This window comes from Muricauda brasiliensis, assembly GCF_003057865.1.
Classification (GTDB): Bacteria; Bacteroidota; Bacteroidia; order Flavobacteriales; family Flavobacteriaceae; genus Flagellimonas; species Flagellimonas chongwuensis.
This window is the reverse complement of the sequence record NZ_QBTW01000022.1, coordinates 1-98,748: the sequence shown is the minus strand read 5'-3', so window position 1 is coordinate 98,748 and position 98,748 is coordinate 1. Positions and strand designations below refer to the sequence as shown.

The following is a 98,748-nucleotide window of genomic DNA, read 5'->3' as shown; positions in this document are numbered from 1 at the left end:
TGTGTTGTCGAGATAACCTGCGAGGTTTACGGGCGAAGCGGTTGGATCATTGCTGATGCTTAATTGATTTGTAGTCAAATTAAGACTTTGCAGTTCGTTCTCGTCATCCTTGTCATCATCTAGTAACTCTGAAGCAGTAATTGCCGCATTGAGCGACTGTAAGTTTACAACATCCAATGGGTCAACTGGATCTAAAACATCAGAAATCACGCTGTTCCCTGCACTTGGGTCGTTTGCCACGACATCGGCAAGGTCTTGGTTTTCAGAAATCTGTAAGTCGGATTCAAATATACGTTGCCATTCTCCATCGGGTGCAACATTTCCGTTCCATAAAAGCACTTGTCTGGTAAGGTCGTCACCATCGTTAAAAATCCGTAGTGGATTCACTGATCGGCTTGCAATTTTGTCACCTGCAATGGTACGGTTAACAATGTCACGGCCTTCAATCGAAAAATCCTGTATGTTACTTCCTGTTATTTCTCCAACCTCAAAGTTGTAGTTGGTACTGCCATCCCCATTGTCCGTAGCAGTGACCACAACGGTGCTGTCCAATGTATTGGTGTACAGTTGGCTCATATAATCGTCGCGGGTGCTTACGGTAAAGGAATCGTCCAGCGCCTCACAGATATTGATCCATGCCGTGCCATCGTAGTAGTGCAGGCAGTTTTGGTCCGTATTGTATACCAAGGCACCGTGCAACGGGCTTATGGCGCTCATTTGGGCATCGGTTACTCGGGAGATTACCAAGGCACGCGAGGTACTCTCCAATTCCAGTAGCGAGGCGGGGTTCAAATTCTGGGGGTTATCACCGATTTTTACCTGTGCGGTCAGCGAGTTGATCGCCAATAGGCCTATGATGGTGTAGATTAGTGCAGTTTTCACAGTGTTTGTTTATTTGAGGATTTTCCAAACGTAAAAACAAAACTATACTTATGTTTTAATATCTTTAATAAATACCGTCCAAACACGAAATTCACGGGTGAATGGAACCACCTTTGGTATATTTGTAGGGCACAGAATTAACAAAAGTTTAGAACGGCTTAATTTTTTTTATGCCGTTCATGGACTTTCTTTAACTGATACTAAATACATTCCAATGAAAAATATATACTTGATCGTGTTCTCTTTACTGTTGTCCGGCTATTGCATGGCGCAGGACTCCCGTCAAATGTTGCGGGGAAAGGTGCTTTACAGGAGCTCCAACGTCCCCAACGAGAACGTTATCAATTCCACCAGTGGCCATGCTACCATAACCAACGACAATGGTGAGTTTATGATCGAGGTGATGGAAGGCGACCAATTGGTCTTTACCGCGATCAATTACCAGTTGGAGGTAGTGAAAATCACACCGGAAATCTTGGCCAACAACCGTTTGGTGGTTGAGGTGGATGAAAAAGTACAGGAGCTGGACGAAGTAGTGGTGAGCCCGGAGAACCAAGAACGCTTTCTTGAGGTGAAAAACGAGGATTTTAAACAGTTCGATTACGAAATAGATCGTAGCACCGAGGTGGAGAATATCGCCAATTCCCAGATTACACGTGGTATGAAGGATGGACTCAACTTTGTGAACATTTTTAAGGCTCTATTTAAGTCTCAAGATGCCAATGGACAGGAGCGAATCCCGCTAAAAGTGAGCGAAGTACTCCGACATGTGTACGATGACGAGTTTTTTGTGGTGGACCTAAGACTGCCACAGGACAAGATAGATGCATTTCTGTTGTATTGTGATGATAAAATACCTTCCCAGACCCTGCTCAAAAAAGAAAACGAGTTTCAGTTGATCGATTTTTTGGTGACCCAGAGCAAGGAATTTAGGGCAACGTTAAACGAGGAATGAAAAAGTGCTTGCTTGCCTTGTTGATTTTTGCCGCCCAATGGGCTTTTGCCCAAGAAGGTGATGCTAAAATATTGCAGGGCAAAGTTATCAGTGCCGACAAGGATGTTGTGGGGGTTGTGGTTCAAAATGTGACCACTGCCGATGCGGTGATCACCAATCTGGAAGGCAATTTTTCCATTCGTGTGCGGGTGAACGATACCTTGCTGTTCTCCGCTGTACATTTTTTAAGAAAATCCCTTCCCGTTACCGAAGCATTGTACCGCTCCAACTTTGTTGAAGTGCCCATGCAAGAGTTTGTGAACGAGCTCAAGGAGGTGGTGGTAACACCCTATAACTTGACAGGAGACCTTACCAAAGATATTGACCGTGTAATCTTGGAAAAGGATGTAAGCGCAGAGGCGTTGAACCTGCCCAATGCCCACAGGCGTATTCCTACCCAGAGCGAGCGTAAATTACAGGAAGCGTCCTCCATGAGCATGACCGCTGGCGGTGGTTTGGGAGGTGCAGGTGGTGGTATGAGTCTCAATCCTATCATCAATGCGATAACAGGGCGCACCAAAATGCTCAAGAATAGGGTGAAGATTGATAAAACCTATGCCCAAACACAGCAAGTGCAAGGGTTTTATGCCGACTCGCTTTTTGTGGCGACCCTAAAGATTCCCATGGAGAAAATAGATGACTTTATGTATTTCTGCGAGGTGGACGAAGCTTTTCAAACAGCCGTGGAACTGGGGGACAAACTTCAAATCTTGGATATCATGATTCAAAAGAGCAGGGCATACCGGGAGAGCAATAATTTGGATTGATTTTTTTAGATGTCCGATGTCCGATGTCTGATGTCCGATGTCCGATGTCTGATGTCTGATGTCCGTTAAAAGTTTGGCAGGTAAATTGCAGAAAGATTTCTAAAACTGTAACATTGCTGTGCAATTAAAGCCCAATACCACATGATGATATCAAAAAAAGCACGAATGGCAGTCTTACCTTTGGTAATGCTATTGTTGCTATCTTTTTCATCTGCCCACAAATATTATGTGAGCGTAACCAATATCGCTTATTCCAAAGAAGATAGTGCCTTCCAGATTACCAGCAGGGTCTTTATAGACGATCTCGATAAATTGCTGAAAGAACGGTATGACATTGAGGCCAAATTGGCCACGCCAAAGGAATCCAAGTTGGCGGACGAGTACATCGAAAAATATTTTAGGACAAAGTTTGCGATAGAACTGGATGGTGAGCCAGTTCAATATAATTTTTTGGGAAAACGCTACGATAACGATATGGTAATCTGTTATCTGGAAATTCCCAAGGTAAAGTTATCAGAAACAAAAAGCATGACCATACAGAACGAAGTGCTTATGGATCTCTTTGATGATCAGCAGAATATAGTGCATGTAAAATGGAACGGAAACAAAAAAAGTTTTATGCTGATCCGTCAGAACAATAAAGGAATGTTAAACTTATGACGTATTCTTAACAATTGGTTAAAATATGTTATTTTTCACCGCTATTAAATCAGATAAAAAAATGAACAGATTCAAGTATTGCTTAGCTTCTGTCTTGTTCCTTTTTGGAGCCGTGGTTATGGCTCAAGAAGAAGGGGACGTAAAAGAAAAGCGGGAGCCCGGTCATTACAACCAAAGTAGATTCAAACAATTGTACGAGGAGTTTTCCACTCCCAACACTTACCGTTCGGCCTCAGGTGCCCCAGGCCCTGATTATTATCAACAGCAGGCGGATTACGTAATGGACATCCAGTTGGATGACAAGAACGCGAAGATCAGTGGGGAAGAAACGATTACGTACCATAACAATTCGCCGGACGATTTGGAATTTCTTTGGGTGCAATTAGATCAAAACGTGCGGGCCAAAGATTCAAAGTCTCCTTTGCGGGACGGCAATGGTGTAAATATCGCCTATACAGCGGACAACTTTGCCCAGACCTATATAAGTGAGCCGTTCGATGGTGGTTTCAATATACAATCGGTTACCGATGCCAGTGGAAAGCCATTGTCGTACACCATCAACCAGACCATGATGCGAATCAATATCCCAGAACCGTTAAAAAGCGGGGAGAAAGTTTCATTCTCCATCAAATGGTGGTACAATATTCCGGACCATACCGTGGATAGAGCACGTTCTGGTTACGAGTATTTCCCTAAAGATGGAAACAGAGCATACGTAATCGCACAGTTTTTCCCAAGAATGGCCGTTTACAGCGATGTAGAGGGATGGCAGAACCATCAGTTCTGGGGAAGTGGAGAGTTCGCGTTGCCATTTGGTAACTACGAAGTAAGCATCACCGTACCTGCAGACCACGTATTGGATGCAACGGGAGAGCTTCAAAACCGTGAAGATGTATTCTCCAAAGAAATGCTAAAGCGCTACAAGCAAGCCAAAAAATCGTACGATAAGCCTGTGATCATTGTAACCCAAGAAGAGGCCGAAGCAGCAGAAAAAGGGTTTTCTACCGACACCAAGACATGGAAGTTCAAAGCAACCAATGTTAGGGATTACGCATTTGCATCGTCCAGAAAATTTGTTTGGGACATGCAGGCCGTTAAGATCGGTAACAAAGATGTAATGGCAGTTTCCCTTTACCCAAAAGAAGGAAACCCACTTTGGGAGGAATTGTCCACCAAAGCCGTGGTGCAGACCTTGCAGACCTATTCAAAGCATACTTTTGATTACCCTTACCATAAGGCCATTTCCGTTCACGCAAAGAACCAGGGAATGGAATATCCGATGATTTGCTGGAACTACGGACGTCCGAATGAGGATGGTACGTATTCCGACAGGGTAAAATACGGAATGATCAGTGTGATCATCCACGAGGTCGGCCATAATTACTTTCCTATGATCGTTAATTCCGATGAGCGTCAATGGGGATGGATGGATGAAGGAATCAACACCTTTGCCCAATATTTGGCAGAGCAGGAATTCGGTAAAAACTATCCTGAAGTAATCGCTCCCAACAGCGAATATCCATCACGTAGAGGAAAAGCAGCGGATATTGTGCCTTACATGGCAGGAGACCAAAGTTATATTTCCCCTATCATGTCCAACCCGGAGAACGTGTATCAATTGGGTCCTAACGCCTACGGTAAACCGGCAACGGCGCTTAATATTTTAAGGGAGACAGTAATGGGAGAGGAATTGTTCGATCATGCTTTCCAAACCTATGCCCAACGCTGGATGTTCAAGCATCCGACCCCAGAGGATTTCTTCCGTACCATGGAAGATGCTTCCGCAGTGGATTTGGATTGGTTCTGGAGAAGCTGGTTCTACACTACCGATTACGTAGATATCGGTGTATCCGGTGTTAAAAAATACTATGTGTCCAACAAGCCTACCAAGGAAATGGAAAAATATATGGCCGATAGAAACCTTACCGAAGCCGACCTACCACCATTGGTATATTTGGCCGAGGAAGATAGCGAGGACTTTGCTCCGGAGCTAAAAGGGAAATCCCCGACCGAGACTTCCAAGAACCTTAAGGAATTTATGATGGACAACATGACCGAAGCCGAAAGGGCCCAGGTAAAGGAGCCAAAGTATTTTTATGAAATCACTTTTGATAAGCCAGGAGGAATACCAATGCCATTGATCGTAGAATACACCTACGCAGATGGAACTACCGAGAACATCACGTATCCGCCAGAAATCTGGAGAAAGAACGATGCCGAGGTAAAACGGGTAATGGCCACCCAAAAAGAATTGGTGGGGATTGTAGTAGATCCAAAATTGGAAACTGCGGATATCGACACCACCAACAACGCTTGGCCCAAGAAAGACGAGAAGTCTGACTTTGATAAATTCAAGGAAAATATCAAAGGAGACAGGTAACATAAAAAACTATGTTAAGAGCCCCGTGATTTCACGGGGCTTTTTTTATTTTGGAATGAAGTTCTGATTATATTTGTGCCATGCAATTTCTATTTATCAGTGGAGCCGAGATTTTTTTCATCCTATTTATAGTGGTGATGGTGTTTGGTGCGGACAAGATTCCCGGTATCGCCAAGGGCCTCGGGAAAGGAATGCGTCAACTTAAGGACGCAACGGACGATATTAAACGCGAAATACAGAAAAGTGCGGATGATGTGGATACCGATTTCACAAAGAACATCCGTAAGGAAATCGACGATGTAAAGAAGAATGTGAACGAAGTTTCCGGTTCCATCAAAAGAGACCTCAACAAGTAGATTCCTATGTTGGAAAAATTGCTCAAATGGGATAGGGACACTTTTGTTTATCTCAACGCACTGGGCATAGAGGATTACGACGTTTTTTGGTCTACCGTTACCAATATTTCCACTTGGATACCCTTGTTTATCCTTTTTCTGCTGCTTTTTTATCTGAAGTTTTCCAAAACCGAAGCTTTGTACAAGTTTCTCACCGTGCTGGGCTTGGTGGTTTTTATCACGGCTATTACCCATATCACCAAGGTGTCGGTGGCTAGGCTAAGGCCCAATAATACGGAAGAGATCAACACCCTGATTCGTATTTTGAAAAGTCCAACGGATTATAGCTTTTTCTCTGGCCATGCGTCCAGTTCATTTTCCATAACCACTTTAGTGTTTCTTTTTTTACGCCATAAGGTAAAGTGGGCGATACTCTTTTTTATCTGGCCCATATTGTTTGCCATGAGCCGTATTTATGTAGGTGTACATTTCCCCATTGATATCATCGTAGGAACGGTAATCGGGATATTGTCTGGATTGCTTTTCTTCTGGATTTACCAACGATTTATAGCACCCTACTCAACGTCAGTCCATCCCTAATGGGCAACAATACAGTTTCCACTCTAGGATCTTCTTTTAATTTTTGATTGTATTCGAGCAACACAGCAGTGGCCCTGTCCGATTTTTGTAACGGTTCCACCACTTTTCCGGACCACAGCACATTGTCAGAAAGAATAATACTGCCAGGTCTCGTTTTTTGGATGACAGCTTCAAAGTAGGCATCGTAGTTTACCTTTTGCGCATCAATAAAAACAAGGTCAAAAGTTAGGTCGAGCTCGGGAATAATATCAAGTGCATCCCCGATATGTTGTTTGATTTGAGGGCCAAACCCGCTTCTATCAAAATACCTGCGCTGCATTTCATGGAGTTCCTCGTTCACCTCAATGGTATGAAGTTCCCCATCCTTTTGGAGTCCTTCCGCCAAACACAAGGCCGAATAGCCCGTGTAGGTGCCAATTTCCAAAATGTATTTGGGATTGATGATCTTGGACAACATACTCAATACCCTGCCTTGAAAATGTCCGGTAATCATTCGGGGCTGCACCACCTTTAAGTGCGTCTCACGGGTGAGTTCCTGCAATAATTTGGGTTCGTCTTCCGAACTGTTGGCAATATAACTCTCCAAAATGGGCGATAGGAAATGCATGATATATTTTTCGCAAAAATATAGAAAAGAACTACATTGACTGCTTGATAAAATAAAAGAACCTCATGACGTTACCAAAGGTAAGCATACGAAAAGCAACATTGGAAGACTTGCCCAAGCTCCTCAACTTTGAACAGGAAATCATAAAGGCAGAGCGCCCTTTTGATGTTACCATAAAAGAAAGACCTATCAGTTATTACGATATTGGAGAAATAATTCAGGATACAAAAGCATGTGTTTTGGTCGCAGAAATAGATGATAGGGTCGTAGCTTCGGGCTACGCTATTCCCAAAAGAGCAAGGCATTATCTGGACCATGAGTTTTACGCATACTTAGGTTTTATGTATACCGATGAAAATTTTCGGGGGATGGGAATCAATGCCAAGATTGTAGGCGAGCTTAAACAATGGTCTCAGAACCAAGGTTACAAGGAAATCCGATTGACGGTCTACAACGAAAACTTACCGGCAATCAAGGCTTATGAAAAAGTAGGTTTTAAAAAGCACATCATTGAAATGCGTTTGGAGTAATTTTCTTTTGATTACATTACTGCTACAAATTGTATTTTTGATGAAAACCAGAATAGAATGACATTCGAGAATACGCTTGAATTTGCCAAAAAGTTGGATGCTTCCGATGCTTTGGCTTCCTATAGAAATGAATTCCACTATCCACAAGTCAACGGAAAGGATGTAATCTATTTTACGGGCAACTCACTTGGGCTTCAACCCAAACGTACCCAAAAATTTGTTGATGAGGTTATGAAGGACTGGCGAGAGCTGGCGGTCGAGGGGCACTTTTATGCTGATAAGCCTTGGTGGGACTATCATGAAAGACTAGCAGAAGGTTTGGGTAAGGTCGTAGGGGCAAAACCCAAGGAAGTTTCGGTGATGAACACACTTACCGTAAACCTTCATTTGTTGATGGTGTCCTTTTATCGGCCCACCGAAAAACGATTCAAGATAATCTGCGAAGAGAAGGCGTTTCCGTCCGACCAATATATGTTGCAAAGTCAGGTACGGTATCACGGACTGAATCCTGAGGATGCCATAGTGGAAGTGAAAAAAAGAGAAGGAGAGCATGCATGGCGCACTGAGGATATCATCCAAAAAATAAATGAGGTGGGCGATGAGCTGGCTTTGGTGTTGATGGGTGGGGTCAATTATTATAATGGTCAGGTATTGGACATGGAAGCGATTACCAAAGCAGGAAAGAGCGTAGGTGCCTATGTTGGTTGGGATTTGGCCCATGGTGTTGGAAACATCAAATTGAACCTACACGATTGGGATGCTGATTTTGCCGCTTGGTGCAGCTATAAATACATGAACAGTGGCCCGGGGAACGCATCGGGAGTCTTTGTGCACGAAAAACACTTGGGCAAGGAGGACATCCCTCGTTTTGAAGGCTGGTGGGGAACCAAAAAAGAGACCCGCTTTTTAATGAAGCCGGAGTTCGACCCTATCGAAACCGCCGATGCATGGCAACTGAGCAATCCCCCTATTTTATCCATAGCACCCTATTTGGCCTCTCTGGAACTATTTAATGAAGTAGGCATGGATGCACTGATCGAAAAACAAAAGACCATTGTGGCCTATCTGGAGTACGTGCTCCACGAGATAGATAAGGAAGTAGAGAGCACATTTGAAATTATTACCCCTGCGGACAGAGGGTGTCAACTCTCCGTGTTTTTGCACGGCGAAGGGAAATCCATTTTTGACTATTTAATGAAAAAAGGTGTGATTACCGATTGGAGGGAGCCGAATGTTATCCGACTGGCACCTGCTCCATTGTACTGTTCGTATGAGGATATGTATCGTTTTGGACAAATCTTAAAAGAGGGTATACAGAGCAAATAAGAACCAATGCACTAAATGAACCGACTAAACACCACCATTAGATGAAATCCCTATGGCTTATTCTGTCCAATCCAAGATATTTTGGAGTGGCATGGGTATTTACCAGTATCAATATTTGGTTTGGAACATGGGCCATTTATATTCCCACCGTAAAGGAAAAACTGGATATAAATAAAGCAGATTTGGGCATAGCCCTGTTCTGCTTGTCGCTGGGGGTTTTTACCATTTTCCCCGTAGCTTCCAAGGTGATCAATAAACTTGGGGTAGGAAGGTCGTCATGGTACGGGGTAATATTTGCCTCCATAACGGCAATGTTGCCGCTAATGGCTCCCAATTATTATATGCTGATGGCAGCTTTGTACCTTTTTGGGGCGAGCAATGGATTTATAGATATCGCCATAAACACTTTGGTAACGGAGATTGAAAAAGAGGATAAACAGAACTTTATGTCCGCGGCCCATGGCTTTTTTAGTCTGGGCGGTATTTTGGTAGGCTTGGGCAGCTTCCTGATTCCTGTGATTGAAAACCCTGTGCTGCACATGGGCATTACCGTTGTGTTGGTTTTTGTCATCAATTTTTTTCTAAAGAAACATTATATCCATGTTGTGGCTGCCCCTGTGGAGAAGGAGCCCTTCAGCATAAAATTGTTCAAGCCATTGCTTTTGCTGGGCATTATTGGGTTTGTGTCCTTTGGCAGTGAAGGCGCCATTATAGATTGGAGTTCCCTTTACCTAAAGGAAATGACCAAGGCCCCGGAATTGCTTATCGGAGCTGGATTTTTGGCATTTTCTACCACGATGACCCTAGGTCGATTTTTGGGTGATGGAATCAGTGCAAAAATTGGGCCCATACGAATAGTAGGACTGGGTGCGCTTATTGCCGCAGTAGGTTTTGTGTTGGTCTTAACGCAAAATACCACATGGTCTATCATCGGCTTTGCTCTTAACGGTCTTGGTTTCTCGGTCATTGTTCCCGAATTGTTTCGTATCGGTGGGAATGTCAAGGGAGTGGATTCTTCCCAAGGTGTTGCTTTTATAGCCGGGTTCGGGTATATCGGATTTTTGTTGGGGCCTGTTATTCTAGGATTTATTGCCGAAAGTGCCTCCCTTAATTATAGTTTTATCTTACTACTGTGTATGGCCCTTTTGGTTTTTGGGATTACGTTTTTTCTGCGAAGGAGAGGGAAATAATATCAATTGTATATGCTCATATTGGAATTGATCAATGTTCCATAACTGTAACGAATTATTTGGCCGATTGCAGGTTGTATGATTTTCTAAGTTATCAGTTTCCGGCTATACCAACTTCTCACATATAGGTGACAGTTATTTTTCCTTTATCAGGGCCTTTAACTTTTCAAGTTGTGTGTCCGATTGCCAAAGTACTTGGCTCATGTCCCTTTCTATTTTTATATCAGGTGTTGTTCCGTAGCCGTCCAAAACCTTTCCATTTTTCTGAAAGGAGACCATAGTACTGATTTTCCCGAACAATTTTGAATTTGGGAGGTCGACCCAATCACTATTGCCACTAGAACCATCCGTTGTTGTCCCAACAATTTTTATATTCTGAATTCCTTTAAGTGCAGAGACGAAAACAGATGCCGCACTAAAAGTTTTTTCGTTGGCCAAAATATAGACAGGCTTGTTGTAGTAAAGTCCTTGAGCGGATAGTTTATTTCCATTCAACAATCCAAAATAATATTCGCTGTATTTTGTGTTATCCAGTTCATACATTGGGTTGAAGTTTTTCAAAAACCCAGTTACCTTTTTCTGTTCCGTTTCATCCAATTCCGAAAAAGAATATAGAAATCGGCTGTGTAGACTTTCTTTATAATCTTTTGGCAGGGGGAGTGGGCCTCTTTGCTTGACTACATTTACAACATGAATGGAGTCAGGGTGAATCAAATATTTTGCAAACTCATATAACAAGTCCCGTGTTCCGCCACCATTGGCCCTGACATCGATAATTAGGGCTTCGCTGTCATTTCTAATCGATTTCATAAATGAATTGACTTTCTCAAAAAGTAGGGGAGCTTCATCCTTACTTACCATTTCCGGTAATTTGATGTATGCGATGTTGTCGTCCAAACTAAATAGCCCAGCAATATTTTTGGGTTGATTAAAGTCCTCGTCCTTTATAAAAAGATAGTCCCTTTCAAATTTTTCATCCCATGGTCTTTGCCTTTCTGATTTATCTTTTACGGGAACGACTAAAACAGTGTCATTTTGGAATACAGCGTCCGAAAGCGTTAATTCGATTTCTTTCTTTAGAGGTTGGCCCAGTAATAAGTAATTCTTTTGGATATCCCTAATGTCGCGAACTGCCAGTGTAAAATAGGTCTCTTCGGGCGCTTTGATGTCTTCTGGCCGCGTTTTTTGCAAGAATTCATCTATGTCCAGACCATCAATCTTTTTGAGGTACGGAAAATGAGGATTTAGGATTTTCAAGGTTTTATCCTGATCATAATTCAAAACAACAACTTTATCGTTTACAGGTGCGTAAACAAACGGTAAGAACAATGATTCGTTTAAATTGTAGCCTCTAATGCCATTTAAAGCGGAATGTCTATCCCCGATTTTGGCCAAAGTGTTGGTGATAAACAAACCGAAATTTTCAAGTTGGGTGGAATCTTTTACAGATTTAAGATAATTTTCAAAATCCTTGTTGAAATCAAAACCGTTCAGGTAAGCATAGGAAGACTTTTTATTTAATGTTTTAATCAAAAATTCAACATCTTCCATTATTTGTTTTTTGGTAAGCCAATTATCCTGTGCTTCTACATGTACAATAACTAGACAAAATAATGGGATGATCAGGTGTTTAAGCTTCATTTATAGTTTTTTGTTTCAAAAATTTCTTTACCCGAAATAGGAAATTAAACGATGGAAAACATCATTTTTAAGCGCTAGGGAGAATTTTGAAAATGCTTTTTGTGAGCAAATTATGCCACAAAATCAAAGAAAGCTATTATTCCTTGCTTACCGAAAGCCCAGTGAAATATAAGTTGGTACCACCTTCGGGACGATTGTGCTGCTTCGCTAACTGCAACCCCTGCATCTCTACATAATCTTCCCAAGTAGAGACCAAGTTGGGCTCTTCTTGGTTGGATTTGCGATAGGCCCACTCGCGAATAATATAATCGTCCTTAAAATAGAAATCATATGCATCACCGGGAGTGTAACCACCTTCGTTGGCATACACTATAGTGAGTTTTTGCATAGGTTCTTCGCTAATTGGAGCGGTGGCTTTAGCTGTATGTTCATAGGTATAATTGCCGGAGTCCCACATTAAATTAAAAGGGGCCATCAACCAATATCTGTCATTGATAAAACCACTATTTGTTTTTAGGGCAATGCTGTCCATGGAATTTCGGTTGTATGTAAGGGTGTCGGGTCCCGAAATGGCCGTTACTGTGTTTTTCTTGGGTTTCCAGTCCCAACTGCGCTCAAAATGCATGGAATCCCTATCTACATTAAAGGTAAATGTGATTTCCTTTACAGCTCCCCAGTTTTCAAAACCATGGGCTTCGGCAATAAGTTCCGGAACCGATTTGTCGGTTTCGGCCGTTTCTTGGGTCTCCTCTTTTTGTTTTGGCTCCGTTTTACAGGATGCGAAAAATAAAATGGCGAACAATCCAACGATGTAATAGGTCTTCATATCTGATTTTTAACCAAATATAGTGTGAAAATCCGTTATTTTGCGCCCCATTTTAAAAAGCCTGACCAATAAACCTGTTTTTGAAGTGACTTTTTTAAAAAACTTGTTTCTCATACTTATAAGTAACCCCGACAAAGCGTTTTTGGAAAAGGAAGACTTATACGTACATCTTTCTGATGAGGAATTAGTAAAACAGATTGTAGCGGACAATGACCCTATGCTCTTTGGGAAGTTGTATGACCGCTATGTGAAAATGGTCTATAACAAATGTTACGGATTTGCGAAATCAGCGGACGAGGCGGAAGACTTGACCCAGGATGTCTTCCTTCAATTATTTATCAAACTTCGAACCTTTAAGGGAAAATCGAAGTTTTCTACATGGCTATATTCTTTTACCTATAATTTTTGTGTGAACTATGTAAACCGGAACAAACAGCTTAAAATACAGGACAAATCCGTACAGGTAGAAAGTTCGGAATACAAACTTACCGAAGAGGTGCCCGATGAGAGCTTGTTTGAGATGAAAGCGGATAAACTCAAAAAATGCTTGGAAATCATCTCCGCTGAAGAGCGGTCCATTTTATTGTTAAAGTATCAGGACGGAGCCAGTATAAAGGAACTGGTAAACTTATTGGATATAGGGGAGAGCGCAGTGAAAATGCGGCTTAAAAGAGCCAAAGAAAGACTATTGGAAATCTATAATACCCTCGAATAGATGGCAAAGAAACACAAAAACCCATTCAAAGAGCTGGAAGCTTCCTTGCACGAGGCCCCACCGGAAATGAAGCAAAAAGTAATGAACGACATTGCTGCGGCAAAGTTGATCATGGACATGGCTTCATTGTTCTCGATTAATTTGGGCAGTGCTTTGCGTAAGCTTTTCCGAACCATGGGCGACAACTAATCAACTAACAGAACACTATAAATAAACAACAACTATGGAGACTATTAATGAATGGAAAAATGTGACCTTGGAGTCCCTGTCTGGTATGGGCAAAGAGATGGCGCAGGCCTTCCCAAAAATATTGGGCGCTATCATTATTTTAATTTTAGGTTGGATCGTTATCAAAATTGTGCTCTTCCTTCTGAAGAAAATCCTTAAACTGGCCAAAGTGGATATGCTAAATGACAAGATCAATGGCATGGACGTCACTGGCAAAGGAGACATCAATGTAGATATCATAAAAATTATTTTGGGGTTTGTTCGGTGGTTCCTGATTTTGGTGTTTTTGATTGTAGCTGCCGATATTTTGGATTGGAAAATCATTTCACAGGAAATAGGTAACCTTTTACATTATCTGCCTAAATTCTTTAGTGCATTGGCACTATTGATGCTCGGTTTCTACATCGGGAACTTTGTGAAGAAGACGGTCAAGCGGTTGTTTGATTCGCTGGAATTTGGAGGTTCCAATATCGTAAGCAACCTGTTTTTCTATGTAATCGTCATCTTTATGTCCATCACCGCATTGAACCAAGCAGGTGTCGATACCACTATCATCACCAATAATATCACGTTGATTCTGGGTTCTTTCCTATTGGCATTTGCTTTGGGCGTAGGATTGGGGTCCCGAGAAATTGTTGCCGATATCCTTAGGGCATTTTATACCCGAAAAACATATGTGGTGGGTGATAGAATAGTAATAGGAGATGATGAGGGAGTAATTAAATCCATAGAAAACAATAGTTTGACTCTGGAGACAAGGAGTGGGAAGTACGTTATCCCGATCAAGGATGTGGTATCGCAAAAGGTACAGATAAAATCATAATACGGCCATTGTGAAAAACAAGTGCGGTAACTTCCTTGGAATTTGATTATTTTTGAAGTCTTACAACACGTAAAAAATGAGTTCAAAAAAAGGAAAAGTTCAGGAATTGATTCAAGAAAAACTGTTAGACGACCGCAAAGTGTTTTTGTGGGGCCAAGTAGATGATGATTCTGCGAAGCATGTAATCGACCGGTTGCTCTATTTGGATATGTTGAACAATAAAGAGATTCAATTGATCATCAATAGCCCGGGAGGATATGTAACCTCTGGTTTTGCTATTTACGATACTATTAAACAGATTAAAAGTCCCGTATCTACCGTTTGTTCTGGTTTGGCAGCTTCTATGGGCTCCATACTTTTGTCAGTAGGCGAAAAGGGTAGAAGGTTTATCCAACCGCACGCCCGTGTCATGATTCACCAACCAAGTGGTGGTGCAAGGGGTCAGGCTTCTAATATCGAGATTCAGGCAAGGGAAATCATCAAGACCAAGGAACTGGGCGCTAAAATTCTATCGGAGAATTGTGGACAGCCCTATGACAAGGTGATGAAGGACTTTGATCGAGATTATTGGATGAGCGCCGAAGAATCGGTGGAATATGGTATTGTGGATGGCATTTTGTAGATAAGGCCATAACTCTTAAAAGTGAAAAGTCCTTCGCAACTTATTGTGAAGGACTTTTTATATATAGGCGCCGTAGCGGAATATTTTATTTGTTAGATATACGATGAGGTAGCTGTCGAAAGATTTTAAAGAATTGTTAAAATCAAAAATCGTTGGGATTTTGTATGATTTTTTCCGCTCGTTTCTTTAATTCAGAAAGTTCCTGCTGACTTTTCTTTTCCAACAAGCTCAACATCATCGACATGCGTTGATTACCTTTAAAATGTGATTTCTTCTCTTCCAAAAAGTTCCAGTACAGTGAATTGAACGGACAGGATTTTTCTCCCGACTTAACTGTATGACTATAGGAACATTCTTTACAATAATTTCCCATCTTATTGATGTAGTTGGCGCTGCTCACATATGGTTTGGTGGCTACAAGGCCCCCATCCGCAAATTGACTCATCCCTCTGGTATTGGTAATTTCTACCCATTCTATGGCGTCGATGTAAACCCCTAAATACCATGCATCAACTTCGTCTGGGTTTACCTGTGTCAGCAAAGCATAGTTTCCAATGATCATCAAACGTTGAATATGGTGGGCGTAGGCATTGTCCAAACTCTGGGCAATGGCATTGTGCAGACAGTTCATTTTTGTTTTTCCCGTCCAGAAGAAGTCGGGTAGGGGATTGTGGTTCTCCAGTTTGTTCAACTTAGCATAGCCGGGCATTTCTTTCCAATATATGCCACGCATATATTCGCGCCAGCCCAATATCTGACGAACAAACCCCTCCACTTGGGAAATATGAATGTCATCTCTATGTTCGTAATAATAATCTACAACTGTGTCAATTACCTCTTTTGGAGAAATCATTTTAGTGTTCATGGCAAAGGACAATCGGGAATGGAACAAATACTTTTCCTGGGTATGCAAAGCATCCTGATAGTCCCCAAAATAGGTCAGCAGTTTCGAGCAGAAAAAATCCAAAAGCGCTGAACATTCCTTGTAAGAAGTAGGCCAAGGAAAGTTTTGGGCATCAATGTTGCCAAAGGTATTTACTTCCGCATTTTTGATTTCTTCCAGCAGCTCGGTTACATCAGTATCAAATGAAAGTTCCTTGGGAATGCTGGGTGATCCATCCCATTTTTTGCGATTGCTCTGGTCAAAATTCCATTTTCCGCCTTCAGGTTGGTCGTTTACCATCAAAATATTATGTTTCTTTCGCATCATCCGATAGAAACTTTCCATTAACAATTGTTTTTTGCCCTTAAAATGATTTTTTAGCTCATCCCGACTGGTATAAAAGTGTTCCGTATCAAAAGCTTCTGATGGAACGGAAATGGCTTCGCAAATTTCTTTTAACTGTTTGTCCAATCGGTATTCGTCTGGCAGTTGATATTCGAATTTTTCGATGTTATGTTTCGAAATGATTTCCTTGATAAGTTTGGACAGTTCTTGGGGATTGTTGTGGTCACCAATTTTAAAGTATTTTACATGGTGTCCTTTATCTTGTAGGGCATTTGAGAAATTCCGCATGGAACGAAAAAACCCAACTACTTTTTGAATGTGATGTTTTACATAATCAGTTTCTTGTCGCATTTCGGCCATAATATATATGTGATCATCATCAACTTGATCTAACCAACTATGGGATAGATTAAGCTGGTCACCGAGTATAAGTCTGAGTGTTTTCATGAATCAAAATAAGGTGGGTTGGAGCCAAAGACTCTGGAATTTTTTGTTTGGGTCGTAGTGTTCTGCTTGTCTTTTGGTATTGAAAGTTCTGTTCCGTGGGTCGTTGCCAACACCACTGTTGTACATCCAATTGCCCCAATTGCTGTGTACATCGTAGTCAATAAGCATAGCTTCAAAATAAGAAGCACCGATGCGCCAATCCTGTAGCAGGTGTTTGGACCAATAACTTGCCACGTTCTGTCGCCCACGGTTGCTCATCCAACCTGTGTTCTTTAGCTCTATCATATTGGCATTTACAAAATCATCGTCCGTTTCTCCATTGATCCAGTCACTTTTAGCAGCTTCATTGGAGTGCCAGTCATACTCCTTTTGAAGGATACCATCAATTTTAAAAATCTGATTGCCATGTTTTAGGGAAACATATTTGAAGTAATCACGCCATATTAGTTCAAAAATCAACCAGTAGGTATCCTGATTTTTCTGAACCTCAGTTTCAAAGCGCTTTACTTCCCAATAAATCGTACGGGCGGAAATACTGCCATTTGCCAACCATGGTGAAAATTTGGAACTGTAATCCGTGCCTACGAGTCCGTTTCTGGTTTTTTTGTAGTAAGCCAGTTTTTTGGTATCCCAGAAGTAATGTTGCATTCGATGTAGCGCATCGTTTTCACCACCAATAAAAGGGAAGGCCGATCTATGGTCTGTATCAAAAGGAGAAAATCCCAGATCATGTAAACTAGGGAGATTTTTAGGGAGACCTATCCGATTTTCCTTTGGAAATACTTTCGGTTTCTCAAAACAAGGCCTTACCTGAACGTGTTTCTCGCACTTTTTGCGGAAAACCGTAAAAACCTGCGGAATCTGTGAGTAAGAATCAAAAGGAATGTCCTCGGGATGAAAAAGGAACTGGTCGAATGTTTTGCGGAGTGATACGGTCTTAGGTAAACGGTCTTGAACGTTTTGAATCACTTGGTTCTCCTCCGAAATCCACTCATGCTGAAGAAAAATATGATTGATATTGAACTGCTCCACCAACTCGGGAATTTTGTCTTCAGGTTTTTCATGGAAAACTAGCAAGGTGATGTTGAGTTTTTCTAGATTTTTTTGAAGTTGATGAACAGACTCCAATAAAAACTTAGCCCTGAAACATTCTGTCTTCTTAAAGCCAAATGGGCCTATTTGGTAATTTCTAGGATCAAAAAAGTATACTGCTATCAATCGGTCGGTCTGCGCCGATAGGAGCAAGGCTTCATTATCTTGTACTCTAAGGTTATTTCCAAACCAGATTAGGTTAGTCTTCATACGTGTTTTTATTTTTTCTGCATCGTTCACTGCAATAGATGACATGCTCCCAATCCCTGGCCCATTTTTTTCGCCAAGCAAACGGACGTTGGCAGACAGGACAAATTTTTACCGGCAAAAGTGGCTTCTTATGACTCAAGGAAATATGTTGTTTAATAAAAGTAATAAAAAATTAAACAAAATAAAGCTTGTCTCAAGCGAAACCTAGGAATCAGGATAGTTTAACCGTCAAAATGCTTATTTTTACTCTTTTAATCAGAATTCAGCCCATTGGGCATCTATGGCACAGACTCCAAAAAATATAGCCATCATCGGTTCCGGATTGGTGGGTTCCCTTTTAGCAATTTATCTTAGAAAAAATGGACATACGGTTACCGTTTTTGATAGGAGACCGGATATAAGGACTATCAAGTTTTCAGGAAGGTCGATTAACTTGGCAATGAGCAATCGCGGGTGGCGTTCGCTCGATGAGGTGGGCATTGGTACAAAAATCAAAGAAATTGCCATTCCATTGGATAAAAGGGCGATACACGTGAACGACAAACCCATGTATTTCCAAAAGTATGGAAAGGATGGAGAAGCTATTTGGTCTATTTCAAGAGGAATACTTAACAAACGAATGATAGATCTTGCGGAAGAAGAAGGTGCAGTTTTCCGATTTAATGAAAAAGTTTGGGACGTTGATTTACCAAGTGCCAAAATTTTTACTGGAGAAACGGAAAAGAGTGAATGGAAGGAATATCAATATGATGTGATTTTTGGTTGTGATGGGGCATTTTCACGCGTTCGTCATAAAATGCAACGTAGGAGCAGGTTCAATTATTCCCAGAATTTCATCGATGTCGGTTACAAGGAGCTTACCATACCAGCAAATGAGGACGGAACTCATAAGTTGGATAAAAATTCATTTCATATTTGGCCCCGCGGTGAGTTTATGCTCATAGCCATGCCCAATGTAGATGGAAGTTTTACTTGTACGCTCTTTTTGCCTTTTGAAGGTGAAGTTTCATTTGAGAGTATCAAGACCGAAGATGATGCCAGAGAATTTTTTAAGACATATTTTCCCAATGTACGCAAGGATATAGAAGACCTTACCAAAGACTTTTTTAATCATCCCACAAGTGCTATGGTGACCATGAAGTGCTATCCTTGGACCTATTGGGATAAGGTGGCCTTGGTAGGTGACTCCGCACATGCCATTGTTCCTTTTTACGGACAAGGGATGAATGCTGGCTTTGAGGATATCTATGTGCTCAACAAATTGATGGAAAAACATGGGTACGATTGGGATACCATTTTTTCTGAGTATCAAGAAGCAAGGAAGCCAAATGCGGACGCCATTGCAGAGCTCAGCTACAGAAACTTTGTGGAGATGAGTAGTAAAACAGCAGACCCAAAGTTCTTGTTGCAGAAAAAAATTGAAAAGCATTTTGCCGCCAAGCATCCGGAAAAATGGGTGCCGGTTTATAGTCGTGTTACTTTTTCCGATAGACCATATGCCGAGGCCTTGGCCATTGGGGATATGCAAGAAGAGGTTATGCAACAGGTGATGCAAATGCCCAACATTGAGGAAAAGTGGGACTCCAAACAAGTGGAGGAAAAAATATTAGTACTTTTAAAAGAGAGTTAAAAGTATTTATACTTATTTATTTCAAAAGAAAAAGCCACCCAAAAAGGTGGCTTTTTTATTGGTTTATTTTAGATAAGCTTAAAGCTTGGCAAAAAGTTTTTCCATTCTTTCTTGCTCTTCTTCAGCTAAAAGTGGGTCTACCAAAATCCTTCCACTGTGCTCATCGGTAATTATTTTTTTGCGGGAAGCAATCTCAACCTGTACCTGAGGTGGAATGGTAAAGAAAGAACCTCCGGAAGCACCACGCTCAACAGGAACCACGGCCAAACCGTTTTTCACATTGTGTCGGATTCTTTTGTAGGCTTTTACCAAACGGTCTTCGATTTTTTCTTCGTACTCCTCTGATTTTTTCAAAAGGGCCTTTTCTTCTTTTTCAGTTTCTGCAAGAATGGCGTCCAATTCACCTTTTTTATGTTTTAGGTGACCTTCTCTCTCGGACAATTTATCTTTGGTCTGTGCGATGACCTCTTTTTTCTGCTCAATCTGTGCCTTGAACTCTTTTATGTTCTTTTCGGCCAACTGAATCTCCAATTCTTGGAATTCAACCTCTTTGGTCAAAGAATTGAACTCGCGGCTGTTCCTAACATTCTTCTGCTGTTCGCTATATTTTTTGATAAGCGCCTTGGACTCGTCGATAAGGTTTTTCTTTGCAGTAATCTCAAAGTTAACAGTCTCAACATCCGTTTTTAATTTGTCCAGTCTTGTCTTAAGACCAAGAACTTCGTCTTCCAAGTCCTGTACTTCCAAAGGTAGTTCGCCTCTAACGTTGCGGATTTCATCCACTCTGGAGTCGATAAGCTGTAAATCGTACAGCGCCCTTAATTTGTCCTCTACAGTGCTTTCTTTCTTATTCGCCATATATTTTATAAATACTTGATGGGATTCGTTATACTCTCCGATAAAGAGACTGCAAAATTAGGAATTTTTTTCGTAAGATAATCAACCAATAAATCTTTTGTAAACTGCTCAGTTTCAAAGTGCCCCAGATCGGCAACTACCAGTTGATCTTCGGCTTGGTAAAAATCGTGATATTTAAGGTCTGCGGTAACATAAATATCGGCACCGGCCTTCTTTGCGGCTCCAATGGCAAACGCTCCACTTCCCCCTAAAATAGCGACTTTTTTGACCTTATTGCCCAATAGTTTAGAATGCCTCACAACAGACGCGTTCATTTGGTCTTTTGCTAAAAGCAGAAACTGTTTTTCGTCCATATCGGTATCAAGTTCGCCTATCATTCCCATGCCTAAATCCTTGTTGGTATTCTCCAAGGTCAATACTTCATAGGCCACTTCTTCATAAGGGTGGGCATTAAAAAGTGCTTTTAAAATGTCTTTTTCTTTTTCAAAAGAGAATACCACATTGATTTGTGTTTCTTTTTCGGAGTGTATTTGACCAACTTTTCCAACGGCTGGGTTGGCTCCGTTCTCCGCTTTAAAACTTCCTATTCCATCTAAACTATAGCTACAATTACTATACTTCCCAAGGTTGCCGGCGCCAGCTTTGAACAAAGCTAGTTTTATATTTTCAGCATCAGCGATGGGCGCATATGTGGTCAATTTTTTTATACTCTTGGCTTTTGGAATCAAAATTTCTGGGTTTTTAAGCCCCAAAACTTCACATATTTTGGCATTTACCCCCATTTTACTGTTATCCAATGCGGTATGCATGCTATAAATGGCAATGTTGTTGGAAACAGCTTTAAGCACCACACGTTCCACGTAGTTGCTTCCTGTCAATCTTTTTAATCCTTTAAAAATAATAGGGTGAAAGCTTACGATGAGATTGCATTTTTTTTCGATGGCCTCGTCGACCACGCTTTCCAAAGTGTCCAGGGTTACCAGAACTCCCTCCACTTTCATGTTGGGGTCGCCCACCAATAAACCTACATTGTCAAAGTCTTCGGCGTGTGCCAAAGGGGCCAGTTCCTCGAGCACTTTTGCTATTTCGTTAACGGTCATTTTAAAAATGTTAATTGGGCTAAAGATAAAATATTATATTTTCGTTCAATGCTTCAATTGCTTCGGAAAATAGCGTTCCCCATTTCATTGATCTACGCCTTGGTGGTGCATGTTCGAAACTTCTTGTTCGATGCAGGTATTTTTTCATCCAAATCGTATGAAACCCCGACTATTTGTGTTGGTAATTTGAGTGTTGGGGGGACTGGAAAAACGCCGATGACGGAATATTTGCTGCGTATTTTGAATAACCGAAAAACTGCGGTGTTGAGTCGCGGATATAAACGTAAGTCCAAAGGGTTCTATTTGGCAAATGATGCGACTACTGTAATGGAATTGGGTGATGAACCTTATCAGATGCATAAAAAATTTCCAGAAGTGGCCGTTGCAGTGGACGCGGATAGGCGGAATGGCATCGAGAAATTAGAAAAATTGGTAAACCCAGAGGTGATTGTTTTGGACGATGCATTTCAGCACAGAAAGGTGAAACCAACTTTTTCCATTTTATTGACCACGCATCAAAACTTATATGTAGATGACTGGTATTTGCCCACCGGCAGTCTCCGTGATGCAAAAAAGGAGGCCAAGCGTGCAGATTTGATAATCGTTACAAAATGCCCACAGGATATTGATGATATAGAGAGGAATGCTGTCGAGGAGAAATTAGGTCCTTTGAAACATCAACAGGTGCTATTCGCCAATTTAGCTTACCACGGTTATGTAAGTGATGGCGGAGAAGAGAAAATACCATTGAACGAATTGAAGAACAAAAAGATGGCTTTGGTGACGGGAATCGCTTCTCCCGGCCCTTTGGTCCGCTATCTTGATGGTGCAGGGATTGATTGTAAACATTTTGAATTTGGTGATCATCATCATTTTAGTGAGAGTGACATTGCGCAATTTAAAGATTATGAACTGATTCTTACTACGGAGAAGGATTTTGTTCGATTAAAGGGTAGGCTGGATAGGCTCTACTTTTTGGAAATTGCCCATAGCTTTTCCGAAAAAGATGAATCTGTACTAAAAAATGCTATTGAGAATTTGTTCTAAATGGAACCTTCCATTTTGCTTCTAAAAATGTTTTCCCCAATTTTTTGATAGAACACTTCAGGTTTAAAAGGTTTGGTGACCACATCGTTACAGCCAGCGTCATAGAAACTGTCCAGACTGTCGTCCAAAGAAATAGCCGTTAGTGCTATAATTGGGATAACCGTATCAAACTTACGGATTTGGCGAGTTGCCTCTTCTCCGCTTATACCGGGCATGTGGATGTCCATTAGAATGGCATCGTAGGTATTATTTTTTGCCATGTCAATGGCTTCGTTACCATTGTTGGCAATGTCGCAGGTAATTTCTTTTTTGGTGAGCATTTTTTTGGTGATCACCTGGTTTATTTTGTTGTCCTCTACTATGAGTACATGCAGTCCTTTGAACTGAAATTCATCAAGGTTGAGCTCGAATGCAATTTCATCCCCTTCTTTGCTCTCATAATCCAAGTCCATCTCAAAGTAGAAAGAACTACCGTGGTCCAGTTCACTTTCCAGATGAATGGTGCTTCCAAATAGTCCCAAGAGACTTTTTACAATTGTTAGGCCAAGGCCCGTTCCACCGTATTCCCTATTGATTTGGATAGATCCCTGCTCAAAACTTTCGAATATATTTTTTTGTTGGTCTTCCGAAATACCGATTCCGTTATCCCTCACTTCAAAATAAATCTTTACTTGGTCCTCTTCTTTTTTAAGCATTTTGGCTATGACCTCGACCCTACCGTTTTTGGTGAATTTAAGGGCGTTGCCAACCAAATTCATGAAGATTTGTGAAAGTTTGATGGGGTCTCCCATCAACTTTTTCGGAATTGTTGGATCGTAGTCAAGAATAAGTTCCGTTTTTTTCTCGTGGGCATTTTGTTGTAAGGATTCTACAACATCATCCAGCACTTTATGTAGCTTGAACTCGATGTTCAGAGGTTCCAGCTTTTCTGCATCAATTTTATTTATCTGTAGGATATCGTTGATGAAATTGAGCAGGTATTCCCCAGAAAACTTTAAAGATTTTAAGTGCTCTTTTTGGTGTTCGGATGGATTCTCCTCCAATAATAGGTGGGTGAGCCCGGTTACCGCGTACAATGGCGTTCGCAGCTCGTGCGTTACTGTGGACAAGAAGTTGGTTTTCGCCTCCATGGCCGATACTGCTGCATCACGCGCCAATTCCAGCTCTTTGTTCTTTGTGTAGAGCAGGTCATTGGTCTTTAATTTTATTTGGTTGTTTCGGAACAAGGAAACTGCCAATAAAGAGATTATGGTCAAAAAAGCAGAGGTCAGGATGGCAGTGATCTCTGAACGGTTTTTGGATTCGCTCAACTCTTCGTTTTTTGCCTGTAGCTTGTTGAGCTCGTTCATTTGGTGTTCAAATCGGACTTTATCTGCCGTATTTGCATCAAGCTTTGCTTTTTCCACATTGAATATGGAATCTTTCATTTTGGAAAGTCCCTTTGCATACAATAATGACTCTGAGTAGTTACCGTTTGCTTCGTAGATATTGGACAATTGCTCGTAGGCATTTTTGATTTCTTTGGAAAAGCCATGTTTCTCGGCTAGCTCCAGAGCAGCTTTGGAATGGACAATCCCTTCTTCCAAGTCGTTAAGGGTAACGCTTATTTTTGCCAATTGGAGATTGGCCCTGGTTGCCAGATAGGCCCGTTCCTTGTCATCAGAATTGACGATAAGTGCATGAAGGTTCTTTATGGCATCGTTGTATTTTTCTATATTGGTGTAGATATAGGCTTCTTGCAACAGAATATTGTTGGTAAGGTTTCTGTTGTTGCTTAGCTTTCTTGATTCTTCCAGCTGCTTGAGGGCCTGGAAATTGTTTCCTTCGGAATATCTAAGGGATGCATCCAGATATAGGTGAAAGGCTTGCCCAAACGAATAAGAGGTATCCTTTAATAGTATGCTGGCACGGTCCCAATAAAAAATCGCCGTTTCATAGTCGCCTTCTTCCAAAAAGAGTCTGGCGTATTGGTGATATGTATCCAACAATAGTTTGGAGTCTTCATTTCTTTCTGCAATATTGGCTGCTTGGCTCAGCGTTTCAAGGGCTTTGTCCACATTGTTTTCGTGGCGGTACCTCATAAAATCATTAAAGATTTCCTTGACATTGGATGCTGAATTGCCGTCGTTTTGGGCAATAGTAGTTTGTATGCACAATATTAAGCATAGTAGAAACGGCCATTTAAGACCTGCTCTTTTGTTCAATAAGATTGCGATCAAACGTAATTTTTCTTTATCAGCAAAGCTATTAAATCAATAATTCTGGAACAATATCCAGTTTCATTATCGTACCATCCGATAATCTTTACCATTTTCCCGATTACGGAGGTCATCAATGAATCAAACGTACAAGAGTAACAACTATTGTTTATGTCGATAGAAACAATAGGGTCTTCGGTGTAATTAAGAATTCCTTTAAGGTTGTTTTCCGCTTGCCTTTTAAAGGTAGTATTTATTTTTTCAATCGAGGTTTCTTGTATGACGTTGAAAGTAATATCGGTCAATGACCCGTTGGGCACGGGGACTCGTATACCACATCCGCCTATAACATTTGATAGTTCTGGAAAGATACTGGTCAATGCCTTTGCTGCGCCGGTTGTGGTAGGGATTATGGATTGCCCTGCGGCTCTGGACCTACGAAGGTCTCTGTGGGGACTATCGTGAAGGCTTTGGTCAGAGGTATAGGAATGTACCGTTGTGATGTACGCTTGTTCTATGCCGCACAGTTCGTTGATAACTTTAATCATGGGTGCAGCATTGTTGGTAGTGCAGGACGCGTTGGAGATAATTTGGTCGTCCTTGTCCAGGATTTTCTCGTTTACGCCCAATACCACCATTTTTATAGAGTCGTCCAACGGCGGAACGGAAAGTATTACTTTTTTGGCCCCATTTTTTATGTGTAGGCCCAAATCCGCTCTTGTCTTAAATTTTCCAGTGGATTCGACCACGATATCCACCCCATGGGATTTCCAATCTATTTCTTTTGGATGATTGTGATTGAGTACCGGTATTTTGTTGCCATCAACAAGAATATGTCCATTTTGGTGCGATACATCAAAGGGCAATACACCATGGATACTGTCATATTTTAGCAGATGGGCCAAGGTTTCGGCATTGGCCAAATCGTTTATGGCTACCACATTGATGTTCGGATGGTTGAGCAAAAGTCTAAAAAGGGTTCTACCTATACGACCGAAGCCATTTATACCAACAGTGATGTTTTTCATGATGATGGGGTACCGTACTAGTGTATGTGCTTATGTGCTTTGTAGGATGAACGGACCAAAGCTCCGCTTTCTACATGTCTAAAGCCCATTTCCAGTCCTAATTCCTCGTATTTTTTAAATTGTTCCGGGAGGATAAATTGTTTTACCGGGAGGTGTTTTTTTGAAGGCTGGAGGTACTGCCCAATAGTGATTACATCCACATTCGCTTTTCGTAGGTCTTCCATAGTGGAGATAACTTCGCTCTCTTCTTCGCCCAAACCAAGCATAATGCCCGATTTGGTCCTGTTTGCTCCGTTTTTCTTCAAATAGTCCAATACTTCCAGACTTCTTTCGTATTTGGCTTGTATTCTAACCTCTCGTGTTAGCCTTTTTACGGTTTCCATGTTATGGGAAATCACTTCAGGGGCTACTTTCAATATCCTGTCCAAATGGGTGGGGATTCCTTGGAAATCAGGAATCAAAGTTTCCATTGTTGTTTCCGGGTTCATGCGCCTTACGGCTTTTACCGTTTCTGCCCAGATGATGGATCCCATGTCTTTTAGGTCATCTCGATCTACAGAGGTGAGCACGGCATGCTTAATGTTCATGATTTTTATGGAGCGTGCCACTTTTTCCGGCTCCGCCCAATCCACAGTTTCCGGGCGTCCTGTTTTTACACCACAGAACCCACAGGAGCGGGTACAGATATTTCCCAAAATCATAAATGTAGCGGTACCTTCACCCCAACATTCACCCATATTTGGGCAGCTACCGGAGGTGCAAATGGTATGTAGGTCGTACTTGTCCACAAGCCCCCTGAGCTGGGTATATTTTTTGCCCGTTGGAAGCTTAACCCTTAGCCACTTTGGCTTTCCTTTAGGTGGTATTACGTTTTCTGCTACGCTTGTGCTCATAGAACAAATTTAGAAGTACAAAGATACGAAACTGGGAAAGAAACTATGTGACTTGGAAGAAGTCACTTTTTTTTGATGATTTCTGCCAAAAGTTTTTTGGCACGGAGCAATTTCACCTTTATGTTATTGACGGGTTCATTGAGTTCCTTGGCTATATCGGCATAACTCATTTCTTGAAAATACCGCAGATTGATTACTTTCTGATAGTGCGGCTTCATTTTTTTGATATCCTGCAAGAGGTTGGCCAGATTTTGTTCCGTAATCAAGCGGTCCTCTACGGTGGGAGTTTCATCCAAAACTTTTTTTACCTCGTCTCCGCGGGATTCCATTTCGTTCATTAGACTTCTTTTGCGTTTTCTGAGAAGATCTACATGAAGGTTTTTGGAGATGGTGATGAGCCAAGTCTTGAACTCGTAGTTTTCGTCGTAGGTATCGATTTTATCGAATGCTTTGGAAAAAGTCCTTATGGTAATGTCCTCGGCATCGTTTTCATTTTTGGTGCGAAGCATTTGAAAACCGTACACATCGTTCCAAAAAGTGTCAACGAGGTTACTAAAGGCAATTTGGTTTCCCTCTTTTGCCCTTTGTATAATCTCCTTGATGGAATCGTCGGTTTTTTCCAAATAATAAGGCTTGCCTAAGAATTAATTTTATTGGGTATTCGTAACGGTATCTTTCTTGCAATCTTGTTCTTCCGGTAGTTTTCCGCAAAAACCACAAGCCTCACCGTCCTTGTTCAAAAAAGGACTTTGACTTGCACATGTTCCGGCAAACTCGCCGTTCTTTTTACCCCAGATTTTGATGGCGATTCCTGCAAATGCAAGTGCTAACAATCCAATGGTGACCAATACTAGCTTCATAATCCAACTTTTGTACAAAGGTACAAAATACCTTCTTAAAGGTCGGAATGTTTAAGGTTTCTTTACCGTAAACTCTATTTTATTAGTAATTGATATTGGCTACGATATTGTCTACAGATGGAATATTGTTTCCGCCTTTTGGTTCAATGGTGATATATCCCACAGCATTGTCAGCGTAGGGTAAGGCAAGAAGTTTGTCTTTTTCGTCAAAATCTTTGATGACACCCAAGTTTACCAGTTCTCCATTGACCTCTGCCCACATTTGAAAACATTTGTCTTCGGGAAGTTCCGGAACGTTGCTCACATTAATGTACGACAGTTTTTTAACAGGGTTTATGTATGCAATGGCCTTGAGTTCCTTTGCCTCACGTTCACCCCTTACTTGATATTTCTTGGTTGCGGGATTGTTAAGAACGATAAACTGGTTTCTCATGTCAGCCAATTGGTCCTTCATGTTATCCTCCAAATACTTGATTTGGTTGGTTACGAGGGTGTTTTCTTCCTGTAATGTTTTGTTCTGGTTCCAAAAGAATAGGGAGGAGCCGGCGAAAATCATAATGGCGATACTGGCTGCAACGGCATACCTCATGTACCTTTTGCTTACCATGGTTTCTTTTCGTGCACTGGCAATTATAATGTCCTTTAAGCCTTCCGGGGTTTTCTTGGCATACATGTTGGCAAAGGTCTCCAAGTTTTTCTGGAGCACTTCATAGGTCTCCCGCACATCGGGATACATGGCAATATATCTTTCCGCTTTTTGGGATTCCTCTTTAGTGGTGTCTCCCAAAAGGTATTTCTCTAAAATGTCGGACTCTAAAAATATTTTTACTTTTTCTTTCATGACAACAAATTTAAGATTAAGAGCAGGGACATTGTTGTTCCGTAAATCTTTCCAAGTTCCCTAAGTCCTATTTTTAACCGGGATTTTATGGTTCCCAAAGGTATGTCCAATTCATCACTTGCCTCTTGCTGCGTCATTCCTTCAAAAAATAGGGCCTCTAAAACAATTCTGTACTTATCTTCTATTTTGTCCAAGTTTTCTTGGATGTCCAGATGTTCCGGGTTAATGGCCTTCACTCCAACATTATATACGTCTGAAACGTCGATTTGGATTTCCTTATCCGATTTATTGGTTACACTACGTAACTTATCTATGGCCGTGTTTCTTACAATCCTGAACAACCAGGTGAAAAGTTTTGCTTTGGAAGCATCGTAGGTGTCGGCTTTTTTCCAAATTTTTATGAAACTTTCCTGTAGTACATCTTGGGCCAAATCCTCATCTTTTACTACCTTAAAAGCAACACCGAACAAGGTGTCCCCATAATTTTCATAAAGTAAGGAAATAGCTTTGTCGTCTTTTTCCTCAAGGAGTGAAACAATATGTCTCTCGATCAATGTGCTCATTAATGATGCTTTTGGTAAAATTTTTTATGGGGCCAAAATCTAAAATAGGATTTATCTCGTATATAAAACAAAGCTAAGGCAGAAAAAGCTTTTTTGTCTTGTAAATTTTGAATAGAAATAAGGGGTTTCAAAGCCCTGACGACATACATAAATTTGGTTAGTTTGGTTTGGTATAACCCTCGTTATTGACTTCAATGCGGGGGTTATTTTATTATATTAACTTCAGGTTGGATCTTTATCTTAAAGGTTTTTTGCACTTCGTCTTGAATTTTTTTGCTTAGGTCAAGAATCTCTTTGCCAGTGGCACTTCCGTGGTTAACCAACACAAGGGCCTGCTTTTCGTGCACACCTGCGTCACCAAAGCGTTTTCCTTTAAAACCGCATTGTTCCACCAGCCAACCGGCGGGAATCTTAAATTGATTATCGTCCATTTCATAAAAAGGGGCATTCGGATTTTTTTTGGTGAACCTATCAAACGCTTTTTGGGAAATTACCGGATTTTTAAAAAAGCTGCCACTATTGCCTATTTCCTTTGGGTCGGGCAGTTTACTTCTGCGTATGGCGATGACAGCGTCGGAAATATCCCTGATTGTCGGATGTACAATGCCCTTTTCCTTCAATTCGTTCTCAATGGAACCGTAGCCTGTGTGAAGTACATGGTCTTTCTTGGTCAATTTGAGTACTACCGAAGTGATGATATATTTATCCTTCGCCTCATTCTTGAAAATGGAATCCCTATACCCAAACTCGCATGCTTCGTTATCAAAACCCTCTAGCTCCCCGGTTTTGACGTCCATGGCTGCACAACTCACAAAAACATCTTTTAGTTCAACGCCATAGGCGCCAATATTTTGGATGGGTGCAGTACCAACGTTGCCCGGGATGAGCGAAAGATTCTCGAGTCCGCCAAATCCTTGTTCCAGACTCCACATAACGAGTTCGTGCCAATTCTCGCCGGCCATTGCCTTGACCTCTACAAAATTCTCATTTTCTTCAACAATAGAGATGCCCTTTAGTTTTATGTGTACCACCAAAGCATCTATATCTTTGGTAAGTAGCATGTTGCTTCCTCCGCTGATGATGAACTTTTTGGGGTATGCCTTGAGTTCCAGTACTTTTTGAAGCTGTACAAGACCTGTTATTTCAACAAAGAACCGTGCCCTAACGTCAATGCCGAAGGTGTTATAGTTTTTTAAGGATATGTTTTCCTGTATGTTCACTGGGCGTTATACTCTCTTAAAGCCTTTCCTAAAATATGGACTGCCTTTACAAGTTGCTCTTTTTCCAGCACATAGGCAATTCTAATCTGATTTTTTCCCAAGCCAGGTGTTGCATAAAAACCGGCAGCGGGAGCTACCATCACCGTATTTCCATCTATCTCAAAACTTTCCAACAACCATTGTGCAAAGTGGTCCGCATCCTTAATCGGAAGTTCTGCGACACAATAAAAGGCACCTTGAGGTGTGGCGACCTTTACACCTTCCAATTTGTTGAGCTCGGTGATTAAAAGGTTTCTTCGTGAAACATATTCGTCGATTACATCATCAAAATAAGATTGTGGGGTTTCCAAAGCGGCTTCACTGGCAATCTGAGCAAAAGTTGGCGGAGATAAACGGGCTTGTGCAAATTTTAGCGCAGTACCGATAACCTCGGTATTTTTTGAAATCATACAGCCAATACGTGCACCGCACATACTGTATCTTTTGGAAACGGAATCCACGACAATGGCGTGCTCTTCCAATCCCTCTACCTGAAGAATCGAGTAATGTTCCCTGCCATCATAGGTAAATTCGCGGTACACCTCATCGGCCACGAGGAAAAGATTGTATTTTTTAACCAATTCCGCCAACTGATGAATTTCTTCCTTGCTATAAAGATATCCTGTTGGGTTCCCGGGATTACATATGAGTATAGCTTTAGTTTTTTGGGTGATAAGGTCTTCAAACTTGGAAATGGGGGGAAGTGCAAAGTTATTTTCAATAGATGAAGCAATGGGTTTGACCTTAACACCTACAGCTGTGGCAAAACCATTATAATTTGCATAAAATGGTTCGGGTATGATAATTTCATCATCATTGTCCATAATGGTTCCCAAGGTAAACGATAATGCCTCGGAACCGCCCGTGGTCACTATAATATCTTCAGCATCAACAAAAATGTCCTGTTTTGTATAGTAGTCCGCAATTTTTTTCCGGTACTCCTCGGAGCCTTGGGTCATGCTATACTCAAGAACCTCAATGTTATGGTTGCGAACCGCATCTAAAGCCACTTTTGGAGTTTTAATATCGGGCTGTCCAATATTAAGGTGTATTACATGGGTTCCTCGTTTTTTGGCGGCCTCTGCGTAGGGCACTAATTTTCGGATGGGTGATGCGGGCATTTGAATCCCTTTCTTTGAAATGCTTGGCATGAACTAAAGTTTTGGCAAAAATGAGAAAACCTAATATCGAAAACAACAAGATTGAACATAAATTAATTGCTATTGGAAATGTTAAAATATGATTGGGTTCAAACCTTATTTTGTATATTTCTTAGTGAAGAGGTGATTATTTTGTGTATGTCGATGAGAAAGGGTTTTATTTTTATGCTTCTTTTAATTGTGCCAATGTTTATTTTGGCGCAGGGTTTTGAATTGCCCGAGGATAAGAAATTCCAGCGAATCAATTTTGAACTCATAAATAACCTCATCATCATTCCTGTGGAGATTAACGGGGTTGAACTGACCTTTATACTCGATTCCGGTGTAAGCAAGCCTATTCTTTTCAATCTATCGGAATCTGATTCCATACCCATCAACAATGTTTCAGAAGTCACCATACGTGGTCTGGGAGATGGTAAGCCTATGAAAGCCTTGAGTTCCAAAAGGAATATATTTAGGTTGGGCAAAGCGATAAATTTTGCTCAGGATCTATATGTGGTGATGGATCGAGGAATCGATTTTTCAACGACATTGGGAATTCCCGTACATGGCATAATGGGCTATGACCTATTCCGTGATTTTATTGTTGAAGTGAACTATAGCGCTAGAAAACTGAAACTGCACAATCCTGAACTTTATACATATAAGGAGAGAAGAAACAGACAGACCATTCCTTTGTTGGTAGAAAAAAGAAAAGCATATGTTGAGGGAACGGTATTGATGAAGGATACGGCAAATATTAACGTGAAATTGCTTGTAGATACTGGGAGCAGTGATGCACTTTGGTTGTTTCCCGAACCCGAAAAGGGATTGGAAATACCCGAAAAAAATTATGAAGACCATCTGGGAAGAGGGCTGAGCGGCGATATTTTTGGAAAACGGAGTAAAATCAATGGAGTCCAGATAGGTGATTTTAAACTGGATGAAGCCAAGGTAGCTTTTCCTTATAGAGAGTCTTTTCAGGGGATTGATAGCTTGAATGGCCGAAACGGTAGTTTGGGAGGAGAAGTGCTCAAACGTTTCAACATGGTTTTTGATTATGGCAGAGGTCTGGTCACCCTAAAAATGAACGGTAATTTTAATGAACCCTTTCAATATAACTTGGCAGGAATCGATTTGCAACACAATGGTTTAAGATATATCGCTGAGAGTATTGCGGATGTTAATGGGCTTGTCAAGGAAGACAATGGCGATACGTTTGGTAACGTTCAAATTTTGTTGGAGAACAAGACAAGGCTGAGTTTGGTTCCAGAAATAGTGGTGTCCGGTATCCGTGCCGGTAGCCCTGCTGCAGAGGCTGGTTTACGTGAAGGAGATGTTATATTGGCCGTAAACGGGAAAAAAGTCCACAAATACAAGCTACAGGAAATACTTAAAATGATAAATGAACGGGAAGGGAAACGAATCAAAGTTCTTATTGAAAGATATAACACCGACCTGCTCTTCACCTTTGTCCTTAAGAAGATGTTTGACGACGATGATTAAAATAAAAAGCCCCAAAATCAATTGATTTTGGGGCTTTTAAAATATAATTCTCTTCTTCTTACTTAGCTCCAGGACTTTTAACGGTACCTTTTATTTTAAGTACCTTGGTTGGAGTGTCAGCATTTGAGGTTACAGTAATGGCCTTTCTGATGGGGCCAACTCTGTTTGTGTCATATTTTACTTCGATTTTACCCACTTTTCCAGGCATAATCGGCTCTTCTGGCTTTTTGGGGATGGTACATCCACAGCTAGATTTAACATCGCTGATTACCAAAGGAGCATCACCTGTATTGGTAAATTCAAATACACGAACACCATCGCTACCTCTTTCAATTTCTCCGTAATCAATGGTCTCGCTCTTAAATTCGATTTTAGCGGTTTCTTGAGCGTATACCCCTAAGGATAAAAGCCCTATAAACAGCATCAGTACAGTTTTTTTCATCATTTTTGGTTTTTGGGTGAACTTCAAATGTAGATGTTTTGATACCTGCATCCAAAATTCTTTTGTTATAGAATAACGTTACTTATTTTTGTTTCGTATTTCTGAATTGGTCCTAAGCTGAAGAATAGCGTAAAATTAACATTTTGCTTTCCTTTCAAAAAAACCAATCACAGTCTTATTAACAAAAACTATACCGTAAAATGGAAATTCCATCAAAATATGACCCAAAACGGGTTGAAGAGCATTGGTATGCCTACTGGTCGGAGCACGATTATTTTAGTTCCAAACCCGATGAAAGGGAACCGTACACCATAGTAATTCCCCCACCAAACGTTACCGGGGTGCTTCATATGGGGCATATGCTCAACAATACCATTCAAGATGTTCTTATTCGAAGAGCCAGGCTCTTGGGAAAAAATGCATGTTGGGTGCCGGGAATGGACCACGCTTCTATTGCTACAGAAGCTAAAGTAGTGGCCAAGCTAAAGGCAGATGGTGTCGATAAGTCCAAATTGTCCCGCGATGAGTTTCTTAAACATGCTTGGGATTGGACGAATGAATATGGAGGGGTAATCCTTCAGCAGTTGAAAAAACTGGGCTGTTCCTGCGACTGGGAACGGACTAAATTCACGATGGATGACGATATGTCAGCATCGGTAATAAAAGTTTTTGTCGATTTATATAACAAAGGTTTGATTTACAGGGGGTATCGAATGGTGAACTGGGACCCAGAGGCCAAGACCACGCTTTCTGATGAAGAAGTTATTTATGAAGAGCGACAAGGGAATCTATATTATCTCTCGTACGCCATTGAAGATTCAGACGAAAAAGTGACCATAGCCACTACACGTCCAGAGACCATTTTGGGCGATACCGCGATTTGTATCAACCCAAATGATGAAAGATATCATCATTTAAGGGGAAAAAAGGCCATTGTCCCAATTTCTGGCAGGGTTATACCTATTATAGAGGACGAGTATGTCGATGTTGAATTTGGTACAGGTTGCTTAAAAGTTACCCCTGCACATGATGAGAACGATAAAAATCTAGGGGATAAACACGGCCTAGATGTGGTAGATATCTTCAACGAAGATGCGACCCTTAATTCTTTTGGCCTTCATTATGAAGGAAAAGACCGTTTTGTGGTGCGAAAGGAAATTTCCAAAGAATTGGAAGAAAAAGGGTTTTTGGTCAAAACCGAACAACATACCAATAAAGTCGGTACATCTGAAAGGACTAAGGCCGTAATCGAGCCGAGGCTTTCGGACCAGTGGTTCTTGAAAATGGAAAACCTGTCAAAACCTGCTTTGGATGGGGTTTTGGAAACCAAGGACGTTAAACTATACCCATCAAAGTTCGATAATACCTATCGCCACTGGATGCAAAACATCCGGGATTGGAACATTTCCCGTCAATTATGGTGGGGGCAACAAATACCAGCCTACTACTACGGCGATGGTAAAGAAGATTTTGTGGTGGCCGAAACTGCCGAAGAAGCATTGGAACTGGCAAAGGCCAAAAAACCGGAACTGCAACTATCGGACTTACGCCAAGACCCGGATGTTCTGGATACTTGGTTCTCCTCCTGGTTATGGCCCATCAGCGTATTTGGAGGAATCTTGGAACCGGAAAACGACGAGGTAAACTATTATTACCCGACCAATGATTTGGTGACCGGACCCGACATTTTGTTCTTCTGGGTGGCCAGAATGATCATAGCCGGTTATGAATACAGGGGGAAACGACCTTTTGAAAATGTTTACCTCACAGGATTGGTACGTGACAAGCAACGTCGAAAAATGTCCAAATCCTTGGGCAACTCGCCCGATGCCCTTAAATTGATAGAAGATTTTGGGGCCGATGGGGTTCGTGTTGGATTATTGTTGAGTTCAGCGGCAGGTAACGACCTGCTATTCGATGAAGCCCTTTGTCAGCAAGGAGCCAACTTCGCCAACAAAATTTGGAATGCCTTCCGATTGGTAAAAGGATGGGAAGTAGCAGATATTCCGCAACCGGAGGCAGCACAAAAAGGAATCGAGTGGTACAAGGCCAAATTCAATCAAACCTTGGTAGAGATTGAGGACCATTTCTCCAAATACCGTATTTCCGATGCGTTGATGGCTACCTATAAATTGGTTTGGGACGATTTCTGTTCTTGGTTATTGGAAATTGTAAAGCCTGAGTATCAAAAACCCATTGACCAAAAAACGTATAATGAGGTATTGGCCCTTTTTGAAGAAAACTTAAAGTTGCTCCACCCATTTATGCCTTTTTTAACGGAGGAAGTTTGGCAGCACATCGCGGAACGTACACCAGAAGATGCGTTGATAGTTTCTCAATGGCCCGATGCAAAGGAAGTGGATTCAGCTTTGATAGCGGATTTTGATTTTGCTTCGGAAGTGATTTCAGGTGTTAGAACCATCAGAAAGGAGAAAAATATTCCTCAAAAAGATGCATTGGAACTTTTTGTGCTGAATGCCGAGGGTGTAGATTCGGACATGGATGCCATCATTATCAAATTAGGAAACCTCTCAAGACTGGAGACGGTCGATGCTAGTTTGGACGGAGCCCTGACCTTTAGGGTAAAAAGCAATGAGTACTTTATTCCTATGAGCGGAGCTATTGATGTTGAGGCGGAAATTGCCAAGATTACAGAGGAACTCAATTACACCAAAGGATTTTTAAAATCCGTTGAAAAAAAATTGAGCAACGAGCGTTTTGTGAATAACGCACCCGAACAAGTGGTGGAAATGGAACGTAAAAAAGCTGCCGATGCCGAAGCCAAAATCGAAACTTTGGAAAAGAGTTTGGCTAGTTTACAATAATAGAATTTTACACGTTGTATTGATTTTAAAGGGAGGTTAACTTCCCTTTTATTTTTCATACTTTGACACAGCAAATAAGACTACAACTCAAATACCCATGAAAAATCTCAATAGAAGAAGTTTTATTCAAAAGACTTCGTTGACCGCAGCCGCAGTATCCATAGTTCCATCGTATTTAAAAGCCAATTCGGAAAGACCATTTTCATCAACTTACATGGGCGGATTTGCGGCTCCTAAATTGGAAAAGGTTCGCGCTGCTTTTATTGGAGTGGGGGCCCGGGGAGGCACACATGCCAAGTTTTTTGCCGCTTTGGAGGGTACTGAAGTAGTTGCTATCTGTGACCTTTATGAAGACTTGGTTAAAGAAAAAACAAAATGGGTAAAAGACGCCGCAGGAGAAAATCGGCATAAAAATATAGCCCAATACTGGGGAGGCGAAGATGAATGGCAAACCATGCTCAAGGAGGTACAGCCGGATATAGTTTTTATTGCCACCAATTGGGCCAACCATGCCCCAATGGCCATCGGAGCCATGGAGCACGGTGCCCATGCTTTTGTTGAGGTGCCGATGGCCACCACCATTCAGGAGATGTGGGATATTGTAGATGCCAGCGAGCGTACCCAGAGGCATTGCATGATGCTGGAAAACGTCAACTATAGTCGAGATGAGTTGATGTTTCTCAATATGTGCCGCCAAGGTTTAATTGGAGAGATTCTTCATGGCGAGGCAGCCTATATCCACGAATTACGTTGGCAGATGGAAGAGCAGGAGCGGGGAACAGGGTCGTGGCGCACCCATCATTATGCCAACCGTAACGGAAATTTATATCCTACCCATGGATTGGGTCCAGTGGCCCAGTACATGAGTTTGGGTAGAGGAGAAGATACCTTTGGCAGTTTGGTTTCTTTCTCCACGCCATCGAGAGGGCGGGAACTTTATGCTGAAAAAAATTATGTCGCCGACCACAAATGGAACCAGTTGGATTTTAAAGGTGGCGATTTGAATACATCCATCATCAAAACCCATTTTGGAAAAACCATTATGGTGCAATGGGACGAAACCAGTCCAAGACCATATTCCCGGTTGAACTTGGTTCAGGGAACCAAAGGCATTCTGGCAGGGTTCCCGACCCGCGTAGCTGTGGAAGGAGGTGTGGAAGGGCTTACGGAAGACCATCATTCATGGGTTCAGGGCGAGGAATTGGAGAAACTATATGAAAAGTATGACCACCCCTTGTATAAAAGATTGAACGAAGCTGCCAAGGGCAGTGGACATGGGGGCATGGACGGTATCATGGTATATCGCATAGTGGAATGTCTTCAAAAAGGATTGCCTTTGGACCAAAATGTGTACGAAGGTTGCCTTTGGAGCGCCGTTTCCCCATTGAGCGAACGCTCAGTGGCAAGCGCTGGAGCACCTCAGCCGTTCCCCGATTTTACCAGAGGCAACTGGAAGAATACCGAACCGTTGCAAATAATTAGTTAAGTAGATTATAGTATTAATGATTGAAATAAAAGTACCCGCCCGAATCTGTTTTTATGGGGACCATCAAGATTATTTGGGATTGCCCGTAATTGCTGGGACCATAGACCGTTTTATAAATTTGAGAGCCACTCCCAATACTAATAAAACATATCTTTTAAAGTTGTTGGACCTACGGGAAGAAGCAAAAATTGCTCTGGATGATAATTTAAAAAACGTTCGACCCGATGATTATTTTAGGTCGGTCATGGCTGTGCTAAAAAGGGAAGGCTTTCAGTTGAATCAAGGCTATGATATCGAAATATCGGGTAATATTCCGGTGAATGCGGGGCTGTCCAGTTCTTCCGCTTTGGTGGTAGCATGGATTCGCTTTTTAGTGGCGACGCAGGGAAAATCAGAAGAAATCAGCGATTATCAAATTGGGAGATGGGCCTACGAAGCCGAAGTGCTGTTTTTTAATCAGCCTGGTGGATTGATGGATCAATATACCATAGCACAAAAAGGCTTGATTTATATTGATACAAAAAATGGAGAGAGTACTCGTTTAAGTGCTAGTCTGGGCAAGTTGTTGGTCGCTGAATCGGGGGTCCCCAAAAAAACTTTGGAAGTTTTAAAAAACGCTAGGGTGTATCAACAACGGGCGGTGGATGCCGTTAAAAAGGTCCATTCCTCATTTGAATTGGAGCACGCCAGCTTGTCGGATTACGACGCATATGTAGATTTGGTGCCCGAGGGGCTTCAGGGATATTGGTATGCCGCTATTTACAATTACCACATCACATTGGAAGCTAAAAAAGAGTTGTTGAATCCAAACCCCAACATCCAATTTCTGGGTGATTTAATGAATCAGCACCAAATGATTCTTCAAAAAGAAATACAAAATACCCCTCTGGAAATGATACATATGATGGACGCTGCATGCGAGGCAGGAGCCATTGGAACCAAAATAATCGGTTCGGGCGGAGGTGGCTGTATGGTGGCCATGGTTCCAGATGATGCGGAAGAAAGGGTGAAACAGGCATTTTTGGAAAAAGGAGCGAAAGTGGTATACGCCGTAGAACTAACAAGTTGATGAAAATGGATAATACAAGTTTGATCATCATGGTAGGTGGTGCATCTTCACGAATGAAAAGGAGTTTAAAACAACGGGATGACCAAGTCATGGACAACATCCCCCATAAAAGCTTGATTCCTGTTGGTAAGAAAGGGAGACCCTTCCTATACTATTTGGTGCAGAATGCTGTCGAGGCGGGATATGCGAAATTATACTTGATCACAAGTCCTGAAAATGCTACTTTTCAGGATTTGAAAGATCAAGATGGTTTTCCAAATGGGCTGGAAGTGTTCTTGGCCGTTCAATCGGTACCGGAAGGAAGAACAAAACCTTTAGGTACCGCGGATGCCCTTCAACAATGTTTGGACCAGTATCCCGAATTAAAGCAGGGTACATTCACTGTCTGTAATGGCGATAACCTGTACTCCGTTGGCGCATTACGAGATTTGAGAGAGGATAGGGAGGCTCCTCATGCGCTGATCAGTTATGGCAGTTCAGGTTTCGATTATACCGAGGAGCGTATTGCCAAGTTTGCCGTCATGGATATTTCCGAGGATGGATTTCTACAACAAATTGTTGAAAAACCAAATGTGGAAGAGGTTCCAAAGTACAAGGATGCATCCGGTCAGCTTAGGGTAAGTATGAACATTTTTAGTTTTTCAGGCAACGGGATTTATCCGTACTTAAAAAACTGCCCCATTGATCCTGTTCGCGACGAAAAGGAACTGCCCAAGGCCGTGGCCGTTTTGGTGGAGGAACAACCGAAAAGTGTACTTTGTATTCCACGCTCCGAGCACATTCCTGATCTAACGGATGCAAATGATATTCAGTTATTTAAAAATTTAGATTAACTTAAAGGCATATAACCCCATTCTTGCATCGAGCAAAATTTTAAATTTTTCTTGATATGGAATCATATGCAACGGCATTGTTATATGCCACTCCTTTTTTTATCGGCCTGGTGTTGATCGAGATTCTATATGGCCGATTTGTAAAAGATCAGAAACATAACCTTATGGATACGGTGAGCAGCCTTAGCTCTGGTCTTACTAATGTGGTGAAGGATTCTCTCGGATTGGTGCTGATTTTGATCAGTTATCCTTTTTTACTGGAACATTTGGCACTTATCGAGGTCAAGGCTACCTGGTTGGTGTGGATCGTGGCCTTTATTGCTCTTGATTTTGCAGGGTATTGGAACCATCGGTTGAGCCATCATATCAACTTTTTTTGGAACCAGCATGTAATTCATCATAGTAGTGAGGAATTTAATTTGGCCTGTGCACTTCGGCAACCTATTTCTAATTTACTGGGCTATTATGCGCTTTTATTGATCCCGGCCGCGCTTTTGGGTGTGCCCCACAAGGTGATTGCGGTTTTGGCGCCCATACATCTTTTTGCGCAGTTTTGGTACCATACCCAGCATATTGGGAAAATGGGATTTTTGGAGTACGTTATCGTAACACCATCGCAGCATAGGGTACACCATGCCATCAATAAGGAGTATATCGACAAAAACCTTGGGCAGATTTTTTGCGTGTGGGATAGGATGTTTGGAACCTTTCAGGAGGAACTGGATGAGGTTCCACCACAATATGGTGTACTGAAACCTGCGAACACTTGGAACCCTATCATTATAAATTTTCAACATTTATGGCGATTAATACAGGATGCTTGGCGGACCAAAAATTATTGGGACAAATTGAGGATTTGGTTTATGCCCACAGGCTGGCGCCCGGCAGATGTCAAGGAAAAATATCCTATTTCTATAATCAAGAATGTGTATAATTTTCGAAAATATCAACCCGAGGCATCATCCTCGCTCAAGGCATATTCGCTTTTTCAGTTAATTATAACCACCTTTTTGATGTTGTTTATGTTCTATAACTATGCGGAAATCGGTTTTGACGGTCTGCTGCTGTTCGGAGCCTTTATTTTTGTTGGAATCTATGGCTACACTACTTTGATGGACCGTAAAATTTATGCAGTTTGGATTGAGGTGATCAGGGGAGTAGGTGGATTGACCTTGATTTATTTTACGAACGATTGGTTTGGAATCAATTCAAACTTTTCCATGGGAAGCTATGTGGTTGCCCTTTATTTTTTGATAACAATTTTTGGCGGTATTTACTTTACCTACTTTGAAAGGTCGTTTGTTGCGCCAGATTTGGCTTCTTAGAGTGTTTTAAGCTCTTTCTCAACCAATTCCACATATTTCTCCATAGCTTCTTCTCTGCTTATTCTTTTGGCTTGGAAGAGGGCATTGGCTTTAAAGGCATTGATGAGGGGTGTCCTGCTTCCTGGATTGTCAAAGTTTTTGTTGGCAATCTTGAAATAGGCGTAGAGCTTTAAGAGTAGGTCAGCTGGTAAAGGATCGGTATAGTCGTTAACAAAGTTAACGGCGTCTTCGAATCTTTTATGTAGGTCCTCGTTAATCATCCAACGGTCTTACGGAGGCTATACAAGTGTGCGCTCCAACTACTTTTTGATTGAGCTTAACAGTAATATCACAATCCAAAGGAAGCAACAAATCAACGCGGGACCCAAATTTTATGAAGCCTGCATCCTCGCCTTGGGTTACCTGTTCGCCTTCCTCAGCGTAGTTTACGATTCTACGGGCCATGGCGCCAGCAATTTGTCGGTAGCCGATTTCACCAAATTTTGGGGTGTGGAGTATAACGGTGGTACGTTCGTTCTCCGTACTGGATTTTGGGTGCCAGGCCACCAAATATTTCCCGGGATGATATTTGGAGTACGTTACCGTTCCACTTGCGGGATATCTGGTAACGTGTACATTGGTGGGCGACATGAATATGGATACCTGTTTTCTTTTTTCCTTGAAATATTCAGGTTCATCCACTTCTTCAATTACCACGACCTTTCCATCCACGGGTGCCAGAATTTCATCAAAACTGCGGGTGACACGTCTTTTGGGATTTCTAAAAAACTGGAGAATGGCAATGAGAAAAATCAATGCGGCTACCTGAAGCGAAAACCGGGCCCACTCTAGATTAACGTAGTAATGCGCCGCCAGAACGGCTGCCACCACGATACAGAAAGTGATGATGATAATTTTTTGACCCTCTTTATGAAACATAGGAGAAAATATTTAAAATCAAATAAGCAAAAGGCGCAGCGAACACTAGGCTATCCAAACGGTCCCAAATTCCACCATGTCCCGGTAATATGGCTCCACTGTCCTTTACCCCGACCATTCGTTTGAACTTGGATTCCAATAAATCTCCCAAACTCCCCGCTACAACTATTAAACAGGCCATTGCCATCCACTCGGTAATCGATAACCTTGTTTCGTACCATGATAAAAAGTAAGCGGCCACTAGTGCAAAAATAAGACCTCCTACAGAACCTTCAATGGTTTTTTTTGGAGAAACTGAAGGAAAAAGTTTAGTTCGTCCAAAAGCCCGCCCTGTTAAATAGGCAAAAGTATCATTTACCCATATCAAAATAAAGATGCCCATGATAAGAAATTGAGCAAAATCATCATGTTTATATGGAATCATGGTCAAAAAAATGCAGCCTCCACCGATGTAAAATAACCCAATGATAAATTTTTGGAACGTGCTAAAATTTTTGGGCCTTTTAGAGAAAAGGAACATGAGCAATGCAATATCCACCGTGATTGTACAGAGCATTAGAAGGTTTATGGCGGTTGAGTCATTGGTAAGGTATATAAAAACCCACCAAAGTGCCAAATAGGCCATGAATATATGGTAGCCCTTTAGGTTTACAATGCGCTTGTATTCATACAGGCATGCTAGCCCAAAGGTCATAAATAAAAAGTCGAAGGCATCCGAGCTTAGAAAAACAGCACCTAGCAGAAGTAATACATATATAACTCCTGTTATGGAGCGTCTTAAAATCTCTCTCATGTACTATAATACTTAGAAATCTTCTAGGAGCAAAAGATATACATTTTTCGAGGCACTTCCGTAAGAAAGGAAATCATCTTTGTTTTCCGCCGTAGGCTGAAAGTGTTTTAATGTGGTAATATTGTTAGGAATATTCTTTTGGTAGCGTTCCTTGATAATTTTGAGCGCCTCGCTTATGGAATCCACCAACTGGCTTGTTGTGGCAAAAACTACCAAATTGGATGGCAGTTCGTCCAATTTCTTTTCCTTAATTTGATTGGAACATACCAATATGGAACCATTATGGGCCACAAGATGCTCACAGGTGGTAAAGAAAATATTGCTCTCCTTGCGATTATCGGTAAACTGAAGCTTTTCGGAAGCAAACTTTGTTTCCAACCTCGGGTCTAGGGAATAGAACAGATGGTTTTGCCAGTCGTTTTCCGAAATAATGTTTTTAAGTGCTTCGGAAACCTCGGCAAAGTCTTCGCAATAGATGAACTTTCCACCATTCTTCTTAAAGTAAATGGTGAATTTCTCATCCACGGGAATCTTTAAATCGGGCATATGGTCACCACGGGTTTCCGCAGTTTCCTTGGAAACCTTTTTTCCTCCTCCGAAAAGCTTTTTAAAAACTCCCATTTATGGCATGTGTTCTTTTCTACTGAATCAATATAATTCCTTTGATTAGAATTTTTTGAATGATTTTATTCTGCAGGCTCTAATTTTTCCTCTTGTTTTTCAAAAGGTCTTTGTCCGAAAATCTTTTCCAAATCGTCCTTAAAGATAACTTCTTTGTCCAAAAGTCTTTCGGCAAGTTCAGTAAGCTTGTCCTTGTTTTCCTGCAACAATTTGATGGCCCGCTGATACTGCTCTTCTATCATTTTGGATATTTCCTGATCAATTTTTTGTGCGGTTTCCTCGCTGTATGGTTTGGTGAAACCGTATTCGTTCTGTCCTGACGAATCGTAATAGGTAATGTTCCCCAATTGGTCGTTCAATCCATAAATAGTGACCATGGCACGGGCCTGTTTGGTTACTTTTTCCAAATCGCTCAAGGCGCCGGTAGAAATTCTATCGAACATTACTTTTTCAGCGGCCCTACCTCCCATGGTGGCACACATTTCGTCCAACATCTGTTCTGGTCGAACAATTAAGCGCTCTTCTGGTAAGTACCAAGCAGCACCTAACGATTGTCCCCTTGGAACAATGGTTACTTTTACCAAAGGTGCAGCATGCTCTAGCATCCAGCTTACGGTAGCGTGTCCAGCTTCGTGGAAAGCGATTGTTTTCTTTTCGTCTGGAGTGATGATTTTGTTTTTCTTTTCAAGACCACCAACAATTCTGTCGACCGCATCCAAGAAGTCTTGCTTGTTTACAGCTTTTTTCTCTTTACGGGCTGCAATAAGTGCAGCTTCATTACAAACGTTGGCAATATCCGCTCCCGAGAAACCTGGTGTTTGCTTGGCCAAAAAGTCCAAATCCAAAGTTTCTGCTGTTTTAATAGGGCGAAGGTGTACTTCGAAAATTTCTTTTCTTTCGTTGAGGTCCGGTAGGTCAACATAAATTTGGCGGTCAAAACGTCCGGCACGCATCAAAGCTTTGTCCAGTACATCGGCACGGTTGGTCGCGGCCAATACGATTACGTTAGTATTGGTCCCGAAACCGTCCATTTCTGTCAATAGCTGATTCAATGTATTTTCACGTTCGTCATTGGAACCTGTAAAGTTGTTCTTGCCCCTTGCACGTCCAATGGCGTCGATTTCGTCAATAAATATAATAGCTGGGGATTTGTCCTTGGCTTGTTTGAACAAATCACGAACCCTAGAAGCTCCCACCCCCACGAACATTTCCACAAAGTCGGAACCGGATAGGGAGAAGAAAGGTACTTTTGCCTCACCTGCCACGGCTTTTGCCAAAAGGGTCTTACCTGTTCCTGGAGGTCCTACTAAAAGGGCTCCCTTTGGAATTTTTCCCCCAAGAGAGGTATATTTATCAGGATTCTTAAGGAATTCCACAATTTCTTGAACCTCTTCCTTAGCTCCTTCAAGACCTGCTACATCTTTAAAAGAAGTGCGAGTATCGGTTTTTTCGTCGAACAATTTGGCCTTGGATTTTCCAATGTTGAAAATCTGACCTCCTGCGCCACCGCCGGCACCACCTGACATTCTGCGCATCAGGTAAATCCAGATGCCTATGATCAAGGCAAATGGCAATAGGGTCAGGAATATTTCTCCAAGCACGTTGGACTCCGTGTCAAACTCGACTATGGTGTCCAAGTTGTTCTCTTTCTTTATTTCAGTGATTTCATTCTGGAAAATCTGTAAATCTCCGTAATCCAAGACATATTGAGGAACCAGACCACTGGATGGAAGAAGGGGCTTTTCTGCCACTCCTTTGTGCACGTCCTTTTTCAGGGCTTCTTCGGTTAGATAAACCTTTGCCTGACGGGTATTCGTGATTATGACTATCTTGGAGATATCACCATTGCGCAAAAATTCCTGTAATTCGGAGGTTGTGGTTTTTTCGGTACTTGAAAAACTGCTTCCACCAAAAAATTGGAAGCCAATAATCAAAGCGATTACCACACCATATATCCACCACGAGCTAAAACGTGGTTTTTTGGGAGCATTATTCGGGTTGTTTTCTTTTGCCATTTTTTCTTAAGAATTGTAACTGCTTTCCACCATAGTGACTTTGGCATCTCCCCAAAGTCCCTCAATGTCGTAAAATTCCCTAATGTGTTTTTGAAATACATGTACCACAACGTTTACGTAGTCCATCAGCACCCATTCGGCGTTCTCGGAGCCTTCGACATGCCATGGCTTGTCTTGGATGGCCTTGCTTACCTTTTTTTGGACGGAGGATACTATTGCGTTAACATGTGTGTTGGAAGTACCGTTACAGATGATGAAGTAGTCGCAAACTGTATTTTCGATTTCCCTAAGGTCCAGTAGATTTATGTCAACTCCTTTAACGTCTTCTATTCCTTCTAGGATCAAGGCAATCAATTCATCTGCGCTAGCTTTCTTTTTCTGCATTCAAAAAGTTTAGTTTTTACAAAGTTATGTTTTTTTTGTTTTCTTAGCCCTAGTTTTTAACAAATCGTAAAGGCTTGTCATATTGGAAAAACATTTTCAAATACTCAAACTTGATGCCACGGACTCCACAAATCAATATTTAAAGGATTTGTTGCGTTCGGAAAATCCCCCCGATTATACTGCTGTTGTTACTGAAAGACAGTTAAAGGGTAGAGGGCAAATGGGAACTGTGTGGGAATCGGAGGGCGGTAAAAACCTTATGTTTAGTGTGTTGAGGAGATTTGATGCATTGAGTGTCAAACATCAATTTGTGTTAAATATTGCCGTTTCCTTGGCTGTTGTGGATACTTTGGCAGAACGTTCCATACCGGATGTAAAGGTAAAATGGCCCAACGACATTATGTCAGGTTCCAAGAAAATTTGTGGCATTTTGATTGAAAATGTGCTCAAAGGAGACAATGTGGACCGATCAATTATTGGAATTGGCCTGAATGTAAACCAAACTGATTTTACAAATTTAGAAAAGGCTTCTTCGTTAAAACGGATTATGAGCCGCAATTTTGATTTGGACGGGCTTTTATATGAGGTGCTTCACAGACTCCGATATCATATGAGGGATATTGAATCTAAAACAGCGAAACAACTTCTGCCTTCGTATGAGCAGGTGCTTTTTAGGAAGGATAAGCCTTCTACATTTAGCAACCCCCATGGAAATAGGTTCATGGGTTTTATCCGAAGGGTTTCACCAACTGGTAAACTGATTATTGAACTGGAAGACCAGGTTCTCAAAGAATTCGATTTAAAAGAGGTGACCTTGCTCTATTGACCGATTTTGTCCATGTTGTTAGATAATGTACCCATAAAGTTGGTGATGGGTGCTTTGATCATCATGGCCATCATGGCATTGAACTGTCCCTCGAAACTAAGTGCTACTTCACTTTCATTGTCTCCGAGCGATGTAATGTCGGCGGTAAGGGTAAAAGGTAGTTTGTCACTTGCAGCGCCCAGGACCACTTTATCATACGGGTTTTGTTCTTTTAGCCTAAGTACAATTTCGGGCATACCTTTTAGGGCGAATTTGAAGGTGTTCTCGTCCAACACTTCAAACTTGTCTATGTTTTCGGGCATTAAAGTTTCAAAGTTTTTGATGTCGGTCAAGAACTCAAATACTTCTTTGTCGCTTTTGGCTACTTTCTTTTTTGAGGCTTCAATGTGCATAGTAAATTATTGTTTCCATTCTTGCGGATTGGATCTCCACTCAAGAAGGGTCTTTAATTGTGATTCTTTGATGTAATTGGTTTCAGAAGCCTGTTCGATCAGGTGCTCGTAATCCGATAGGGTATGGAGTTCAATCCCTTCTTTTTCAAAGTTTTCGGTAGATACAGGAAAACCATACGTGAAGATGGCGATCATTCCTTTTATATCGGCATTTTGCTCCTTGAGGGCCTGTACGGCATTGAGACTACTGTTTCCAGTGCTTATCAAATCCTCTATGACAACCACACTCTGTCCAGCTTCAAAATATCCTTCAATTTGATTTTGTCTGCCATGCTCTTTAGGTTTTGGCCTTACGTAAACAAAGGGCAGTCCCAGTGCTTCTGCTACCAAGATACCGATACCAATGGCACCTGTGGCCACTCCGGCAATCACATCTGGCTTGCCGTAAAGATTCTCTACTTGCTTGGCAATTTCTTCGCGAACAAAGTTTCTAACCTGTGGGTAGGACAACATTATTCTATTGTCGCAATAAATAGGAGATTTCCAACCTGAGGCCCATGTAAAAGGATTTTCAGGTTCCAACTTAATTGCATTAATTTGTAATAACAGCTCAGCTGTTTTTTTTGCGATTTGCTTATCTAAAACCATTGCGCAAATGTATGAAGTTTTTGTTAATGAGGCTCCACTGATTTTAACAAACGAGCGCCCCCAAGATTCCAATGGAAATTTGTTTTCATTGGATGGTGATTCCATTGTTGAAGCTATAAAGCTTTTGTCCAAAAAAAAGGTTCAAAAGGCATATCTATATCATCCTGATGAGAAGAAGATTCTGAAGCTATTTATGCACAAGATTCCAGTGGTGGTCGCTGGCGGAGGATTTGTGATTAATAGAAAAGGCAAGGTACTTTTTATCTACAGGAACGGAAAATGGGATTTGCCCAAGGGCAAGGTAGATAAGGGCGAATCTATTGAAAATGCTGCAATTCGCGAAGTAGAAGAGGAAACGGGCGTGAAGGACCTTGTAATTGATAGGTTTCTCCAGACTACCTACCATATTTTTAAAAGGAACGGGGAATACAGGTTAAAACAAACCCACTGGTTTATTATGTCTACGGATTATACAGGTAAATTAACTCCAGAAAAGTCCGAAGGCATCAAAAAGGTAAAATGGAAAGGTTCCCGAAAGACCAAAAAGGCCTTAAAAAACTCTTACCATAACATAAAGATATTGTTCGAGGATTGGCCTTTTAATTAGGAATCAGGCCTGCTGCTTCACTTCCTTTGGCAATTCGGTATATCGGGTACGTCATGTAGGCTTCCTCAAAATGCTCGGAGCGTTCAAAAATCCAATTGAGTTGTGCATACCAGTTATTGGCAAAGTTGAGCTCGGCTTCTTTTTTGGTCTCGAATTCTTGTAGCAGCAAAGAATCCTGTTGAAGCATTTTAATGGCCACATCCTCAAAAACGTATGGGGAAAAACCTTCCTTGCGCTGTAAAACGCTATCAAAAAAGTTCCAATTAAAGAATGAATCGGCACCTTGTGGTTCCAAAGTTTCCATAAGATATCTTATGCCTGGCTGACGGGTAGGTATCAATAGGTCACCTTCTCTAAAATGGACTTTTTTAGTATGCTTTGTGACTTTGGTATTCGAATGGAGATAGTGTCCTTCGTAAGGGGCATTTCGTGTGTCGTAATCTTCAATGGTGTAGCCCTCCACCAAAAGTGTGGTGTCTTTTTTGATAGCCGAATATCGAATTTTATTGGCATCCAATCGCTCTATCACTCGTTTCCAGCTTTTCTTGACAATATAGGCTGCAGGAACTGTTACTGTATCCACTGGATAAAAATAATCCTGATAGATAGTCTGTTTGGTAAATGGTTTGTCTCTGTTGTATTTCAATCGTGGAAGTCCAGTAACTTCACTGGTAAGTTGTTCGGCCTCAAATCCCTTAAAGTCAAGGACGCTGGTTTTGGTGGTGTCCACTTGCCAGTTGAAATAATACTCAGAAAGTTCAAGATTCTTTTCCAAGGTCTCTTTTCGTAATGTTTTAATTTTGTAGTGCTCTTTCTCTACTACCTCTATCAAACTTTGCATTAGGGCGTAAGTGCCTTCCACACGTTGTTTATAGGGTTTTAGCATGTGTGTTTCCACCATGAGTCCCAAGGTGCTCCAAAGGGTGGTATAGCCTGTGGAATATCTTGGATGATCCATAAATTGACTGAAGCCCATCTCGGGCGGCACGTTGAAAACATTTACATAAGGCGTAATGTCCCATTCTTTTTCGGCCAACGAATTTTCAAGATTTGGCATTAGGGTTCTGTGAAGATATTCCCCCATTTCGCCACCTAGCTTGTTATGCTGGGTGAAAAGGTGGGTCAAAGTGTACTGGTAATCGGCCCCATTGCTCACATGGTTGTCTATAAAGACATCTGGTTTTACCATATGGAATATTTGGGCGAAGGTCCGGGCATTTTCGGTATCCATTTTAATGAAATCCCTGTTAAGGTCGTAGTTACGTGCGTTGCCCCTGAAACCATACTCCAAGGGGCCGTTCTGGTTTGCCCTGGTTGTGGAATTTCTGTTCAGCGCCCCCCCAACGTTATATATGGGTATGGTTACCAGTACGGTGTTCTCCGGCATTTTTAGTTTGCCCGTCGCCAGATCACGGTATAGCATCATTGTGGCATCAATGCCATCACTTTCCCCGGGGTGTATGCCATTGTTTATTAAGATGATGGATTTTTCCTTGCGGATATTTTCATAATTAAAATCCCCATCCGGATTAAAGGTTACGGTATGCAGCGGGATTCCACTATCTGTTTTTCCTGTGGTGTGTATGTTTATCTGCGGAAATTCGCGTGCAAGGCCCATGTAATAATCAATGGTTTGCCTGTATGTTGCAGTTTCTAAGCCACCCGAAGCTTCGTAATGTGTTTGGTACGAGGATTTTTCTCCTTGTGTTTCGGACTCACAGGATATCAAAAGGAATACGGCCGCTAAAAAAAATAAATGTTTCAAAATACTTTGGGAACTTTAAGTTGCACTTAATGTTGTGCTTATCAGTGCCAAAAATACAGAATATTATAATTAGGAGGCCATATCCATTAATCCAAGATCGGTTGCCTCGATTTTGAAAATGGGCTTGTTCTTAAAATTGAGTATGTACGGGCACCTGTCCTTAAAATTGCTCCATTTTTGATGGTCCAGTGGGTCTATGGAAGAAGTGATCATGTTAATGATGATATGCTCTTTTAAGTCTAAGGTAATAAGTTCGTCCAAGAAGTCCCATCCATCCATAATGGGCATGTTGATGTCCAGAAATATAACATCGGGAATTGTTTTATTGGATTTATGCCTTTCCAACAGTGCATCATAGGCTTCTTTCCCATTCTGAAATATTTGGACATCGTCACATTTGGTAACGGACTTAAGCATTTTTTTTATACCAAATACTGTTATGGGATCATCGTCCACTATAAAAATACAACTAACTTTCTTCATTAAAATACACATTAAATGTAGTGCCTCTATCAACATCACTTTGCACTGTTATACTTCCGCCCATGGCTTCTATTTGGTTTTTTACAAGGTAGAGACCAAAGCCTTTGGAGTCTTCTTTGTTATGGAATGTCTTGTACATGCCAAAAATTTTGTCGCCGTATTTTTCCAAATCAATCCCAATACCATTGTCGGATATGCTCAGCAGCACACCTTCTTTTGATTTTACCGCATTGATTATGATCAATGGTTTTCGGTTGGGGCTTCTATATTTTACAGCGTTGGAGATTAGGTTCAGAATAATACTGTCCAGATAGGCAGGTACACATTCTACTTTTATATCTTCGGCTACATGATTGATTACCTGCGAATCGTTCTTGTTCAAAAAGGCGGAGAAATTCTGTAAGACCTTCACAATGTTGTGTTTGAGGAACAATGGTTTTTTGGTAACCGATGTATTGGTATTCACATCTACCACTTGATTAAGGTTTTCCAAGGTCTCCAGTAAATTGTCAGATGCTTGCGAGAGCATTTTGGTGATTCTTTCCCTCTCCGTCGGGTCGTTTTCTGACTTTAAAAACTCCAAGAGCATAGAAAAGTTAGCGGAGTGTGATCGTAGGTTATGGGATACAATATGGGCAAAACCAATTAATTTTTGATTCTGCATCGAGGTTATTTTGATAAGATCTCGCAATTCGCATTCCTTCTTTTTGATGGAGGATATATCCAAGCTCATGCCAATAAGACCACACACTTTACCATCCAGATCAAAATATGGTATTTTGGAGGTTAGAAAATGGGTTGTTTTGCTATTATGGGTAATAGCCGTCTCTTTGCCAATAATAGGGGTGAGGTGCTTCATGACCTGTATATCCTCTTCCCTGGATATTTTTGCCGTATCCTCGTTATATAAGTCGAAATCATTTTTGCCGATGATTTCCTCCTTACTCTTGTTGATATAATTTGACTCTCCTTTGTTGATCAGTACTTTTCTGGATTCAAGGTCTTTCACATAAACGTTCAACGGTAAGCTATCAACAAGTGTGCTGAGCAATTGTTGGTGCTCCTTAACCTTGTTTTCGGCCATCACCTCGTCATGAATATCTCGTATTGTTCCAAAAACCTTAATGGTATTACCGTTTTCTACATAAGGTTTACCGGTGACCCTGACCCATCGTTCTTCACCGTTAAATGTTATGATCATCAAATTGGTGTCGTAGGATTGCTGGTTTTCTATTGCTTTGTGAAAGAGCATTGAAACCTTGTTTCTGCTGTAGCCCGGTTTATAAAATTCAATGGCCTCCACTGTGGTAGGCTCAAAACAATCTGGAACTTGATGGATACGTTTGGTTTCCTGGCACCATGTGAGTTTTTGCGTTGCAGTTTCAAATTCCCACCAACCTGTTTTGGATACTTCTACCTTGGTCTCCAAAATGTTCTGCAACCACTCTACTTGTTGCTCTTTTTCCACTTCGGCCGTAATGTTGTCGGTTTGGATTATGGTTCCGATTACGTTTTCTTTCTCGTCGAACCAAGGAGCGAAATAACTTTTGAAATGGCCAGTGCCGTTATGGTTTGATATTTTGTGCCTAAGGGAGAAGGATTTATTTTCCTTTAATTTTTTTTTGAGATCAGGAATGTCTGCATATAATGGAAAAACCTTGATTTGGTGGTCGTTGTTCTGTGGAGGTAATCCGAAGATATCTAGCCAAGAAGAGGAAGCATCTACCAAAATACCTTTTTTGCACAGAAGTGCTGTCGCCTTTGGCAACTGTTTCAATAAGTAAAATTGGTCAACTCTTCTTACTGCTTTCAAAACTCGGGGTTGTTTAAAAAACGTTACTGCTTGCTCAGAAATTTCCGACTAAGCTATAATTATTTGGTCGATACAATACACATTATGTTGCGAAAGCAATCATTAATGTTGTATCCAAAGGGTTGGCCATGGTTTCTATAAATATAGAAAGAAAGAATTTACTTACAAACTATATTCGATGAACGGAAAGGAGACGGTTATTTTACTACAACGGTCTCTGGCACCAGACCTGTGTAATCCCCTCCATTTCTGATTACATCTCTAACTATTGATGAGCTGATGTAAGATTTTCCTGAGGATGTCAATAGAAATACCGTTTCAATTTCGGAGAGCTTTCGGTTGGTGTGGGCTATAGCTTTTTCAAACTCGAAATCTGCTGGATTACGTAGTCCTCTAAGAATAAATGAAGCCTCTATTTTTTTGCAAAAGTCCACCGTCATCCCCTTGTAGGTGGTAACTTTTATTTTTGGTTCGTCCTTAAATGCTTCCTCAATAAATTTTACCCTTTCTTCTAAAGTGAACATGTAATTTTTATCGGCATTTATTCCTATGGCGATGACCAATTCATCAAAAAGGGTAACGCCTCTTTTAATTATATCGTAATGCCCTAAAGTAAGTGGGTCAAAGGAACCGGGGAACAATGCGCGTCTCATGTTGTGGTTTAAAGTTTCTTAAAAATACGGTTTCTATCGCAAAGCTTCAACAATGGCGCTATCAAATAGCTCTCCTAAGCTAATTCCTGCCGTATTTGCCTGCTGCGGTAGAAGACTTTCCTCGGTTAGGCCCGGGGTGGTGTTTATTTCGAGCAGGTGCGGCTCATCACCGATAAAAATGAATTCGCTCCTTGTGTATCCTTTAAGTCCGAGGGTCTTATATATAAATTCGGCAAGTTGCCTTACATTGGATTCCTGCTTTTCCGAAATCCTTGCAGGCGTGATCTCTTGTGATTTGCCCAGGTATTTGGCCTCAAAATCAAAAAAATCGTTCTCCGAGATAATTTCGGTGGCAGGGAGGACCTTTACTTCGTTATTGAAAGTAATCACCCCGACCGAAACTTCCGTACCATCCAAAAAGGACTCTATAATGATCTGTGAATCTTCCTTAAACGCACTTTCAATGGCATCTATCAATGCTTCCTTGTCATATACCTTTGAGACCCCATAACTGCTGCCTGCTCGGTTCGCTTTTACAAAACAAGGTAGGCCTACTTTATTCACAATGGCGTCTTCATCAATGCTTTGGCCCTTGTTTAAAAAGTAGGAAGTGGCACAAGGGACATTGTAGGGCTTTAATGCACTCAATAAATCTCTCTTATTAAAAGTCAACGCGGCTTCATAATGATTGCAAGAGGTATGCGGTAGTCCAAGAAGGTCAAAATATGCCTGCATAAGTCCATCTTCCCCTGGGGTTCCATGAATCGCATTGAAAACGCAATCAAATTGAATCTTTTTGCCATGTATCTCAACACTAAAATCTGACCTTTCTACAAGGTGCTCCTGCTCCAGTTCATCCAGATAATACCACTTATCTTTAGTGATGACAATTCGGTAAGGGTTGTATTTTTCCCTGTCCAAATATTTGTGCACCACGTTTCCACTTTTGATGGAAATATTGTACTCACTGGAATAGCCGCCCATGATGATGGCAATGTTCTTTTTCATTGTCTTGTAAAATAACGCGAAGCCAAAATAAAGAAAAAAGGGTTGGCTTTCCTATATTTGTTCCGATAAGGTGAACTACATGAAAAATTTTCTCAACTTTTTAAAAAGCAAGACTTTTTTGATTCAACTGGGATTGGCCGTCTTAGCTATTCTAGTGTTGGTCTTTATATCTCTACAGTGGCTCAAGGGCACCACCAACCATGGTGAGTTTGTTGAGGTGCCCGACTTTTCCAAAATGTCGGTTTCGGAAATGAGAAAGGCCGTTGAAGATGCCGGATTAAGATATCAAGTGTTGGATTCGTCCGAATATAATCCAGACTATCCCCGTTTTTCCATATTGGACCAGAATCCGCCTGCGGGCAACAAGGTAAAGTCCAACCGTAAAATTTATTTTACGGTCAATCCATCGGGCTATAAAAAGGTAAGTGTGCCAGATATTATCCAAGTTACGCAACGTAATGCCGCCTCAATGTTAAGAGCGGTTGGTTTGGATGTGGAACGTGTTACCTATATCGATGAACTGGGCAAGGACATGGTATACAATATGAAGCACAAGGGAAAATACCTGAAACCCGGAGACAAATTGCCCAAGACTTCAAAAATTGAGCTGATCTGTGGTAACGGAACCATCCCGGGAAGTGCAAGGGTACAGGCAGAATCCAACTAAGATGGATATTTCGGATAATCAAGAAGATTTTTCTCAGGACGAGCTTTCGCAGGACGACCTCTACGAGCATCATGGTTTTACGGCTTCCAAAGGTCAAGAGCCATTGCGTGTGGATAAATTCTTAATGAACTTTATCGAGAATGCCACTCGGAACAAAATCCAACAGGCGGCCAAAAAAGGGCACATTTGGGTGAATGGTTCCATTGTTAAGCAGAATTATAAAGTAAAGGCAGGGGATGAGGTTAAGGTAATGTTCGAACACCCGCCTTACGAGTTTTTGTTGACCCCAGAGAACATTCCTTTAGATATCGTGTACGAGGATGACGTGCTTTTGGTAGTGAACAAACCTGCCGGTATGGTAGTGCATCCCGGACACGGAAATTATTCGGGTACTTTGATCAATGCCTTGGTCTACCATTTCGAGAACCTGCCAAACAATAGTTCGGACAGGCCTGGACTTGTCCATCGAATTGATAAGGACACTTCTGGCTTGTTGGTGATTGCCAAAACAGAGTCGGCCATGACCCATTTGGCGCAACAGTTTTTTGAGAAAACCAGCGAACGGGAATATATTGCGCTGGTTTGGGGCAATGTAGAGGAAGATGAGGGGACCATTGAGGGCCATATTGCACGTAACCCAAAAAATCGTTTACAGATGATGGTCTTTCCCGATGGAAGTGATGGCAAAGAAGCGGTCACCCATTACAAGGTCATCGAACGTTTAGGCTATGTTACATTGGTTTCCTGTAAATTGGAAACAGGTAGGACCCATCAAATTCGGGTGCATATGAAATATATTGGACACACCCTGTTCAATGATGAGCGTTATGGCGGCGATAAAATTCTGAAAGGAACAACTTTTACCAAATACAAGCAGTTTGTGGAAAATGCCTTTAAGGCTTTGCCCCGACAAGCTTTGCATGCCAAAACGCTTGGTTTTGAGCATCCGGTTACTGGCAAATTTATGCGATTTGATTCTGAACTTCCTGAGGATATGGTGAACGGAATCGAGAAATGGCGAGGATATGCCAAGCATCACGAATCATAGTTTTCTTCAATCTTAAGATTGAAAACACCATTGGAATGCGCTTCCAAAAAACTAAAATCATCGTTATTTTTACAAAAATTAGAAGAAGATGAAAATTGTGATATCTCCTGCAAAGTCGTTGGATTATGAAACCGCTTTGCCCACATCAAAATATACCCAGCCCCAATTTTTGGAACAAGCGGAAAAACTGAATTCCGTACTCAAAAAGAAAAAGCCGAAAGCGTTGATGGATTTAATGTCCATTTCCGATAAGCTCGCGGACCTGAATTGGGAACGCAATCAAAAATTTGATACACCCTTTACTACGGAAAATGCAAGACCTGCAGTGTATACGTTCAATGGCGATGTGTACCAAGGACTGGATGCCTACACCATTCCAGAGGACAAGCTGGACCGATTGCAGGATACTCTACGAATTTTGTCCGGTCTGTACGGTGTTTTAAAGCCTTTGGATCTAATGCAACCCTATCGATTGGAAATGGGAACGCAGCTTAAAGTTGGTCGCAAAAAGAACCTGTACGAGTTCTGGAAGAAAGACATTGTTGCTTTCTTGAACAACGAACTTAAGGATGATGAACTTTTTGTCAACTTGGCAAGCAACGAGTATTTTAATGCGGTTGATACCAAAGCGCTAAAGGTTCCGGTAATTGCCCCGGTCTTCAAGGATTGGAAAAACGATAAATTAAAAATCATCAGTTTTTTTGCCAAAAAGGCTCGTGGTTCCATGGTGCGTTATATTCTGGATTCGGGAGCGAAAACACTGGACGATATCAAGAATTTTGACTACGATGGATATCTCTATAGTGAAGAACACACGGTAAAGAAAAACGAACCCGTTTTCATCCGATAAAAACTTTGGTAAAATCCGAAGTATTCTTTAAGTTATAGTCGATAAGGTGTGTTGTTACGATTAAAGTGCGCATGCCTTAAATTGTGATACGCTTAAATTTAACCCAGAGGTTACACTTTATTCACGACCTTTGAGTGTTTGACTATTTTTTAACACTAACATAAAACAGATACATGCAGCAAACTAAACGGTTAGAAGAGTTTAAAAAATCAGTAACCAATAAGTTCAACATCTATAACAGCCTTTTCCTGAGCTTGCCTTACAAGAATGTGGAAAACGTAGGGATACTTATCCCACTTTTGCTAGATCAGTGCGAAAAGGGATTGAAGGCGGGTAAAGATCCCCAAGAAATTTTGGAGGTATTCTTCTCCAACTTCGTGGATATTCAGGACGAGCGGGAACGTTTGGATTTTATGTTCAGGATTGTTCAATATGTGGAGCGTCAAGTGGTACTTTATGATAGTGTGGAAGATTCCGCATTTCCCAAACTACAGGAATACAGTAGTTCTTTGACCATTCCCGATTATTTTGAGTTGGTGAACCGTACCAAAAATTGGGATAAGGTCTCCAAAAAACTTTCCACCTTTAGTGCACGTATCGTATTAACGGCCCACCCAACACAGTTCTACACCCCGGCAGTTTTGGATATTATTGCCGAGCTACGTTCTTTGATTGATGAAGATAGAATCCATGACATTGACGTGACCCTTCAGCAATTGGGTTTAACATCCTTGATCAATGCTAAAAAACCAACGCCTTTGGATGAGGCGAAAAATATCATCTATATTCTTCGTAACACCTATTATGATGCTGTCGGTGAATTGTATCAATACGTAAAGAGCAATATCCGCGACGAGAAGTTCGAGAACTATAATCTGATGAAACTGGGTTTTTGGCCAGGCGGCGACCGTGATGGAAATCCTTTCGTAACGGCAGATATTACCAAACAGGTGGCCGATGAACTACGACTGACCTTGATGAAGTGCTATTACAACGAATTGAAGAATCTGCGAAAAAAGCTCACGTTCAAAAGTATGCAGGAGGATATCAATGCGTTGAGTACCAAACTATATCATGCCATGTTCGACCCTACTGCACCAATTTCCTACGAGGAAATTATTGGGCATTTAAGCGATGTGAGGCAGCAATTGGTAGAATATTATCACGAATTGTATTTGGATGAGTTGGACCAGTTTATAGACAAGGTCCATATTTTTAAAACCCATTTTGCCACGTTGGATATCCGTCAAGACCATAGCAAGCATACCTTGGTGGTGGAATCTGTTCTCAAAAAGAACGGTATCATTAAGGAAAGCTTGGATGAGCTTAAGGAAAAGGAGTTGGTGAAATTGTTGTTGGAGAAGGATTTTAAATTAAACCCAAAGGATTTTGATGATGACATTGTGAAGGACACTATTGTCAACATCCAAAACTTGAAAGCCATTCAAGAGAAGAACGGAGAAGATGGTTGCAACCGATATATCATCAGTAACTCGGAGGATATTTTCTCAGTATTGTTCGTTTTCGGATTGTTCAGATGGTGCGGATGGAACGAGAAGGATATCACTTTCGATATTGTTCCGTTGTTCGAAACCATGAAAGGTATGGATGCTTCCGAAGAAGTGATGCAGACCCTGTTCGATATCCCAAAATACAGACAGCACTTGGAACGCAGGAGAGATATACATACCATAATGCTCGGCTTCTCCGACGGAACCAAAGATGGTGGATACCTAAAGGCGAACTGGTCCATTTTAAAGACCAAGGAAACTTTGAGCAAGGTGTGCAAGAAAAACGGTATCGCAGCCATATTTTTTGATGGTAGGGGAGGACCACCAGCCCGTGGTGGAGGTAAAACCCATAGATTTTATGCGGCACAGACCAAGGATGTGGCCAACCACGAAATCCAGCTTACCATCCAAGGACAGACCATTACTAGTACATATGGTACCAAGGAACAGTTTATGCACAACTCCGAGCAGTTATTGACCGCCGGATTGAGCAATAATCTCTTTGGAAAGGAACTTACTATTTCGGCGTCACAAAGGAAGTTGATAGAGGAGCTTTCCGAACTCAGTTTTGATAAATATGATGCCCTGAAGCAACACGATAAATTCATTCCTTACCTTGAAAACAGGAGTACGTTAAAATATTATACCAAAGCTAACATAGGAAGTAGGCCCGGTAAACGTGGTAGCGCAAAACAATTGACACTGGCCGATTTGCGTGCTATCTCCTTCGTAGGGTCTTGGAGCCAACTAAAACAGAATGTGCCCGGGTACTTTGGTTTAGGATCGGCCATACAAAAGCTGAAGGAAGAAGGAAGATTGAACGAGGTGAAGAAACTATACAAAGAGGTTCCTTTCTTTAAGGCATTGATGTTGAACAGTATGATGTCCTTGGCGAAGACCAATTTTGACTTGACCAGTTACATGAAGGATGACCCTGAATTCGGGGACTTCTGGAAGATACTTTTTGAAGAATATCAATTGTCCAAAAAGATGCTATTGCAGATTTCCGGGCTTAAGATTTTGATGGAAGATGAAGCAGTATCCAGGGAATCGGTGAAAATCAGGGAAAAGATTGTTTTGCCATTATTGGTGATTCAACAAAATGCCTTGTACCACATCACACAAAATTCGGAGTACAAGGAATTGTACGAGAAAATCGTGACCCGCTCCTTGTACGGAAACATTAATGCGAGTAGGAATTCGGCTTAACCAAGTTGAATTCTAGTAGTTTAAGGTTTAATTGCAGAGATTCTTTATTTTGAAAACAATATAATCTCTACCAAAAGGGTATTCAACAACAAAACAACCTCTTATGAGAAGAATCTTTTGCTATTTGTCAATTGTATTTGTATTCATTTCATTTTCTTGTTCTGACAACCAAGGAGATGAATTTGAATCAGAGCAACTAGGTAGTTTGGAAGTAAAGGCAGTCTATGAAAGTGGCACCGCCATCCCTGATGTTACGGTTTCCACAGTTCCCAAAACCGTCGAGAAAATAACCAATGAGATGGGGAAAGTTGTTTTCAATGATATACCGGTTGGAAATTATGAGGTTAATTTAACCCCATCATTTTCAGATGTTGGTGTGACAATCCAAGTAGCGGTGAAAGAAAATCAGGTTGAGGTAGTCGAGGCCATAATGGGACCTGACCCAATTTCAGAAACTCCTGTTGACTTTGATATCCTTTTGAACAATATATATAACCAATTAAAAACAGAGTTTTTATTTGATGCCAATGGTTACTCCCACTATTGGGGAGATATAGGAACGAGTATGGCCAGAATAAACCCCAATTCGATGGGCAGATTTGGTGATTTGGATCAGTATTATTTTCAACCAAGTGATTATGTAATAAATGAAGTATGGTCTGAACATTACAGGGTGATTAGACTTACAAATATTGGTTTGGATGAAATAAAGGGGTTAAATCAGGCTTTGGAAGAGGAAGTCGGTGCTGTTAGATTTGAGTCTGAGTTTCGTTTTTTACGGGCACTTTTATATTTCAACCTAGTTAAGCTTTACGGAAATCCTATTTTGGTGACTACAGCCGAGTTTAATTCAGATAATGCACCACCACATGTACAGGGTAGAGAAGATGTATTTGATCAAATTGTAGATGACCTAATATTTGCACAGCAGAATTTATCCTCTAGCTTGGCCAAAGAAAGGGCGTCAAGGGAAGCTGCAACAGCCTTGCTTGGAAAAGTGTATCTAACAATGGCTGGCTTTCCGATGTACCAAACAGATAAAAATGCCCTTGCCTTAGAAGAATTGGAGAAGATTGTTGGAGGTTATACATTGGAAGAAAACTATGCAGATGTTTTTTCAATTGAGAATGAAAGCACAAACACCGAGGTTATTTTTAGTATCGCTTTTGATGGCTCCGGAAATTATAGTGTGCCTTGGGGACCGCAGGGCATTTCCTTTAATGACCGTTTGTTGCTGGTTCCTGGCTTTATAAACTCGTTTTTTGAGGAAGGTGACGAGCCCGTCGAACCTGTAATTTTCCCTTTGGTGACAGATAATTCAAGGTTTTATCAAAATATTGCTACGTTTTCGTATGCAAATGGAAACATGATGGATGAAACCTTAATGGAAAATTGGCGGCCATATAAATTTATCAAAGAAGTTGAGGAACCTAGTGTGATGAATCAAGAATCTTTTGATTATCCATATTTGAGAATGGCAGACGTGCATCTAATGATTGCTGAGGCCGAAAATATGTTGAATGGTCCTACAACTAAGGCATATAATGCTTTGAATTTGGTACGAAGAAGGGCTTATGGCGATTTGAACCATGATGCTCAAAATGGATTGAGCCAAGAAGAGTTTTCAAATCTTATTTTAAATGAAAGGCGTTTGGAGTTTTGCTTTGAAGGGCAGTTTAAGGACGACCTTATTAGAATGAATGCCTTGGAAGCAGAAATATTAAATTACAATCAAGATTATCCAGAGTTGGCAAGGGACTTTCAAAGCCATGAATATATATGGCCTATACCACAATCTGAAACAAATTTTAACCCGAATGTTGTTCAAAATGAAGGATATTAAATAAAATTTTGGGCTCAAAACTTTTCAAGCATACGCACCCTTATAAACCCTTTTTGTTAGAGGAGGCCACCAAGTTAATTGTGGGGACCTTGCCTCCCCCTCGCTTTACAACGGGAGAGTTAAAACCTCAGGACGTAGATTTTTGTTATGGAAGTTGCAATGGACAATTGTGGCCCATTTTGGATAGGATATTCGATTTGGGTTTAAAATATGAAACCACCCAAGAAGCCGTGGAGCAGCGCAAGCAATTTTTGAGAGAACATAAAATCGGGGTCTGTGATATTGTGGAGAGCGCCGAACGTGAAAAAATTGATGCCTCCGATTTGGGTATGCAAAACGTTGTACTTCGGGATTTGGTCGGTCACTTGAAGAAATATCCCAATATCAAAACACTATTGTTCACTGGCGGAAACAGTAAAAATGGTCCAGAATATTTTTTTAGAAGACAGTTAAAGGAGTATGGGCTAAAACTAAAAGTAGTGTCCAACGAAGTCCCTAGGATTCATCATTTGGAGTTGCCGTTCACCTCAAATGGTGCACAGAAAACAAAAACGGTTAAAACGGTTTCTCTCACGGCTCCTTCTGGTGCTGCAAACCGGGCAGTGGGAAGCTTACAGGCTTATAAAAACCTTAAAAGTGAAAACCCAGATTTCAACACAGTAGATTTTAGGGTAATGCAATACAGCGAATTCTTCTAAATTTTCGATGTACTACTTCAACATTTACGTCCATTTTTACGTTCTACCCGTAGATATATAGATCTATAAACTAAAAATTGAATTATGAAATCAATTAGTAAAATTGTGGGAGTTGTTTTTGCGGTTCTTATGTTCGGGTCTTGTTCCGCGCATAGAAGCGCAGGTAAAAGTGCCACGGCTCCAGGGCAAGTAAAAAAGATTACAGGTGCAAAAAGTGCAAAAGCCTATGCTCCTGGACAACAAAATAAAAAAGGCAATAAGCACTGATTATTGCTCAGCATAACCCCAAAAAAGCCTCGAATTTTCGAGGCTTTTTTTATTTCAGGATATGTTCTGTTATTCTTTATTCCATTTTGGAAGATAGGATGCTATAGAATGTTTTGATTCCATATGCCAATTGACCAATCTTAATATTTTCGTTGGGACTGTGTTGGTTGTTGTCAGGATTGACAACAGGCACAATAAAGGCCGGGATCTTTAATTCATTGATAAAGGGGGCAATAGGTACTGTACCGCCCATAGTTCTAATTTGAATAACTTCCTCTCCAAAACTTTGGTTCAAGGTTTTTACAATGAACTCACCATAAGGGTTGTTCAGCTCGGTACGGAAAGCATCCGTAACGCTACCTTCTTCAATAGTAATTATTTTATCGAAGTGCATGCGCTCGTCTTTCGAGGGAACATGGTTCAATACTTTGTATCCTTGCTTGGTAATATGGTCTTTCACCAATTTTTTTAATCGGTTGCCATCACTTTCGACTACCAACCTCAAATCCAGTTCTGCCGTGGCACTTTCGGGAACAATGGTTCGTGCTTTGTCGCCCACCCAGCCCGAACTCAATCCACGAATATTTAGCGAAGGATATTGAAGGGCCTCCTGATAATAGCCGCCTACCTGTTCAGCGGTTTTAAACTGAAGTTTTTCTGCAATGGTCTCATCACTATCAGGAACACTTTTTAATATGGAATCGGTTTTTGGATTGATGGAAATACCGTCATAATAACCAGGAATGATGACCCTTCCTTCGTCATCTTTCATAGTGGCCAATAACTTTGACAATTGAAAACCGGGATTTGGCGCATAATTGCCATAATGACCGCTGTGTTGTGGTTTTATAGGCCCATAGGTCGTCAATGTCAATGTGGTGATGCCACGACATCCATATACAACGGTTGGTTTTTCAGAAGCATGTACCGGCCCGTCCACGATCATTAAAAAATCTGATTCCAATAGTTCCCGATACTGTTTAACCGCTGCGGGCAATGGTTTGCTGCTCTTTTCTTCCTCACTGTCCAAAATTACCTTAATGTTGAACGGGATTTCAATACCATCATTTTTAAGTAGGTCCATGGCATTGAGAAGCATTACAATAGGTGATTTGTCATCCGAGGTCGACCTGCCGAACAAACGCCAGTCGTAATTGATGTCATCATCCAGTTCATCAAAAGAAATTGTTTCGAATCCACTGTCAGTCGGTTTTTTGAGAACTACCTGATAAGGGTCTGGCTGATTCCATTTGGTTGGGTCCACGGATTGCCCATCAAAATGCATATAAATGAGTACCGTTGGTTTATTGGCGTTCATCGGCATGGCCGCAAAGAACAAGGGCAATCCTTCTGTGTCCAGTACTGCAGTATTGAATCCTCTATCCCCAAATTTTCGCTTGAGCCACATGATGTTGCGGTCAATATCGGCGGCATCCAAAGCATCGTTTGGGATGGCTATAAATTCGCGGACCTCGTTGATGGCATCGGCCACTTGCGATTTTACGGCCACATCATCTTGGGCAAAAAGAGAAAAAGTAAGCGACAGGAAAACTAAAGAAAATGTTTTTTTCATGTGGAAGTGCTCGTCAAGTTTTTTAAAGCCGAAATTTAACGAATTTGCTTCACAAAGTCACCAATACCAGCAACCCCATTTGCTGTTAAATGTTTGATGAATGCCGAACCGATGATAGCTCCTTTTGCACTCTTTGTCGCTTGATTAAAAGTATCGGCATTGCTTATTCCAAATCCCACGATTTGTGGATTTTTCAAGTTCATGTTGGCAATGCGCTCAAAATAATCCGACTGCTCAGCACCGAAACCTTGTTTGGCGCCCGTAGTGCTTGCCGAGCTTACCATGTAAATAAAACCTTCCGAAGCATCATCGATAGCTTTGATGCGCTCATCGCTGGTCTGGGGCGTAATCAAGAATACGTTGATGAGTCCATGTTTCTGAAAAATAGCTTTATATTCTTCCGTGTAGACGTCCAAGGGTAGATCTGGCAGAATGAGTCCGTCAATGCCTATTTCCTCACATTTGGCACAAAATTCCTCCACGCCATATTGAAGCACAGGGTTAAAGTAGCCCATGAGAATCAATGGAATGGATACAGTTTTACGAATGTCCTTAAGCTGTTCAAAGAGTAGGGCTGTGTTCATTCCATTTTTAAGAGCAGCGGTCGAACTTTCTTGAATGGTGGGACCATCGGCCAGAGGGTCGCTGAACGGCAATCCGATTTCGATAAGGTCCACACCACTTCTTTCCAAATCTTGGATGATTTTTACGGTGTCATCCAAATTGGGATAACCTGCTGAAAAGTATATGGAAAGGATTTTTTTATCTTCCTGTAATTTTTGTTTGATTCTGTTCATAAATCAAGATTTGAGATACGAGACATGAGAATTTAGACCGAGGCCCTATATCTTATATCTGTTATCTATAAATTAAAATAATCAATATAATTCTGTAAATCTTTGTCGCCGCGACCAGATAGGTTGACCACCACTACATCGTCCGGATTGAATTTTCTACCCTCAAAAATCGCTAGGGCATGAGATGACTCAATAGCTGGGATGATCCCTTCCAATTTGCAGAGTTCCAAGCCTGCTTTCATGGCGTCATCATCGGTAATGGAAATAAATTCACCTCGGCCCGAAGCATACAAATGGGCGTGCATTGGGCCAACGCCCGGGTAGTCCAAGCCTGCGGAGATGGAATAGGGTTCAGTGATTTGACCGTCTTGGGTCTGCATCAACAGAGTTTTGCTACCATGGATGATTCCTATTTTTCCCAAGGCGGAGGTCGCGGCACTTTCTCCGGAATCAATTCCCTTTCCAGCAGCTTCTACTGCGATAATTCCGACTTCGGGAGTATCCAGATAATGATAAAAAGCACCTGCTGCATTGCTGCCCCCGCCCACACAGGCAACCACAAAGTCGGGGTTTTCCCTTCCTTCTTTTTCTTGGAGTTGGCTCTTGATCTCTTGAGAAATTACCGATTGAAAACGGGCCACCATATCGGGGTAGGGATGGGGTCCTACTACGGAGCCAATAATGTAATGCGTATCCACGGGATTGTTGATCCAATCTCGAATAGCTTCGTTGGTTGCATCCTTAAGTGTTTTACTGCCCGATTTGGCAGGTCTCACCTCTGCACCAAGCATTTTCATACGGGCCACATTGGGTGCTTGTCGGGCAATGTCAATTTCGCCCATGTACACCACACACTGAATGCCCATCAATGCACAAACGGTGGCCGTTGCCACACCATGTTGACCGGCGCCGGTTTCTGCAATGATTCTGTTCTTGCCCAATTTTTTGGCCATGAGTATTTGCCCAATGGTGTTGTTGACCTTGTGCGCACCGGTATGGCATAAATCTTCCCTTTTAAGGTAAATCTTGGTGTTGTATTTCTCGGATAGACGATTGGCAAAATAGAGAGGGGTGGGACGGCCCACATAATCTTTAAGCAATTGACGGAACTCTTCCTTAAATGAAGGTTCTTCCATAATGCTGAGGTAATTTTGACGAAGTTCTTCGCAATTGGGATAGAGCATCTCTGGGATAAAGGCTCCCCCAAACTCGCCATAATAACCCCGTTCGTCTGCATGATAGCTCTTCATAGGTTTCTTTTTTAGTTGTGATCGCCCTCGAGCGATTCGATGAATATTTTTAAATCTTCGATATTTTTCAATCCAGGTGCCGTTTCAAACTTACTGTTCACATCAACGGCATAACAATTTTTTGAAGCTGGACTGTTTAAAAACTCCTTTAATTCTAGCATGGACTCCAATCCAATCCCACCGCTTAAAAAATAGGGTTTGTTGGAGGGATATTTTTCCAAAACGGACCACTCAAAAGTATAGCCGTTGCCACCGGGCAATTTTCCTTTGGTATCAAAAAGAAAATAATCGCAGACTTCTTCGTACGGTTCCAATACCCCAAAATCAAAATCATCTTTGATGGAAAATACTTTGATGATCTTTGGATTTGTCAGGTCGAGCGCAGTCGAGACCATATTCTCCTTGGATTCTTTCAGATTTCTCGACGGCGCTCGAAATGACAGAAAGCCTTCTTTTAATTCTTTGCAATATGCTGCACTTTCCTTTCCATGGAGTTGTACGGCATTTAATTGATATTGCTGCGTTTTTTCCAGAACCTCTTCCAAAGATGCGTCCACAAAAACTCCGGTTTTTTTGATGAAATCGGGCAATTTGGGCATGTCTCCCGAAAAATAACGGGCCGACGGTTCCCAGAAAATAAAGCCCAGGTAATCCGGCTGCAATTCAGCAACTTCGGATGGGTTGTGGTTCATGCCGCAAATCTTTAGCTTCATTGTTCCAATCTATTTATGAATTCCGAAGCATTTTTTCCTGGGTCGTCCGTTTTCATAAAGTTCTCACCTATCAAAAATCCTTGATAGCCAAATTCCTTTAAATCCCTAATTGCCTCAACGGAACTTATTCCGCTTTCCGAAACCTTTACAAAATCATCTGGGATTTGTTGTGATAATGTTCTGCTGATATCCAAGTCTACCTCGAAAGATTTTAGGTTACGGTTGTTGACGCCCAGCATATCCAAACTTGGCATCAACGATTTTTCGAGTTCTTCTTGATTGTGTACTTCCAAGAGCACGTCCAATCCCAATCCCTTTGCCAGTTCGGATAGCGTTTTTATTTCGTCCCTTCTCAAAATTGCCGCAATCAATAAAATAACATCGGCTCCATAGGCTTTCGCTTCCACAATTTGATATTCATCTATGATGAATTCCTTACGCAAGATGGGCATATTGGTGGATGCTCTCGCCAAAAGTAGATCATCTATGGAACCGCCAAAATATTTACCGTCTGTTAGTACCGACATGCCACAAACGCCTGCATCTGCATACCCCTTGACTACATCTTGTACACTTAAAATCTGATTGATTACGGATTTTGAGGGCGAACGTCTTTTATGTTCTGCGATTATGCCTGAGTTGCTTTTGCGCAATACTTCGGCAAGTGAAATCGAGGTGCGTTCCATCATCACCGAAGCTTCCAATTGGGCCTGTGTGATGAGCGATTTTTTTAAATCGACTTCTATGCGTTTGTTTGCTACTATTTTATCTAAGATGTTCATTTATTATTATTGTAATTAGGAAGTTAGGTAAATCTCAGGCCATGTCTCGACCGTCTTCAAGATGACCCTAGTTCCTGCTCAATTCCTGTAATTTTTTCAACGCGGTCAACCCTTTGCCGCTGAACAATGACTCTTTAGCTTTTTCAAAACCTTCTTTTGGGGACATGCCTTTTACTGTTGCAATGGCTATTCCTGCATTGGCACAGACCACGTTGTTTTGGGCCTCGGTACCTTTTCCTTGCAAAATGTTCATAAATATTTGGGCGGATTCCGCTATGTCACTACCTCCAATAATGTCCTGTTGCGACACTTTTTCTACGCCAAAATCAATTGGAGCTAGCATTGCCTCTGTATGATTGGAAATGGTTTTGGTATCGCCTGTCAATGATATTTCGTCGTATCCGTCCAAAGCGTTTAAAATGGTAAATCTTTTATCGGTGTTCTGATACAGATACCCATACATTCTAGCCAGTTCCAAATTATAGACCCCTACCATTTGGTTTTTAGGGAATGCCGGGTTAACCATGGGGCCCAACATATTGAAAAATGTTTTAACGGCCAATTCCCTACGAATGGGTGCAACATTTTTCATGGCTGGATGGAAAAGTGGTGCGTGCAAAACACAAATTCCGGCTTGGTCGATGGTTTTTTTAAGAAAATCGGCATCATTACTGAATTTAATGCCTAGGAATTCCATCACGTTGCTACTTCCACATTTGGATGAAACGCCGTAGTTCCCATGTTTTGTCACGTTTATACCGGCTCCGGCCGTCACAAACGATGCCAACGTTGAAATGTTGAAGGTGTCCTTGCCATCCCCACCAGTTCCGCAAAGGTCAATTGGATCATAATCGGCAAGGTCGACTGCCAAGCAGAGTTCCAATAGGGCATCACGGAAACCCTCAAGCTCTTCTATGGTTACGCTACGCATCATATAGACCGTTAAAAAAGCTGCAATTTGTGAGGTGTTGTAATCCCCGTTGGCAATGTTTACCAAAATTTGTTTGGCCTCTTGCTTGGGGAGAATTTCGTGATTTATAAGTTTATTTAAAGTCTCTTTCATTTCTATTAGTATTTAGATGTGAGTAGTGAGATTTTATCATTTCTCCATACTAGATTCTCGTATCTAGAATCTATCTACTTTCCAACCAATTTTTCAGCATTTGTTTTCCTTCGGGGGTCAATACGGATTCTGGGTGGAACTGCACTGCCGTAACATTATATTCTTTATGTCTGAGCGACATTACCTGTCCATTTTCATCGACTGCCGTAGTTTCCAATGCGTCCGGTAGATTGGTGTCCACTACCCACGAATGATAGCGGCCCACTTGGAGCGTTTTTGGCATTCCATTATAAATAGGGTCCTCTTGGATCACAGAAATAGTAGTGTCCACCCCATGATACACTTGGTCAAGGTTGATTAGCGTTCCGCCGAATACCTCACCAATGGCCTGTAGTCCCAAACACACCCCGAACATTTTTTTTGTTGGTGCATATTTTTTGATGATTTCCTTTAAAAGTCCAGCTTCATCTGGAATGCCGGGACCTGGGGAAAGCACAATGTATTCAAATGGTTCTACTTCGTCCAAAGTGAGTTGGTCGTTTCGTTTTACGGTTACCTCACAATCCAAATCTTCCAGATAGTGTACCAAATTGTAGGTGAAACTATCGTAATTGTCAATCATTAAAATCTTTCTTCCCATGGTTAGATCGTTTCGGCAATTTCCAGTGCTTTTTTCAATGCACCCAATTTATTGTAGGTTTCTTGTAATTCGTCATCTGGGTTGGAGGCGGCCACCAGACCAGCTCCTGCTTGATAGTACAATTCGTGGTTTTTGCTCAGGAACGTACGGATCATGATGGCGTGGTTAAAATTACCTTCAAAATCCATGAACCCTATGGCACCACCGTAATACGACCGGCTTGTTTTTTCATATTTCTCGATTAATTGCATGGCCATATGCTTCGGCGCTCCGCTTAAAGTTCCAGCGGGGAAGGTGTCCGCTACCACTTTCATGGTGGTGCTTTCCTCTTTCTTTTGCCCGGTTACTTTGGAAACCAAGTGAATTACGTGCGAGAAATACTGCACTTCTCTATAGGTTTCCACATTAACGGTGTTTCCGTTTCGGCTCAAATCGTTTCGGGCTAAATCTACGAGCATTACGTGTTCGCTATTTTCTTTTTCGTCCTGAGCCAGTTTTTTTGCCAGTTCGGCATCTTTCTCGTCGTTTCCAGTACGCTTGTATGTTCCGGCTATCGGATGAATTTCGGCTTTACCTTCTTTAACAATAAGTTGCGCTTCCGGTGAGCTACCGAATATTTTAAAGTTCCCGTAATCAAAATAGAAGAGGTAAGGGGAGGGGTTGATGGAGCGAAGTGCCCTATACACATTAAATTCATCACCCTTAAATTTTTGTTTGAACCGTCGGGAAAGGACCAACTGGAATACATCTCCTCGTTTACAATGCTTTTTTGCCAACTCTACTTGTTCCTTGTACTCCTCATCCTTTAAATTGGATTCTGGCTTACCTTCTTTGTTGAAGTTGTAAGATGAAAAGGTGCGTACATTAAAGAGTTGCTCTATTTCATCAACATTGCTCTCGCAATCATAACAATGGGCAAATAGGTATGCCTCGTTCTTAAAATGATTGATGGCAATGATATTTTGGTACACAGCATAGTAAATGTCCGGAATGTCCACAGAATCCTCCTTTTTCGAAATCTTTACGTCTTCAAAATAGCGGACGGCATCGTAGGCCATATATCCGAACAATCCGTTGTAGATGAATTTGAAACCGTTTTGGGTGGTCTCGAACTGTTTGCTGAAATTATGGATGACTTGTGTTACATCCGTCTCTGCAGTAATATCGGTCACTTTTTTAGAGCCATCAGGAAAACTCTCCGTAATGGTTTCGTTCGCAACTTTTATAGATGCAATGGGATTGCAACAGATATACGAGAAACTATTGTCGTTGGCGTGGTAATCACTACTTTCCAGTAGGATGCTGTTCGGGAACTTGTCCCTTACCTTAAGGTAAACGCTCACGGGGGTAATGGTGTCCGCGAGTATTTTTTTGTAATGCGTGGTTAGCGTGTAACTCATTTTGGTACTTATATAAATTAAAAAAGGCCTGTCGTGATGACAAGCCTTTTATATGATTATAATGGGGACTTAGCTCACGACGTTTGACGTAAGTTGTTCCACCACCAGTTATTTGCTATTCTGTTGTTCATTGCCTCAAATATAGGGAGGAATTTTTAACGGCACAACAATGTTTTGTTTAAAATCAAAAATCCCGCCCTAGAATTTCTAGGACGGGATTTCCACACACTAAACAGGAGCTGATTACATCTGTAGATCAACTACCAAATCAAACTCGTCATAGATTAATTTGTCCTTGGCTGTTCCAATGATTCCTGATCCGTATTTTACATCGTATTTGGTTCTGTCAACTTTCAATGAAGCAGTTGCTTTATCCCCATACACGGAAACTTCAAAGGTTACAGGCTCGGTAGTATCTTTAATGGTAAGGTCGCCAGTTACGTCGTAAGAGTTTTTCCCAGTTGATTTTACTTTGGTGAAAACCAATTTGGCAGTTGGGTGATTGGCAGTTCCGAAGAAATCATCAGATTTCAAGTGACCATCCAACTGACCTTTGTAATCACCTTCCAAATCGGTTGTGTTGATGCTGGTCATATCTACAACAAACTCTCCGCCTACCAACTTTTCACCATCAAATTCCAAAGCACCGGATTTAAGGCTGATGGTACCTTCGTGCGAACCTCCGACTTTGTAACCTTTCCAGGTTACTTGGCTTTCAGAAGTTTTTACTTCTTTGGTTTCTTTAACCGGGTTTGCATTTGCTGAGGTACCTAATACGGTTACCAACGTTAAGCTTAGAATTGTCTTTTTCATGATTGTTTTAATTTCTGTTTTTAATTGTTAAGGGTTCAATATTATATTAGGGTAAATAATTCTTCTGTTGATTTTCTAACCTTGGCGTAGTGTTGGGTTTCGTCCTTTTCGGAACGGTATCCTATGGCCAATACTACTGCAGCGTTGAGGTTTTTATCCTCAAGCCCCAAAATTTCATTGTATTTTTCGGATTCAAAACCTTCCATGGGACAGGTGTCAATTTTTAATTCCGCAGCGGCCTGCATCAAATTACCGAAGGCAATGTAAGCCTGTTTAGCTGTCCAACTATCTTTGGTTTCGAGAGGCAGGTCTATCAACTTGGACTTCATAAAATCGGCATATCCCCTCAATCCTTCTTCAGGGATATTTCTGGTTTGGCTCACATTGGCCACGTAATCATCGACCAATTCTTCACCAAAGTCCGTTGCATTTGCAAAAACGATTATATGCGATGCATCCGTAATTTGAGACTGATTCCAAGATGCCGGTTTTAACTGCTCTTTTGTTTCTTGATTTGAAATTACCAATATATGATAAGGTTGTAATCCATACGAAGAGGCGCTCAGGCGTGTTGCCTCTATCAGGGTTTCCAGGTCTTCGTCCGATACCTTTTTCGTGGCGTCAAATTTTTTGGTGGCGTAGCGCCAAGTTCTATGTTCAATTACTGTACTCATGCTTTATTTAAAATTTATCTAATAAGTCATTTAGTTTCTCTAAATCGTTCTGATTGAAATTCTTGTAAATCGTTTTGTGCGCTTCAAGTAATGCTTCGTCCATCTGTTCCAAAGCCTTGAGGCCGTCATCCGTAATTACAATCTCAACTTTTCTTCGATTGGATGGGCATACACAACGGTTTACAAGCCCTTTGTTCAAAAGCTTATCCACCAATCTTGTTGTATTGCTCATTTTGGTGACCATTCTTTCATTTAGCGTGGATAGATTGGCGGGTTTGCCTTGTTGTCCGCGTAAAATGCGCAGCACATTGAATTGTTGTAGGGATACCTCAAAAGGTTTAAGCGCAGAATGCATAACTTCAATAATCTTGTTATGAACCAACTGCATGTGAATCAGAGTCCTGGGTTCCAATGGAATCTTTTTGGAGGTTTTTATAATTTCTTCAACATTCATGTACAAACAATATTTGTATATACAAATGTATGTTGATTTAAACCTTGAATCCAAATTTCTGATAGATAAATTTTTGTTAAAGACTGGAAAATGGCATGGGTAGTGCGTATTTTTAAGTTGTAAAATTCAGGTAATGAACAGGTTATTGTTGATTTCGTTGGTGATGTCAATTGTTTTCGGGTGCGCTGAAAAGAAGAAAGCGGATAGTGGTAAACCCGAGATTGTTGAGAATGAAATGGTTGCGAAGGATGGTGATGGGCAGAATGATATTCCCTTTCCCATATATGATTTTGATGGTTTTGAACCATTGCTACATAATAATGATGGCAAAACCTATGTTATAAATTTCTGGGCCACTTGGTGCAAACCTTGTTTAGAGGAGATGCCACATTTTGAGCGAATCAATTCGGAATATGATGGGAAAAATGTAGAAGTGGTTTTGGTGAGTTTGGATATGCCCAATATGTGGAAGAGCCGTTTGGAACCCTATGTGATGAAAAATAAAATACAATCCCAAGTGGTGATATTGGACGATCCCAAACAGAATGATTGGATACCCAAAGTCTCAGAGGAGTGGGGCGGTGGTATTCCAGCTACCCTAATATATAATAAGGACAAACGAACTTTTTACGAGCGTGGGTTCACGTACGAGGAACTTAATAATGAGTTGAAAACATTTATAAACTGATGTGCTATGAAAAAAATCAGAATTTTAGGATGGTCTGCTTTGCTATTGATTTTTGTGGCATCTTTTGCTGTTGGATTCAAAGTGGCGGCCGAACATAATTTGGATGATGGATACGAAATTGGTGATTTGGCCGATGATTTCGAATTAAAAAATGTAGATGGGACCATGGTGTCCTTGTCGGATTATGAAAGCGCCAAAGGCTTTTTGGTAATCTTCACCTGTAATACTTGTCCCTATTCCCAAGCCTATGAGGATAGGGTAATTGCACTGGATGCCAAATACAAACCACAGGGTGTACCTGTAATTGCCATTAATCCGAACGATCCAAGCGTTAAATCAGGTGATAGTTTTGCTAAAATGATAGAGCGTGCCGATAAAAAAGGTTTCACTTTTCCGTACCTCTTGGACGAGGGCCAAAAAGTCTACCCGAAATATGGCGCTACGCGTACCCCGCACGTTTTTCTTTTGGAGAAAACGCCTATAGGCAATGTAGTAAGGTATATAGGGGCTATCGACGACAATTATCAGAATGCATCACAGGTAGAAAAACCCTTCGTGGAAAATGCAGTTAATGCAATGTTGGCAGGAAATGAAATCAATCCAAAAACAACGAAAGCCATTGGATGTGGTATTAAATAAACTATCTCCACATAAAGAATTGGTAAATCCGAAGTAATAATGCTTCGGATTTTTATTTTTGTATCAATCTAAATAGAAAAATAATGTCAGATCTATCACAAGAAGAATGGGCGGAACAATTGGAAAACGACAACAACGCCTTTATTTTGGATGTACGAACTCCCGAAGAAGTTGAAGAAGGATATATTCCAGGTTCCACGAACATCGATATATATTTGGGACAAGAATTTGTCGATGAATTGGAAAAACTGGACAAGTCCAAAAACTATTATGTTTATTGTAGATCGGGAAACCGTAGCGGTCAGGCCTGTGCCATAATGAACAGCCTCGGGTTCGAAAATGCTTATAACCTGGAAGGCGGTTTTATGAACTGGGACGGCGATGTAGAAGAGTAAATCTCCATTTATCCCAAATCAATGCGAGAAGACCTACTTTATTTTATTTGGAAGCACAACAAACTTCCAACGGAAAACCTGCGTACGGGTAACGGTGAACCTATTCAGGTTAAGGCTCTGGGAACCCAAAACAGTTTGGCCGGCCCGGATTTTTTCAATGCCAAGGTTGAAATTGACGGGCAGCTCTGGGCCGGGAACGTGGAGATGCACCTTAAATCTTCCGATTGGTATGTGCACCATCACGAAACGGATGAAAATTATAACAATGTCATTCTCCACGTAGTCTGGGAGGATGACATTGCTGTTTTTAGGAAAGATGGTTCTCAAATTCCTGCCTTGGAAGTGAAGCATTACGTGTCTGGCAAGTTGTTGGAAGGTTATCGGAACTTAATGGACAATTCCCGGATTAACTTTATCAATTGTGAGAGCGACCTGAAAGATGTTGACTCCTTTTTGATTGATAACTGGTTGCATCGATTATATATTGAGCGGCTGGAACATAAATCCGAGTTGATATTTAACCTATTACAGTCCTCTAAAAACGATTGGGAAGCAGTGTTGTTTATACTCTTGGCCAAGAATTTTGGTTCCAAGGTAAATGGGCAATATTTTTTAGACCGTGCGCGACAACTGGATTTTTCAATTATTAGAAAAACCACGAACGAGCCCTTGCAGTTGGAAGCTTTGCTTTTTGGGAGTTTTGGACTTTTGAAAGTGAAAGAATGTTCCGATTCCTATTTTTTGCAACTTCAAAAGGAATATAACTACCTCGTCCATAAATTTGATTTGAACGAGCCATCATCAAAACCTGATTTCTTTGGATTACGCCCAATGAATTTTCCAACCGTTCGAGTCTCGCAATTGGTCAACCTGTATTTGAAAACCCACAATCTTTTTTCCAGATTGATGGAATTGAACTCTTTGGAATCTATTTATCAAATGTTTGAAATTGGTGCTGGAAAATATTGGGAAGACCATTATACCTTTGGTAAGGCTTCTAAAAAGAGTACAAAAAAACTGTCCAAAAAGTTTATCGACCTTGTTGTCATCAATACGTTGGTGCCCATCAAATTCTGTTATGCCAAACATACTGGGAGGGATTGGAACGATGAGTTGATTTCATTAATGTCCCAATTGGGGGGAGAGGACAATTCCATTATCAAAAATTTTGACAAAATGGGGCCGAAAACTCAAAATGCATTGGAGAGTCAAGCAAAATTGGAATTATATACAAATTACTGCGTTAAAAATAAATGCATGCAATGCGTGATCGGTGCACAATTATTAAATAGAAATACATAATTTTGGCTATGTCTTTGTTCTATAACACCCTTTATTACTTTCAAAAAAGAGGCTTTGAGGTTTGTGGCCGAATTGCGGAGCGGTTGGGCATACGGGCACGGGTGGTGCGTACCAGCTTTATTTATTTAACCTTTGTTACCTTGGGTTTTGGCTTTGCGCTATACCTATTTATAGCCTTTTGGCTCCGGATTAAAGACTTGATTTATACCAAAAGAACATCCGTATTTGATTTGTAGACATGATTAGACTGATGCGCTCCAAAATAGTATTGGCCCTATCCTTAATGGTGGTGGTGTTGCTGTTCGGGGTGGTCGGTTACAAAATGCTGTCCGACTTTACGTGGATAGAGGCTATTTATATGACCATTATCACCGTAACCACTGTTGGTTTTTCGGAGGTGAGGCCGTTGGATGCCAACGCAAAGATTTTTACCGTATTTTTAATTGTTACCAGTGTATTTATCTTTGGTTTTGCCATTTCGGTGGTTACCGAGTACATTTTGGGAAGAAACTCACTGGAACTGCTAAAAAAGAAAAGAGTGAAGAAACAGATAGATGACCTAACGAACCATGTTGTGGTCTGTGGCTTCGGCAGGAACGGCATGCAGGCCGCAGAAAAATTGATAGCTTACAATAAACCTTTTGTGGTTATCGAGAAAGACAAAGAGATCATTGAGCGCCATGAAGAGGAGATTTTATTTGTAGAGGGCGATGCCAATGAGGATGATGTACTACTGCAAGCTGGAATAGATAGGGCGCAGTATTTAATCACTGCTGTTCCGGACGACTCGGCCAACCTGTTTATTGTGCTTTCCGCACGCCAACTCAATAAGAACCTTTTTATTATAAGTAGGGCTTCGCAAATCACTTCCGTGAAAAAATTAGAATTTGCGGGGGCCAATAAGGTCATTATGCCCGATAAAATAGGAGGAGACCATATGGCCTCGTTGGTGGTAATGCCCGACTTGATTACTTTTTTAGATCAGCTATCCATAGAAGGGGAACATACCACAAACCTGGAAGAGGTGAGTATAGAGGATTTTACCAATCAAATGGATTGCCACTCCCTTCGGGATTTGGACTTGAGGAGAAAGACAGGCTGTACCATTATAGGTTACATAGATCCCAATGGAACTTATGTTATCAACCCAGAGGCCGACTTGGTCTTGCAACCAAAAAGTAAGGTGATTGTATTGGGAAGACCTGAACAAATACGGAAATTAAATCAAATGTTTCAGATTGGTTAGTTAAAAAAACTTAAAATTTGATAGCGTTGATTTTTTTTTGGATATTGTTGCCTTTATCATACCAAAAACTAACTAATCTCAATATATGAAGTATTTTCTTTTTCTATTGTCTTTTTGTGCATTGACCACTGGTTTTTCACAGGAATTGACTGTAGTAGGTAAGACCTACAATGTTTCCAATAATATTAATGATGGAGCCATAGAGCTTGAAGTTGATGGGGGGACGGAGCCCTACACCTACAAGTGGAGCAATCAGGAAACACCACTTACATCCAAATCTGCAAAGGGATTGGTGGAAGGTATACCTTATAGTGTAACGGTAACCGATGCAGCAGGTAATTCCGTTACCAAAGAATTTAAGGTAGAGACAGAATCGATAACAGAAGTTTTTAATGGAACCATGACCCCGGCAGTAAGTGCATTGGGGTCTGTTCTTTTTTGGGACCCTTTTGCCGCCATCGGGATCTACGATCCGGTCGCCTATGCCGATGTAAAGTTGATAGGCATACCCGATTGGAGCAACGAGACCCAAGATAAGTTCATCTTAAAACAGTGGCTCAAGGGAGATAAGGCCAGTGTTAAGGCAGGTGAAGATATCGCTGTCATCACTAGTGATAAGCGCGGTGATATTACAATTAAATCTTCTGCAAAAGGTAAATTGCAGCACAAGGTCAAAGAAGGAAATGTAATTTATAACTCTGAAAACCAAGAACATGTAATTGAGCAGGGAGCTCATTATTTTGCTGAGGTGGAATATGATGAACCTATTGCAATGATTCATCCCAATGGTGACCCTATAATAAAAGGTATACCATTTATTGTAATCTGGTTGGTATTGGGTGCACTGTTCTTTACGATTAGAATGGGCTTCATCAACATTCGTGGGTTTAGACATTCCATTGATTTGGCCAAAGGAAAATATGATGACCCGGAAGCTCCGGGGCAAGTTACTCACTTTCAAGCATTGGCCACTGCAGTTTCCGGTACTGTTGGTCTTGGAAATATTGCAGGTGTTGCTGTAGCAGTATCGTTAGGAGGTGCCGGAGCTACTTTCTGGATGATAGTTTGTGGTCTTTTGGGTATGTCGTCCAAGTTTGTGGAGTGCACCCTTGGGGTAAAATATCGTGATATTCTTCCTGATGGCCGTGTGTTCGGTGGACCTATGAATTACCTCCGTTATGGTCTGGAAAAAAGAAACCTAAAAGGTTTTGGTAAAGTGTTGGCAGGTGTATTTGCCGTACTTGCCGTTGGAGCTTCATTCGGAGGTGGAAATATGTTCCAAGCAAACCAGTCCTTTGAGCAATTGGCGGGACAATTTCCAGTTTTAGCAGGTAACGGTTTCTGGTTTGGAGTGGTTACTGCTATTTTGGTAGGTGTAGTTATCATTGGAGGTATTAGCAGTATTGCCAAAGTAACAGGTAAGATTGTGCCGATTATGGCATCCATATATATAGTGGCGGCCTTGGCGGTAATTATAATGAACATACAAAATATTGGTCCGGCATTCTCTGCCATTGTTGACGGTGCATTTAGCCCTTCAGCACTTAAGGGGGGTATTCTCGGGGTCTTGGTCATTGGTTTCCAACGTGCGGCCTTTTCGAATGAAGCTGGGGTAGGTTCTGCTGCAATTGCGCACAGTGCCGCAAAGACTAACCACCCACCATCCGAAGGTTTTGTTGCTTTGCTGGAACCGTTTATTGATACGGTAGTGGTGTGTACCCTTACTGCTTTGGTGTTGATTTTTACAGGAATGCACGAGGTAGAAGGAATGGCTGGAGCCCAGTTGACGTCCGATGCTTTTGGTAGCCAGATATCTTGGTTTCCTTACATCTTGGCCTTGGCAGTATTCCTTTTTGCATTCTCAACTATGATTTCATGGTCTTACTATGGAATGAGAGCTTGGACCTATCTTTTTGGTAAGAGCAAACGTTCGGAAATGATTTATAAAATGTTGTTTTTGGTTTTCGTGGTCGTAGGTGCTTCTGTAAGTTTGGGGGCTGTACTGGACTTTTCTGATATGATGATCTTGGCTATGTCCTTCCCGAATATCATTGGACTTTATATTATGTCCGGTGAGGTACGTAAAGATTTGGATGGATACTTGTCAAAATTGAAAGCTGGACAGCTCTTTAAAAAATTGAAGGGCTAAAAGCAGCATCTTTATAATATGAAAAGACAATCCCACTTCAGGTTCAACAAACAGGAACGAAGTGGGATTTTCTTTTTGTTGTTGATAGTGGTCCTGTTTCAGGTTGGCTATTATTATTTGAAGGCAAATCCTTCCAGCCTGGATAGTGACTTTGCCCTAAATGCACAAGAACAATCCAGAATTGATAGTCTCAAAATACATCAGCTTGAAAGCTCAAAAAAAGTATATCCCTTCAATCCAAACTATATAACCGATTATAAGGGGTACTCGCTGGGAATGTCCCTAGCTGAATTAGATAGATTGTTTTCTTTTAGGGAGCAGGGAAAATTTGTGAATTCGGCAAAGGAATTTCAAACGGTTACCGAAGTATCGGACTCTTTACTAAATCAAATCTCGCCCTATTTTAAATTCCCCGAATGGGCCGGAAAAAATCAAAAGGTAAAAAAGACAACTTCACAGCCTGCTACCGAAACCAATATCAAAGACTTGAATACTGCTACCGTTGAGGAATTGAGACAAGTATATGGTATTGGGGCAACTCTGTCAGAAAGAATCATAAAGTTTAGAGACAGGCTTGGCGGCTTTTTGGTGAACGAACAATTGTATGATGTTTACGGGCTTGAACCAAACGTAGTGGATAAAGCGTTGCTCAAGTTCCAAGTGGTTGAAATACCTGTGGTAGCTAAAATAAATGTGAATACCGCCAATGCAAAAGAGTTGTCCCGATTGGTCTACATAAATAGTTTGTTGGCATCCAACATTGTGGAATATAGAGATAAAAATGGTTTATTTGCATCTTTACAGGAATTGAGTCAAGTGGACGGGTTTCCTACAGAAAAGCTAGATAGAATAGCTTTATATTTGTCTTTATAAAATAGGTGCTATGAACGAAATGTACTTCACGGAAGAGCATAACTTATTCCGCGAAAGTTTGAAGGATTTTTTACAGAAAGAAGTTGTTCCCCATATTGAGGAATGGGAAGAATCCGGTAAAATCGATAAATCCATATGGCCCAAGTTCGGTGAAATGGGCTTTTTTGGATTGATGACTCCCGAAGCATATTCTGGTCTAGGTCTGGACCTTTTTTACACAGTAATTTTTCTGGAAGAATTGCAAAAGATTAATTCGGGAGGTTTTGCTGCCGCCATGTGGGCGCACCAGTACCTTGCGATGACCTATTTGAACAAATTAGCCAATGATGAGCAGAAAAAAGCTTATCTGGAACCAAGTGTGCTTGGTAACAAAATTGGCTGTTTAGGAGTGTCAGAGCCCTTTGGGGGTAGTGATGTGGCCGCTATGCGTACCACTGCCGAAAAGAAGGGAGATACATATATTGTAAACGGTTCCAAGACATTTATTACCAATGGTGTTTATGGGGACTACATTATATTGGCGGCCAAAACGGATAAGGATGCAGGTCATAAGGGTATCAGTATGTTCGTGGTGGATAGGTATGCGAAGGGTGTTACCGCCAGTAAACTGAATAAGTTGGGTTGGCGAGCTTCGGATACAGCAGAGCTGGCCTTTGATAATGTTGAGGTCCCTGCATCCAATTTGTTGGGTGTGGAGAACGAGGGCTTTGGGTATATTATGGAAGCCTTTGCTTTAGAGCGCTTGGTGATGGGTATAAATGCCCATGCACGTGCGGAGTATGCCTTGGATTATGCGTTGCAATATATGTCCGAACGAGAGGCGTTTGGTAGGAGCATTGACCAATTTCAGGCATTGCGCCACCGATTGGTGGACCTGTATTCAGATATGTTGGTTTGCAAGCAGTTCAATTATGCTACTGTAGCACAAATGGAAAAAGGGGTCTATGTGGTTAAGGAAGCTACAATTTCCAAATTAAAATCCACTAAAATGGCCGATGAGGTCATTTATAACTGTTTGCAGTTTTTGGGCGGCTATGGATATATAGAAGACTATCCCATGGCACGCTTGATGCGTGATAGTAGATTGGGGCCGATTGGCGGGGGGACCTCCGAGATATTAAAGGAAATTTTGGCGAAGATCATTGTGGATAAGAAAGCGTATAAAAAGCGTTCATAATAACCTTTCATCAAAAAAATAAAATATTTCTTTACCCATTGAATATCATTTGTATATTTGCAGACCAAAATTTTAAAGAAAGGAGGTTGTAGCCCATGTTAATTATACCAGTAAAAGAAGGAGAAAACATCGATAGAGCTTTAAAGCGTTTCAAACGTAAGTTCGACAGAACAGGTACGATGCGTCAGTTAAGATCAAGACAGCAGTTCACCAAGCCTTCTGTAGAGCGTAGAGCGCAAATACAAAAAGCACAGTACATTCAAGGTCTTAGGGACCAAGAAGAAGTATAGGGCTATCGCTTTAACAAAATATATCAATCCCGTTCCAATATTGGAACGGGATTTTTCGTTTTATGCCTAGGTGCATCCTAAATTGCTACCTTTGGTATATGTCCGTTTCAGCTTTTATATCCTATTTAAGGTTAGAGAAAAATTATTCCGACCATACCATAAAGGCATATCAAAAGGATATTGAATCCTTTGCTCAATTCTGCAAAGAACATCATGAGGAAGACGATATTATAGGAATCTCCTATTCAATGATCAGAAACTGGATAGTTGAGCTATCCGACCAGGATATATCCAGCAGGTCCATCAACAGAAAAATATCTTCTCTACAGGCCTATTACAAATTTTTATTGAAGATCGGTGATATATCTGTTTCACCTTTGGTAAAGCACAGGGCGCTCAAAACAAGCAAAAAAGTAGAGGTGCCTTTTTCCGAGAATGAAATGGAGGTGATTCTATCTGAAATTCCATTTGCCGATGATTTTGAGGGCGAACGGGACAAATTGATCATAGAATTATTGTACACCACCGGAATGCGCAGAGCGGAATTGGTAAACTTGAAAATCAATGATGTCGACTTTTCATCACAGGTTATCAAAGTGCTGGGCAAGCGGAACAAGGAGCGCGTCATTCCCATAATACCATCTGCCATAGAGCAAATCAAAAACTATTTGTCCAAGCGTTCGGAGCTTGAAAATGTGACGGATTCTTCTTTCCTAATATTAACAAAAGAAGGTCTTAAAATTTATGAAACACTTGTTTATCGAACCATAAATAAGTATTTTAGTTTAGTGTCCCCTAAGGTGAAAAAGAGCCCCCACATATTAAGGCACACCTTTGCAACACACTTGCTGAACAGGGGAGCGGATTTAAATTCCGTAAAGGAATTGCTGGGTCATTCCAGTTTGGCATCAACACAAGTGTATACGCACAATAGTATTGCCGAACTGAAAAAAGTACATCAAAAGGCCCATCCAAGAAACAAGAAATAAAATTCTTGTATTGTTTAACTTCACTGTCTTTGACAGTACTAAAACTTCGTCTTATGAAAGTAAACGCACAATCGGTAAATTTTACAGCTGATGGTAAACTCATCGACTTTGTCCAAAAAAGAATGGATAAGTTAGAATTGTTTTATGACAAGGTCATCGAATCGGATGTTTATTTGAAAGTGGAAAACACAAGTGCAAAAGAGAATAAGATCGTGGAAATCATGGTGTTCGTTCCTCGCGACAAAATCATGGTGAAAAAGCAATGTAAGTCTTTTGAGGAGGCTGTGGATTCTGCCTGTAGTTCCTTGGAAAGACAGTTGGTGAAGAAGAAGGAGAAGTTAAGGGCAAATGCTTGATGAAAATTTTTCAAATTTTATTTTGAATTAAAATATAAATATATACATTTGCAGTCCGTTAGAAATAGCGGGCTTTTTTAGTGAGAAAAAAGCGGTGAAATGCCGATATAGCTCAGCTGGCTAGAGCAGCTGATTTGTAATCAGCAGGTCGTGGGTTCGAGTCCCTCTATCGGCTCGTAAGTTACTGAAAATAAGGCGGGGGGATACTCAAGCGGCCAACGAGGACAGACTGTAAATCTGTTGGTTTTTACCTTCGCAGGTTCGAATCCTGCTCCCCCCACAAAGATTGTTCGTCGGAACAATCGGGATAGAAGGTTTTTTGAAATATTGGAATCTTTGGACGAAAGTCCAGAAAAAAATGCGGGAGTAGCTCAGTTGGTAGAGCGTCAGCCTTCCAAGCTGAATGTCGCCGGTTCGAACCCGGTCTCCCGCTCCATATAAACTTGAATCTTTTAGATGCAAGTAGAAAAGGTTGAAGTTTTGACGAGCTAAGCTTGTAACTTTAAACTCTAAACCTGATAACCCATAGGCCGGTGTAGCTCAGGGGTAGAGCGTTTCCTTGGTAAGGAAGAGGTCACGGGTTCAATTCCCGTCATTGGCTCAAAACGATTTGTACACTAATATAAACTAAGATTAAAATTATTTTAAAATGGCAAAGGAAACTTTTGATCGTTCCAAACCCCACTTAAATATTGGTACCATTGGACACGTGGATCACGGTAAAACAACATTGACTGCTGCTATTACCACTGTATTGGCGAACGCTGGTTTGTCTGAGCTTAGAAGCTTTGACTCCATCGATAACGCGCCAGAAGAAAAAGAGAGAGGTATTACTATCAACACTTCGCACGTTGAGTACCAAACTGCTAACCGTCACTACGCTCACGTTGACTGTCCTGGTCACGCGGATTACGTAAAGAACATGGTTACAGGTGCTGCTCAGATGGACGGTGCTATTTTGGTGGTTGCTGCAACTGATGGTCCTATGCCACAGACTCGTGAGCACATCCTTTTGGGTCGTCAGGTAGGTATTCCACGTATTGTTGTTTTCTTGAACAAAGTTGACATGGTGGATGATGAGGAGCTATTGGAGCTTGTTGAAATGGAAGTAAGAGAATTGCTTTCTTTCTACGAGTACGATGGTGACAACGGACCTGTAATCTCTGGTTCTGCACTTGGTGCTTTGAACGGTGAGCAAAAATGGGTTGATACTGTAATGGAGTTGATGGAGGCTGTTGATAGCTGGATTGAGGAGCCAACTCGTGAGGTTGATAAAGACTTCCTTATGCCAATCGAAGATGTATTCACTATTACTGGTCGTGGTACTGTTGCTACTGGTCGTATTGAAACAGGTGTTGCCAACACTGGTGATGCTGTAGATATCATTGGTATGGGTGCTGAGAAATTGTCTTCTACCATTACTGGTGTTGAGATGTTTCGTAAAATTTTGGATAGAGGTGAAGCTGGAGATAACGTTGGTCTTCTTTTGAGAGGTATCGAGAAATCCGATATTAAAAGAGGTATGGTAATCTGTAAGCCAGGTTCTGTTAAACCACACGCTAAATTCAAAGCTGAGGTTTATATCTTGAAAAAAGAAGAAGGTGGACGTCACACTCCATTCCACAACAACTACCGTCCACAGTTCTACGTTCGTACAACTGACGTAACAGGTAACATTAACCTTCCTGATGGAGTTGAAATGGTAATGCCAGGTGATAACTTGACAATTACTGTGGATTTGATTCAGCCAATCGCATTGAGCGTTGGTCTACGTTTCGCTATCCGTGAAGGTGGTAGAACAGTAGGTGCTGGTCAGGTTACTGAGATTCTAGATTAATTTCAGAATATATATAAAATTGCACTAAGGGTGTTCCGATTTATTCGGGATACCTTTCAGTGTAATTATAAACGGGTGTAGCTCAGTTGGTAGAGCACTGGTCTCCAAAACCAGGTGTCGGGAGTTCGAGTCTCTCCTCCCGTGCTAGCAAAATACTTTAAAATTATGGTCACTTACATAAAGGAATCATTTGAGGAGTTAAGGAACAACGTAACATGGTTGGAAAGAAGTAAAGCTTCTAATTTAATGGTTATTGTAGCGGTTTTTTCCATCTTGTTTGCTTTGGCGACATGGGGTGTGGATTCCTTGTTCAGTAAGCTGATCACGTTGTATTTTGAAAAATTAATAGGATAAAGGTCGGTCGATATGTCTGAGGTTCTGGAGAAGAAATGGTATGTAGTTAGAGCGGTCAGTGGTCAAGAGAACAAGATCAAGGGCTATATTGAAAGCGAGGTAGAGCGCGCCGGATTCGGTGACTACCTTGAGGAAGTTCTAGTACCTACCGAAAAAGTTGTTCAGATCAGAAACGGAAAAAAAATCAACAAAGAACGTGTTTACTTTCCGGGATATATCATGATCAAGGCTAATCTTGGTGGAGAAATGGTTCACATTATCCGTTCCATAACCAATGTAATTGGTTTCTTGGGAGAGGTTAAAGGTGGTGATCCAGTTCCGTTGAGGAAATCGGAAGTTAACCGTATGCTTGGTAAAGTAGATGAGTTGGCCGTGAATACAGATAACGTTTCCATCCCATTTGTGTTGGGTGAAACGGTAAAGGTTATCGATGGACCTTTCAATGGTTTTAATGGAACTGTTGAAAAAATCAACGAAGAAAAGCGTAAGCTGGAAGTTATGGTGAAGATTTTTGGTAGAAAAACTCCACTGGAACTAAGCTATATGCAAGTAGAAAAAGTATAACAAGAGCTGTTACATATATAAAGCTGTGTTGCTTCCAATTGACACACTTTGAATTTAATTAGAAACAATGGCAAAAGAAGTAGATAAGGTAGTTAAATTACAAGTTAGGGGAGGTGCTGCGAACCCATCGCCACCGGTTGGACCCGCCTTAGGTGCTGCTGGTGTTAACATCATGGAGTTCTGTAAGCAGTTTAATGCTCGTACGCAGGACAAACAAGGTAAGGTATTACCTGTTGTTATCACCGTTTACAAAGACAAATCTTTCGAGTTTGTTGTAAAAACACCACCTGCGGCAGTTCAATTGATGGAAGTGGCTAAGATTAAGAAAGGATCTGGCGAACCTAACAGGGTTAAGAATGGTTCAGTAACCTGGGATCAAGTAAAAGCGATCGCCGAAGATAAAATGGTGGATCTAAATGCTTTTACCGTGGAGTCTGCAATGAGTATGGTTGCAGGTACTGCAAGATCTATGGGTCTGAAAATAGCAGGACAAAGACCTTTTTAAAATCTGAAAGCAAGTAAGAAATGGCAAGATTGACTAAAAAGCAAAAAGAGGCTCAAGCCAAGATAGATAAGAATAAACTCTATTCTTTGGAAGAAGCGTCAGCTTTAGTAAAAGAAATAACCAATGTAAAATTTGATGCTTCCATTGATTTGGCGGTTCGTTTGGGTGTGGATCCAAGAAAAGCCAATCAAATGGTGCGTGGCGTTGTAACTCTTCCTCATGGAACTGGTAAGGACGTTAAAGTTTTGGCATTGGTGACTCCAGACAAAGAAGCAGAAGCTAAAGAAGCAGGTGCGGACTTTGTTGGGTTGGACGAATATTTGGATAAGATCAAAAATGGTTGGACAGATGTTGATGTTATCATCACTATGCCAAGCGTTATGGGTAAACTTGGTCCATTAGGACGAGTTTTGGGACCGAGAGGTTTGATGCCCAATCCAAAGACCGGAACAGTAACTATGGATGTGGCAAAAGCCGTTTCCGATGTTAAGGCCGGTAAAATAGACTTTAAAGTGGACAAAACAGGTATTGTGCACGCAGCTATCGGAAAAGCATCTTTCTCTGCAGATAAAATTGCAGGAAATGCTAGGGAATTGATCGACACATTGATCAAATTGAAGCCTTCCGCAGCTAAAGGTGTGTACATGAAGAGTATTTACTTGTCCAGTACTATGAGTCCTAGTGTTCAATTAGATCCAAAAGCAGTTCAATAAACTGGTAGTTCAATTTTTATAACTATGACAAGAGAAGAAAAAGCAACGGTAATAAAAGACTTGACTGCACAGTTGGCTGATAATCCAAACATTTATTTGGCGGATATATCAGGATTGAATGCCGTGGACACCTCTAACTTAAGAAGAGCGTGTTTCAAGGCGAACATTAAGCTTGCGGTCGTTAAGAACACATTGCTTGCAAAGGCAATGGAAGCTTCTGATAAGGAATTCGGTGAACTTCCTGAAGTTTTGAAAGGCAACACATCTTTGATGTTGTCCGAAACAGGAAATGCACCTGCGAAACTTATCAAGAACTTTAGAAAAAAATCAGATAAACCATTGTTGAAAGGTGCCTTTATTGAAGAGGCAGTGTATATCGGCGATAACAATCTTGATGCACTTGTTAATATCAAGTCCAAAGAAGAAGTTATCGGAGATATCATCGGATTGTTGCAATCCCCAGCCAAAAACGTTATTTCTGGACTTAAGTCTGGTGGTGGTAAATTGGCAGGTATCCTTAAGACTTTGTCTGAAAAAGAATAATTCGCGCACAATAAACTAAGTATATTTTTAAACATTTTTATTAAACGATAGAAAAATGGCAGATTTAAAAGATTTTGCAGAACAGTTGGTAAACCTTACAGTAAAAGAGGTAAATGAGTTGGCCGACATTTTAAAAGAAGAATATGGTATCGAGCCTGCTGCTGCTGCAGTAGCTGTTGCTGGCGGTGCTGCTGCTGGTGGTGATGCTGAAGCTGCTGAGGAAAAATCAGAATTTGATGTAGTACTTACTGCTGCTGGTGGATCTAAATTGGCAGTTGTTAAATTGGTGAAAGAATTGACAGGTCTTGGTCTTAAAGAGGCTAAGGATATTGTTGATAGCGCACCAAAAGCTGTTAAAGAAGGTATTTCTAAAGACGAAGCAGAAGGTATCAAAAAATCATTGGAAGAAGCTGGAGCAGAAGTTGAGCTTAAATAATCGCTTTTCCCATTAGAACTTGGTTAAGGTCTTTCCATTTTTGGTTAGACCTTAGCCTATTTATATAAGGAGTGTATAAAGCCGTACACCAACCCACTTAGTAATCACGATCAAAATTTGTCCATAGATGTTCACAAACACTATTGAAAGAGTTAATTTCGCATCCGCTAAGAACATACCGGAATACCCGGATTTCTTGGACATTCAGATAAAATCGTTCCAAGACTTTTTCCAGCTTGAAACTAAATCTGACGAAAGAGGAAACGAAGGTCTCTACAACACCTTCATGGAGAATTTTCCAATCACCGATACCAGAAATCAGTTTGTACTTGAGTTTTTGGATTACTTCATTGATCCACCAAGATATTCCATCCAAGAATGTATCGAGCGTGGACTTACCTATAGCGTACCGTTAAAGGCACGTCTAAAATTATACTGTACCGATCCAGAGCACGAAGATTTTGAAACCATTGTACAGGACGTGTATTTGGGGACTATCCCTTACATGACTCCTAGTGGAACTTTCGTTATCAATGGAGCGGAACGTGTTGTAGTATCCCAGTTGCACAGATCTCCAGGGGTTTTCTTTGGACAATCTTTCCACGCCAACGGGACAAAATTGTATTCGGCTAGGGTGATTCCTTTCAAAGGCTCCTGGATCGAATTCGCCACCGATATCAACTCGGTGATGTATGCCTACATTGATAGGAAGAAAAAATTACCGGTAACCACTTTGTTCCGTGCCATCGGCTTCGAAAGGGACAAGGACATTTTGGAAATCTTCGACCTTTCGGAAGAAGTAAAGGTTTCCAAATCCGGACTTAAAAAAGTATTGGGCCGTAAATTGGCCGCTAGGGTGTTGAACACATGGCATGAGGATTTCGTGGACGAGGATACAGGTGAAGTGGTTTCCATCGAAAGAAACGAAATTGTACTTGATCGTGATACAGTTTTGGAAAAAGAGCATATCGATGAGATCATTGATGCCGATGTGAAGACCATTTTGCTTCACAAGGAAAACAATGCGCAATCCGATTACGCCATCATCCACAACACCTTGCAAAAGGACCCTACCAACTCTGAAAAAGAAGCGGTAGAGCATATCTATAGACAATTACGTAATGCCGAGCCGCCAGATGAGGAAACAGCTCGTGGTATTATCGATAAATTGTTCTTCTCCGATCAACGTTACAACTTAGGTGAAGTGGGTCGTTACAGAATGAACAAAAAATTGGGATTGGATATCGGAATGGACAAACAGGTGTTGACCAAGGAAGATATCATTACCATTATTAAATATTTGATCGAGTTGATCAACTCCAAAGCGGAGATTGATGATATCGATCACTTGTCCAACCGTCGTGTTAGAACCGTTGGGGAGCAATTGTCCCAGCAGTTCGGCGTAGGTTTGGCACGTATGGCACGTACCATCCGTGAGCGTATGAACGTTCGTGACAACGAAGTATTTACCCCGATAGATTTGATTAACGCAAAGACATTGTCTTCCGTGATCAACTCCTTCTTCGGAACCAACCAGTTGTCCCAGTTCATGGACCAGACCAACCCGTTGGCCGAGATTACACACAAAAGAAGATTGTCCGCACTAGGGCCAGGTGGTCTTTCCCGTGAAAGAGCCGGTTTCGAGGTGCGTGACGTTCACTATACGCACTACGGAAGATTGTGTCCAATCGAGACACCTGAAGGTCCGAACATTGGTTTGATATCTTCATTGTCCGTATTTGCCAAGGTGAACAATATGGGCTTCTTGGAAACTCCTTACCGAAAAGTAGAGGATGGTAAAGTGGATACCAAAAACCACATTTACCTAAGTGCAGAGGAAGAGGAAGGAATGAAGATTGCCCAAGCCAACATTCCATTAGCGGATGACGGTACCATCGAAAGGGAAAAGGTAATTGCCCGTGAAGAAGGTGATTTCCCGGTTGTGGATCCAACAGAGGTAAAATATACCGACGTTGCACCGAACCAGATTGCTTCTATTTCCGCATCGTTGATTCCTTTCTTGGAGCACGATGATGCGAACCGTGCGTTGATGGGATCTAACATGATGCGTCAGGCAGTTCCATTGTTGAGACCAGACTCTCCGATCGTAGGTACTGGTTTGGAAAGACAAGTAGCTACCGATTCTCGAGTATTGATCAATGCAGAAGGAGATGGAGTTGTGGAATATGTGGATGCACAGAAAATTACCATTAAGTACGATAGAACCGATGAAGAGCGATTGGTAAGCTTTGACGAGGATTCTAAAACGTACCAATTGGTGAAGTTTAGAAAAACAAACCAAGGAACCAGTATCAACTTGAAGCCAATCGTAAGAAAAGGTGACAAGGTAAAAAAAGGTCAGGTACTTTGTGAAGGATACGCTACCGAAAAAGGTGAATTGGCCTTGGGTAGAAACATGAAGGTTGCCTTTATGCCTTGGAAAGGATATAACTTTGAGGATGCGATCGTAATCTCTGAAAAAGTGGTACGCGAGGATATCTTTACCTCTATCCACGTAGATGAGTATTCGCTAGAAGTAAGGGATACCAAATTGGGTGCTGAGGAATTGACAAACGATATTCCGAACGTATCCGAAGAGGCAACCAAGGATTTGGACGAATACGGTATGATCCGTATCGGTGCCGAAGTGAAGCCTGGTGATATTTTGATAGGTAAGATTACTCCTAAAGGAGAGTCTGATCCAACTCCAGAAGAAAAACTGTTGCGTGCCATCTTTGGTGATAAGGCAGGTGACGTTAAGGATGCTTCATTGAAAGCTTCACCATCCTTGAGAGGTGTTGTAATCGACAAGAAATTGTTCTCCCGTTCCATCAAGGACAAGAGAAAGCGTTCCGAAGATAAAGAGGCCATTTCAAGATTGGAGATGGACTACGAAGTGAAGTTCCAACAGCTAAAAGATGAATTGATCGAGAAGTTGTTCGGATTGATCAGTGGAAAAACATCGCAAGGTGTAATCAACGATTTGGGTGAAGAAGTACTTCCAAAAGGAAAGAAATACACCATCAAAATGTTGAACGCTGTTGACGATTTCGCTCACTTGGTAGGTGGTAGCTGGACAACGGATGACGATACCAATGCATTGGTGGCCGATTTGTTGCACAACTACAAAATCAAATTGAACGATATTCAAGGTAACCTGAGAAGGGACAAGTTTACCATCTCCGTTGGGGATGAGCTTCCTGCTGGTATCATGAAGTTGGCCAAAGTTTACATCGCCAAAAAGCGTAAGCTTAAAGTAGGTGATAAAATGGCAGGTCGTCACGGTAACAAAGGTATTGTTGCCCGTATCGTTCGTCAAGAAGATATGCCGTTCTTGGAAGACGGAACCCCAGTGGATATCGTATTGAACCCACTTGGTGTACCTTCAAGGATGAACATTGGTCAGATCTACGAAACCGTATTGGGATGGGCCGGATTAAAGTTGGGTCAAAAATATGCGACTCCAATTTTTGATGGTGCCTCATTGGACGAAATCAACAAGATTACCGATGAAGCAGGTGTACCAAGATTCGGACACACCTACCTATATGATGGTGGAACAGGTCAACGTTTCGATCAACGTGCAACCGTTGGTGTCATCTACATGTTGAAACTAGGACACATGGTAGACGACAAGATGCATGCGAGATCTATTGGACCATACTCCTTGATCACACAGCAACCATTGGGTGGTAAAGCTCAGTTTGGTGGTCAGCGTTTTGGAGAGATGGAAGTATGGGCATTGGAAGCCTACGGAGCATCATCTACCCTTAGGGAGATATTGACCGTTAAGTCGGATGACGTGATCGGTAGGGCCAAGACCTATGAGACCATCGTAAAAGGTGAGACCATGCCAGAACCTGGATTGCCAGAATCTTTCAACGTATTGATGCACGAACTTAAAGGTTTGGGCTTGGATATCCGTTTGGAAGAGTAGAACACTATATTACATTAATTATATCATCACCATATTGTTATGGCTAGAATAAAAGATAATAACGCACAAAAAAGGTTCAATAAAATTTCCATCGGATTGGCCTCTCCCGAGTCCATCTTGGCAGAGTCCCGTGGAGAAGTGTTGAAGCCTGAAACCATTAACTATAGAACGCACAAACCAGAGCGTGATGGATTGTTCTGCGAGCGTATTTTTGGTCCTGTAAAGGATTATGAGTGTGCTTGTGGTAAATACAAAAGAATCCGTTACCGTGGAATCGTTTGTGACCGTTGTGGTGTTGAAGTGACGGAGAAAAAAGTACGTAGAGATCGTGTAGGGCACATTAACCTTGTGGTTCCCGTAGCACACATTTGGTACTTCCGTTCGTTGCCAAACAAAATAGGTTACCTTTTGGGATTGCCGTCCAAAAAACTGGATATGATCATATACTACGAAAGGTATGTGGTTATTCAGCCAGGTATTGCCAAAGGTCCAGAAGGTGAAGAAATCCAGAAAATGGATTTCTTGACCGAGGAGGAATACTTGAACATATTGGAATCTATTCCTACCGAGAACCAATACTTGGAGGATACCGATCCAAACAAGTTCATTGCCAAAATGGGTGCCGAGTGTTTGATTGACATTTTGTCCAGAATCGATTTGGAACAATTGTCATACGAACTTCGCCACAAGGCAAATACAGAGACTTCAAAACAGCGTAAGACCGAAGCCTTGAAGCGTCTTCAAGTAGTGGAGGCTTTGCGTGAGTCGCAAGGGAACAGGGAGAACAACCCTGAGTGGATGATCATGAAGGTGATTCCTGTGATCCCACCAGAATTGCGTCCGTTGGTGCCATTGGACGGTGGTCGTTTTGCGACTTCCGATTTGAACGACCTTTACCGTAGGGTAATCATCCGTAACAACCGTTTGAAGCGTTTGATGGAAATCAAGGCACCTGAAGTGATCTTGAGGAACGAAAAGCGTATGCTTCAAGAAGCGGTGGATTCCCTTTTCGATAACACAAGAAAAGCATCTGCGGTAAAAACAGAATCAAACAGACCATTAAAATCCCTTTCCGATTCCTTGAAAGGTAAGCAAGGTCGTTTCCGTCAAAACCTTTTGGGTAAACGTGTGGATTACTCCGCTCGTTCCGTAATCGTCGTTGGACCGGAATTGAAATTATACGAATGTGGTCTTCCAAAAGATATGGCGGCCGAGCTATACAAGCCTTTCATCATCCGTAAGTTGATTGAAAGAGGTATTGTAAAGACCGTTAAATCTGCGAAAAAGATTATAGACAAGAAAGAGCCCGTAGTATGGGATATTCTTGAAAACGTCCTTAAAGGACACCCGGTATTGTTGAACCGTGCCCCCACATTGCACAGATTGGGTATCCAAGCGTTCCAGCCTAAACTTATTGAAGGTAAGGCGATTCGTTTGCACCCATTGGCATGTACCGCATTTAACGCGGATTTTGATGGGGACCAGATGGCAGTTCACTTGCCATTGGGGCCAGAAGCTATTTTGGAAGCTCAATTATTGATGTTGGCTTCACAGAACATCCTTAACCCAGCAAATGGTTCTCCGATTACCGTACCATCTCAGGATATGGTCTTGGGATTGTACTATATGACTAAGCACAAGAAATCTACTCCAGAGGAGCCTGTACTAGGTGAAGGTTTGACCTTCTATTCTTCCGAAGAGGTAGAAATTGCCTTCAACGAGAAAAAAGTTTCGCTTAACGCCGGAATCAAGGTAAGAGCCAAAGACTTTAACGAAGAAGGTGAATTGGTATATCAAATCATCGAAACTACGGTTGGTCGTGTATTGTTCAACACGGAAGTGCCGGAACAAGCAGGATTCATCAACCAAGTATTGAACAAGAAAGCCCTTAGAAATATTATCGGGGACATTCTTGCGGTGACCGATGTACCTACAACGGCCGATTTCTTGGATAAGATCAAGGCCATGGGATATGATTTCGCCTTTAAAGGTGGATTGTCCTTTAGTTTGGGTGATATTATCATTCCTGCAGAAAAGCAGGATATGATTGGCGAGGCCAATGAGCAGGTCGATGGTATTATGATGAACTATAACATGGGTCTTATCACCAACAACGAGCGTTACAACCAGGTTATTGATGTTTGGACATCTACCAACGCTATGTTGACCGAATTGGCGATGAAACGAATCCGTGAGGACAAACAAGGGTTCAACTCCGTGTATATGATGTTGGATTCCGGTGCAAGGGGTTCCAAAGAGCAGATTCGTCAGTTGACCGGTATGCGTGGTTTGATGGCCAAGCCTAAAAAATCTACTGCAGGTGGTGGTGAAATTATCGAAAACCCGATTCTTTCCAACTTTAAGGAAGGTCTATCGATTTTGGAATACTTTATCTCTACCCACGGTGCGCGTAAAGGTCTTGCGGATACCGCTTTGAAAACGGCGGATGCGGGTTACTTGACTCGACGTTTGGTGGATGTTTCTCAAGATGTTATCGTGAATAGCGAAGATTGTGAAACCTTGAGAGGTATCGAAGTAGAGCCATTGAAGAAAAATGAGGAGATTGTTGAAAGCCTAGGTGAGAGAATCTTGGGTAGGGTATCGTTGCACGATGTGTACAACCCATTGACCGAAGAGCTTGTACTGAGAGCAGGACAGGAAATCAACGAGGCTGATGTTAGAAGGGTAGAGGCAGCTCCAATCGAAAAGGTAGAAGTAAGGTCTCCGTTAACATGTGAGGCTGCACAAGGTATCTGTGCCAAATGTTATGGGCGTAACCTTGCTACCAATAAAATGGTACAAAGAGGTGAGGCTGTTGGTGTTGTTGCCGCACAGTCCATCGGTGAGCCTGGTACACAGTTGACATTGCGTACCTTCCACGTGGGAGGTATTGCAGGTAACATATCCGAGGACAACAAATTGGAGTCCAAGTTTGATGGTGTTGCTGAAATCGAGGACTTGCGAGTTGTTGAAGGTGAAGGAAGCGATGGTAAAAAAACCAACATTGTTATCTCCAGAACCTCTGAAGTTAAGATTGTAGATCAGAAAACAGGAATCACTTTAAGTACAAATAATATTCCTTATGGTTCTCAATTGTTCATTAAGGACGGTGAGAAGATTACCAAGGGAACTGTGATTTGTGAATGGGATCCATATAACGGTGTAATCGTTTCGGAGTTCTCTGGACAGATTGCTTACGAGAATATTGAGCAAGGGGTTACTTATCAGGTTGAAATCGATGAACAAACCGGTTTCCAAGAAAAAGTAATTTCCGAGTCCAGAAACAAGAAACTGATACCCACTTTATTGATTCAGAACAGTAAAGGTGAAACACTAAGGTCGTACAACTTGCCAGTAGGCTCTCACTTGATGATCAATGATGGAGACAAGGTGAAGGAAGGTAAGATTTTGGTAAAAATCCCACGTAAATCTGCCAAGGCAGGGGATATTACCGGTGGTCTTCCAAGGGTGACCGAGCTTTTTGAAGCGCGTAACCCATCCAACCCAGCTGTTGTATCGGAGATTGACGGTGTAGTTTCCTTCGGTAAGATCAAGCGTGGTAACCGTGAGATTATCATCGAGTCCAAGACAGGCGATATCAAGAAGTACTTGGTCAAATTGTCCAACCAGATATTGGTACAGGAGAATGACTACGTACGTGCGGGTATGCCATTGTCCGATGGTTCTATTACACCGGAAGATATCTTGGCCATTAAAGGACCATCAGCGGTACAGCAATACTTGGTGAACGAGGTACAAGAAGTATATCGTTTGCAGGGTGTGAAGATCAACGATAAGCACTTTGAGGTTGTTGTAAGACAAATGATGCGTAAAGTAAAAATCCAAGATCCTGGAGATACCATCTTCTTGGAGAACCAATTGGTGCACAAAGATGACTTTATCAACGAAAACGACGAGATTTTCGGTAAAAAAGTTGTTGAGGACGCCGGTGATTCAGAAAGGTTGAAGCCAGGACAGATTTTAACAGTACGTGAGCTAAGGGACGAAAACTCAATTCTTAGAAGAGAGGATAAGACTTTGGTATCTGCGAGAGATGCTGTAGCTGCTACTGCTACCCCAATCTTGCAAGGTATTACAAGAGCTTCGTTGCAGACAAAATCATTTATCTCTGCAGCATCGTTCCAAGAAACCACCAAAGTATTGAACGAAGCCGCTGTAAGTGGTAAAGTCGATACCTTGGAAGGATTGAAAGAAAACGTAATTGTTGGACATAAAATTCCTGCCGGTACCGGTATGAGGGATTATGATAGCATCATTGTAGGTTCCAAAGAGGAGTACGATGAGATTATGGCCCGAAAAGAGGAATTTAAATTCTAAATAAAATAAACCCTGGCCTTTAGGTCGGGGTTTTTCTTTTTAAGACAAGTATTTATGGCCGAAGAAAAGAAAAATCAGAAACAGATAAATATTGAGTTGGACGAGAAAACGGCGGAAGGAACTTATTCCAATCTTGCCATCATCAACCACTCCGTCTCTGAATTTGTAGTGGACTTTATTAGCTTGATGCCGGGTGCTCCAAAAGCCAAGGTAAAAAGTAGAATAATATTGACTCCACAACATGCCAAAAAATTGCTCAAGGCATTGAATGATAACGTTAGCCGCTTTGAACAGGCGCACGGAACAATTCAAGACTACGAGCAACCAGCGATTCCACTAAATTTTGGACCCACTGGTGAAGCATAAAAAAAGGCCCTGAAATATTTCAGGGCCTTTTTTTATTTCAACCATCCCTTTTGAATTCCTTTTTTTGAAAAGAATATCAGGTAAATCCCAATAATTATAACAATCAACGGCATTGTATAGGTAGATGGTCCAAAAGCCTCTACGGCATTTGATATGAACAGCCAGTGGATAAACTGTGCGACAGCAGCAATCAGTGAGATAACAAAAAATGTTCTGGCCCACTTCTTACGCAGTAAAAGCCCGATGCAAGCCAATGCGCCTGAAAAAACCGCAATAGCAAAAGCGGCCGTTGCCCAAGCCGGGATGCCTTCAAAAGCTGTTCGTTGTGCTTGGTCCATAGCTTCTAATAGAGCTACTTGATTAAATGCTTGATTGAGATAGTTCATAACGCCTACCAAATTCCATAAAAGAGCTATTACGCTCACCACCCAGAACCAAACAGGTGGTTTTTCCGAAGTAGTCATAATCTGATTATTTAATTGGTTACATTAATCAATGTACGAAAAAAACAGATTCGAACTGTGTAATCAATTAATAATCAATTGTGTAAATGATTTGGCTTAGGGGGTTACTCAAATTCCGAAGTATAGTGCAATTTCACCGAAGGATACTTTTGCTGTGTCATTTGAAGTGAAAACGGAGAATCTGCCAAAAATACCAACTGACCTTTTTTGTCTGTGGCCAAAAACTTTTGCTTTACCCTTTTAAATTCTTGAAACTCTTCGTTTTTTTCATCTTTAGGCTCTACCCAACAGGCTTTGTGCACGGGGAAATTTTCGTAGGTACACTTGGCCCCATATTCATGCTCAAGTCGATATTGAATTACCTCGTATTGCAACGCACCCACAGTTCCGATGATTTTTCGGCCGTTTAACTCCAATGTGAACAATTGAGCAACCCCTTCGTCCATTAACTGGTCGATACCTTTGTACAATTGCTTCGCTTTCATGGGGTCCGCATTGTTGATGTACCTGAAATGTTCTGGTGAGAAACTTGGGATTCCCTTGTAGTGCAACTCTTCACCGCTGGTCAAGGTGTCACCGATTTTAAAGTTCCCAGTATCATGAAGCCCTACAATGTCACCGGGATAGGAAATATCTACGATTTCTTTTTTCTCGGCAAAAAAAGCATTGGGACTGGAAAATTTAAGCTTTTTACCTTGACGTACATGCAAGTAAGGGGTGTTTCGTTCGAAAGTACCGGATACTATCTTTACAAAGGCAAGACGGTCACGGTGCTTAGGATCCATATTGGCATGTATCTTAAATACAAAACCCGAAAAGTCCTTTTCGTTGGCCTTTACCAAACGTTCTTCGGCTTTCTTGGGCCTTGGGGAAGGAGCGATGTTCACAAAGCAATCCAGTAGTTCCCGAACTCCAAAATTGTTCAGAGCAGAGCCAAAAAATACCGGCTGCAATTCGCCTTTCAAATAGGCATCTTGGTCAAAATCGGGATAAACCCCTTCTACCAACTCTAAATTACCTCGTAGTTCATCAGCAGCATTTGTACCAATCAATTTCTCAAGTTCAGGATTGTCCAAGTTATCAAAGGCAATCGTCTCCTCGATATTCTTTTTGCTATTGCCGCTAAACAGGTTAATGTTTTTCTCGTAAATGTTATAGATACCCTTAAAATCGTATCCCATTCCAATGGGGAAACTCAGCGGGGTTACCGTTAAGCCCAACTTTTGTTCTACCTCATCCAAAAGGTCGAATGCATCTTTACCTTCGCGGTCCAATTTGTTGATGAAAACAATCATGGGGATGTTGCGCATACGGCAAACCTCTACCAATTTCTCTGTCTGTTCCTCGACCCCTTTGGCTACATCGATTACAACGATAACGCTGTCCACAGCGGTCAAAGTTCGGAAGGTGTCCTCCGCAAAATCCTTGTGTCCAGGGGTATCTAGAATATTTATTTTTTTGTCCTTATAAATAAAGGCCAGTACAGAAGTTGCAACAGAAATTCCCCTTTGGCGTTCGATTTCCATAAAATCACTGGTGGCGGATTTTTTGATTTTATTACTTTTTACCGCACCGGCTTCTTGAATGGCACCACCGAACAACAAAAGTTTTTCGGTCAGTGTAGTTTTACCTGCATCGGGGTGGGAGATAATGCCAAAAGTTCTACGTTTCGCTATTTCCTTTTCAAAATCCATCAACAAAAATTTCGGCAAAAATACGGGATTTAAATCTTTTGCCACTCATTTTTAGAATGATTAGGCATTGTTAATATCATTGGAAAAAAATCAAAGATTTTAAGCTTCTAGATCCAAAAAGAAAAGTATTTTTCGCCCGCTTTTGAAACACTGACCGGTTCACTCAGCAATTATCTGTTTACTTAGAGTGCAGATAAGGTAACTTAATGATAAGGAAATTGCCTTTTATCGATTAAAATAGGAGGTGAAACACAAATGGGCTAATTATGTGACCTGTTTATATCAATATGTGTCGAAAGGGCAGAGTTATTGAAGTAACTAAGAAAACCCCAATTTTCTTACAATTACAGGATTATACTTACAAGCGCCATGGTGATTAGTTGACCAAAACTATCATTTATGGAGAACTTTACTTTTGTGAGACTAAAGAAGCATTTAGTCCTTAAATCCACCACTACTTTGTGGTGTTTAGTTTTTGGATTTACCTCATCTTTTGGTTTTGCCCCTTTACATAATCATGATTTGGATGTTGTAACCAAGACCACATCATATTCTGATGTTCCTTTTTCGGATATTTCCAACTTATGGAATCCGTTGGCGAATGCGTTGTCGGCACAGGATTGTGACGGCGATGGTGTTACATGTGAACAGGAGAAAAAAGATGGTACTGATTATAATGACCCTTGTGATTTTATTTTGGAACACCAAGA

At 41.3% G+C, this 98,748-nt stretch carries 97 protein-coding genes, 5 tRNA genes and 1 pseudogene; 58 read left to right on the top strand and 45 right to left on the bottom strand.

The window, feature by feature from the left end:
• Positions 1-882, bottom strand: a pseudogene (locus tag DCK90_RS15935) (hypothetical protein); the annotation flags it as partial.
• 214 nt (positions 883-1,096) lie between these two features.
• Here DCK90_RS15935 and DCK90_RS15930 point away from each other — a divergent pair.
• The 6 genes from DCK90_RS15930 to DCK90_RS15905 all read left to right on the top strand — a co-directional run bounded on the left by DCK90_RS15930 (position 1,097) and on the right by DCK90_RS15905 (position 6,618).
• Positions 1,097-1,837, top strand: coding sequence for a carboxypeptidase-like regulatory domain-containing protein (locus tag DCK90_RS15930; RefSeq protein ID WP_108247204.1), 741 nt, complete (start codon positions 1,097-1,099; stop codon positions 1,835-1,837).
• On the top strand, positions 1,834-2,643 hold the full coding sequence (locus DCK90_RS15925) for a hypothetical protein (protein WP_108247200.1): 810 nt from the start codon (positions 1,834-1,836) through the stop codon (positions 2,641-2,643). The genes DCK90_RS15930 and DCK90_RS15925 overlap by 4 nt, the downstream gene beginning before the upstream one ends.
• A 165-nt stretch (positions 2,644-2,808) precedes the next feature.
• Positions 2,809-3,303 (top strand): DUF6702 family protein, encoded by a 495-nt coding sequence (locus DCK90_RS15920; RefSeq protein WP_234414773.1) that lies wholly within the window; start codon positions 2,809-2,811, stop codon positions 3,301-3,303.
• Between the two features lie 61 nt (positions 3,304-3,364).
• A complete protein-coding gene (locus DCK90_RS15915; RefSeq protein WP_108247203.1) occupies positions 3,365-5,683 on the top strand; it encodes a M1 family metallopeptidase in 2,319 nt (772 codons plus the stop codon).
• 80 nt (positions 5,684-5,763) lie between these two features.
• Positions 5,764-6,039: a Sec-independent protein translocase subunit TatA/TatB gene (locus DCK90_RS15910; RefSeq protein ID WP_108247198.1), complete on the top strand. Its 276-nt coding sequence runs from the start codon at positions 5,764-5,766 to the stop codon at positions 6,037-6,039.
• A gap of 6 nt (positions 6,040-6,045) precedes the next feature.
• Positions 6,046-6,618, top strand: a complete 573-nt coding sequence (locus tag DCK90_RS15905; protein ID WP_108247197.1) for a phosphatase PAP2 family protein — start codon at positions 6,046-6,048, stop codon at positions 6,616-6,618.
• Here the strand turns inward: DCK90_RS15905 and DCK90_RS15900 are convergent.
• Positions 6,584-7,225, bottom strand: coding sequence for an O-methyltransferase (locus DCK90_RS15900; RefSeq protein WP_108247196.1), 642 nt, complete (start codon positions 7,223-7,225; stop codon positions 6,584-6,586). The two genes, DCK90_RS15905 and DCK90_RS15900, sit on opposite strands and share 35 nt — an antisense overlap.
• 65 nt (positions 7,226-7,290) lie before the next feature.
• Here DCK90_RS15900 and DCK90_RS15895 point away from each other — a divergent pair, with 65 nt between their 5' ends.
• From DCK90_RS15895 to DCK90_RS15885, 3 genes are read left to right on the top strand one after another with little or no spacing between them, the layout of a single operon-like run.
• Positions 7,291-7,755, top strand: coding sequence for a GNAT family N-acetyltransferase (locus DCK90_RS15895; RefSeq protein ID WP_108247195.1), 465 nt, complete (start codon positions 7,291-7,293; stop codon positions 7,753-7,755).
• Positions 7,756-7,812: 57 nt separating this feature from the next.
• The gene (gene kynU / locus DCK90_RS15890; protein WP_108247194.1) at positions 7,813-9,081 is read left to right on the top strand and encodes a kynureninase; all 1,269 of its coding nucleotides are present in this window, start codon (positions 7,813-7,815) and stop codon (positions 9,079-9,081) included.
• 41 nt (positions 9,082-9,122) lie between these two features.
• Positions 9,123-10,271: an MFS transporter gene (locus DCK90_RS15885; RefSeq protein WP_108247193.1), complete on the top strand. Its 1,149-nt coding sequence runs from the start codon at positions 9,123-9,125 to the stop codon at positions 10,269-10,271.
• 135 nt (positions 10,272-10,406) lie between these two features.
• Here DCK90_RS15885 and DCK90_RS15880 read toward each other — a convergent pair whose 3' ends face one another.
• On the bottom strand, positions 10,407-11,912 hold the full coding sequence (locus tag DCK90_RS15880) for a S41 family peptidase (protein ID WP_108247192.1): 1,506 nt from the start codon (positions 11,910-11,912) through the stop codon (positions 10,407-10,409).
• 136 nt (positions 11,913-12,048) lie between these two features.
• The gene (locus DCK90_RS15875) at positions 12,049-12,738 is read right to left on the bottom strand and encodes a hypothetical protein (protein ID WP_108247191.1); all 690 of its coding nucleotides are present in this window, start codon (positions 12,736-12,738) and stop codon (positions 12,049-12,051) included.
• An 85-nt stretch (positions 12,739-12,823) separates the two neighbouring features.
• On the opposite strand from DCK90_RS15875, the gene DCK90_RS15870 reads away from it, so the two are divergent.
• The 4 genes from DCK90_RS15870 (at position 12,824) to DCK90_RS15855 (ending at position 15,126) form a co-directional block, all read left to right on the top strand.
• Positions 12,824-13,453, top strand: coding sequence for an RNA polymerase sigma factor (locus DCK90_RS15870; RefSeq protein WP_108247202.1), 630 nt, complete (start codon positions 12,824-12,826; stop codon positions 13,451-13,453).
• Complete coding sequence (locus tag DCK90_RS15865) at positions 13,454-13,642, top strand: hypothetical protein (RefSeq protein WP_108247190.1); 189 nt, start codon at positions 13,454-13,456, stop codon at positions 13,640-13,642.
• 34 nt (positions 13,643-13,676) lie between these two features.
• Entirely contained in the window at positions 13,677-14,504 is an 828-nt protein-coding gene (locus tag DCK90_RS15860; RefSeq protein WP_108247189.1) for a mechanosensitive ion channel family protein, read from the top strand.
• 76 nt (positions 14,505-14,580) lie between these two features.
• Positions 14,581-15,126 carry a ClpP family protease gene (locus tag DCK90_RS15855; protein WP_108247188.1) on the top strand — a complete coding sequence of 182 codons (546 nt, stop codon included), beginning with the start codon at positions 14,581-14,583 and terminating at the stop codon, positions 15,124-15,126.
• A gap of 142 nt (positions 15,127-15,268) precedes the next feature.
• On the opposite strand, the gene DCK90_RS15850 is transcribed toward DCK90_RS15855, so the two are convergent.
• The 3 genes from DCK90_RS15850 to DCK90_RS15840 are packed head-to-tail and all read right to left on the bottom strand — an operon-like array spanning position 15,269 to position 18,242.
• The gene (locus tag DCK90_RS15850) at positions 15,269-16,801 is read right to left on the bottom strand and encodes a cryptochrome/photolyase family protein (RefSeq protein ID WP_108247187.1); all 1,533 of its coding nucleotides are present in this window, start codon (positions 16,799-16,801) and stop codon (positions 15,269-15,271) included.
• Positions 16,802-16,804: 3 nt separating this feature from the next.
• A complete protein-coding gene (locus DCK90_RS15845) occupies positions 16,805-18,103 on the bottom strand; it encodes a DASH family cryptochrome (RefSeq protein ID WP_108247186.1) in 1,299 nt (432 codons plus the stop codon).
• Positions 18,093-18,242 (bottom strand): DUF2256 domain-containing protein, encoded by a 150-nt coding sequence (locus DCK90_RS15840; protein WP_108247185.1) that lies wholly within the window; start codon positions 18,240-18,242, stop codon positions 18,093-18,095. Before DCK90_RS15840 ends, DCK90_RS15845 begins: the two co-directional genes overlap by 11 nt.
• Positions 18,243-18,383: 141 nt before the next feature.
• On the opposite strand from DCK90_RS15840, the gene DCK90_RS15835 reads away from it, so the two are divergent.
• Positions 18,384-19,733 (top strand): FAD-dependent oxidoreductase, encoded by a 1,350-nt coding sequence (locus DCK90_RS15835; protein ID WP_108247184.1) that lies wholly within the window; start codon positions 18,384-18,386, stop codon positions 19,731-19,733.
• Between the two features lie 78 nt (positions 19,734-19,811).
• Here the strand turns inward: DCK90_RS15835 and DCK90_RS15830 are convergent, their stop codons facing one another.
• Both DCK90_RS15830 and DCK90_RS15825 read right to left on the bottom strand, forming a co-directional pair.
• Positions 19,812-20,591 carry a zinc ribbon domain-containing protein gene (locus DCK90_RS15830; protein ID WP_108247183.1) on the bottom strand — a complete coding sequence of 260 codons (780 nt, stop codon included), beginning with the start codon at positions 20,589-20,591 and terminating at the stop codon, positions 19,812-19,814.
• Positions 20,592-20,596: 5 nt separating this feature from the next.
• Complete coding sequence (locus DCK90_RS15825; protein ID WP_108247182.1) at positions 20,597-21,691, bottom strand: Nif3-like dinuclear metal center hexameric protein; 1,095 nt, start codon at positions 21,689-21,691, stop codon at positions 20,597-20,599.
• Positions 21,692-21,739: 48 nt separating this feature from the next.
• Here DCK90_RS15825 and lpxK point away from each other — a divergent pair, with 48 nt between their 5' ends.
• The gene (gene lpxK / locus DCK90_RS15820) at positions 21,740-22,738 is read left to right on the top strand and encodes a tetraacyldisaccharide 4'-kinase (protein WP_108247181.1); all 999 of its coding nucleotides are present in this window, start codon (positions 21,740-21,742) and stop codon (positions 22,736-22,738) included.
• Here lpxK and DCK90_RS15815 read toward each other — a convergent pair.
• The 9 genes from DCK90_RS15815 to DCK90_RS15775 form a co-directional block, all read right to left on the bottom strand.
• Positions 22,735-24,957: an ATP-binding protein gene (locus DCK90_RS15815; protein ID WP_108247180.1), complete on the bottom strand. Its 2,223-nt coding sequence runs from the start codon at positions 24,955-24,957 to the stop codon at positions 22,735-22,737. The genes lpxK and DCK90_RS15815 overlap by 4 nt on opposite strands.
• Positions 24,954-25,964, bottom strand: coding sequence for a type I glyceraldehyde-3-phosphate dehydrogenase (gene gap, locus DCK90_RS15810; protein ID WP_108247179.1), 1,011 nt, complete (start codon positions 25,962-25,964; stop codon positions 24,954-24,956). Before gap ends, DCK90_RS15815 begins: the two co-directional genes overlap by 4 nt.
• Before the next feature lie 17 nt (positions 25,965-25,981).
• The gene (lipA, locus tag DCK90_RS15805) at positions 25,982-26,857 is read right to left on the bottom strand and encodes a lipoyl synthase (protein WP_108247178.1); all 876 of its coding nucleotides are present in this window, start codon (positions 26,855-26,857) and stop codon (positions 25,982-25,984) included.
• A 62-nt stretch (positions 26,858-26,919) separates the two neighbouring features.
• Entirely contained in the window at positions 26,920-27,480 is a 561-nt protein-coding gene (locus tag DCK90_RS15800; protein WP_108247177.1) for an RNA polymerase sigma factor, read from the bottom strand.
• A gap of 27 nt (positions 27,481-27,507) precedes the next feature.
• A complete protein-coding gene (locus DCK90_RS15795) occupies positions 27,508-27,717 on the bottom strand; it encodes a membrane or secreted protein (RefSeq protein ID WP_108247176.1) in 210 nt (69 codons plus the stop codon).
• 82 nt (positions 27,718-27,799) lie between these two features.
• Positions 27,800-28,558, bottom strand: a complete 759-nt coding sequence (locus DCK90_RS15790; protein ID WP_108247175.1) for an anti-sigma factor — start codon at positions 28,556-28,558, stop codon at positions 27,800-27,802.
• Positions 28,555-29,121 (bottom strand): RNA polymerase sigma factor, encoded by a 567-nt coding sequence (locus DCK90_RS15785; protein ID WP_108247174.1) that lies wholly within the window; start codon positions 29,119-29,121, stop codon positions 28,555-28,557. Before DCK90_RS15785 ends, DCK90_RS15790 begins: the two co-directional genes overlap by 4 nt.
• A 203-nt stretch (positions 29,122-29,324) precedes the next feature.
• Entirely contained in the window at positions 29,325-30,341 is a 1,017-nt protein-coding gene (gene murB, locus DCK90_RS15780) for a UDP-N-acetylmuramate dehydrogenase (RefSeq protein ID WP_108247173.1), read from the bottom strand.
• On the bottom strand, positions 30,338-31,531 hold the full coding sequence (locus DCK90_RS15775; RefSeq protein WP_108247172.1) for a pyridoxal phosphate-dependent aminotransferase: 1,194 nt from the start codon (positions 31,529-31,531) through the stop codon (positions 30,338-30,340). The genes murB and DCK90_RS15775 overlap by 4 nt, the downstream gene beginning before the upstream one ends.
• Before the next feature lie 195 nt (positions 31,532-31,726).
• On the opposite strand from DCK90_RS15775, the gene DCK90_RS15770 reads away from it, so the two are divergent.
• The gene (locus DCK90_RS15770; RefSeq protein ID WP_229418505.1) at positions 31,727-33,025 is read left to right on the top strand and encodes a PDZ domain-containing protein; all 1,299 of its coding nucleotides are present in this window, start codon (positions 31,727-31,729) and stop codon (positions 33,023-33,025) included.
• A 58-nt stretch (positions 33,026-33,083) separates the two neighbouring features.
• Here the strand turns inward: DCK90_RS15770 and DCK90_RS15765 are convergent, their stop codons facing one another.
• Positions 33,084-33,470: a DUF1573 domain-containing protein gene (locus DCK90_RS15765; RefSeq protein ID WP_108247201.1), complete on the bottom strand. Its 387-nt coding sequence runs from the start codon at positions 33,468-33,470 to the stop codon at positions 33,084-33,086.
• A 197-nt stretch (positions 33,471-33,667) separates the two neighbouring features.
• On the opposite strand from DCK90_RS15765, the gene DCK90_RS15760 reads away from it, so the two are divergent.
• From DCK90_RS15760 to DCK90_RS15740, 5 genes are all read left to right on the top strand, one after another.
• Positions 33,668-36,292, top strand: a complete 2,625-nt coding sequence (locus DCK90_RS15760; RefSeq protein WP_108247170.1) for a valine--tRNA ligase — start codon at positions 33,668-33,670, stop codon at positions 36,290-36,292.
• A 97-nt stretch (positions 36,293-36,389) separates the two neighbouring features.
• The gene (locus DCK90_RS15755) at positions 36,390-37,778 is read left to right on the top strand and encodes a Gfo/Idh/MocA family protein (RefSeq protein ID WP_108247169.1); all 1,389 of its coding nucleotides are present in this window, start codon (positions 36,390-36,392) and stop codon (positions 37,776-37,778) included.
• A gap of 16 nt (positions 37,779-37,794) precedes the next feature.
• Positions 37,795-38,847: a GHMP family kinase ATP-binding protein gene (locus tag DCK90_RS15750; protein WP_108247168.1), complete on the top strand. Its 1,053-nt coding sequence runs from the start codon at positions 37,795-37,797 to the stop codon at positions 38,845-38,847.
• Between the two features lie 5 nt (positions 38,848-38,852).
• Positions 38,853-39,680: a sugar phosphate nucleotidyltransferase gene (locus DCK90_RS15745; RefSeq protein WP_234414772.1), complete on the top strand. Its 828-nt coding sequence runs from the start codon at positions 38,853-38,855 to the stop codon at positions 39,678-39,680.
• 56 nt (positions 39,681-39,736) lie between these two features.
• A complete protein-coding gene (locus DCK90_RS15740; RefSeq protein ID WP_108247166.1) occupies positions 39,737-41,005 on the top strand; it encodes a sterol desaturase family protein in 1,269 nt (422 codons plus the stop codon).
• On the opposite strand, the gene DCK90_RS15735 is transcribed toward DCK90_RS15740, so the two are convergent.
• The 6 genes from DCK90_RS15735 to rsfS form a co-directional block, all read right to left on the bottom strand.
• Positions 41,002-41,265 carry an acyl-CoA-binding protein gene (locus DCK90_RS15735; RefSeq protein ID WP_108247165.1) on the bottom strand — a complete coding sequence of 88 codons (264 nt, stop codon included), beginning with the start codon at positions 41,263-41,265 and terminating at the stop codon, positions 41,002-41,004. The genes DCK90_RS15740 and DCK90_RS15735 overlap by 4 nt on opposite strands.
• A complete protein-coding gene (locus DCK90_RS15730; RefSeq protein WP_108247164.1) occupies positions 41,258-41,923 on the bottom strand; it encodes a phosphatidylserine decarboxylase family protein in 666 nt (221 codons plus the stop codon). The genes DCK90_RS15735 and DCK90_RS15730 overlap by 8 nt, the downstream gene beginning before the upstream one ends.
• Positions 41,913-42,716, bottom strand: a complete 804-nt coding sequence (locus tag DCK90_RS15725) for a phosphatidate cytidylyltransferase (RefSeq protein WP_108247163.1) — start codon at positions 42,714-42,716, stop codon at positions 41,913-41,915. Before DCK90_RS15725 ends, DCK90_RS15730 begins: the two co-directional genes overlap by 11 nt.
• A gap of 12 nt (positions 42,717-42,728) precedes the next feature.
• On the bottom strand, positions 42,729-43,337 hold the full coding sequence (locus DCK90_RS15720) for an LUD domain-containing protein (RefSeq protein WP_108247162.1): 609 nt from the start codon (positions 43,335-43,337) through the stop codon (positions 42,729-42,731).
• Positions 43,338-43,402: 65 nt separating this feature from the next.
• Positions 43,403-45,352, bottom strand: coding sequence for an ATP-dependent zinc metalloprotease FtsH (gene ftsH / locus DCK90_RS15715; RefSeq protein ID WP_108247161.1), 1,950 nt, complete (start codon positions 45,350-45,352; stop codon positions 43,403-43,405).
• A gap of 6 nt (positions 45,353-45,358) precedes the next feature.
• A complete protein-coding gene (gene rsfS, locus DCK90_RS15710) occupies positions 45,359-45,736 on the bottom strand; it encodes a ribosome silencing factor (protein WP_108247160.1) in 378 nt (125 codons plus the stop codon).
• 82 nt (positions 45,737-45,818) lie between these two features.
• Between rsfS and DCK90_RS15705 the strand changes: the two genes are divergently transcribed.
• Entirely contained in the window at positions 45,819-46,562 is a 744-nt protein-coding gene (locus DCK90_RS15705) for a biotin--[acetyl-CoA-carboxylase] ligase (RefSeq protein WP_108247159.1), read from the top strand.
• Here DCK90_RS15705 and DCK90_RS15700 read toward each other — a convergent pair.
• Together DCK90_RS15700 and pyrE are read right to left on the bottom strand one after the other, a co-directional pair.
• Positions 46,556-46,954, bottom strand: coding sequence for an orotate phosphoribosyltransferase (locus DCK90_RS15700; protein WP_108247158.1), 399 nt, complete (start codon positions 46,952-46,954; stop codon positions 46,556-46,558). The two genes, DCK90_RS15705 and DCK90_RS15700, sit on opposite strands and share 7 nt — an antisense overlap.
• A 6-nt stretch (positions 46,955-46,960) precedes the next feature.
• Positions 46,961-47,602 (bottom strand): orotate phosphoribosyltransferase, encoded by a 642-nt coding sequence (gene pyrE, locus DCK90_RS15695; RefSeq protein ID WP_108247157.1) that lies wholly within the window; start codon positions 47,600-47,602, stop codon positions 46,961-46,963.
• 7 nt (positions 47,603-47,609) lie between these two features.
• Here pyrE and DCK90_RS15690 point away from each other — a divergent pair, with 7 nt between their 5' ends.
• On the top strand, positions 47,610-48,209 hold the full coding sequence (locus DCK90_RS15690; protein WP_108247156.1) for an NUDIX hydrolase: 600 nt from the start codon (positions 47,610-47,612) through the stop codon (positions 48,207-48,209).
• Here the strand turns inward: DCK90_RS15690 and DCK90_RS15685 are convergent.
• From DCK90_RS15685 to DCK90_RS15665, 5 genes are all read right to left on the bottom strand, one after another.
• Positions 48,202-49,974 carry a M14 family metallopeptidase gene (locus DCK90_RS15685; protein WP_108247155.1) on the bottom strand — a complete coding sequence of 591 codons (1,773 nt, stop codon included), beginning with the start codon at positions 49,972-49,974 and terminating at the stop codon, positions 48,202-48,204. The genes DCK90_RS15690 and DCK90_RS15685 overlap by 8 nt on opposite strands.
• Before the next feature lie 69 nt (positions 49,975-50,043).
• A complete protein-coding gene (locus DCK90_RS15680) occupies positions 50,044-50,457 on the bottom strand; it encodes a response regulator (RefSeq protein WP_229418504.1) in 414 nt (137 codons plus the stop codon).
• Complete coding sequence (locus tag DCK90_RS15675; protein WP_108247153.1) at positions 50,444-52,270, bottom strand: PAS domain-containing sensor histidine kinase; 1,827 nt, start codon at positions 52,268-52,270, stop codon at positions 50,444-50,446. The genes DCK90_RS15680 and DCK90_RS15675 overlap by 14 nt, the downstream gene beginning before the upstream one ends.
• A gap of 197 nt (positions 52,271-52,467) precedes the next feature.
• Positions 52,468-52,923: a pantetheine-phosphate adenylyltransferase gene (coaD, locus tag DCK90_RS15670; protein WP_108247152.1), complete on the bottom strand. Its 456-nt coding sequence runs from the start codon at positions 52,921-52,923 to the stop codon at positions 52,468-52,470.
• 33 nt (positions 52,924-52,956) lie between these two features.
• The gene (locus DCK90_RS15665) at positions 52,957-53,931 is read right to left on the bottom strand and encodes a D-alanine--D-alanine ligase (RefSeq protein ID WP_108247151.1); all 975 of its coding nucleotides are present in this window, start codon (positions 53,929-53,931) and stop codon (positions 52,957-52,959) included.
• Between the two features lie 79 nt (positions 53,932-54,010).
• Between DCK90_RS15665 and DCK90_RS15660 the strand changes: the two genes are divergently transcribed.
• The 7 genes from DCK90_RS15660 to DCK90_RS15630 all read left to right on the top strand — a co-directional run bounded on the left by DCK90_RS15660 (position 54,011) and on the right by DCK90_RS15630 (position 62,024).
• The gene (locus tag DCK90_RS15660; RefSeq protein WP_108247150.1) at positions 54,011-54,598 is read left to right on the top strand and encodes a PASTA domain-containing protein; all 588 of its coding nucleotides are present in this window, start codon (positions 54,011-54,013) and stop codon (positions 54,596-54,598) included.
• A 1-nt stretch (position 54,599) separates the two neighbouring features.
• Positions 54,600-55,646, top strand: coding sequence for an RluA family pseudouridine synthase (locus tag DCK90_RS15655; RefSeq protein ID WP_108247149.1), 1,047 nt, complete (start codon positions 54,600-54,602; stop codon positions 55,644-55,646).
• 88 nt (positions 55,647-55,734) lie between these two features.
• Positions 55,735-56,496: a peroxide stress protein YaaA gene (gene yaaA, locus DCK90_RS15650; protein WP_108247148.1), complete on the top strand. Its 762-nt coding sequence runs from the start codon at positions 55,735-55,737 to the stop codon at positions 56,494-56,496.
• Positions 56,497-56,669: 173 nt separating this feature from the next.
• Complete coding sequence (locus DCK90_RS15645; RefSeq protein WP_108247147.1) at positions 56,670-59,216, top strand: phosphoenolpyruvate carboxylase; 2,547 nt, start codon at positions 56,670-56,672, stop codon at positions 59,214-59,216.
• A 103-nt stretch (positions 59,217-59,319) separates the two neighbouring features.
• The gene (locus DCK90_RS15640; protein WP_108247146.1) at positions 59,320-61,059 is read left to right on the top strand and encodes a RagB/SusD family nutrient uptake outer membrane protein; all 1,740 of its coding nucleotides are present in this window, start codon (positions 59,320-59,322) and stop codon (positions 61,057-61,059) included.
• An 8-nt stretch (positions 61,060-61,067) separates the two neighbouring features.
• A complete protein-coding gene (locus DCK90_RS15635; protein ID WP_108247145.1) occupies positions 61,068-61,757 on the top strand; it encodes a uracil-DNA glycosylase family protein in 690 nt (229 codons plus the stop codon).
• 84 nt (positions 61,758-61,841) lie between these two features.
• Positions 61,842-62,024 (top strand): hypothetical protein, encoded by a 183-nt coding sequence (locus DCK90_RS15630; RefSeq protein ID WP_108247144.1) that lies wholly within the window; start codon positions 61,842-61,844, stop codon positions 62,022-62,024.
• Between the two features lie 76 nt (positions 62,025-62,100).
• Here DCK90_RS15630 and DCK90_RS15625 read toward each other — a convergent pair whose 3' ends face one another.
• The 11 genes from DCK90_RS15625 to DCK90_RS15575 form a co-directional block, all read right to left on the bottom strand.
• The gene (locus tag DCK90_RS15625) at positions 62,101-63,597 is read right to left on the bottom strand and encodes a M20/M25/M40 family metallo-hydrolase (RefSeq protein WP_108247143.1); all 1,497 of its coding nucleotides are present in this window, start codon (positions 63,595-63,597) and stop codon (positions 62,101-62,103) included.
• 35 nt (positions 63,598-63,632) lie between these two features.
• Entirely contained in the window at positions 63,633-64,394 is a 762-nt protein-coding gene (gene trpA / locus DCK90_RS15620; protein ID WP_108247142.1) for a tryptophan synthase subunit alpha, read from the bottom strand.
• Positions 64,395-64,459: 65 nt separating this feature from the next.
• Complete coding sequence (gene trpB, locus DCK90_RS15615; protein WP_108247141.1) at positions 64,460-65,644, bottom strand: tryptophan synthase subunit beta; 1,185 nt, start codon at positions 65,642-65,644, stop codon at positions 64,460-64,462.
• A gap of 11 nt (positions 65,645-65,655) precedes the next feature.
• Positions 65,656-66,357 (bottom strand): phosphoribosylanthranilate isomerase, encoded by a 702-nt coding sequence (locus DCK90_RS15610; protein ID WP_108247140.1) that lies wholly within the window; start codon positions 66,355-66,357, stop codon positions 65,656-65,658.
• Positions 66,354-67,139, bottom strand: coding sequence for an indole-3-glycerol phosphate synthase TrpC (trpC, locus tag DCK90_RS15605; RefSeq protein ID WP_108247139.1), 786 nt, complete (start codon positions 67,137-67,139; stop codon positions 66,354-66,356). The genes DCK90_RS15610 and trpC overlap by 4 nt, the downstream gene beginning before the upstream one ends.
• A gap of 67 nt (positions 67,140-67,206) precedes the next feature.
• Positions 67,207-68,202 (bottom strand): anthranilate phosphoribosyltransferase, encoded by a 996-nt coding sequence (gene trpD / locus DCK90_RS15600; protein WP_108247138.1) that lies wholly within the window; start codon positions 68,200-68,202, stop codon positions 67,207-67,209.
• A gap of 70 nt (positions 68,203-68,272) precedes the next feature.
• On the bottom strand, positions 68,273-68,842 hold the full coding sequence (locus DCK90_RS15595) for an anthranilate synthase component II (protein ID WP_108247137.1): 570 nt from the start codon (positions 68,840-68,842) through the stop codon (positions 68,273-68,275).
• A 2-nt stretch (positions 68,843-68,844) separates the two neighbouring features.
• Positions 68,845-70,242: an anthranilate synthase component I family protein gene (locus DCK90_RS15590; protein WP_108247136.1), complete on the bottom strand. Its 1,398-nt coding sequence runs from the start codon at positions 70,240-70,242 to the stop codon at positions 68,845-68,847.
• Positions 70,243-70,485: 243 nt separating this feature from the next.
• Complete coding sequence (locus DCK90_RS15585; protein WP_108247135.1) at positions 70,486-71,055, bottom strand: YceI family protein; 570 nt, start codon at positions 71,053-71,055, stop codon at positions 70,486-70,488.
• Positions 71,056-71,096: 41 nt separating this feature from the next.
• Positions 71,097-71,729, bottom strand: a complete 633-nt coding sequence (locus tag DCK90_RS15580) for an NAD(P)H-dependent oxidoreductase (RefSeq protein ID WP_108247134.1) — start codon at positions 71,727-71,729, stop codon at positions 71,097-71,099.
• A 7-nt stretch (positions 71,730-71,736) separates the two neighbouring features.
• Positions 71,737-72,183 carry a MarR family winged helix-turn-helix transcriptional regulator gene (locus tag DCK90_RS15575; protein ID WP_108247133.1) on the bottom strand — a complete coding sequence of 149 codons (447 nt, stop codon included), beginning with the start codon at positions 72,181-72,183 and terminating at the stop codon, positions 71,737-71,739.
• A 133-nt stretch (positions 72,184-72,316) separates the two neighbouring features.
• Here DCK90_RS15575 and DCK90_RS15570 point away from each other — a divergent pair, with 133 nt between their 5' ends.
• The 27 genes from DCK90_RS15570 (at position 72,317) to DCK90_RS15440 (ending at position 95,880) form a co-directional block, all read left to right on the top strand.
• Positions 72,317-72,871, top strand: a complete 555-nt coding sequence (locus DCK90_RS15570; RefSeq protein ID WP_108247132.1) for a TlpA family protein disulfide reductase — start codon at positions 72,317-72,319, stop codon at positions 72,869-72,871.
• Positions 72,872-72,877: 6 nt separating this feature from the next.
• Entirely contained in the window at positions 72,878-73,510 is a 633-nt protein-coding gene (locus tag DCK90_RS15565; protein WP_108247131.1) for a thioredoxin family protein, read from the top strand.
• Positions 73,511-73,593: 83 nt separating this feature from the next.
• Positions 73,594-73,905 carry a rhodanese-like domain-containing protein gene (locus tag DCK90_RS15560; protein ID WP_108247130.1) on the top strand — a complete coding sequence of 104 codons (312 nt, stop codon included), beginning with the start codon at positions 73,594-73,596 and terminating at the stop codon, positions 73,903-73,905.
• Positions 73,906-73,926: 21 nt separating this feature from the next.
• Positions 73,927-75,207 carry a DUF2851 family protein gene (locus DCK90_RS15555; protein WP_108247129.1) on the top strand — a complete coding sequence of 427 codons (1,281 nt, stop codon included), beginning with the start codon at positions 73,927-73,929 and terminating at the stop codon, positions 75,205-75,207.
• Positions 75,208-75,215: 8 nt separating this feature from the next.
• The gene (locus tag DCK90_RS17135) at positions 75,216-75,443 is read left to right on the top strand and encodes a PspC domain-containing protein (protein WP_100817497.1); all 228 of its coding nucleotides are present in this window, start codon (positions 75,216-75,218) and stop codon (positions 75,441-75,443) included.
• A 2-nt stretch (positions 75,444-75,445) separates the two neighbouring features.
• A complete protein-coding gene (locus DCK90_RS15545; RefSeq protein ID WP_108247128.1) occupies positions 75,446-76,453 on the top strand; it encodes a potassium channel family protein in 1,008 nt (335 codons plus the stop codon).
• 85 nt (positions 76,454-76,538) lie between these two features.
• Entirely contained in the window at positions 76,539-78,602 is a 2,064-nt protein-coding gene (locus DCK90_RS15540; protein ID WP_108247127.1) for an amino acid carrier protein, read from the top strand.
• Positions 78,603-78,620: 18 nt separating this feature from the next.
• Positions 78,621-79,475, top strand: a complete 855-nt coding sequence (locus DCK90_RS15535) for a ComEA family DNA-binding protein (RefSeq protein WP_108247126.1) — start codon at positions 78,621-78,623, stop codon at positions 79,473-79,475.
• Between the two features lie 10 nt (positions 79,476-79,485).
• Positions 79,486-80,652 carry an acyl-CoA dehydrogenase family protein gene (locus DCK90_RS15530; RefSeq protein WP_108247125.1) on the top strand — a complete coding sequence of 389 codons (1,167 nt, stop codon included), beginning with the start codon at positions 79,486-79,488 and terminating at the stop codon, positions 80,650-80,652.
• Positions 80,653-80,747: 95 nt separating this feature from the next.
• The gene (rpsU, locus tag DCK90_RS15525; protein ID WP_090299076.1) at positions 80,748-80,942 is read left to right on the top strand and encodes a 30S ribosomal protein S21; all 195 of its coding nucleotides are present in this window, start codon (positions 80,748-80,750) and stop codon (positions 80,940-80,942) included.
• A 98-nt stretch (positions 80,943-81,040) separates the two neighbouring features.
• Complete coding sequence (locus DCK90_RS15520) at positions 81,041-81,931, top strand: tyrosine-type recombinase/integrase (protein ID WP_108247124.1); 891 nt, start codon at positions 81,041-81,043, stop codon at positions 81,929-81,931.
• A gap of 53 nt (positions 81,932-81,984) precedes the next feature.
• Positions 81,985-82,287 (top strand): ribosome hibernation-promoting factor, HPF/YfiA family, encoded by a 303-nt coding sequence (hpf, locus tag DCK90_RS15515; RefSeq protein ID WP_108247123.1) that lies wholly within the window; start codon positions 81,985-81,987, stop codon positions 82,285-82,287.
• Between the two features lie 101 nt (positions 82,288-82,388).
• A tRNA-Thr gene (locus tag DCK90_RS15510) sits at positions 82,389-82,462 on the top strand.
• A gap of 22 nt (positions 82,463-82,484) precedes the next feature.
• A tRNA-Tyr gene (locus DCK90_RS15505) sits at positions 82,485-82,567 on the top strand.
• Positions 82,568-82,647: 80 nt separating this feature from the next.
• A tRNA-Gly gene (locus tag DCK90_RS15500) sits at positions 82,648-82,723 on the top strand.
• Between the two features lie 93 nt (positions 82,724-82,816).
• Positions 82,817-82,888: transfer RNA gene (locus tag DCK90_RS15495), tRNA-Thr, on the top strand.
• A 48-nt stretch (positions 82,889-82,936) separates the two neighbouring features.
• Positions 82,937-84,124, top strand: coding sequence for an elongation factor Tu (gene tuf, locus DCK90_RS15490; RefSeq protein ID WP_108247122.1), 1,188 nt, complete (start codon positions 82,937-82,939; stop codon positions 84,122-84,124).
• Positions 84,125-84,195: 71 nt separating this feature from the next.
• Positions 84,196-84,268 (top strand) — tRNA-Trp (locus DCK90_RS15485).
• A gap of 21 nt (positions 84,269-84,289) precedes the next feature.
• Positions 84,290-84,478 (top strand): preprotein translocase subunit SecE, encoded by a 189-nt coding sequence (gene secE / locus DCK90_RS15480; RefSeq protein ID WP_108247121.1) that lies wholly within the window; start codon positions 84,290-84,292, stop codon positions 84,476-84,478.
• A 12-nt stretch (positions 84,479-84,490) separates the two neighbouring features.
• Complete coding sequence (nusG, locus tag DCK90_RS15475; protein ID WP_108247120.1) at positions 84,491-85,042, top strand: transcription termination/antitermination protein NusG; 552 nt, start codon at positions 84,491-84,493, stop codon at positions 85,040-85,042.
• Between the two features lie 67 nt (positions 85,043-85,109).
• Entirely contained in the window at positions 85,110-85,547 is a 438-nt protein-coding gene (rplK, locus tag DCK90_RS15470) for a 50S ribosomal protein L11 (RefSeq protein ID WP_108247119.1), read from the top strand.
• 20 nt (positions 85,548-85,567) lie between these two features.
• Positions 85,568-86,260 carry a 50S ribosomal protein L1 gene (gene rplA, locus DCK90_RS15465; protein WP_108247118.1) on the top strand — a complete coding sequence of 231 codons (693 nt, stop codon included), beginning with the start codon at positions 85,568-85,570 and terminating at the stop codon, positions 86,258-86,260.
• Positions 86,261-86,284: 24 nt separating this feature from the next.
• Positions 86,285-86,803, top strand: coding sequence for a 50S ribosomal protein L10 (gene rplJ / locus DCK90_RS15460; RefSeq protein ID WP_108247117.1), 519 nt, complete (start codon positions 86,285-86,287; stop codon positions 86,801-86,803).
• A 55-nt stretch (positions 86,804-86,858) separates the two neighbouring features.
• The gene (rplL, locus tag DCK90_RS15455) at positions 86,859-87,239 is read left to right on the top strand and encodes a 50S ribosomal protein L7/L12 (protein WP_108247116.1); all 381 of its coding nucleotides are present in this window, start codon (positions 86,859-86,861) and stop codon (positions 87,237-87,239) included.
• A 127-nt stretch (positions 87,240-87,366) separates the two neighbouring features.
• The gene (rpoB, locus tag DCK90_RS15450; protein WP_108247115.1) at positions 87,367-91,176 is read left to right on the top strand and encodes a DNA-directed RNA polymerase subunit beta; all 3,810 of its coding nucleotides are present in this window, start codon (positions 87,367-87,369) and stop codon (positions 91,174-91,176) included.
• A gap of 39 nt (positions 91,177-91,215) precedes the next feature.
• Positions 91,216-95,514 (top strand): DNA-directed RNA polymerase subunit beta', encoded by a 4,299-nt coding sequence (rpoC, locus tag DCK90_RS15445; protein ID WP_108247114.1) that lies wholly within the window; start codon positions 91,216-91,218, stop codon positions 95,512-95,514.
• A 54-nt stretch (positions 95,515-95,568) separates the two neighbouring features.
• Positions 95,569-95,880 carry a DUF3467 domain-containing protein gene (locus tag DCK90_RS15440; RefSeq protein ID WP_108247113.1) on the top strand — a complete coding sequence of 104 codons (312 nt, stop codon included), beginning with the start codon at positions 95,569-95,571 and terminating at the stop codon, positions 95,878-95,880.
• Between the two features lie 32 nt (positions 95,881-95,912).
• Here the strand turns inward: DCK90_RS15440 and DCK90_RS15435 are convergent, their stop codons facing one another.
• Both DCK90_RS15435 and DCK90_RS15430 read right to left on the bottom strand, forming a co-directional pair.
• Complete coding sequence (locus DCK90_RS15435; RefSeq protein ID WP_108247112.1) at positions 95,913-96,344, bottom strand: hypothetical protein; 432 nt, start codon at positions 96,342-96,344, stop codon at positions 95,913-95,915.
• A 104-nt stretch (positions 96,345-96,448) separates the two neighbouring features.
• Complete coding sequence (locus tag DCK90_RS15430) at positions 96,449-98,038, bottom strand: peptide chain release factor 3 (RefSeq protein WP_108247111.1); 1,590 nt, start codon at positions 98,036-98,038, stop codon at positions 96,449-96,451.
• 399 nt (positions 98,039-98,437) lie between these two features.
• On the opposite strand from DCK90_RS15430, the gene DCK90_RS15425 reads away from it, so the two are divergent.
• On the top strand, positions 98,438-98,748 hold a 311-nt coding region (locus tag DCK90_RS15425), incomplete at its 3' end, for a thrombospondin type 3 repeat-containing protein (protein WP_159075861.1).

What these genes read in the sequence shown, in the direction of transcription:
- DCK90_RS15895 (WP_108247195.1), top strand. Translation starts at nt 7,291, where the DNA reads ATGACGTTACCAAAGGTAAGCATACGAAAAGCAACATTGGAAGACTTG.
- DCK90_RS15770 (WP_229418505.1), top strand. Translation starts at nt 31,727, where the DNA reads ATGTTTATTTTGGCGCAGGGTTTTGAATTGCCCGAGGATAAGAAATTC.
- DCK90_RS15885 (WP_108247193.1), top strand. Translation starts at nt 9,123, where the DNA reads ATGAAATCCCTATGGCTTATTCTGTCCAATCCAAGATATTTTGGAGTG.
- ftsH (WP_108247161.1), bottom strand. Translation starts at nt 45,352, where the DNA reads ATGGCAAAAGAAAACAACCCGAATAATGCTCCCAAAAAACCACGTTTT.
- DCK90_RS15545 (WP_108247128.1), top strand. Translation starts at nt 75,446, where the DNA reads ATGATTAGACTGATGCGCTCCAAAATAGTATTGGCCCTATCCTTAATG.
- DCK90_RS15435 (WP_108247112.1), bottom strand. Translation starts at nt 96,344, where the DNA reads ATGACTACTTCGGAAAAACCACCTGTTTGGTTCTGGGTGGTGAGCGTA.
- secE (WP_108247121.1), top strand. Translation starts at nt 84,290, where the DNA reads ATGGTCACTTACATAAAGGAATCATTTGAGGAGTTAAGGAACAACGTA.
- DCK90_RS15830 (WP_108247183.1), bottom strand. Translation starts at nt 20,591, where the DNA reads ATGGCGAATAAGAAAGAAAGCACTGTAGAGGACAAATTAAGGGCGCTG.
- DCK90_RS15560 (WP_108247130.1), top strand. Translation starts at nt 73,594, where the DNA reads ATGTCAGATCTATCACAAGAAGAATGGGCGGAACAATTGGAAAACGAC.
- trpD (WP_108247138.1), bottom strand. Translation starts at nt 68,202, where the DNA reads ATGAAAGAGACTTTAAATAAACTTATAAATCACGAAATTCTCCCCAAG.
- DCK90_RS15530 (WP_108247125.1), top strand. Translation starts at nt 79,486, where the DNA reads ATGAACGAAATGTACTTCACGGAAGAGCATAACTTATTCCGCGAAAGT.
- gap (WP_108247179.1), bottom strand. Translation starts at nt 25,964, where the DNA reads ATGAAAAACATCACTGTTGGTATAAATGGCTTCGGTCGTATAGGTAGA.
- DCK90_RS15640 (WP_108247146.1), top strand. Translation starts at nt 59,320, where the DNA reads ATGAGAAGAATCTTTTGCTATTTGTCAATTGTATTTGTATTCATTTCA.
- lipA (WP_108247178.1), bottom strand. Translation starts at nt 26,857, where the DNA reads ATGAGCACAAGCGTAGCAGAAAACGTAATACCACCTAAAGGAAAGCCA.
- DCK90_RS15875 (WP_108247191.1), bottom strand. Translation starts at nt 12,738, where the DNA reads ATGAAGACCTATTACATCGTTGGATTGTTCGCCATTTTATTTTTCGCA.
- DCK90_RS15665 (WP_108247151.1), bottom strand. Translation starts at nt 53,931, where the DNA reads ATGAAAAAGAACATTGCCATCATCATGGGCGGCTATTCCAGTGAGTAC.
- DCK90_RS15825 (WP_108247182.1), bottom strand. Translation starts at nt 21,691, where the DNA reads ATGACCGTTAACGAAATAGCAAAAGTGCTCGAGGAACTGGCCCCTTTG.
- DCK90_RS15915 (WP_108247203.1), top strand. Translation starts at nt 3,365, where the DNA reads ATGAACAGATTCAAGTATTGCTTAGCTTCTGTCTTGTTCCTTTTTGGA.
- DCK90_RS15765 (WP_108247201.1), bottom strand. Translation starts at nt 33,470, where the DNA reads ATGATGAAAAAAACTGTACTGATGCTGTTTATAGGGCTTTTATCCTTA.
- rplJ (WP_108247117.1), top strand. Translation starts at nt 86,285, where the DNA reads ATGACAAGAGAAGAAAAAGCAACGGTAATAAAAGACTTGACTGCACAG.
- DCK90_RS15750 (WP_108247168.1), top strand. Translation starts at nt 37,795, where the DNA reads ATGATTGAAATAAAAGTACCCGCCCGAATCTGTTTTTATGGGGACCAT.
- DCK90_RS15520 (WP_108247124.1), top strand. Translation starts at nt 81,041, where the DNA reads ATGTCCGTTTCAGCTTTTATATCCTATTTAAGGTTAGAGAAAAATTAT.
- DCK90_RS15680 (WP_229418504.1), bottom strand. Translation starts at nt 50,457, where the DNA reads ATGAAGAAAGTTAGTTGTATTTTTATAGTGGACGATGATCCCATAACA.
- DCK90_RS15925 (WP_108247200.1), top strand. Translation starts at nt 1,834, where the DNA reads ATGAAAAAGTGCTTGCTTGCCTTGTTGATTTTTGCCGCCCAATGGGCT.
- lpxK (WP_108247181.1), top strand. Translation starts at nt 21,740, where the DNA reads ATGCTTCAATTGCTTCGGAAAATAGCGTTCCCCATTTCATTGATCTAC.
- rpsU (WP_090299076.1), top strand. Translation starts at nt 80,748, where the DNA reads ATGTTAATTATACCAGTAAAAGAAGGAGAAAACATCGATAGAGCTTTA.
- DCK90_RS15745 (WP_234414772.1), top strand. Translation starts at nt 38,853, where the DNA reads ATGGATAATACAAGTTTGATCATCATGGTAGGTGGTGCATCTTCACGA.
- DCK90_RS15645 (WP_108247147.1), top strand. Translation starts at nt 56,670, where the DNA reads ATGCAGCAAACTAAACGGTTAGAAGAGTTTAAAAAATCAGTAACCAAT.
- DCK90_RS15865 (WP_108247190.1), top strand. Translation starts at nt 13,454, where the DNA reads ATGGCAAAGAAACACAAAAACCCATTCAAAGAGCTGGAAGCTTCCTTG.
- rplL (WP_108247116.1), top strand. Translation starts at nt 86,859, where the DNA reads ATGGCAGATTTAAAAGATTTTGCAGAACAGTTGGTAAACCTTACAGTA.
- DCK90_RS15540 (WP_108247127.1), top strand. Translation starts at nt 76,539, where the DNA reads ATGAAGTATTTTCTTTTTCTATTGTCTTTTTGTGCATTGACCACTGGT.
- DCK90_RS15860 (WP_108247189.1), top strand. Translation starts at nt 13,677, where the DNA reads ATGGAGACTATTAATGAATGGAAAAATGTGACCTTGGAGTCCCTGTCT.
- DCK90_RS15850 (WP_108247187.1), bottom strand. Translation starts at nt 16,801, where the DNA reads ATGAAAACACTCAGACTTATACTCGGTGACCAGCTTAATCTATCCCAT.
- DCK90_RS15610 (WP_108247140.1), bottom strand. Translation starts at nt 66,357, where the DNA reads ATGAAGCTAAAGATTTGCGGCATGAACCACAACCCATCCGAAGTTGCT.
- DCK90_RS15555 (WP_108247129.1), top strand. Translation starts at nt 73,927, where the DNA reads ATGCGAGAAGACCTACTTTATTTTATTTGGAAGCACAACAAACTTCCA.
- DCK90_RS15595 (WP_108247137.1), bottom strand. Translation starts at nt 68,842, where the DNA reads ATGGGAAGAAAGATTTTAATGATTGACAATTACGATAGTTTCACCTAC.
- DCK90_RS15570 (WP_108247132.1), top strand. Translation starts at nt 72,317, where the DNA reads ATGAACAGGTTATTGTTGATTTCGTTGGTGATGTCAATTGTTTTCGGG.
- DCK90_RS15535 (WP_108247126.1), top strand. Translation starts at nt 78,621, where the DNA reads ATGAAAAGACAATCCCACTTCAGGTTCAACAAACAGGAACGAAGTGGG.
- DCK90_RS15655 (WP_108247149.1), top strand. Translation starts at nt 54,600, where the DNA reads ATGGATATTTCGGATAATCAAGAAGATTTTTCTCAGGACGAGCTTTCG.
- DCK90_RS15565 (WP_108247131.1), top strand. Translation starts at nt 72,878, where the DNA reads ATGAAAAAAATCAGAATTTTAGGATGGTCTGCTTTGCTATTGATTTTT.
- DCK90_RS15590 (WP_108247136.1), bottom strand. Translation starts at nt 70,242, where the DNA reads ATGAGTTACACGCTAACCACGCATTACAAAAAAATACTCGCGGACACC.
- rpoB (WP_108247115.1), top strand. Translation starts at nt 87,367, where the DNA reads ATGTTCACAAACACTATTGAAAGAGTTAATTTCGCATCCGCTAAGAAC.
- DCK90_RS15905 (WP_108247197.1), top strand. Translation starts at nt 6,046, where the DNA reads ATGTTGGAAAAATTGCTCAAATGGGATAGGGACACTTTTGTTTATCTC.
- tuf (WP_108247122.1), top strand. Translation starts at nt 82,937, where the DNA reads ATGGCAAAGGAAACTTTTGATCGTTCCAAACCCCACTTAAATATTGGT.
- rpoC (WP_108247114.1), top strand. Translation starts at nt 91,216, where the DNA reads ATGGCTAGAATAAAAGATAATAACGCACAAAAAAGGTTCAATAAAATT.
- DCK90_RS15775 (WP_108247172.1), bottom strand. Translation starts at nt 31,531, where the DNA reads ATGCCAAGCATTTCAAAGAAAGGGATTCAAATGCCCGCATCACCCATC.
- rsfS (WP_108247160.1), bottom strand. Translation starts at nt 45,736, where the DNA reads ATGCAGAAAAAGAAAGCTAGCGCAGATGAATTGATTGCCTTGATCCTA.
- DCK90_RS15880 (WP_108247192.1), bottom strand. Translation starts at nt 11,912, where the DNA reads ATGAAGCTTAAACACCTGATCATCCCATTATTTTGTCTAGTTATTGTA.
- hpf (WP_108247123.1), top strand. Translation starts at nt 81,985, where the DNA reads ATGAAAGTAAACGCACAATCGGTAAATTTTACAGCTGATGGTAAACTC.
- DCK90_RS15630 (WP_108247144.1), top strand. Translation starts at nt 61,842, where the DNA reads ATGAAATCAATTAGTAAAATTGTGGGAGTTGTTTTTGCGGTTCTTATG.
- DCK90_RS15430 (WP_108247111.1), bottom strand. Translation starts at nt 98,038, where the DNA reads ATGGATTTTGAAAAGGAAATAGCGAAACGTAGAACTTTTGGCATTATC.
- DCK90_RS15660 (WP_108247150.1), top strand. Translation starts at nt 54,011, where the DNA reads ATGAAAAATTTTCTCAACTTTTTAAAAAGCAAGACTTTTTTGATTCAA.
- DCK90_RS15760 (WP_108247170.1), top strand. Translation starts at nt 33,668, where the DNA reads ATGGAAATTCCATCAAAATATGACCCAAAACGGGTTGAAGAGCATTGG.
- trpA (WP_108247142.1), bottom strand. Translation starts at nt 64,394, where the DNA reads ATGAACAGAATCAAACAAAAATTACAGGAAGATAAAAAAATCCTTTCC.
- DCK90_RS15740 (WP_108247166.1), top strand. Translation starts at nt 39,737, where the DNA reads ATGGAATCATATGCAACGGCATTGTTATATGCCACTCCTTTTTTTATC.
- pyrE (WP_108247157.1), bottom strand. Translation starts at nt 47,602, where the DNA reads ATGGTTTTAGATAAGCAAATCGCAAAAAAAACAGCTGAGCTGTTATTA.
- DCK90_RS15795 (WP_108247176.1), bottom strand. Translation starts at nt 27,717, where the DNA reads ATGAAGCTAGTATTGGTCACCATTGGATTGTTAGCACTTGCATTTGCA.
- DCK90_RS15580 (WP_108247134.1), bottom strand. Translation starts at nt 71,729, where the DNA reads ATGAGTACAGTAATTGAACATAGAACTTGGCGCTACGCCACCAAAAAA.
- DCK90_RS15440 (WP_108247113.1), top strand. Translation starts at nt 95,569, where the DNA reads ATGGCCGAAGAAAAGAAAAATCAGAAACAGATAAATATTGAGTTGGAC.
- DCK90_RS15785 (WP_108247174.1), bottom strand. Translation starts at nt 29,121, where the DNA reads ATGAGCACATTGATCGAGAGACATATTGTTTCACTCCTTGAGGAAAAA.
- DCK90_RS15700 (WP_108247158.1), bottom strand. Translation starts at nt 46,954, where the DNA reads ATGCACATTGAAGCCTCAAAAAAGAAAGTAGCCAAAAGCGACAAAGAA.
- DCK90_RS15930 (WP_108247204.1), top strand. Translation starts at nt 1,097, where the DNA reads ATGAAAAATATATACTTGATCGTGTTCTCTTTACTGTTGTCCGGCTAT.
- trpB (WP_108247141.1), bottom strand. Translation starts at nt 65,644, where the DNA reads ATGAAGAGCTATCATGCAGACGAACGGGGTTATTATGGCGAGTTTGGG.
- DCK90_RS15735 (WP_108247165.1), bottom strand. Translation starts at nt 41,265, where the DNA reads ATGATTAACGAGGACCTACATAAAAGATTCGAAGACGCCGTTAACTTT.
- DCK90_RS15625 (WP_108247143.1), bottom strand. Translation starts at nt 63,597, where the DNA reads ATGAAAAAAACATTTTCTTTAGTTTTCCTGTCGCTTACTTTTTCTCTT.
- DCK90_RS15690 (WP_108247156.1), top strand. Translation starts at nt 47,610, where the DNA reads ATGTATGAAGTTTTTGTTAATGAGGCTCCACTGATTTTAACAAACGAG.
- DCK90_RS15730 (WP_108247164.1), bottom strand. Translation starts at nt 41,923, where the DNA reads ATGTTTCATAAAGAGGGTCAAAAAATTATCATCATCACTTTCTGTATC.
- trpC (WP_108247139.1), bottom strand. Translation starts at nt 67,139, where the DNA reads ATGAACATCTTAGATAAAATAGTAGCAAACAAACGCATAGAAGTCGAT.
- DCK90_RS15920 (WP_234414773.1), top strand. Translation starts at nt 2,809, where the DNA reads ATGGCAGTCTTACCTTTGGTAATGCTATTGTTGCTATCTTTTTCATCT.
- DCK90_RS15790 (WP_108247175.1), bottom strand. Translation starts at nt 28,558, where the DNA reads ATGAAAGAAAAAGTAAAAATATTTTTAGAGTCCGACATTTTAGAGAAA.
- DCK90_RS15855 (WP_108247188.1), top strand. Translation starts at nt 14,581, where the DNA reads ATGAGTTCAAAAAAAGGAAAAGTTCAGGAATTGATTCAAGAAAAACTG.
- coaD (WP_108247152.1), bottom strand. Translation starts at nt 52,923, where the DNA reads ATGAGACGCGCATTGTTCCCCGGTTCCTTTGACCCACTTACTTTAGGG.
- DCK90_RS15910 (WP_108247198.1), top strand. Translation starts at nt 5,764, where the DNA reads ATGCAATTTCTATTTATCAGTGGAGCCGAGATTTTTTTCATCCTATTT.
- DCK90_RS15835 (WP_108247184.1), top strand. Translation starts at nt 18,384, where the DNA reads ATGGCACAGACTCCAAAAAATATAGCCATCATCGGTTCCGGATTGGTG.
- DCK90_RS15725 (WP_108247163.1), bottom strand. Translation starts at nt 42,716, where the DNA reads ATGAGAGAGATTTTAAGACGCTCCATAACAGGAGTTATATATGTATTA.
- DCK90_RS17135 (WP_100817497.1), top strand. Translation starts at nt 75,216, where the DNA reads ATGTCTTTGTTCTATAACACCCTTTATTACTTTCAAAAAAGAGGCTTT.
- rplK (WP_108247119.1), top strand. Translation starts at nt 85,110, where the DNA reads ATGGCAAAAGAAGTAGATAAGGTAGTTAAATTACAAGTTAGGGGAGGT.
- DCK90_RS15845 (WP_108247186.1), bottom strand. Translation starts at nt 18,103, where the DNA reads ATGAAGACTAACCTAATCTGGTTTGGAAATAACCTTAGAGTACAAGAT.
- rplA (WP_108247118.1), top strand. Translation starts at nt 85,568, where the DNA reads ATGGCAAGATTGACTAAAAAGCAAAAAGAGGCTCAAGCCAAGATAGAT.
- DCK90_RS15900 (WP_108247196.1), bottom strand. Translation starts at nt 7,225, where the DNA reads ATGCATTTCCTATCGCCCATTTTGGAGAGTTATATTGCCAACAGTTCG.
- kynU (WP_108247194.1), top strand. Translation starts at nt 7,813, where the DNA reads ATGACATTCGAGAATACGCTTGAATTTGCCAAAAAGTTGGATGCTTCC.
- DCK90_RS15585 (WP_108247135.1), bottom strand. Translation starts at nt 71,055, where the DNA reads ATGAAAAAGACAATTCTAAGCTTAACGTTGGTAACCGTATTAGGTACC.
- DCK90_RS15720 (WP_108247162.1), bottom strand. Translation starts at nt 43,337, where the DNA reads ATGGGAGTTTTTAAAAAGCTTTTCGGAGGAGGAAAAAAGGTTTCCAAG.
- nusG (WP_108247120.1), top strand. Translation starts at nt 84,491, where the DNA reads ATGTCTGAGGTTCTGGAGAAGAAATGGTATGTAGTTAGAGCGGTCAGT.
- DCK90_RS15575 (WP_108247133.1), bottom strand. Translation starts at nt 72,183, where the DNA reads ATGAATGTTGAAGAAATTATAAAAACCTCCAAAAAGATTCCATTGGAA.
- yaaA (WP_108247148.1), top strand. Translation starts at nt 55,735, where the DNA reads ATGAAAATTGTGATATCTCCTGCAAAGTCGTTGGATTATGAAACCGCT.
- DCK90_RS15755 (WP_108247169.1), top strand. Translation starts at nt 36,390, where the DNA reads ATGAAAAATCTCAATAGAAGAAGTTTTATTCAAAAGACTTCGTTGACC.